The 115,343-nt window shown below is 57.0% G+C and carries 103 protein-coding genes, 1 tRNA gene and 1 other RNA gene (2 of these 105 only partly in view); 43 read left to right on the top strand and 62 right to left on the bottom strand.

Annotation, left to right across the window (positions count from 1 at the left end):
• The 4 genes from HCU74_RS07280 to HCU74_RS07265 form a co-directional block, all read right to left on the bottom strand.
• On the bottom strand, positions 1-502 hold the 5' portion of the coding sequence (locus HCU74_RS07280) for a Na(+)-translocating NADH-quinone reductase subunit C (protein ID WP_168449737.1). 266 nt of this gene lie to the left of the window's left edge; only the first 502 of its 768 coding nucleotides appear in the window; it begins with the start codon at positions 500-502; the stop codon falls past the left edge of the window.
• Positions 495-1,691 (bottom strand): NADH:ubiquinone reductase (Na(+)-transporting) subunit B, encoded by a 1,197-nt coding sequence (locus HCU74_RS07275; protein WP_168449736.1) that lies wholly within the window; start codon positions 1,689-1,691, stop codon positions 495-497. The genes HCU74_RS07280 and HCU74_RS07275 overlap by 8 nt, the downstream gene beginning before the upstream one ends.
• Positions 1,692-1,694: 3 nt before the next feature.
• Positions 1,695-3,035 carry a Na(+)-translocating NADH-quinone reductase subunit A gene (locus HCU74_RS07270; RefSeq protein WP_168449735.1) on the bottom strand — a complete coding sequence of 447 codons (1,341 nt, stop codon included), beginning with the start codon at positions 3,033-3,035 and terminating at the stop codon, positions 1,695-1,697.
• Positions 3,036-3,257: 222 nt separating this feature from the next.
• Positions 3,258-4,724: a glyceraldehyde-3-phosphate dehydrogenase gene (locus HCU74_RS07265; RefSeq protein ID WP_168449734.1), complete on the bottom strand. Its 1,467-nt coding sequence runs from the start codon at positions 4,722-4,724 to the stop codon at positions 3,258-3,260.
• Between the two features lie 153 nt (positions 4,725-4,877).
• Between HCU74_RS07265 and mfd the strand changes: the two genes are divergently transcribed.
• Positions 4,878-8,312, top strand: coding sequence for a transcription-repair coupling factor (gene mfd, locus HCU74_RS07260; protein ID WP_168449733.1), 3,435 nt, complete (start codon positions 4,878-4,880; stop codon positions 8,310-8,312).
• 25 nt (positions 8,313-8,337) lie between these two features.
• On the top strand, positions 8,338-9,120 hold the full coding sequence (locus HCU74_RS07255; RefSeq protein ID WP_168449732.1) for a CsiV family protein: 783 nt from the start codon (positions 8,338-8,340) through the stop codon (positions 9,118-9,120).
• Here the strand turns inward: HCU74_RS07255 and HCU74_RS07250 are convergent.
• Both HCU74_RS07250 and HCU74_RS07245 read right to left on the bottom strand, forming a co-directional pair.
• On the bottom strand, positions 9,114-9,857 hold the full coding sequence (locus HCU74_RS07250) for an S-methyl-5'-thioinosine phosphorylase (RefSeq protein WP_168449731.1): 744 nt from the start codon (positions 9,855-9,857) through the stop codon (positions 9,114-9,116). The two genes, HCU74_RS07255 and HCU74_RS07250, sit on opposite strands and share 7 nt — an antisense overlap.
• Positions 9,850-10,965, bottom strand: coding sequence for a mechanosensitive ion channel family protein (locus tag HCU74_RS07245; RefSeq protein WP_168449730.1), 1,116 nt, complete (start codon positions 10,963-10,965; stop codon positions 9,850-9,852). Before HCU74_RS07245 ends, HCU74_RS07250 begins: the two co-directional genes overlap by 8 nt.
• Before the next feature lie 254 nt (positions 10,966-11,219).
• Here HCU74_RS07245 and HCU74_RS07240 point away from each other — a divergent pair, with 254 nt between their 5' ends.
• The 3 genes from HCU74_RS07240 to HCU74_RS07230 all read left to right on the top strand — a co-directional run bounded on the left by HCU74_RS07240 (position 11,220) and on the right by HCU74_RS07230 (position 12,783).
• Positions 11,220-11,540 carry a DUF6763 family protein gene (locus HCU74_RS07240; RefSeq protein ID WP_210425141.1) on the top strand — a complete coding sequence of 107 codons (321 nt, stop codon included), beginning with the start codon at positions 11,220-11,222 and terminating at the stop codon, positions 11,538-11,540.
• Positions 11,541-11,764: 224 nt separating this feature from the next.
• Positions 11,765-12,367 carry a transcriptional repressor LexA gene (gene lexA, locus HCU74_RS07235; protein ID WP_168449729.1) on the top strand — a complete coding sequence of 201 codons (603 nt, stop codon included), beginning with the start codon at positions 11,765-11,767 and terminating at the stop codon, positions 12,365-12,367.
• 2 nt (positions 12,368-12,369) lie between these two features.
• Complete coding sequence (locus tag HCU74_RS07230; RefSeq protein ID WP_168449728.1) at positions 12,370-12,783, top strand: hypothetical protein; 414 nt, start codon at positions 12,370-12,372, stop codon at positions 12,781-12,783.
• A gap of 22 nt (positions 12,784-12,805) precedes the next feature.
• Here HCU74_RS07230 and HCU74_RS07225 read toward each other — a convergent pair whose 3' ends face one another.
• The 5 genes from HCU74_RS07225 to HCU74_RS07205 form a co-directional block, all read right to left on the bottom strand.
• Complete coding sequence (locus HCU74_RS07225) at positions 12,806-13,072, bottom strand: hypothetical protein (protein ID WP_210425140.1); 267 nt, start codon at positions 13,070-13,072, stop codon at positions 12,806-12,808.
• Between the two features lie 98 nt (positions 13,073-13,170).
• Positions 13,171-13,641, bottom strand: coding sequence for a hypothetical protein (locus HCU74_RS07220; RefSeq protein ID WP_168449727.1), 471 nt, complete (start codon positions 13,639-13,641; stop codon positions 13,171-13,173).
• 12 nt (positions 13,642-13,653) lie between these two features.
• On the bottom strand, positions 13,654-16,350 hold the full coding sequence (topA, locus tag HCU74_RS07215; RefSeq protein ID WP_168449726.1) for a type I DNA topoisomerase: 2,697 nt from the start codon (positions 16,348-16,350) through the stop codon (positions 13,654-13,656).
• A 117-nt stretch (positions 16,351-16,467) separates the two neighbouring features.
• A complete protein-coding gene (locus HCU74_RS07210; protein ID WP_168449725.1) occupies positions 16,468-16,707 on the bottom strand; it encodes a DUF1653 domain-containing protein in 240 nt (79 codons plus the stop codon).
• The gene (locus HCU74_RS07205; protein ID WP_168449724.1) at positions 16,694-17,176 is read right to left on the bottom strand and encodes a hypothetical protein; all 483 of its coding nucleotides are present in this window, start codon (positions 17,174-17,176) and stop codon (positions 16,694-16,696) included. Before HCU74_RS07205 ends, HCU74_RS07210 begins: the two co-directional genes overlap by 14 nt.
• A 145-nt stretch (positions 17,177-17,321) precedes the next feature.
• Between HCU74_RS07205 and HCU74_RS07200 the strand changes: the two genes are divergently transcribed.
• Positions 17,322-17,753 (top strand): universal stress protein, encoded by a 432-nt coding sequence (locus HCU74_RS07200; RefSeq protein ID WP_168449723.1) that lies wholly within the window; start codon positions 17,322-17,324, stop codon positions 17,751-17,753.
• Between the two features lie 15 nt (positions 17,754-17,768).
• Here HCU74_RS07200 and HCU74_RS07195 read toward each other — a convergent pair whose 3' ends face one another.
• On the bottom strand, positions 17,769-19,622 hold the full coding sequence (locus HCU74_RS07195) for an ATP-binding cassette domain-containing protein (RefSeq protein ID WP_345889663.1): 1,854 nt from the start codon (positions 19,620-19,622) through the stop codon (positions 17,769-17,771).
• Between the two features lie 117 nt (positions 19,623-19,739).
• Between HCU74_RS07195 and HCU74_RS07190 the strand changes: the two genes are divergently transcribed.
• On the top strand, positions 19,740-21,683 hold the full coding sequence (locus HCU74_RS07190; RefSeq protein ID WP_168449721.1) for a transglycosylase SLT domain-containing protein: 1,944 nt from the start codon (positions 19,740-19,742) through the stop codon (positions 21,681-21,683).
• A gap of 36 nt (positions 21,684-21,719) precedes the next feature.
• On the opposite strand, the gene HCU74_RS07185 is transcribed toward HCU74_RS07190, so the two are convergent.
• The 3 genes from HCU74_RS07185 to HCU74_RS07175 all read right to left on the bottom strand — a co-directional run bounded on the left by HCU74_RS07185 (position 21,720) and on the right by HCU74_RS07175 (position 24,148).
• Positions 21,720-22,520 carry an MOSC domain-containing protein gene (locus HCU74_RS07185; protein ID WP_168449720.1) on the bottom strand — a complete coding sequence of 267 codons (801 nt, stop codon included), beginning with the start codon at positions 22,518-22,520 and terminating at the stop codon, positions 21,720-21,722.
• The gene (locus HCU74_RS07180; RefSeq protein WP_168449719.1) at positions 22,520-22,768 is read right to left on the bottom strand and encodes a glutaredoxin family protein; all 249 of its coding nucleotides are present in this window, start codon (positions 22,766-22,768) and stop codon (positions 22,520-22,522) included. Before HCU74_RS07180 ends, HCU74_RS07185 begins: the two co-directional genes overlap by 1 nt.
• A gap of 72 nt (positions 22,769-22,840) precedes the next feature.
• Complete coding sequence (locus HCU74_RS07175; RefSeq protein WP_168449718.1) at positions 22,841-24,148, bottom strand: ammonium transporter; 1,308 nt, start codon at positions 24,146-24,148, stop codon at positions 22,841-22,843.
• A gap of 396 nt (positions 24,149-24,544) precedes the next feature.
• Here HCU74_RS07175 and HCU74_RS07170 point away from each other — a divergent pair, with 396 nt between their 5' ends.
• Positions 24,545-25,321 carry a TrmH family RNA methyltransferase gene (locus tag HCU74_RS07170; protein WP_168449717.1) on the top strand — a complete coding sequence of 259 codons (777 nt, stop codon included), beginning with the start codon at positions 24,545-24,547 and terminating at the stop codon, positions 25,319-25,321.
• A 65-nt stretch (positions 25,322-25,386) separates the two neighbouring features.
• On the opposite strand, the gene HCU74_RS07165 is transcribed toward HCU74_RS07170, so the two are convergent.
• Together HCU74_RS07165 and HCU74_RS07160 are read right to left on the bottom strand one after the other, a co-directional pair.
• Positions 25,387-26,562 (bottom strand): vWA domain-containing protein, encoded by a 1,176-nt coding sequence (locus HCU74_RS07165; protein WP_168449716.1) that lies wholly within the window; start codon positions 26,560-26,562, stop codon positions 25,387-25,389.
• A 3-nt stretch (positions 26,563-26,565) separates the two neighbouring features.
• Complete coding sequence (locus tag HCU74_RS07160; RefSeq protein ID WP_168449715.1) at positions 26,566-27,411, bottom strand: AAA family ATPase; 846 nt, start codon at positions 27,409-27,411, stop codon at positions 26,566-26,568.
• Between the two features lie 209 nt (positions 27,412-27,620).
• Here HCU74_RS07160 and cysK point away from each other — a divergent pair, with 209 nt between their 5' ends.
• Together cysK and HCU74_RS07150 are read left to right on the top strand one after the other, a co-directional pair.
• Positions 27,621-28,583, top strand: coding sequence for a cysteine synthase A (gene cysK, locus HCU74_RS07155; RefSeq protein ID WP_168449714.1), 963 nt, complete (start codon positions 27,621-27,623; stop codon positions 28,581-28,583).
• A 92-nt stretch (positions 28,584-28,675) separates the two neighbouring features.
• Complete coding sequence (locus HCU74_RS07150; protein WP_168449713.1) at positions 28,676-29,446, top strand: PP2C family protein-serine/threonine phosphatase; 771 nt, start codon at positions 28,676-28,678, stop codon at positions 29,444-29,446.
• Between the two features lie 32 nt (positions 29,447-29,478).
• Here HCU74_RS07150 and HCU74_RS07145 read toward each other — a convergent pair whose 3' ends face one another.
• The 18 genes from HCU74_RS07145 to gltX all read right to left on the bottom strand — a co-directional run bounded on the left by HCU74_RS07145 (position 29,479) and on the right by gltX (position 46,105).
• Positions 29,479-31,089, bottom strand: coding sequence for a serine/threonine-protein kinase (locus tag HCU74_RS07145; RefSeq protein WP_168449712.1), 1,611 nt, complete (start codon positions 31,087-31,089; stop codon positions 29,479-29,481).
• An 11-nt stretch (positions 31,090-31,100) separates the two neighbouring features.
• Positions 31,101-31,835 (bottom strand): alpha/beta hydrolase, encoded by a 735-nt coding sequence (locus tag HCU74_RS07140; protein ID WP_168449711.1) that lies wholly within the window; start codon positions 31,833-31,835, stop codon positions 31,101-31,103.
• A 117-nt stretch (positions 31,836-31,952) separates the two neighbouring features.
• Positions 31,953-33,254, bottom strand: a complete 1,302-nt coding sequence (locus tag HCU74_RS07135; RefSeq protein WP_168449710.1) for an autotransporter outer membrane beta-barrel domain-containing protein — start codon at positions 33,252-33,254, stop codon at positions 31,953-31,955.
• 68 nt (positions 33,255-33,322) lie between these two features.
• A complete protein-coding gene (locus HCU74_RS07130) occupies positions 33,323-35,050 on the bottom strand; it encodes a caspase family protein (RefSeq protein WP_168449709.1) in 1,728 nt (575 codons plus the stop codon).
• Between the two features lie 63 nt (positions 35,051-35,113).
• Entirely contained in the window at positions 35,114-35,917 is an 804-nt protein-coding gene (locus tag HCU74_RS07125; RefSeq protein WP_168449708.1) for an FHA domain-containing protein, read from the bottom strand.
• Positions 35,918-36,112: 195 nt separating this feature from the next.
• The gene (locus HCU74_RS07120; protein ID WP_168449707.1) at positions 36,113-36,589 is read right to left on the bottom strand and encodes a hypothetical protein; all 477 of its coding nucleotides are present in this window, start codon (positions 36,587-36,589) and stop codon (positions 36,113-36,115) included.
• An 8-nt stretch (positions 36,590-36,597) separates the two neighbouring features.
• Entirely contained in the window at positions 36,598-37,050 is a 453-nt protein-coding gene (locus HCU74_RS07115; RefSeq protein WP_168449706.1) for a YcgN family cysteine cluster protein, read from the bottom strand.
• A complete protein-coding gene (locus HCU74_RS07110; RefSeq protein ID WP_345889662.1) occupies positions 37,047-37,319 on the bottom strand; it encodes a YcgL domain-containing protein in 273 nt (90 codons plus the stop codon). Before HCU74_RS07110 ends, HCU74_RS07115 begins: the two co-directional genes overlap by 4 nt.
• Entirely contained in the window at positions 37,316-38,413 is a 1,098-nt protein-coding gene (gene rnd / locus HCU74_RS07105; RefSeq protein WP_168450053.1) for a ribonuclease D, read from the bottom strand. Before rnd ends, HCU74_RS07110 begins: the two co-directional genes overlap by 4 nt.
• 1 nt (position 38,414) lies before the next feature.
• Complete coding sequence (gene recR, locus HCU74_RS07100) at positions 38,415-39,017, bottom strand: recombination mediator RecR (protein WP_168449705.1); 603 nt, start codon at positions 39,015-39,017, stop codon at positions 38,415-38,417.
• Entirely contained in the window at positions 39,017-39,340 is a 324-nt protein-coding gene (locus HCU74_RS07095) for a YbaB/EbfC family nucleoid-associated protein (RefSeq protein WP_168449704.1), read from the bottom strand. The genes recR and HCU74_RS07095 overlap by 1 nt, the downstream gene beginning before the upstream one ends.
• Before the next feature lie 2 nt (positions 39,341-39,342).
• Complete coding sequence (gene dnaX / locus HCU74_RS07090) at positions 39,343-41,493, bottom strand: DNA polymerase III subunit gamma/tau (RefSeq protein WP_168449703.1); 2,151 nt, start codon at positions 41,491-41,493, stop codon at positions 39,343-39,345.
• Positions 41,494-41,607: 114 nt separating this feature from the next.
• Positions 41,608-41,704, bottom strand: an RNA gene (gene ffs / locus HCU74_RS07085) — signal recognition particle sRNA small type.
• 96 nt (positions 41,705-41,800) lie between these two features.
• On the bottom strand, positions 41,801-42,412 hold the full coding sequence (locus tag HCU74_RS07080; RefSeq protein WP_168449702.1) for a DUF4136 domain-containing protein: 612 nt from the start codon (positions 42,410-42,412) through the stop codon (positions 41,801-41,803).
• Positions 42,413-42,483: 71 nt separating this feature from the next.
• Positions 42,484-43,872 (bottom strand): DegQ family serine endoprotease, encoded by a 1,389-nt coding sequence (locus tag HCU74_RS07075; protein WP_210425139.1) that lies wholly within the window; start codon positions 43,870-43,872, stop codon positions 42,484-42,486.
• A gap of 119 nt (positions 43,873-43,991) precedes the next feature.
• Positions 43,992-44,270 carry a polyhydroxyalkanoic acid system family protein gene (locus tag HCU74_RS07070; RefSeq protein ID WP_168449701.1) on the bottom strand — a complete coding sequence of 93 codons (279 nt, stop codon included), beginning with the start codon at positions 44,268-44,270 and terminating at the stop codon, positions 43,992-43,994.
• 156 nt (positions 44,271-44,426) lie between these two features.
• Positions 44,427-44,502 (bottom strand) — tRNA-Ala (locus HCU74_RS07065).
• 106 nt (positions 44,503-44,608) lie between these two features.
• A complete protein-coding gene (gene gltX, locus HCU74_RS07060; protein WP_168449700.1) occupies positions 44,609-46,105 on the bottom strand; it encodes a glutamate--tRNA ligase in 1,497 nt (498 codons plus the stop codon).
• Between the two features lie 111 nt (positions 46,106-46,216).
• Here gltX and dusA point away from each other — a divergent pair, with 111 nt between their 5' ends.
• The 3 genes from dusA to HCU74_RS07045 are packed head-to-tail and all read left to right on the top strand — an operon-like array spanning position 46,217 to position 48,660.
• The gene (gene dusA / locus HCU74_RS07055) at positions 46,217-47,242 is read left to right on the top strand and encodes a tRNA dihydrouridine(20/20a) synthase DusA (RefSeq protein WP_168449699.1); all 1,026 of its coding nucleotides are present in this window, start codon (positions 46,217-46,219) and stop codon (positions 47,240-47,242) included.
• A gap of 27 nt (positions 47,243-47,269) precedes the next feature.
• Positions 47,270-48,220 (top strand): transaldolase, encoded by a 951-nt coding sequence (tal, locus tag HCU74_RS07050; protein ID WP_168449698.1) that lies wholly within the window; start codon positions 47,270-47,272, stop codon positions 48,218-48,220.
• Positions 48,220-48,660, top strand: coding sequence for a tellurite resistance TerB family protein (locus HCU74_RS07045; RefSeq protein ID WP_168449697.1), 441 nt, complete (start codon positions 48,220-48,222; stop codon positions 48,658-48,660). The genes tal and HCU74_RS07045 overlap by 1 nt, the downstream gene beginning before the upstream one ends.
• Positions 48,661-48,729: 69 nt before the next feature.
• Here HCU74_RS07045 and HCU74_RS07040 read toward each other — a convergent pair whose 3' ends face one another.
• The 14 genes from HCU74_RS07040 to HCU74_RS06975 all read right to left on the bottom strand — a co-directional run bounded on the left by HCU74_RS07040 (position 48,730) and on the right by HCU74_RS06975 (position 65,768).
• Positions 48,730-49,218 carry an STAS domain-containing protein gene (locus tag HCU74_RS07040; protein WP_168449696.1) on the bottom strand — a complete coding sequence of 163 codons (489 nt, stop codon included), beginning with the start codon at positions 49,216-49,218 and terminating at the stop codon, positions 48,730-48,732.
• 4 nt (positions 49,219-49,222) lie between these two features.
• A complete protein-coding gene (locus tag HCU74_RS07035; protein WP_168449695.1) occupies positions 49,223-50,404 on the bottom strand; it encodes a PP2C family protein-serine/threonine phosphatase in 1,182 nt (393 codons plus the stop codon).
• Positions 50,405-50,479: 75 nt separating this feature from the next.
• On the bottom strand, positions 50,480-51,253 hold the full coding sequence (locus HCU74_RS07030) for an MlaA family lipoprotein (RefSeq protein ID WP_246864482.1): 774 nt from the start codon (positions 51,251-51,253) through the stop codon (positions 50,480-50,482).
• 84 nt (positions 51,254-51,337) lie between these two features.
• Positions 51,338-52,081, bottom strand: a complete 744-nt coding sequence (locus HCU74_RS07025) for an HvfC family RiPP maturation protein (RefSeq protein ID WP_168449694.1) — start codon at positions 52,079-52,081, stop codon at positions 51,338-51,340.
• A gap of 1 nt (position 52,082) precedes the next feature.
• On the bottom strand, positions 52,083-52,934 hold the full coding sequence (locus HCU74_RS07020) for an HvfB family MNIO-type RiPP peptide maturase (RefSeq protein ID WP_168449693.1): 852 nt from the start codon (positions 52,932-52,934) through the stop codon (positions 52,083-52,085).
• On the bottom strand, positions 52,922-53,329 hold the full coding sequence (locus tag HCU74_RS07015) for an HvfA family oxazolone/thioamide-modified RiPP metallophore (RefSeq protein ID WP_168449692.1): 408 nt from the start codon (positions 53,327-53,329) through the stop codon (positions 52,922-52,924). The genes HCU74_RS07020 and HCU74_RS07015 overlap by 13 nt, the downstream gene beginning before the upstream one ends.
• A 200-nt stretch (positions 53,330-53,529) precedes the next feature.
• Entirely contained in the window at positions 53,530-57,426 is a 3,897-nt protein-coding gene (gene hrpA / locus HCU74_RS07010; RefSeq protein ID WP_168449691.1) for an ATP-dependent RNA helicase HrpA, read from the bottom strand.
• An 88-nt stretch (positions 57,427-57,514) separates the two neighbouring features.
• The gene (locus HCU74_RS07005; protein WP_345889661.1) at positions 57,515-59,215 is read right to left on the bottom strand and encodes an AMP-binding protein; all 1,701 of its coding nucleotides are present in this window, start codon (positions 59,213-59,215) and stop codon (positions 57,515-57,517) included.
• A gap of 131 nt (positions 59,216-59,346) precedes the next feature.
• A complete protein-coding gene (locus HCU74_RS07000; protein ID WP_168449690.1) occupies positions 59,347-59,808 on the bottom strand; it encodes a hypothetical protein in 462 nt (153 codons plus the stop codon).
• A gap of 31 nt (positions 59,809-59,839) precedes the next feature.
• Positions 59,840-60,844 (bottom strand): oligopeptide/dipeptide ABC transporter ATP-binding protein, encoded by a 1,005-nt coding sequence (locus tag HCU74_RS06995; RefSeq protein ID WP_168449689.1) that lies wholly within the window; start codon positions 60,842-60,844, stop codon positions 59,840-59,842.
• A complete protein-coding gene (locus tag HCU74_RS06990) occupies positions 60,837-61,817 on the bottom strand; it encodes an ABC transporter ATP-binding protein (protein WP_168449688.1) in 981 nt (326 codons plus the stop codon). Before HCU74_RS06990 ends, HCU74_RS06995 begins: the two co-directional genes overlap by 8 nt.
• Positions 61,814-63,115 (bottom strand): ABC transporter permease, encoded by a 1,302-nt coding sequence (locus tag HCU74_RS06985; RefSeq protein WP_168449687.1) that lies wholly within the window; start codon positions 63,113-63,115, stop codon positions 61,814-61,816. Before HCU74_RS06985 ends, HCU74_RS06990 begins: the two co-directional genes overlap by 4 nt.
• Positions 63,112-64,059: an ABC transporter permease gene (locus HCU74_RS06980; protein ID WP_345889660.1), complete on the bottom strand. Its 948-nt coding sequence runs from the start codon at positions 64,057-64,059 to the stop codon at positions 63,112-63,114. The genes HCU74_RS06985 and HCU74_RS06980 overlap by 4 nt, the downstream gene beginning before the upstream one ends.
• The gene (locus HCU74_RS06975) at positions 64,059-65,768 is read right to left on the bottom strand and encodes a peptide ABC transporter substrate-binding protein (RefSeq protein WP_168449686.1); all 1,710 of its coding nucleotides are present in this window, start codon (positions 65,766-65,768) and stop codon (positions 64,059-64,061) included. Before HCU74_RS06975 ends, HCU74_RS06980 begins: the two co-directional genes overlap by 1 nt.
• On the opposite strand from HCU74_RS06975, the gene mnmC reads away from it, so the two are divergent.
• The 3 genes from mnmC to HCU74_RS06960 all read left to right on the top strand — a co-directional run bounded on the left by mnmC (position 65,736) and on the right by HCU74_RS06960 (position 71,694).
• Positions 65,736-67,799, top strand: coding sequence for a bifunctional tRNA (5-methylaminomethyl-2-thiouridine)(34)-methyltransferase MnmC2/FAD-dependent 5-carboxymethylaminomethyl-2-thiouridine(34) oxidoreductase MnmC1 (mnmC, locus tag HCU74_RS06970; RefSeq protein ID WP_168449685.1), 2,064 nt, complete (start codon positions 65,736-65,738; stop codon positions 67,797-67,799). The genes HCU74_RS06975 and mnmC overlap by 33 nt on opposite strands.
• An 83-nt stretch (positions 67,800-67,882) precedes the next feature.
• A complete protein-coding gene (locus HCU74_RS06965) occupies positions 67,883-68,692 on the top strand; it encodes a glutaminyl-peptide cyclotransferase (protein ID WP_168449684.1) in 810 nt (269 codons plus the stop codon).
• 56 nt (positions 68,693-68,748) lie between these two features.
• Positions 68,749-71,694 (top strand): insulinase family protein, encoded by a 2,946-nt coding sequence (locus tag HCU74_RS06960; protein WP_168449683.1) that lies wholly within the window; start codon positions 68,749-68,751, stop codon positions 71,692-71,694.
• 112 nt (positions 71,695-71,806) lie between these two features.
• Here HCU74_RS06960 and HCU74_RS06955 read toward each other — a convergent pair whose 3' ends face one another.
• From HCU74_RS06955 to HCU74_RS06940, 4 genes are all read right to left on the bottom strand, one after another.
• Positions 71,807-74,857 (bottom strand): metallophosphoesterase, encoded by a 3,051-nt coding sequence (locus HCU74_RS06955; RefSeq protein ID WP_168449682.1) that lies wholly within the window; start codon positions 74,855-74,857, stop codon positions 71,807-71,809.
• A 254-nt stretch (positions 74,858-75,111) separates the two neighbouring features.
• Entirely contained in the window at positions 75,112-77,763 is a 2,652-nt protein-coding gene (locus tag HCU74_RS06950) for a metallophosphoesterase (RefSeq protein ID WP_168449681.1), read from the bottom strand.
• An 89-nt stretch (positions 77,764-77,852) separates the two neighbouring features.
• Positions 77,853-78,218, bottom strand: a complete 366-nt coding sequence (locus HCU74_RS06945) for a Spy/CpxP family protein refolding chaperone (RefSeq protein ID WP_168449680.1) — start codon at positions 78,216-78,218, stop codon at positions 77,853-77,855.
• 122 nt (positions 78,219-78,340) lie between these two features.
• Positions 78,341-78,769 (bottom strand): regulatory protein RecX, encoded by a 429-nt coding sequence (locus tag HCU74_RS06940; RefSeq protein WP_168449679.1) that lies wholly within the window; start codon positions 78,767-78,769, stop codon positions 78,341-78,343.
• 168 nt (positions 78,770-78,937) lie between these two features.
• Between HCU74_RS06940 and HCU74_RS06935 the strand changes: the two genes are divergently transcribed.
• The 12 genes from HCU74_RS06935 to HCU74_RS06880 all read left to right on the top strand — a co-directional run bounded on the left by HCU74_RS06935 (position 78,938) and on the right by HCU74_RS06880 (position 90,070).
• Positions 78,938-79,138 (top strand): Flp family type IVb pilin, encoded by a 201-nt coding sequence (locus HCU74_RS06935; protein ID WP_210425138.1) that lies wholly within the window; start codon positions 78,938-78,940, stop codon positions 79,136-79,138.
• A gap of 17 nt (positions 79,139-79,155) precedes the next feature.
• Positions 79,156-79,632 (top strand): A24 family peptidase, encoded by a 477-nt coding sequence (locus HCU74_RS06930; RefSeq protein ID WP_168449678.1) that lies wholly within the window; start codon positions 79,156-79,158, stop codon positions 79,630-79,632.
• Between the two features lie 104 nt (positions 79,633-79,736).
• Positions 79,737-80,177 (top strand): TadE/TadG family type IV pilus assembly protein, encoded by a 441-nt coding sequence (locus HCU74_RS06925; RefSeq protein WP_168449677.1) that lies wholly within the window; start codon positions 79,737-79,739, stop codon positions 80,175-80,177.
• 221 nt (positions 80,178-80,398) lie between these two features.
• Positions 80,399-81,298 (top strand): Flp pilus assembly protein CpaB, encoded by a 900-nt coding sequence (gene cpaB / locus HCU74_RS06920; protein WP_168449676.1) that lies wholly within the window; start codon positions 80,399-80,401, stop codon positions 81,296-81,298.
• Between the two features lie 38 nt (positions 81,299-81,336).
• Positions 81,337-82,665: a type II and III secretion system protein family protein gene (locus tag HCU74_RS06915; protein ID WP_168449675.1), complete on the top strand. Its 1,329-nt coding sequence runs from the start codon at positions 81,337-81,339 to the stop codon at positions 82,663-82,665.
• A 35-nt stretch (positions 82,666-82,700) separates the two neighbouring features.
• Positions 82,701-83,945, top strand: a complete 1,245-nt coding sequence (locus tag HCU74_RS06910; protein ID WP_168449674.1) for a TadA family conjugal transfer-associated ATPase — start codon at positions 82,701-82,703, stop codon at positions 83,943-83,945.
• Positions 83,946-83,960: 15 nt separating this feature from the next.
• Positions 83,961-84,821: a type II secretion system F family protein gene (locus HCU74_RS06905; RefSeq protein WP_168449673.1), complete on the top strand. Its 861-nt coding sequence runs from the start codon at positions 83,961-83,963 to the stop codon at positions 84,819-84,821.
• Between the two features lie 9 nt (positions 84,822-84,830).
• Positions 84,831-85,697, top strand: coding sequence for a type II secretion system F family protein (locus HCU74_RS06900; RefSeq protein ID WP_168449672.1), 867 nt, complete (start codon positions 84,831-84,833; stop codon positions 85,695-85,697).
• Positions 85,697-86,425 (top strand): tetratricopeptide repeat protein, encoded by a 729-nt coding sequence (locus HCU74_RS06895; RefSeq protein WP_168449671.1) that lies wholly within the window; start codon positions 85,697-85,699, stop codon positions 86,423-86,425. The genes HCU74_RS06900 and HCU74_RS06895 overlap by 1 nt, the downstream gene beginning before the upstream one ends.
• On the top strand, positions 86,422-86,691 hold the full coding sequence (locus HCU74_RS06890) for a DUF3613 domain-containing protein (protein WP_168449670.1): 270 nt from the start codon (positions 86,422-86,424) through the stop codon (positions 86,689-86,691). The genes HCU74_RS06895 and HCU74_RS06890 overlap by 4 nt, the downstream gene beginning before the upstream one ends.
• A gap of 3 nt (positions 86,692-86,694) precedes the next feature.
• A complete protein-coding gene (locus HCU74_RS06885) occupies positions 86,695-88,785 on the top strand; it encodes a pilus assembly protein TadG-related protein (protein ID WP_168449669.1) in 2,091 nt (696 codons plus the stop codon).
• Positions 88,786-88,906: 121 nt separating this feature from the next.
• Positions 88,907-90,070: a PilT/PilU family type 4a pilus ATPase gene (locus HCU74_RS06880; RefSeq protein ID WP_168449668.1), complete on the top strand. Its 1,164-nt coding sequence runs from the start codon at positions 88,907-88,909 to the stop codon at positions 90,068-90,070.
• A 204-nt stretch (positions 90,071-90,274) separates the two neighbouring features.
• On the opposite strand, the gene recA is transcribed toward HCU74_RS06880, so the two are convergent.
• The gene (gene recA / locus HCU74_RS06875) at positions 90,275-91,312 is read right to left on the bottom strand and encodes a recombinase RecA (RefSeq protein WP_168449667.1); all 1,038 of its coding nucleotides are present in this window, start codon (positions 91,310-91,312) and stop codon (positions 90,275-90,277) included.
• Positions 91,313-91,597: 285 nt separating this feature from the next.
• Here recA and mutS point away from each other — a divergent pair, with 285 nt between their 5' ends.
• The 5 genes from mutS to HCU74_RS06850 all read left to right on the top strand — a co-directional run bounded on the left by mutS (position 91,598) and on the right by HCU74_RS06850 (position 97,690).
• Positions 91,598-94,180 carry a DNA mismatch repair protein MutS gene (gene mutS, locus HCU74_RS06870; RefSeq protein WP_168449666.1) on the top strand — a complete coding sequence of 861 codons (2,583 nt, stop codon included), beginning with the start codon at positions 91,598-91,600 and terminating at the stop codon, positions 94,178-94,180.
• A gap of 117 nt (positions 94,181-94,297) precedes the next feature.
• Positions 94,298-94,621 carry a ferredoxin FdxA gene (gene fdxA / locus HCU74_RS06865; protein ID WP_168449665.1) on the top strand — a complete coding sequence of 108 codons (324 nt, stop codon included), beginning with the start codon at positions 94,298-94,300 and terminating at the stop codon, positions 94,619-94,621.
• 169 nt (positions 94,622-94,790) lie between these two features.
• Positions 94,791-94,985: a hypothetical protein gene (locus HCU74_RS06860; RefSeq protein WP_168449166.1), complete on the top strand. Its 195-nt coding sequence runs from the start codon at positions 94,791-94,793 to the stop codon at positions 94,983-94,985.
• Positions 94,986-95,145: 160 nt separating this feature from the next.
• Positions 95,146-96,867 carry a potassium/proton antiporter gene (locus HCU74_RS06855; RefSeq protein ID WP_168449664.1) on the top strand — a complete coding sequence of 574 codons (1,722 nt, stop codon included), beginning with the start codon at positions 95,146-95,148 and terminating at the stop codon, positions 96,865-96,867.
• A 157-nt stretch (positions 96,868-97,024) separates the two neighbouring features.
• Positions 97,025-97,690, top strand: a complete 666-nt coding sequence (locus tag HCU74_RS06850; protein WP_168449663.1) for a TetR/AcrR family transcriptional regulator — start codon at positions 97,025-97,027, stop codon at positions 97,688-97,690.
• On the opposite strand, the gene HCU74_RS06845 is transcribed toward HCU74_RS06850, so the two are convergent.
• Together HCU74_RS06845 and HCU74_RS06840 are read right to left on the bottom strand one after the other, a co-directional pair.
• Positions 97,687-100,194 (bottom strand): ABC transporter permease, encoded by a 2,508-nt coding sequence (locus tag HCU74_RS06845; protein WP_168449662.1) that lies wholly within the window; start codon positions 100,192-100,194, stop codon positions 97,687-97,689. The genes HCU74_RS06850 and HCU74_RS06845 overlap by 4 nt on opposite strands.
• A complete protein-coding gene (locus tag HCU74_RS06840; RefSeq protein WP_168449661.1) occupies positions 100,194-100,859 on the bottom strand; it encodes an ABC transporter ATP-binding protein in 666 nt (221 codons plus the stop codon). The genes HCU74_RS06845 and HCU74_RS06840 overlap by 1 nt, the downstream gene beginning before the upstream one ends.
• On the opposite strand from HCU74_RS06840, the gene HCU74_RS06835 reads away from it, so the two are divergent.
• Positions 100,843-101,478 (top strand): arylesterase, encoded by a 636-nt coding sequence (locus tag HCU74_RS06835; RefSeq protein ID WP_246864480.1) that lies wholly within the window; start codon positions 100,843-100,845, stop codon positions 101,476-101,478. The genes HCU74_RS06840 and HCU74_RS06835 overlap by 17 nt on opposite strands.
• Before the next feature lie 59 nt (positions 101,479-101,537).
• Here the strand turns inward: HCU74_RS06835 and HCU74_RS06830 are convergent, their stop codons facing one another.
• Positions 101,538-102,923 carry a class II fumarate hydratase gene (locus HCU74_RS06830; RefSeq protein WP_168449659.1) on the bottom strand — a complete coding sequence of 462 codons (1,386 nt, stop codon included), beginning with the start codon at positions 102,921-102,923 and terminating at the stop codon, positions 101,538-101,540.
• A gap of 165 nt (positions 102,924-103,088) precedes the next feature.
• On the opposite strand from HCU74_RS06830, the gene bioA reads away from it, so the two are divergent.
• Both bioA and HCU74_RS06820 read left to right on the top strand, forming a co-directional pair.
• Entirely contained in the window at positions 103,089-104,402 is a 1,314-nt protein-coding gene (bioA, locus tag HCU74_RS06825; protein WP_168449658.1) for an adenosylmethionine--8-amino-7-oxononanoate transaminase, read from the top strand.
• A complete protein-coding gene (locus tag HCU74_RS06820; protein ID WP_168449657.1) occupies positions 104,395-105,213 on the top strand; it encodes an ion transporter in 819 nt (272 codons plus the stop codon). The genes bioA and HCU74_RS06820 overlap by 8 nt, the downstream gene beginning before the upstream one ends.
• Before the next feature lie 109 nt (positions 105,214-105,322).
• Here the strand turns inward: HCU74_RS06820 and HCU74_RS06815 are convergent, their stop codons facing one another.
• Together HCU74_RS06815 and HCU74_RS06810 are read right to left on the bottom strand one after the other, a co-directional pair.
• Positions 105,323-105,925 carry a porin family protein gene (locus HCU74_RS06815; RefSeq protein ID WP_168449656.1) on the bottom strand — a complete coding sequence of 201 codons (603 nt, stop codon included), beginning with the start codon at positions 105,923-105,925 and terminating at the stop codon, positions 105,323-105,325.
• An 80-nt stretch (positions 105,926-106,005) separates the two neighbouring features.
• Positions 106,006-106,359, bottom strand: coding sequence for an EF-hand domain-containing protein (locus HCU74_RS06810; protein WP_168449655.1), 354 nt, complete (start codon positions 106,357-106,359; stop codon positions 106,006-106,008).
• Positions 106,360-106,635: 276 nt separating this feature from the next.
• Between HCU74_RS06810 and HCU74_RS06805 the strand changes: the two genes are divergently transcribed.
• The 5 genes from HCU74_RS06805 to HCU74_RS06785 all read left to right on the top strand — a co-directional run bounded on the left by HCU74_RS06805 (position 106,636) and on the right by HCU74_RS06785 (position 111,162).
• A complete protein-coding gene (locus tag HCU74_RS06805) occupies positions 106,636-108,117 on the top strand; it encodes a sensor histidine kinase (RefSeq protein ID WP_168449654.1) in 1,482 nt (493 codons plus the stop codon).
• Positions 108,118-108,126: 9 nt separating this feature from the next.
• Positions 108,127-108,636, top strand: a complete 510-nt coding sequence (locus tag HCU74_RS06800; protein WP_168449653.1) for a hypothetical protein — start codon at positions 108,127-108,129, stop codon at positions 108,634-108,636.
• Positions 108,636-109,991: a sigma 54-interacting transcriptional regulator gene (locus HCU74_RS06795; protein ID WP_168449652.1), complete on the top strand. Its 1,356-nt coding sequence runs from the start codon at positions 108,636-108,638 to the stop codon at positions 109,989-109,991. The genes HCU74_RS06800 and HCU74_RS06795 overlap by 1 nt, the downstream gene beginning before the upstream one ends.
• An 18-nt stretch (positions 109,992-110,009) precedes the next feature.
• Complete coding sequence (locus HCU74_RS06790) at positions 110,010-110,429, top strand: secondary thiamine-phosphate synthase enzyme YjbQ (protein ID WP_168449651.1); 420 nt, start codon at positions 110,010-110,012, stop codon at positions 110,427-110,429.
• 157 nt (positions 110,430-110,586) lie between these two features.
• Positions 110,587-111,162 (top strand): YtfJ family protein, encoded by a 576-nt coding sequence (locus HCU74_RS06785; protein ID WP_168449650.1) that lies wholly within the window; start codon positions 110,587-110,589, stop codon positions 111,160-111,162.
• 19 nt (positions 111,163-111,181) lie between these two features.
• Here the strand turns inward: HCU74_RS06785 and HCU74_RS06780 are convergent, their stop codons facing one another.
• Complete coding sequence (locus HCU74_RS06780; RefSeq protein WP_168449649.1) at positions 111,182-111,685, bottom strand: SRPBCC family protein; 504 nt, start codon at positions 111,683-111,685, stop codon at positions 111,182-111,184.
• A gap of 93 nt (positions 111,686-111,778) precedes the next feature.
• Here HCU74_RS06780 and HCU74_RS06775 point away from each other — a divergent pair, with 93 nt between their 5' ends.
• Positions 111,779-112,597 (top strand): pseudouridine synthase, encoded by an 819-nt coding sequence (locus HCU74_RS06775; RefSeq protein ID WP_210425137.1) that lies wholly within the window; start codon positions 111,779-111,781, stop codon positions 112,595-112,597.
• Positions 112,598-112,683: 86 nt separating this feature from the next.
• On the top strand, positions 112,684-114,279 hold the full coding sequence (locus tag HCU74_RS06770; protein ID WP_168449648.1) for a choline dehydrogenase: 1,596 nt from the start codon (positions 112,684-112,686) through the stop codon (positions 114,277-114,279).
• 29 nt (positions 114,280-114,308) lie between these two features.
• Here HCU74_RS06770 and HCU74_RS06765 read toward each other — a convergent pair whose 3' ends face one another.
• Both HCU74_RS06765 and HCU74_RS06760 read right to left on the bottom strand, forming a co-directional pair.
• Complete coding sequence (locus tag HCU74_RS06765) at positions 114,309-115,184, bottom strand: DUF2971 domain-containing protein (RefSeq protein WP_168449647.1); 876 nt, start codon at positions 115,182-115,184, stop codon at positions 114,309-114,311.
• Between the two features lie 88 nt (positions 115,185-115,272).
• Positions 115,273-115,343 carry the end of an alpha/beta fold hydrolase gene (locus HCU74_RS06760; protein WP_168449646.1) on the bottom strand. It continues 724 nt past the right edge of the window, so only the last 71 of its 795 coding nucleotides appear in the window; the start codon falls outside the window, past its right edge; it ends in the stop codon at positions 115,273-115,275.

Below are 115,343 nucleotides of genomic sequence, written 5' to 3'. Positions count from 1 at the left end.
CGTGCTCGTAGAAACCGAGACCGGCTACGGTATTCAGGTCATTTTCCAGTGCCAGAAAACCGTAGAGCGTAGACCACAGTCCTGCACCGCGAACCGGCAGGATAATCTTGTCCAGCTCGCCGTCTTTCTCAACCAGGTACACAGTTGCAAAGTTTTCACGACGCTTGATCTTGGCAATATCGGCCTCGTTCAGATCCACCGAAGTGGCAGGATCCTTGGCGATTTTGCTTTGCTCAAAGGTCTCAACGTTAAACTGGTCGGTGAACTTGCCCGTCTCCAGATCCACGATGCGAGTGCGAACCTTCTTGAACTGTTCCTCAACGCTCACTTCCGGGTCCAGCAGGCCCGCCGCAGCGAGAATATTCGCCTTGCGGTCGAGTGCCTTGTTGGCCACCTGAACCGGCTTGAGAACCACAGCTGCTGTTGAGACAAACAGTGCACACACGATACACAGCGTGACCGCGACCAGCAGCGTTTTTTGAATACTGTCGTTATTAGCCACGTGCCAACCTCCGTTTGATATTTGCCTGAACCACAAAGTGGTCAATCAGCGGTGCGAACAGGTTGGCAAACAGAATCGCCAACATCATACCTTCGGGGAAGGCCGGGTTCACAACACGGATCAGCACAACCATGACACCGATCAGCATGCCAAACAGGAATTTGCCGGTATTGGTCATCGCGGCAGACACCGGATCGGTCGCCATAAACATCATGCCGAAGGCAAAACCACCGAGCACAAAGTGCCACTGAGGAGGCATGGCCATCATCGGGTTGTCGCTTTCCAGCCCGTTGAAGAACAGGGACAACGCGACCATACCCGTCAGCACACCGGCCACAATCCGCCAGGAAGCAATACGGGTCCACAACAGCACCACGCCGCCAATCAGGATGGCAATGGTAGATACCTCACCCATTGAGCCGTGCATGTTGCCGCTGAACGCATCAAACCAGGTCATTTTTTCCTGCAGTGCCGCCATACCATCGCTGGCAACAATCGACAGTGCCGTTGCGCCGGTATAACCGTCAACAGCTGTCCACACCGCGTCGCCGGACATCTGCGCCGGGTAGGCGAAGAACAGGAAGGCGCGACCAGTCAGTGCCGGGTTGAGGAAGTTTTTGCCAGTACCACCAAAGACTTCCTTGCCGATAACCACACCGAAGCTGATCCCCAGGGCAACCTGCCACAGGGGAATGGAAGGTGGGCAGATCAACGCGAACAGAATCGAGGTGACGAAGAAGCCTTCGTTGACTTCGTGGCCGCGTTTCATGGCGAACAGCACTTCCCAGAAGCCACCCACCACAAAGGTGACGGCGTAAACCGGAATGAAGTACCAGAAGCCGTGCCAGAAGTTATCCCACACGCTGGCCGGGTTGTAGCCGGCAAACATGGAGATCATGGCGTGACGCCAGCCCTCTCCCGCCGCCAGGCCCATATCGGCCATGATGGTATTGGCCTGAAAGCCGATATTCCACATGCCGTAGAACATGGCGGGAAAGGCACAGAACCACACGGTAATCATTATCCGCTTCAGATCGACACCGTCACGCACGTGGGCGCTGGTTTTGGTGACCGAACCCGGCGAGTAAAAAATAGTATCTACCGCTTCATAAAGGGCATACCACTTTTCATAGCGACCGCCTTTCTCGAAATGCGGTTCCATATCGTCCAGTATTTTACGAAGACCCATGGCTTAACCCTCCTTCTCTATACGGCTGAGATTATCGCGGAGAATCGGGCCGTACTCGTACTTACCCGGGCAGACATAGGTACACAGAGCCAGATCTTCTTCATCCAGCTCCAGGCATCCCAGCTGCTGAGCCACCTGTGTGTCGCCGACAATCAGCGCACGCAGAAGCTGCGTTGGCAGAATATCGAGGGGCATTACCCGCTCATAGGCCCCTACCGGCACCATGGCGCGTTCGCTGCCATTGGTGTTAGTCGTGTAGGGAATGCGCTTTTGGAAAAATTGTGACAGGTAGATACGCAGCGCTGAATGCTTGCTGGCACCCGGCGACAGCCAACCCATAAATTCACGGTGGGTGCCTTCGAGCAGCACACTCACCTGATTGTGGAAACGACCAAGATAAGCCATTGCACCACGGGCGGTGCGGCCGCCCAGCACGGAACCACTAATAACCCGGTTATCACCGCTTTGCAGCTGGCCAGCGGTAAGCTCGTCGAGGCTGATACCCAGACGGGTTCTCAGCAGCCGCGGCTCAATTACCTGTGGGCCACCCAATGCAACAACGCGTTCACAGTGCAGCTGGCCTGTAGTGAACAAGCGGCCTATGGCGATCACGTCCTGGTAGGAGATATGCCACAACACCTTGGTCAGGCTGGCGCCTTCCAGGAAGTGCATGTGGGTTCCAGGCAAACCTGCGGGATGACCACCGGCAAATTCGGTGACATGGAGCTGTTCGTTGTCGAGGCTGGGAATCGAAGCACCGGCTGCGGTACACAGATGCACCTTGCCGCTGGTGAGCTTGCACAGCACTTCCAGACCATCGGTAAATGCCTGTTCCGCCTCGGCAATCACCAACTCGGGGTTGGCGGCGAGGGGGTGGGTGTCGATGGCAGTGACAAAAATCGCAGCGGGCTCAGCATCCAACGCGGGCACCTTGCTGAACGGACGAGTGCGCAACGCTGTCCACAAGCCCGATGCGACGAGGTTTTCGACAACCTCCCCACGCTTGAGCTGGCTTAACTGAGCCGAGTCGTACTTGGCAAAGCTTTCGTACTCCTCGTCTTCAACGTCGATAACAACAGACTGCAACACCCGTTTTTCGCCGCGATTAATCGCCGCGATAACGCCTGTTGCAGGTGCGGTGTAACGCACGCCTTCAACTTTTTTGTCTGTGAACAGCAGTTGACCGGTTTTTACTCGGTCTCCCACCTGCACAGCCATTGTCGGTTTCATGCCGACATAGTCGAAGCCGACCAGGGCAACAGAACGGGGGGTTGGCCCCGGCTCTATTCTTTGGTCGGGTGCGCCGGATATGGGCAAATCCAGGCCCCTGGAGATTTTGATCATAAGGTCTCTGACACTCTTATGGTTAAACGCGAAAATGTAATTCTGTAATTCCGGGACAGAAGGATGCCCCGGCAGGCTGGATGAGACGCACTCACCCAGCGAAAATTTGGCTGCAAGTATATAGACTCGCACTGCAAAATGTTACTGCGCTGTAGCTAAATAGCACGATAGCTACAAGGCAAAACGGCCAGTAATACGTTGCATTACTGGCCGTTGTCGGGGTTACTCCGCGGGATACACCGCGTAGGACACCCCTGCCATCTGCTCCAGCACCCGGTGAACCTGGCAGCTGTAACCAAACTCGTTGTCGTACCAGCAGTACAGAATGGCGTTTTTGCCGTTCACAATGGTTGCTTCGCTATCAAACACACAGGCATGGCGCGATCCAACGAAGTCGCTGGACACCACCTCTGGCGAGTTGGAGTAGTCGATTTGCTTGCGCAGCGGCGAGTGCAGCGCCACGGTGCGCATGTACTCGTTCAACTCGTCTACAGTGGTTTCGGTCTTCAGGTTCAGCTTCAAAATCGCCAATGACACATTTGGCGTGGGTACGCGGATTGCGTTGCCGGTGAGTTTGCCCAGCATAGCGGGCAATACCTTACCCACCGCTTTAGCGGCGCCGGTTTCAGAGATAACCATGTTCAACGGCGCGCTGCGACCGCGGCGATCACCTTTGTGGTAGTTATCGATCAGATTCTGGTCGTTGGTGTAGGAGTGCACGGTTTCAACGTGACCACCCTCAATACCGAAGCGGTCATCCAGCACTTTCAGCGGGGGAGCAATCGCATTGGTCGTACAGCTTGCTGCAGAAATAATGGTATCTTCATCCAGAATTTCGTGGCTGTTAACCCCATGAACGATGTTTTTCATATCGCCCTTGCCAGGTGCAGTCAGAATCACCTTGGCAATGCCAGGACGGCTCAGGTGGATAGACAAACCTTCCTTGTCACGCCACTTACCGGTGTTGTCCACCAGAATCGCATCATTGATACCGTATTGGGTGTAATCCACCTCTTCGGGAGAGTTGGCGTAGATAACTTTGACTTCGACACCATTGGCAACAAAGGACTGACGCTCTTCATCGACACGGATCGTGCCATTGAAGGGACCGTGAACCGAGTCGCGGCGCAGCAGCGACGCACGCTTCACCAGATCGTTTTCAGCACCGCCCTGACGCACAACCACAGCGCGCAGACGCAGGTTATCACCGCCGCCCGCCTTCTCAACCAGCAGGCGCGCCATCAAACGACCGATACGACCAAAACCATAAAGCACAACGTCACGGGGCGGACGGGTTGGCTCTTTCACACCACCGATCAAACCGGCGACCTGGCTGCGGACGAATTCGTCAACACTCTGACCCGCGGGCTTGCCCTGTTCTTCGTAGGCGACAGCGATACGACCGGCATCGATGTGGGCGGTACCCAGATCAAGGGTGGCCAGCGCCTGAATAACCGGAAAGGTTTCAAATTCAGACAGTTCGTTCTGTTCCACCTGACGCACAAAGCGGTGGGCCTGCATAATATCCAGAACAGAGAGGTTGACCAGATTCTTACCGTAAATGTAGGTTTTTACGTTGTTGCTACGGTAAAGTTTACCGATCAGGGGAATCATCCCCTCCGCTAGCGCTTCGCGCTCTTTCCAATCGGCAAAGTAATCATCAGGACGCTCACGTCTTCTTTCAGTCACGGCAGTTACCCTTTGGTGTCGGGGGGAAAATTAGGAGCGCGTATTATCTTTATTACTGACGACCAGATCAACTGTAGATCCGTGCCATTCGGTTATACCTGCCGGATTTGACAGGTTACAATGCCCCTCCTTGACCGCTTTGAATGAAACATTGTGAAATTTTTACCTGATACACAGCCACTCTCCACCCGACAAAGTTTGCTGCTGGGCAAGCTGCCCCGCGCGGGTTACGCGCTCGCCGCGGCAGAATTGGCCCGCCAGCACCAGCGGCCATTGGTGCTATTGACAGCGGACACCGCCAGCGCGTATCGACTGGAACAGGAACTGAATTTTTTTGCGGTAGAATTACCCATTCGCTTGCTCCCGGACTGGGAAACCCTGCCTTACGACAATTTCTCCCCACACGAAGACATTATTTCAGAGCGTCTGCGCACCCTCTGCGAACTGCAAAACCTCAAAACCGGTATTCTGGTCGCCCCGATCAGCACCCTGATGCAGCGTTTGGCCCCCACCGACTACGTGCGTGGTCACAGCCTGCACCTGAAACGCGGGCAGACTCTGGACCTCGCTGCCTTTCGGTTGCAACTGGAAAAAAGCGGCTATAACAATGTGAACACGGTATTCCAGCACGGGGAGTACGCCCTGCGCGGGGCGGTGCTGGACATTTTCCCGATGGGCAGCGAACTGCCCTATCGATTGGACCTGCTCGACGACGAAATCGACAGCCTGCGCAGCTTTGACCCCGAATCCCAGCGCGGCCTTGAGCGGTGCGACAGCATCGACCTGCTGCCGGGACGGGAATTTCCCCTGGACGAAACCGGCATCGCCGGCTTTCGTCGTCGCTGGCACGAGCGTTTCAACGTTGACCACCGCAAATGCCCGATTTATCAGGATGTCAGCAGCGGCATCGCTCCCGCTGGCATCGAATACTACCTGCCGCTGTTCTTTGAAGAGTGCGGTAGCCTGTTCGACTACCTACCAGAAAACTGCGCCTTTATCAGCACCGACAGCATCGAGGCCGCAGCCGAACACTACTGGCGCGACATTCACCTGCGCCACGAGCAACGCGAGGGCGATACCCAACGCCCCGTGTTGCGTCCCACCGAGCTGTTTATCCCCACGCCCGAGCTGTTCGCCAGACTCAAAGACTATCCACGGGTGCGTTTTTTCCCCGACGCACTCGACGGCCAGGGCATCAATATCAACAGCGAGACTCTGCCCTCGCTGGAAATCGACGCCAAGGCCAGTTTGCCACTGGCGCCACTGCGCGATCACTTAAGCCAGCGGCGGGTATTGATTTGCGCAGAATCTGCGGGACGAAGGGAAGCTCTGCTGGAGCTATGCCACCGCCACCAGCTCAAACCCGAGCCCTGCGAGGACTGGCAGGACTTTATTACCGGCTCGTCGCCCTTCGCGATCACCATTGGCGAATTGGCCGAAAGCCTGGCCATCGGCGGCGACGCGCCCTTCTCCGTCATCGCCGAAGCCCAGCTTTATGGCAAGCGGGTTTCCCAAAGCCGACGGCGGCGCAAATCCTCTGCAGGCTCCCCCGAGCTGGTTGTCCGCAACCTGGCGGAACTGCGTATCGGCGCTCCGGTGGTACACGCCGACCACGGTGTTGGCCGCTATATGGGCCTGCAATCACTGACCATCGACGGCCAGAACAACGAGTTTCTCACCCTGGAATACGCCGAGGGCTCAAAGCTCTATGTTCCGGTCAACCTGCTCCAGCTGATTAGTCGCTACAGCGGCGCCGACGACGAGCTTGCCCCCCTGCACCGCCTGGGCAGCGACCAGTGGAGTAAAAGCAAGCGCAAGGCCGCAGAGAAAATCCGCGATGTTGCAGCAGAGCTGTTGGATATTTATGCCCGCCGCGGCGCCCGCCAGGGCCGCTCCTTTGACCTGGTTGAGGAATATCAGCAGTTTGCGGCGGACTTCGCTTTTGAGGAGACCCCCGATCAGCAGGTAGCGATCGACGCAGTACTGAAAGACTTGCAGTCCCCGCAGCCGATGGATCGTCTGGTGTGCGGCGACGTCGGCTTCGGCAAAACCGAGGTCGCCGTACGCGCGGCCTTTGTTGCCGTGCAGAACAACACCCAGGTCGCAATTCTGGTGCCGACCACCCTGCTTGCACAGCAGCACTATGAATCCTTCCGCGACCGCTTTGCCGAGTGGCCCTTCAAAATCGAAGTGCTATCACGGTTTCGCACCGCCGCCGAACAAAAGACCGTCATCGAAGAACTGCAAGCCGGGAAAATCGACATTCTTATCGGTACCCACAAGTTGCTGAGCAGCGATGTTAAATACACCAATCTGGGGCTGGTAATTATCGACGAGGAACACCGCTTTGGCGTTCGTCAGAAGGAAGCGCTGAAAAACCTTCGCGCCGAAGTGGACGTGCTTACCCTCACCGCCACACCGATTCCCCGCACACTGAATATGTCCATGTCGGGCATTCGCGATCTGTCAATCATCGCCACCCCGCCGGCCCGGCGGCTGTCGGTCAAAACCTTTGTCCGCGAGCGCGACGAAGCGCTGATTAAAGAAGCCATCATGCGGGAAATACTGCGTGGCGGACAGGTTTACTACCTGCACAACGAAGTCAAAACCATCGAAAAAACCGCTCGCGACTTACAGGAAATGCTCCCGGAGATCAGGGTCGGGGTCGGTCACGGCCAGATGCGCGAGCGCGAGCTTGAACAGGTAATGAGCGACTTCTACCACAAACGCCACAATGTGCTGGTGTGCTCGACCATCATCGAAACCGGCATCGACGTGCCCAATGCCAATACCATTATTATCGAGCGGGCGGACAAATTCGGCCTTGCCCAGTTACACCAGCTGCGCGGCCGCGTGGGTCGCTCCCACCACCAGGCCTATGCCTATCTGCTCACTCCCCCGACCAAACAGCTGAGCACCGATGCCCAGAAACGGTTGACGGCGATCAGCGAAGCCGACGACCTCGGTGCAGGCTTCACCCTCGCCACCCACGATATGGAAATCCGCGGCGCCGGAGAGTTACTTGGCGACGGCCAGAGTGGGCAAATACACTCCATTGGTTTCAGCCTGTATATGGAAATGCTCGACCGGGCAGTGAAAGCCATCCAGCAGGGTAAAACGGTAGACCTGGAAAACGCCCTTGAGGATCACACCGAAGTGAACCTGCGGATTCCCGCCCTGATTCCCGATGACTACCTGCCCGATGTGCAGGAACGGCTGATGCTGTACAAGCGTATTTCCGGCGCCGATAGCGAAAACGGCCTGCGCGACTTGCAGGTGGAAATGATCGACCGCTTCGGCCTGCTGCCAGAGCCCTGTAAAAACCTGTTCCGATGTGCTCAACTGCGTCTACGCGCTGTCGACCTGGGCATCGGCAAGATTGAGGGCTCCGGCTCGGGACTGCGCATTGAGTTTGCCGAGCACACCAAAGTAGAACCGATGAGTATTGTTAAACTGGTACAGTTAAATCCGGCGAAATATCAACTCGACGGTGCCAATGCCATGAAGATGAAAGACGATATGGATACCGCCGAGGAACGTATTCAGGCCGCAGACCAACTCCTCGACAAACTCGCTGGCAAAGACTGACATTAAAACCATGAGACTCCCACACATGCCCAAGCCCCGCGCACTCGTCATCGGCCTTTTACTCTTGCTGAGCAATATTGCCTACGTTCACGCCAATGACCGCCTGTTCCAGATCGATATGATTGTGTACGCGAACGATGACCCCGGCGCGGTGTACGAAGAAAACTGGCCCGACAACCTCCACCTGCGCTATCCCCGCAATTGGGAAAGACTTCGTTCGCAGGGCAGCGGCCACCTCGCCCCGGTGGCACCCAGCGAAGAGTTCGCCGCCGTCGCCAGATCAATCAAACTGTCGTCGCGCTACCGCGTACTCACTCAAAAAAGCTGGACCCAGGAGCTCTCCAACAAGCGTCAGGCCCCGGCGATTTTGATTCAGGGTGGACGTCAGGTCGGCGAACATTACGAACTGGAGGGATATATCAACGTCGCCCTGGAGCGCTACCTTTTTGTGGACACCAACCTGTGGCTGAGTAGCTTTGGCGAAACCTCGGGACGCTACTACCTACCCCGCCAACCTGAAAACCACGATGAACCCGAAGAGCCGGGCTTTATCGACGAGAGCTTTGCCGCCAGCCCTGAATATGCGGAATTTTTGCGGCAAAACCCCGAGCACCAGGCCCGCAAGGAAGAGGAATCCTTTCAGGCACCGAGTGGTTCACAAGCGGTCGAGCGCATTGTGGTTATGGAGCAAACCCGCCGCCTGCGCAGCGAGGAGCTGCACTTTTTCGATCACCCCCTGTTTGGCGTGCTGATACGCATCAGTGCCGCCCCGGCGGTCGCCGAGGCGGCACCACAGAGCGTTCAGTGAGCGGAAATACAGTGGGCCAGCAGTGATTTGACCTGGGACATACCATTGTCGATCACTGCCTGGATGTCGTCCATGGTAATCAAGGTGTCACTTAAACCGGCACCGGGGTTCACCACCAGACACACCGACGCATAGTCTATTCCCGCCTCCCGGGCCAACGCGGCTTCGGGCATCGCCGTCATGCCAACCATATCATTACCGTCCCGGGCGAGCCGTTTAATTTCCGCCGCGGTTTCCAAACGCGGCCCCTGGGTAACGGCATAAGTGCCATAGGGCTCCACGTCGATACCCGCCGTTTGCGCTGCCGCACAGAGGCGCAGCCGCAACTCCTCGCAATAGGGGTAGCTAAAGTCTATGTGCTGTACGTTGCCGTCGCGACCATCATAAAACGTGTGCTCACGACCCCAGGTGTAGTCATTAATCTGCTCGGGCAAGCCAATCACTCCCGCAACGAAGCGTTCACTGATTCCGCCCACCGCGTTCACCGCAATAATTTCGCCGACCCCCGCCTGCCGCAAGGCCTCGATATTGGCGCGATAATTAATCGCGTGGGGAGGCAGAGAATGGCCCTCGCCATGGCGCGCCAAAAACAGAAATTCAGCATCTTCATATCTCAGACGGTGCAACGGCGCGCTGGGCTTTCCGTAAGCCGTATCAACTTCTATTTCATCCAACTGCGTTGCGCCGGGCCAATCACATAGCCCGGTGCCGCCGATGACCGCTATTAGCTTACTCATTGTTGCCATCCTTATTTTGCCCGCTCATATGCTCAATACTGATCGGGTCCAATTTTACAGTGCTGGTCGGGAACGCCACGTCGGCACCCACCTCATGAATAATATTCAACACCTTAAGCAAAACGTCCTGTTTGATCTCGTGGTATTTCACCCACTGGGTGGTTTTGGTAAAGGTGTAGATAAAGAAATCCAGCGACGATGCGTTGAATTTGTTGAAATTGACGATCAGGGTTTTACCCAGATCGATCTCGCTATGATCCTCCAGCATGGCTTTTACCCGCTGAATGATCTCCGGCAGTAGATGAGCGTCCTCGTAGCGAACACCGATGGTCTCATATATGCGGCGATTCAGCATCCGCGACGGATTCTCTACTGAAATCTGGGTAAAGGTCGCATTGGGCACATACAGGGGCCGCTGATCAAAGGTGCGAATTCGAGTCTGCCGCCAGCCGATATTTTCCACTGTACCCTCGATATCCTTGTCGGGGGAGCGCACCCAGTCTCCTACCGAAAAAGGACGGTCGAGATAGACCATCAGGCCGCCAAAAAAATTCGCCAGCAAGTCCTTGGCGGCAAAACCTACGGCAATACCGCCGATCCCACCAAAGGCCAACACACCGGAAATGCTGTAGCCGAGATTTTGCAGCACCATCAACCCCGACACGATGATAACCGCCGTGCGCACCAACTTGCCGATGGCCATGACGGTGGTTCGGTCCAGAGGCTCGTCCGAGGATTTGTACTCCTCGGACAGCAAGCGGCCTTCGACCTCGCGCACCAGTTTGACCAGAAACCAGCTGAGTACGAGCACCACTGCCAAAGAGCGGAAGGTTTGCAACACGCTGAAAATCTCGGACTCGGTACTGCTGGCCACCAGGCCGAGAATGTGACTGCCACCAAAGATCCAGAGAAACCCGATAAGCGGTCGCCGCGCCGCGCCAATCAGCGCGTCGTCCCACAAATTGTGGGTCCTGGCTACGCGCTGTTCCAGGCGGGAAAGCAAGCGTCCCGCCAGCAAACTGGCGGTGAGCAAAGCGAGAACCGCAATGAAAACCTCCCACAACCAGGGGTACTGGGAGAAGTTGAGTCCCTCAAACCAGTTCGCCATCGCCACCCGACTCCTTATCTATACAATTTACTTTCTATGGACTCTGTACTTATACAATATTGAACTAAAAATAGCTCAAAAATTTGCCGGACAAAGTTTAACTTAGCCCCCTATCTCGCTGATAGTCTTGCACTTTACCCACGACGAAAAGTTGTTCGCCACAGCGGGCCAAAAGCGGCGAACGGAAAATACCCACTGGACAGGAATTTCGTAAATGTTAGCTTTAGGTACACGCAGTTTGGGAGGTGTTTCACATGTCAAGAATAAGGCCCGTTATAGGAAACTGGTACAGAGACATCGAGCTAGACCAAACCTTCGAGGTGGTCGCTCTGGACAATGATTTTGGCACCATTGAAGTACAGCTGATCGATGGTGAAATTTGTGAATATGACTTCGACACCTGGAAGCAAATGACCCTCGAAGGCATCGAAGAACCCGAAGACTGGCGCAATGCCTTCGAGCTGAGCGACGACGACTACAAGCACTGGGGCGACAACTACACGCCTGAATCGTGGAGCAATCCCCTCAGCGAAATAGAATCCGACGTCGTCAACGGTATTACCGACGACTTCTGATACAACGCACGGACCTCCCCCCTGTCCGCCAATGGCGGACGTCTTTCTATCTATTTCCCCGCCACCGCACCTGATTACCCCTCGCCCTTGGCCACTCCATTCATTAGTTGTTGTCTCGTCAAAACGAACACGCGCAGAATCGCGTCCATTTTTCCACGGGGACTTGCACGAAACATTTTACTGTATATACTCACAGTACCTGTATAGATAAACAGATAGCTGACATGGACAAACTCACAGCACGACAAGCGGAAGTTCTCGCCCTGATCAAGTCGCATATCGACGAAACCGGGTACCCACCCACCCGTGCCGACATTGCAAAGGAGCTGGGCTTTCGCTCCCCCAATGCCGCTGAAGAGCACCTGAAAGCGCTGGCCCGCAAAGGCGCCATAGAAATTATTCCCGGCGCTTCCCGGGGCATACGTCTCCCCGATGTACCCGGTATTCCGATTATCGGCCGGGTCGCGGCGGGCAACCCGATTCTGGCGGAGGAGCACATCGAGGATTACTGCGATATGCCCCCTTCAGTGTTCAGCCCCAGCGCCGATTATTTTCTTCGTGTACGCGGCGACAGCATGATTAATGCGGGCATTTTTGAAAATGACCTGCTCGCGGTGCATCGCACGGCCATCGCCCGCAACGGTCAGATCGTCGTGGCCAGAATCGGCGAGGAAGTCACCGTGAAACGGCTGCAGCAGCAAAAGAACAAACACACTGTGTTGCTGATTGCAGAAAACCCGGATTACGACCCCATCAAAGTAGACCTGCGGGAACAGGACTTCGCAATTGAAGGCCTTAGCGTGGGCGTATTACGTAGAGGGAATTGAAAATGGGCCATTTTGAACAACGTCAACTTTTTGAGCAGCCCCTGGCGTCTGCCACCGGCGGCCGCATTACCAGCATCAGCCTGAGCAGCCAGGCCCATCTATCGCGCACCCTGCTCGCCGGTATGCTTATGGAGCTTAGCGGCAATTCAGACCAACGTTGGCTATGCTGGGTCGCCGATCGCCCGCTTAAACCACTGTTGACGGCAAATTCCAGCAATCAGCAGCGCATTTTGCAGGTGGTAAGCAACAGCGGTCAGGAGCTATGCCCCATTGCTGTAAGAGCACTGGAACGGGGCAAGAGTCATACGGTGGCGGTTTTGCTGGATCGCCCCCTGCAGGACAGGGAGCACGAAGCACTGGAACGTGCCGCGCTGGCTGGAAATGCCGAGTGTTTGGTAATTTACCTGAACGACTGAGAAAGCGAGGCCAGGGAGTGGCTTAATGTACGGTTTTCGGGTTGGGTTCCAAGGCGTCTAAACCGTCCTCCTCATCATCTTCGTCAAGAGGCGCTTCGTCACCCAACAGTTGAGCCGCCTCCAGACCGGCCTGAATCATCACCTTGGCCAACTCAAGATGGGAACCGGAGATATGCTCTTTGGTTTCATCAGAGAAGCGAATGGTCACAATAGGCTTGTCGTCACCCTCTGAGCGCTGTAATACGATATCGCCGTTGGGCAGTTCAACCAATTCTAAATATGACAGCACAAAGATTCCCTTGAAGTATGTTGTCGCCGACAGGTGGCAGATGTGCCCAGTGTATCAAAACACCCGCTGTTTAGGCCAATGGCGGCATGGGGGCGGCCTCAATACTCCAACAGGCCTGCACGATGACGGCCCACCAGCTCAGTCAGGGACTCCAGCACTGCTTTAATGTCCTCTTCCTGTGAACTTTTGGCACTGCCGATCAGATCCGGCGAGTACGCCACCCCTTCATCCGGGCGGTTCACATAGGCGTAATTTACCATATAGCTGATCTGGGCATCATGGACTTCCCGCTCAGCCAGTTCAGCGATTTCAGGGGGATACTCCCCCACCGCAAGAATCCGCGCATTCACTCGCCCCTTGGGCAAGGACTTCTGAAAACGCGGCTGGTGAAACAGAATGTCACCCAGATGCGCCTCATAGGCCAGCTGCAACTGGTGTATCGCCGACTCCTGGGATGCACGGGCGTGATGTCCGCCCCACATTGCGCTGTCCCCATTGGTTAATTCAGCCAGGTACTGGCGGGCCAGGTAAAGATGTAGGTTACACTGGCCACGATAGCTCTCACCCATGGAAGACTCCGGTTACTTCTTGGCGGCTTTTTTAGCGGCGGCTTTCTTTGCCGGGGCCTTTTTCGCGGCAGCTTTTTTGGCCTTTTCACGGACCTGCCAGCGACCATTTTCATAGAAGGCAGCCCAACCACTCGGCTTACCCTCAACCTCCGACTGAACATATTGTTCCTGGGTCTTGCGGCTGTAGCGAATAACGGTAGGACGCCCTTCGCTATCTTCCACCGGGGCACTGAACAGGAAGGTGTATTTCGGGTCGATTTCCTCCTTGTGGGGCAGTATTTCCCTTACAAGGGGGGCGCGGGTTTCGCGGTTTTTCGGGAAACCACTGGCAGCGAGAAACAGGCCACTGGCGCCATCGCGCAGCACATAGTGGTCATCTACTTTATCGCACTTAAGCTCCGGCATTTGCACCGGATCCATTTTCGGTGGCGCGGCTTCGCCACTGCGCAATAGCTTGCGGGTGTTCTTGCATTCCTCGGCGGTACAACCAAAATACTTGCCGAAGCGACCGGTTTTCAGCTGCATATCGGCACCGCATTTATCGCACTCGATCACCGGGCCATCGTAGCCTTTCACCTTGAAACTGCCCTGTTCGATTTCATAACCGGAACAGTCGGGGTTGTTACCGCAGATGTGCAGCTTGCGACTTTCGTCGATCAGATAACTTTCCATCGCGGTATTACACAAACGGCAGCGACGCATATTGCGCAGCAACTTGGATTCGGCTTCGTCGTCCTCTGCATCAATGCTGACAAATTCCTCGCCGGGCACCAAGTTGATCGTCTGTTTGCAGCGCTCCTTTGGTGGCAAGGCGTAGCCTGAACACCCCAGGAAAACTCCGGTACTGGCGGTGCGCACCTGCATTTCGCGACCACACTTGGGACAGGGAATTTCCGTCGCGGTGGGCGCATTGGTGCGCATACCACCCTCGTCAGACTCGGCTTTTTCCAGGGTCTTGCGAAATTCCGTGTAGAACTCGTCAAGCAGGTCTTTCCAGTTTTTACCGCCGGAAGCCACGGTATCCAGCGACTCTTCCATTCGTGCGGTAAAGCTGTAGTCGAGCAGGTTACTAAAGCTTTCGACCAGCCGATCGGTCACGATGTCGCCCATTTTCTCGGCATAGAAGCGACGATTTTCTACCTTGACGTAACCACGGTCCTGAATCGTGGAAATAATCGAGGCATAGGTGGAGGGGCGACCAATACCGCGCTTTTCCAATTCCTTGACCAACGCCGCCTCGCTGTAACGGGGGGCAGGTTTGGTGAAATGCTGACTCGGGTCAACTTTAACCAAGCGCAGCACATCGCCGACTTTCACGTCAGGCAATTCCTGGTCATCATCTTTTTTACTGGCCGCCGGCGCCTGGACCTTCATAAAACCGTCGAACCGGACCACGCGGCCACGGGTGCGCAGCTCAAAGTCTCCCGCTTCAACCACGATAGACGTACTGGTGAACTCCGCAGGTGCCATTTGACAGGCGACGAATTGCCGCCAAATCAATGTATAGAGCCGCTCTGCATCGCGCTCCATACCCGACAACTGTGTGGGCTCAACATTCACGTCAGAGGGACGAATCGCTTCGTGAGCTTCCTGGGCGCCCTCTTTGCTGGAGTACAACTTGGGCGCATCGGGAAGATAAGCCTTGGCGAAATGGCTGCCGATATATTCTCGACATGCGGCAATCGCGTCATTACTGAGATTGGTCGAGTCGGTACGCATATAGGTGATATAGCCCGCCTCGTAGAGCCGCTGGGCCAACATCATGGTTTTTTTGACGCCAAAGCCCAAGCGGGTACTCGCCGCCTGTTGCAGGGTCGAGGTGATATAGGGTGCGCCGGGTTGGCTACGTGTGGGCTTGTCTTCCCGCGCAGCCACTTTGTAATCACAGGTCTGGAGCGCTGTCACCGCGGCCATCGCCGCGCTTTCATTATCGGGGCGGAAGGGCAGCCCCGACTGTTTTTTCACTTCCAGCCGGAGCTTACCGGCATCTGCTTCGTTGTCGGTGTGTATCTGCCAATACTCCTCCGGCACGAAGGCGCGTATTTCCTTTTCTCGCTCGACAATCAGGCGCACTGCGACCGATTGCACTCGACCTGCGCTCAGACCACGGGCAATCTTAGCCCACAGCAGCGGCGATACCATGTAGCCGACCACCCGGTCGAGAAAGCGCCGCGCCTGCTGGGCATTCACCCTGTCGATATCCAGCTCGGTGGGCTGGGCAAAGGCTTCGTTGATCGCCTTTTTGGTGATTTCGTTAAAGACCACACGCTTGTATCGGCTGTCGTCACCGCCAATGGCTTCGCGCAGGTGCCAGGCGATGGCCTCCCCTTCGCGGTCAAGGTCGGTCGCGAGATAGATGGTGTCGGCGGTACTGGCCAGCTTTCTCAGCTCGCTGACCACCTTTTCCTTGCCCGGCAGGATTTCATAACGAGCCTGCCAGCCGTGGTCAGGGTCAACCCCCATTCGAGCAACAAGCTGCTCCCTGGACTTTTTCTTTTTGTGAATCGCCTTTTCTTCAGGCGACATCTTGCGTGTCAGCGCCGCAGCCTTGGCCCGCTCCTTGGGGTCGCTCGCGCTGGCTTTACTGCCACTGGTGGGCAGATCGCGGATATGGCCAACACTCGACTTCACAATGTAGTCGGAGCCCAGATACTTATTTATCGTTTTGGCCTTGGCCGGCGACTCCACGATTACCAAAGATTTGCCCATGTTACCCTTTTTGCATAAACAAGAATGAATGCAGCGCCTGCAGTGAGGCGACATATATAAGTGTTCGACAACTGATGGTCAAGGCCGTTGTCGCGCAGGAGCGGTTGTCGGGTAGCTTTATAAATCTACCGATTCCGCTTCGATCAAGCTGAATCTAGGGGTGATAACGCCGTCTACCGTCACGTTCTCAACAAACATCGCCAGTGGCCTCAGCCATAATTCAGCGTCACCGTAGAGGGGCCGATAGACCACATGCAGCTCGTCGGACTCGCTGTGTCGGGCTACCCCATACACGCGATACTCCCCTCCTTTATAGTGGCGATAACGCCCGGTTGCCAGTGATTTACTCAACTTCATTGCTCGGCCCTATCTCTTCTACAATACTCGTCATGGCGGAAACGAGGGCTTCCACGGTGGCCACGTCGGCATTTTTTTCCCGCCAGTAGACTTTCAGCATCTGCTCAGATGCCTCGATTAAAATGACATCTTCTGGCCAGGCATCACCGAGGGCAGCTATTTTCTGCCGCACACTGTCGGGGGGGCCAGCGACGTCATCATGCTCGCCCTCGCCGTTAAACCACAGTCGCCAGCGCGCCAGACGCGCCCCCTTGGGGAGCATTAGACAATAGGCAAGGCCCGGTATCTGCCCCTCTTTTCGCACCCGTTGCCGGCGACTTTGCGGAAGGCTGCCAATTTGCACCAGAATTCCCTGCTTGCGCGCGACGTCCCGCAGGGCGATTTGCCGCTTCTGCCGCGGGCTGGGGATTATCCACAGTATGGGCGCCAACATAAATGCCAACACACCAATCACTATTAACCAGAACATACTCTGCCTACCCTCGGGGCTGTGGCGAACGATCAAGGTCCAACGATACTGGCCGCACTCACCGGCGACAACGGGCACGACTGGACACGGAGGCTGTCTTATACCTTACTTAGACAGTGCAATGCGAATATCAAGGGAAAGCATTATGACCGGCTACAACTGCGTATTGGTCGCCATCGACCTGTCCGACGAAGCGATTACCGTCCTGGAAAGGGCCAATAATATTGCCGCCAACCACCAGGCCACCCTCCACTTGCTCCACGTAGTGGAGCCACTAAGTCTGGCCTACGGCGGCGACATTCCCATGGACTTCACCGGGGTTCAGGAACAACTGCAACAACAGGCTGAAGAGGGACTGCGCAGCTATGCCCAGCGCTTCGGTGTCAGCCCGGAGCGCTGCCACTTACTGACGGGACGCCCGGAAACCCAGGTTCACGAACTCAGCGAGAAGCTCAACGCTGACTTGATTGTCGTGGGCAGCCACGGCCGTAAGGGACTGGCCCTGTTACTCGGCTCTACCGCCAATGGCGTGCTGCACGGTGCGAGCTGCGACGTCCTCGCAGTGCGCGTCGGTTAGCCGCCCGCGCACCAATCAGTCGCCGGCTTCTTCAGACAATTCCAGCCAGCGCTCCATACAGCCATCCAGTTCGCTTTGCAGGGCGGCCAGTTTCTCCATTGTTTGGGCCACCACATCGCCACCCTGCTTATAGAACTCGGCGCTGGAGCTTTCCTCGGAAAGTGTCGCAATGGCCGTTTCCAGCCCCTCTATTTTTTCAGGTAGAAGTTCAAGCTCGCGCTGATCCTTGTAACTCAGCTTTTTACGCTTTTTGCTGTCCGCTGGCTTACTCGCCGCAGCCGATTGCTTACCTGCCTCCTGTCCGCTGGTCGCACTTTCCCGAGCCGCTACCCGCGCCTGATAGGCGGCGACTTCACGATACCCGCCCACGTGCTCACTGATATGGCCGTTGCCCTCAAAAAGCAGGCAACTGCTGGCAACACTATCGACAAAGGCCCGGTCATGGCTGACCAGCAGCACGCTGCCGGTGAAGTCCACCAGCAGGCTTTCCAGCAGCTCAAGGGTTTCCATATCAAGGTCGTTGGTCGGCTCATCCATCACCAGCACATTGGCCGGCTGGGTAAACAGGCAGGCCAGCTGCACCCGAGCCCTTTCGCCCCCCGACAATACCCCCAAATGGCTCCTCGCCCGCTCGGGTGTGAACAGAAAATCCCCCAGATAAGACATGATGTGCTTGTCTTTGCCGTTAATCGTGACCGACTCCCGGCCCTGACCGACAATATCCACTACCCGCTGATTGGGATCGAGCTGATCCCGCAGCTGATCGAAATAGGCCACCTGTAAATTACTACCGCGTTTGATCTCTCCGCTCTGGGCCTCCAGCTCACCCAGGATCAACCGCAGCAGCGTAGTTTTTCCCGCCCCATTGGGACCAATCAATGCCAACTTGTCGCCACGACTGAACAGCAAATTGAAGTTTTTAACCAGGTCCCGCCCCGGCACCGAGTAACACACGTTTTTCAACTCGGCGACAATCTTGCCGGTTTGCGCCCCCTCGTTAACGTTCAGCGTCGCCACACCTTGCTGCACTTTGCGCTCGGAGCGCTCTCTGCGCAGCTGTTGCAGGGCGCGAACGCGACCCTCATTGCGGGTGCGCCGAGCCTTGATACCCTGGCGAATCCACACCTCTTCCTGCGCCAGACGTTTATCAAACAGCGCGTTCTGCTCGGCTTCTACCTCCAGCTCGTGCTCGCGCAACTCCTGATAGCGGGTGTAGTTACCGACATAATTTTTTAATTTACCCCGATCCAGTTCGATAATTCGATTGGCCAGCGACTCGATCAAGGAGCGATCGTGGGTTACAAACAACACACAGCCGGAAAACCCCCGCACACACTGTTCCAGCCACAAGATGCCGTCGACATCGAGATGGTTGGTGGGCTCATCCAGCAGCAGAATATCGGGGTCACTGACCAGTGCCCGCGCCAGTGAAACCCGGCGCAGCCAGCCACCGGACAGAGACCCAATGGGGGCCTCGGCGTTCAGTTGCAGGCGACTCAGGGTAGATTCAATACGCTGCTGAAAACTCCAGCCGTCGGCAGTTTCAATACGCCGCTGCAATTCCTCAAGCTCGGCCAGCGCCGCCTCGTTCATGTCACCGTGAGTGAGCGCCTGATAGCGCCGAAGCACATCACCCAATTCCGCCAATCCGCCGGCAACCACATCAAACACGGTGTCATTGCCGTCGGCAAAGTCGAGGTTTTGCTCCATGCGGGCAATCACCGCCCCGGGCTGACGCCAGATATCGCCGGCGTCGGGTGCCAAACTGCCATCGACCATACGCAGTAAAGTGGACTTGCCACAGCCATTTCTGCCCAAAAGGCACACCCGATCACCGGCATCCAGCTGCAACTCGGTGTTATCGAGCACTGTCTGTTGTCCAATACTGTGTTGTAATTGAGTAGCACGTAGTAAAGGCATATAGTGTTCCGACTCTGATTTTGCTGTGCCAAACCGCGTGGGTTTGGCGATTAGGAGGCTACAAGGATGATGAAACGCCAAAGACGATACGTCGCTGTAGCGCTATGGCTGGCGTGCATATTTTCCGCATTCTCCGCCTGCGCCAACACGGGTGGCGTAACCCGCGAGCGCGAAGTATATCGTGAAGCGATGCGGGAAATAAGCCGCGGAAGAATAGAATCCGCCGAGCGCCTGCTGCCCGCACTGCAGAACTACCCTTTGCTGCCCTACGTTGAACTGGAATTACTCAAAGCCCAAATTCACCAGTTGTCCGACACCTCCATCGATGCCTTTGTAAATCAGTATCGGGATACCATTGTCGCCCAGCGGGTAAAGGTTGCCTGGCTACACCACCTGCGCCGCAAGGGTGACTGGGAGCGCTTCCTGCGCTATTACCAGCGCGACCCCATCGCCGGACTCGACTGCACCGTGATCAACGCCCTGTACGCCACAGGTGATACCGCTGCGGCCCAGGCCAAGGTCGCCAGTACCTGGCTCACCGGACGTTCACTACCCGACGAGTGCGACCCCGCCCTGAAACGCTGGCTGGGCTCACTGTCTGCCGCCGAAGCACAGCAGCAATACTGGCAGCGAGCGCGGCTGGCCATCGACGCCGAGCAACACAAGCTGGCAATTTACTTACTGGGCAAGGTCGAAAACAGCCGCCCACTGATCGAATTACTGGAGTCTCCTGAGCGGCTGTTCAAGACCGGCCTGTTACTGCCGGTAAATGACGACAGCAGACGCGTTGCGGTGTTAACGCTCAAGCGACTGGCACGGGGCGATTTTGAAGCGACAAATTCGCTGTGGCATCAACTCGATCGCCACCACAGCTTTAGCCGCAAGCAGAATTACGAATTGCGTGACGCCCTCGCCCGGCAAATTATCGCCAGCGACATTGACTATGCCCGCGACTGGCTCAACGCCAATGATCCAAGCTTTGAGGACCCCTACCTGACGGAATGGCGGGTGCGTCTGGCCCTCAAATATGGCGACTGGGACGCGGCCCAGCAATATATTGCGATGCTCCCGGAGAATATGCGCAGCAAGTCAGACTGGCGCTACTGGTGGGCCCGAGCCGATATTGAAAAACGCCAGGCCGTGAGTGACGAAGCCCGAGGAATTCTGCAGCAACTGGCCACCGAACGGGGCTACTACAGTTTTATGGCCGCGGACATGCTCAATCAGGAATATCGTCTGGCCAGCAAACGCACCCTCGACCCCAAACTGGTTGAGGAGGTCAAACAACACAGCGCTATTATCCGCGCCCGCGAACTGCATTGGCACGGCGACCACAGCACCGCCAAGCAGGAGTGGTCGGTGGGAATGCGCAGCCTGAACAAGGCCGAACAGGTCGCCGCCGCGCAGTTGGCCCTCGACTGGGAATGGCCGCATCAGGCGATAGTGACCGCCATTCGCGCCGACGAGTGGGACGACTTGGTACTGCGCTTCCCCACCGCCTATCAAAAGCAATTTGTGCGCACTGCCAAGCGTGAAAATATCGACCTGAAATGGATTTACGCTATAGCACGCCAGGAAAGCGCCTTCGCCGCCGACGCCCGCTCTCCGGTCGGCGCACGGGGTGTAATGCAGATTATGCCCGGCACGGCCACGACCCTCGCCCGGCAGATGGGCACCGGACGGGTGTCGACCGCCGACTTGCTGGAGCCAGACACCAATATCGCCATGGGCGGTTACTATCTGGGAAAATTACTGGAGCGTTTTGACGGTAACCGCATTCTTGCCACCGCCGCCTATAACGCGGGCCCGACCAGAGTAGAACGGGTATTACTGCGGCAGGATCGCAACTTGCCTGCGGACATCTGGATAGAAAACCTGCCCTACGGTGAAACTCGGGAATACATCAAAAACGTGCTGGCATTCAGCGTGATTTACGGCGTTAAACTGGATCTGGACAAGCCCATACTCGCCAGACATGAACGCCAGATTAGCCCCAGACAGGTTAACTGAGTCCTTGGCCAAGCTGGTCTGAGCACATAAGGTAAATCAGGCCAGCAACTCAACGACGTCGCCAACACCAATAACACCGCTCCCCCGGTGGATGGCATTCTGACCGAATATCACGCCGCTGTCCGTCTGGCAAAATTTGCGCAGCAGCGGAAAGACATCGGCCTCTTTCTCTCCGCTCTCCAACGCAATTGTCGGAATTGCGCAGCGACTACAGGGCTTGACCAGGTCAAACTCCACGCCATTTATCGCCAGACTGCGCCAGCCCCCCTCGGCGAAGGCCTCAGCTCCGTCGATCACAATATTCGGGCGAAAACGCTGCATATCCAGCGGCCGGCCTAATTCCTGCTGCAAAAAACGCAGGCTGGCGCCATGGCAGATCAGAAAGGGAAAGCCATCGGCATAGCTGACCCTGACCCCAGCCGGGGCGTAGTCCAAATCTACCTGACGATGCACCTGCGCAGGCAAGTGAAACAGACGCAAACGCCGCCCCAGGCGATCAGACAGCCACTGCGCCACCTCATCCCCGGCATCCCGGCTTTCTACCTGATCGCGCCACACCGTGGCCGTCGTTAACGAGCCATTCGCTTCCGGCTGTTCAATCACGATGCTCGCCCCATCGTCTAGGTCGCGCAGCAGCAATTGCCTGCCCTGCACCTGCGCATAAATTCGACACATTTTCGGCAGCTGGCGCTGGGTGACAAAACGGCCATGATCATCGACGACCAGCCAGCGACGATCCCCCGACGGCCCCCATTCGTCAACGGTCAGTGCATCGCAGGGGGCTGCAGCGAGGGACTTTACCGGATAGCGGTATACTGCGGTCACCACCAGGCTCATCAAACATCCCCGCCATAGGCAAAATCAACCACCTCAACAGCGTAAAAGGGCCAGCACAGAATCCGCCCGTCGCTCCGCTCCAGCACGGGGATCCGGGTGCCATACAGGTCAACCAGGGCATCATCATCGGCAATATCTACCAGCTCCACCACCAGCTCCGGGTACTCAATGAGCACCTCCACCAGCAGCTGCTCAGCGAGCTCACACAGGTGACAGGCCGACGTGCCATACAAAACAAGTTGAGTCATAACATCCCTATTCAGCCAGCAAAAACAAAAATGCCCGGCATTTGCCGGGCATCATCGGACAATACACGGGAATTATATGTCGTAACCGACCTCATTGTGACCCGTTAAATCCAGACCTTCTGCCTCTTCATCCGCAGTCACCCGCAGACCGACAATCACATCGATAACCTTGAACAGAATATAACTGACCACCGCGGTATAGGTGAAGGTCGCGGCGATACCAATCAGCTGCACCTTAACCTGCTCACCGATGGTGACGCCGTCGGCCAGGCCCAGGCCGCTGAACATACCCAGTTCGCTGCTGGCAAAAATACCCGCACAGAGCGTACCCAGAATGCCACCAACACCGTGAACCGGGAAAACGTCCAGCGAATCATCAATTTTAAGCACCTGCTTGATACCCAGTGTGCAGTAAAAACAAACGATACCCGCCATTAAACCGATGACCACCGCTCCCGCTGGCCCGACATAACCGGAGGCCGGCGTAATAGTACCCAGACCAGCCACCATACCGGTCACCGCGCCGAGGGCGCTGGGCTTGCCAAAACGCTTCCATTCAATCAGCGACCAGGTCAAACACCCGGTTGCCGCCGACAGGTGGGTAACCAGCATGGCCATACCGGCATTGCCATTCGCTGCCAGCGCACTGCCGGCGTTAAAGCCGAACCAGCCCACCCACAGCATGCCTGCACCGGTAAAGGTCATGGTCAGATTGTGTGGCGGCAAGGCCATCTGCCCAAAGCCCTGACGTGGCCCCAGCACCATCGCCGCCACCAGCGCGGCGACACCGGCGGTGATATGCACCACGGTGCCGCCGGCAAAGTCCAGCAATCCCATTTGTGCCAGCCAGCCACCGCCCCATACCCAGTGGGTGATCGGCGCGTACACCAGAATCAACCAAAGGGCGGAAAACAACATCACTGCCGAGAAGCGAATGCGCTCGGCAAAGCCACCAATAATCAGCGCCGGAGTAATAATGGCAAAGGTCATCTGAAACATCACAAAGACGCTTTCAGGAATATCACCACTCAAGGAGTCCACCGTCATGCCATTAAGAAAGGCGCGACTAAGGTCGCCGACAAAGGCATTACCTTCGGTGAACGCCATGCTGTAACCCACCGCAAACCACAGCAGCGAGGCGACACAGGTAATACTGAAACACTGCATCAGCACACTGAGAATGTTCTTGCTGCGCACCAGCCCACCGTAAAACAGTGCCAGCCCGGGCAACGTCATAAACAAGACCAGTGCGGTAGAGGTCAGAATCCATCCACTATTTGCGCCGTCCAGGCTGTCTGCGAGTGCAGATTCAGATAAAAGAAGAGCCCCCGACGCCATCGCGATGGCGCTCCAACCCCTGTTGGTAGGTGTAAATTTCATAGCTTGTCCTCTGACACGATCCAAAGCGCACCAAATGTGACCGCATAACACGGACGTGCACCACTTTAAAACAATAGGCACTATATTAGTGCGCGCAAGTTGAGCAGGGAAATTATGGGATTTTTCACTTTTTCCTGATATTCAACAACTTGCCCGGCACTCAACGGCATAGACCGAAATATATGGCACCACTCTAGCGCGGCTACAACGCCGCAGGCACCAAACTACAGCAATAATCATGCCCATTATGGTGCGCAAGCACCATTTTCATGCAATGTGCCGCAGTATGCGTGCTCTGCATCCGTCGGCACACCCCAGCCAATTCGCCCACACGCCTCCTCAGGCGCTATACTTGCGCCCCATAATTGCCCCTAGACCCCACGAGATAACCAAGCAATGAGCAGTGATCGCCAGGAGTACCAAAAGAAGAAGCAGTTTTTTCGCGACCTGCTCACTATTTATGGCCGCAAGCCAGTGCTGGAAGCCCTGGAAGATCCCAAGGTAAATGTGTTTAGACTGCACCTGGCAGAAAGCAACAAGCGTGATGGCATTATTCGCCAGATTTCTGAGCTGGCCGAGCAGCGCGGGGTCGAGATCGCCTGGCATGAGCGCAAGGCGCTGTCGCGAATTTCCCGCAACGGCAAACAGGATCAGGGCGTTGCCGCCGACCTGCAATTGCCTGGCTATCGCGCGAGCAGTGAAATCAGCGACGCGACACTGCAGGAAGGTATGAAGTGTTATATCGCCTTGGATGGGGTAAACAATCCCCAGAATCTCGGCATGATTATCCGCTCTGTCGCTGCCAGTGGTATCGACGGTTTAATCCTGCCCCGCAAGGGCACTGCAAGCCTGTCGCCGCTGGTTATCAAAGCCAGTGCTGGCACCGCCTTTCAATGTCCACTGTTTCACTGCGAAACCCTCGAGCCGGAACTTGATCGTTGGCGCCAGGCCGGTGCAGAAGTATGCTGCCTGTCATCTCATGCGGAGGTTTCGTTATACAGCGCCCTACAGCAAGCAAGCAGAATTTATGTATTGGGGAATGAAACTGAAGGCGTCAGTGCTGCGGTTGAAAAACAGTGCAATATGAAGATGAAAATACCGATGAGCAACGGCGTGGAGTCACTGAATGTAGCGGTGACCGCCGCCCTGCTCGCTTTCGCCAACAGGGCCTAGGCCGGGCTTCGAGTCTTGCATCGGCTGCCTCGAAAGCGAGGCACAGCAGCCGGCAGAAAAGCCACTTACTTGGCGAGAAAGGTCATCGCTTCCTCAAGACCGCCGAGTGTCATGGGATACATTTTGTGCTCCATCAACTCCTCCACCATGCGAATGGAGTGGGTCCAGCTCCAGTCAGAGGGCGGCACCGGGTTGAGCCACACCACCTTGTCAAAGGTATTGAGCACACGCTGCATCCACACCGCGCCGGCCTCTTCGTTCCAGTGCTCCACACTGCCGCCGGGCTGGGCAATTTCATAGGGTGACATTGACGCGTCACCGACGAAAATCACTTTATAGTCGGCGCTGTATTTGTGCAGAATATCCAGCAGCTGAATTCGCTCGTTGTGGCGACGAATATTCTCGTCCCAGACCGATTCGTAAATAAAGTTATGGAAGTAAAAATACTCCATATGCTTGAACTCGGTACGAGCAGCAGAGAACAGTTCTTCGCACACCTTGATATGGGGGTCCATCGACCCGCCGACATCAAAAAACAACAGCACCTTTACCGCATTGTGTCGCTCCGGCACCATTTTTAAATCCAGCAAACCGGCATTTCGGGCCGTTGAGGATATAGTGTCGTCGATATCCAGCTCGTCGGCGGCACCGGTGCGGGCGAATTTGCGCAGTCGGCGCAGTGCGACTTTGATGTTACGAGTACCCAGCTCTACCGAGTCGTCAAGATCCTTGAAGTCCCGCTTTTCCCAGACCTTCACCGCCTTTTTATTGCGGCTTTCGCCGCCGATACGGATGCCTTCCGGGTGATAGCCGCTGTGGCCAAAAGGAGAAGTACCACCGGTGCCAATCCATTTATTGCCACCCGCGTGACGCCCCTTCTGTTCTTCCAGACGCTCCTTGAATTTTTCGATTAACTTGTCCAGGCCACCCAGAGACTCGATTTTGGCCTTTTCCTCATCGGTCAGCTGCTTGAGAAACTCGCTGCGCAGCCAATCGTCCGGAATCAGTGCCTCAATAACGTCATCCAGCGTGGACAGGTCATTGAAGTAGTGCCCAAATGCCTTGTCAAAGCGATCGTAATACTTTTCGTCTTTAACCAGACATACCCGGGCAAGTTGATAAAATTCGTCAACGTCCATGCAGGCGATACGCGCTTCCAATCCTGCAAGCAGATCAAGCAGTTCGCGGATGGTCGCGGGCACGCCTGCATTACGCAGGCCCATAAAAAACTGAACAAGCATAAACTAGCGGCTCTCTCGGCGATGCATAAACGCGAGGCGCTCCAACAGGTGCACGTCCTGTTCATTTTTCAGCAGCGCGCCATACAGCGGTGGTATCGCCTTACTGGCATCGCGGTTTTTCAAAATTTCGCCGGGAATTTCATCGGCCATCAGCAACTTCAGCCAATCGATAAGCTCTGAGGTCGAGGGCTTTTTCTTGAGGCCGGGAATCTGGCGCACGTCGAAAAAGACTTCCAGGGCTTCCTGTACGAGATCTTTTGAAATCGAGGGATAGTGAACATCGACGATTTTCTGCATCGTCTCGCGATCAGGGAAACTGATAAAGTGGAAGAAACAGCGGCGCAAAAAGGCGTCGGGCAGTTCCTTTTCGTTGTTACTGGTAATGATGATAATCGGGCGGTGCTTGGCGCGTACGGTCTCACCTGTCTCGTAGACAAAAAACTCCATGCGATCCAATTCCACCAGCAGGTCGTTGGGGAACTCGATATCGGCCTTGTCGATTTCATCGATCAGCAACACCACCTGCTCGTCGGCAGCAAAGGCCTCCCACAGTTTACCGCGCTTGATGTAGTTGCCGATGTCGTGAACCTTGTCATTGCCCAACTGGGAGTCGCGCAGACGCGATACCGCATCGTACTCATACAGGCCCTGCTGAGCCTTGGTCGTGGATTTGATATGCCACTGGATCAGCTTTTTACCCATTGCTGCCGCAACTTGCTCAGCCAGCAGGGTTTTACCTGTGCCGGGTTCCCCTTTTATTAACAGTGGGCGCTGCAAAGTAACGGCGGCATTTACCGCCATACTCAGGTCGTCGGTGGATACATATGAATCGGTGCCGGTAAATTTCATTGATGGTTCCTGATAAATAGCCCCGGAACAATTCCCTCTATAGGAATTCGCAGGGGCGAACATTACACTGATGGCTATTGCAAAGAAACAAGCCTACTTGTCTACGCAGATTACGGCAAGCGCGGCCCAAGCCAGCTATATTATCAAAGATTGGGCCTTAAATGCTGTAAGCTCCCGCGATCACGCGTGCAAGCACAACGGAGACATCTATGACAAACTGCTTTGATGACATTAGTCTGAGTATTGGCAACACCCCGCTCATTCCGGTGCGCCGCATCAGCGAGCACCGCATACTGCTGAAACAGGAGTCTCGCAACCCCGCCAACAGTGTGAAGTGTCGCATCGGCGCCAATATGATCTGGCAAGCGGAGAAAAGCGGTCAACTGCGCGCCGGCATGGAAATTGTCGAGCCCACCAGCGGCAATACCGGTATCGCCCTGGCCTTTGTCGCCGCCGCGCGGGGTTACCCCATTACCCTGACAATGCCCGATACCATGAGTATGGAGCGGCGCAAAGTCCTGATTGCACTGGGTGCCCGGCTGGTGCTAAGTGAAGGTGCCAAGGGCATGAAAGGCGCCATTGCTGCCGCCACCGAGCTGGTAAACCGCGACCCGGACCGTTATTTTATGCCACAGCAATTCAGCAATCCCGCCAACCCCGCAATACACCGTGAAACCACCGGCCCGGAGATCTGGCGCGACACTAACGGGGAGATCGACATTTTGGTGGCGGGAGTGGGCACCGGAGGCACCATTTCCGGCGTCGCGGAATACATCAAGCACCAGCAAAACAAACAAATTCAGGCCATCGCGGTGGAGCCCGAAAGCTCAACCGTGATCCGCAATGCCCTGCACGGCACCGAACTCAAACACTCACCCCATAAGATTCAGGGCATCGGCGCCGGATTTCTTCCCGAAAACCTCAACCTCGCTGTGGTCGATGACGTCGAGAGCGTTGCCGACGCCGACGCCATCGCCTGGGCCCACCGGCTGATGAAGGAAGAAGGCATACTGGCGGGAATCTCCAGTGGCGCAGCGATGGCGGTTGCCGAACGTGTTGCCGCCCGCCCGGAGAACGCCGGCAAGACCGTCGTGGCGATATTGCCGGATTCCGCCGAGCGTTATTTAAGCACCGCGCTATTTGAGGGAGCTTTTGGCAGCATTGAAGGTTAGTATTAAGCTGTGGCAATCACCTTAACCCAGCGCAGCAACGTACTGATTGAAAAGACTAAGTATTCGTAATCAGCGATAAGAACGAGAGCACTATGATTGAAATTGTTGGCGGCAGCCATGTAGGCAAGCGCAAACAGAACGAAGACCGATTTGTCGCCAATGCCCAGCAAGGACTGGCTCTCGTTGCCGACGGCATGGGGGGCGCCGAAGCCGGTGATGTCGCCGCACAAATCGTCGCAGACAGTGTGCCCTCGCTGCTCAACGACGGTCAGAGCCTTGCCGAAGCGATCAGCGCCGCCAATACCAATATCAGCAATGCCTCGACCGGCGACATTCACAAACGCGGTATGGGCTCTACTGTTGTGGCCGCGAGTCTGGACGACTACCACTACCAGATTTCCTGGATCGGCGACAGCCGCGCCTACCTGTGGACGGGCGAATTGCAACAGCTCACCCGCGATCACTCCTACGTTGAAGGCCTTATCGCCAAGGGAGAGATTTCACCCGAAGAAGCCGTAAACCATACCAAACGCAATGTCATCACTCGGGCTTTGGGACACGGACGCCTGCCGGCCGACGAGGTGCCCCGCATCACCGGCAACCTCGGCCGCGGCGAATATTTACTGTTATGCAGCGACGGCTTGAATGACATTCTCAGCGGCGCTGAAATGGCCAAGATTCTCTCGGCCAAAGCCTCGCTCAAAAAGAAACTCGAGTTTCTGATTGCCTATGCTGTTAAAAAAGGTGGCAGTGACAATATCACTGCAGTGCTGGTATGCGCCGGCGACAACGCCCCGGAGTCAGGACAACACCCCGCCCCCGTGTCGGTGGCAGGGGCAGATGGATCGATCCGCTACCTTTAACGGCCGCCACGCCGAGATCACCCACACCGTGGTCAGCCGCCCCCCAGCTCCTTGCGAGCCTTGATTAACCGACGATTCTGCGACAGCGACTCGTATTTCAACAGTTCCTCAACCTGAGCGAGGCGCTGGGCCCGGGACATTCGCGACGAGTCCATAGCCGCAAAAACCTGATCGAGGAAATCGTCGAGCAGATCCATCACTTCCAGATTGCGCGGATGTAGCCCATAGGCCCTGTCCAGATAGAACAGCGAGCCATTCAAGTCGCCAAATTTCTTCGCCTGATGGGCCTCGGCAATCACCCCGGACACCTCTTGCTGCAAGGCCAGGGGCAGCTCTTCAAAGGGCGTTTCCGGCCCCACTGGTCCCTCGTAAAGAGCCAGGTAAGCGGAAAAGCTCAGCACCGCCACCAGCAGCGCCATCGCCAATTGACGCACTCGGCGGCCCTGACCGGTGAATTTACGCAAAAATTCGTCGGCGTCTTGCCAGCGGTCCTCGCGATTAAACGCCAGTGCCTTGGCGATGGCCTGCCATTGATAACCCGACAGCGACTTGATGCGCGCCGGTTTCATCCCCTCTTCCCTCGCGACAATCGACTTTTTACGGCCGAAGGGGTGCTCCCCGGTGAGAGCCTGATACGCGATCACACCAATGGCATAAACGTCGTCAGCGGGATGAGGATCGGCGCGCTCAAACATTTCGCAGCTGGCGTAGGCTGGGGTCAAGCCCACGACCTCATCCCGGGAACCCGCACGCCCCTCGACATTAGATAGCGCTCTGGCGATACCAAAATCGAGAATTTTCAGCCGTTTGTCATCGGTTATAAACACGTTATCCGGCTTCAGGTCGGAGTGCACGATGTCCCGCTGGTGGGCGTAGGCAACACCTTTGGCGAGATCGGAAATCCATTCCAGAGTCTGTTCGGAGGCCCCCGCTGACGAGGTAATCACATCACTCAGCGTGCCTCCTTTCAACGCCTCCATCGTCATGAAAAAGGTATCGCCGTCCCGGTCGAAATCGTACACAGTGATGATATTCGGGTGGGCCAGCCGCTGGGACTTATCTGCTTCACGCTGCAGCGCAATAAACGCCCGTGAGTCTCGGGCAAATTGACCGCGGATCACCTTGATCGCGAGGGTTGGGTCGTGGTGTCGGGTCTCAACCTTGCGTCGATCTGTAGCGAGATAGACCGCCCCCATTCCCCCTTCGCCCAGCTGTTTCTCAATACGAAAACGTTCCTTCAGCACCGAGCCTGGTGCCAGCTCTGCCGAAGTATCCGGCACAGGCGGCTGGGTACGAGTGCCTCCAGACCCGGTAGTGAGCGGCACACTTCCCGCCCCGGGCACAACGGCGGTGGCGTCGTCGGCGACTTCGGTGCCCTCGATACTGCCCAAACCGACCTCGGTGCCATCCTCGGCGCCGCCAACCTCTGTCGCCTCATCTGCCGCGACGGTGTTCTCGTCTGCCGTAGAGAAAGGCTCCGGCGCAAGCCGGGTAATGTCATCGCCGCCCAATACCGTCGGCTGGGCGTCGTCCCCATCATCAGGCCTGCCACTGCCAACGACATCGGGATCGACGGCGGTTTTTTCATCGTCATTGGCCATGCGGGTAATATCGTCGCTGATGGTTTTATCGTCGTCTTTCATGGGCTTCCAGGCTACTTGGCTTTAATACTACCGGGCTCAGTCGAGGTTTCCGGATTGATGGACGCTGACCAATGTTCCAGCCAGCAACAGCGGTGATCGATATCGTTAATTATAGTCAAACTACCACCGTGGACCGCGGTGAAACGCGTTGCCAACGCCGGTGGTACATTATCGTCCTGCGCACCAACGTAGTGGTAGTGGTGAACACGGGTCATATCCGCACTGGCAAGCGGGTTTTGCGATCCGCTCAAAGGCAGATAACGGTGGTGCTCGCTCCACAACTCCGTATCCAGATTCCCCGCGAGGGTCACCACTGTGGTGCCCCGAGGCAAACTTGCGGCCATCAAGGTCGCGAGCGCTCCGCCACCACTGTAGCCCACCAAACGCAGATTGGGCTGGCCAAGCTCAGCGAGCAGGTGCCTGAGCGCTGCAACCATGCTGGCCACTACTTCCGCCGAATAGCGATGGGAGGTCCAGTATTTTTCACTGCAACCCGGCGATGCCGCCAGACCAAGATAACAGGGGCGCCCCAGATAAAGCGCCGGTTGCGGGGTGGCTACCATTAATTTCAGCGCCAGGGGCTGCCGACCATCAGGTTGGCGCGCAATATAGTGCCCATGACGCCAGGGCCGCCCATCCCCTTCGATAAATACGGTTAGCTGTTGCAGCCGCGCACCGTTCAATAGCTCCGACGGCGCGATCACCCGATGGGTAAAGCCCTCACCCTGGCGATCTGCGACGGCCAATCTGGCATCCCTGGCCAAGTTCAGCGCCGCCGGGGGACTTTGGCAGGCGCTCAACCAACAAAAAAGCCCGACTAATAAACAGTACGGGCTTCTCCGGCGATGGGGCCGCAACACCGGTCAGGGCAGCTCGTAGCGCACCCCGACAATCACGCTATACCGCTCCATATAGTCGTGGGCCAACAGCTGTTCGTACATCGCGTAGGCAGACAGGCCGCCGCGGAACTGTGCGGCAAGCCCGGCACTGATATTGGCCGTCAATTCGTCAGGGTCATCAGACTGACTGGAGATCGCCGCAGCGGTCAAGCTGCTTTGACTTGTCGTTGTGCTGGCGTCACTGAGGTCGTTAACCAGATCAAAACGCACCGTCGGCGTCAGCACACCCCACTCCATCAATTGCGAGTAATCACCGGTGACCGACAAGGTGACCAGTGTCGATTCCAGGTCCTGGGCGCGATAATCAATGGTCGTCGCTGCGCCCACCGCCTGCTCACGGTAGGCATCAACTTCACCACCGAGGTGGAAGAGTCGCACACTCGGTGACAGACGCATTCCGTTGCCGTGGCTATACTCGTAGGACACACTCATATCGAGCATCAAAAAATCACCGCCGGTGTCACCGTTAAAGCGGGTACCAGACTGATTTCTTGCAATATCCAGGTCCATATCGCCGTAGGCGACCAGTCCGGACAGGGACACTTCATCCCAATACTTGGCACCGTGCACACCCAGCAGCCACACTCCCAACTCGCTGGAGCCGCCGTTGTTATCGAAGTCGGTCTCGCTATCAACTACCGTTACCGACATCCCCGCGTAGGTATCCGGGTCGACACGGTAGTCAAAACCCAGCGCAAAGGTATTGCCACTCTGCTCGAAACCGCCGCCTTTCACGGTGGCCTCGCGGTCGCGCTCGGTCATATCGTCAAAGGCGAACAGCGACCACGGGCTTAAACCACTGAGACTGCCCTCAGCTTCGTCGCCGGACGCCGCGCCTCCATAGGACAGGGCTCCGGCATCGCTACGCCGACGCTTGCTGCCCTTCGAGGTATTGCCCCGGCGCGCACTGGCTCGCTGATTATTGATCTTGGTGAGCACGCCAACCGCCACATCCTTGGTCTGGCTGGTAGTGGTTTCACTGGCACTGGGGCTACACTCGTCGCCACCTTCCGAGAACTCCCCCTCCTCGGCGCGGGTCGTCGAAAACTCGGAATCCGAGGCAGTACTGCTGAAACCATCGTCACCGGTCGCACCGGTGGGCGGCGTACCCCCACCGTCGTTGCCGCCGTTGTCTGTACCACCGCCACCGCTGCTGGAACCATCGCAGTTCGTCTCCGCCGCTGCAGTACCTGCCGTTCCCAGCAACAGCGCTGTTGCCGCGACAAGAATGAGCCGATTTCCCATTACACTTGGTATTTTCACCATTTATCCCCTCTCAAATCCGTATGCTCTATTCGTTGTTATATAGACCGTTGACGGTCAATGGTTAAATTCTACTGACTGGACTTGGGCACAAAGAAGAAATCACCCACCTCGTGTCCTGCGCCTTTAATGCTTTTGTAAACCGGTTCCTGAACGAAGTTATTCGCCTCGGCACGGGCCATTACCGGCTGACGAATATTGGCGTACAGCGCCGGTGCTGACATAACCTGGCTATTGTTTTCCAAAATGGTGATGAGTTCACGGGCAAAGACCGAGTGCCCGCCACCGCCGCCGTCGATAACCGGCTTGTCACCACCGGAAGACAGCAGCAAGCGCGAGCGCCGCGGCAGTTTATAGCGAATATACTCGCTGCTTCCCTCTGCGCCGGCGGCATTGCCGAAGAACAGGTGACCGGGGGACGATGACAGCAAACCGCCATAACAGGAATCGGCTATCACCAGCACGCGCCGCGCCTGCATACGGCCAAGGTGATTGGTGATAAATTCATTGGGCACCCAACGGGAGTCGTTCGGTGGCGCATCGGCATTAACCGGCAGCCAGTAGCCCGCATTGCGGTCGCCGATATCGATCAGACTGCCGTGGCCTGCATAGTAAATCAGCAAATTATCGTCTTCGGTGAGCACCTCATGTAGCTCGTTCAGGGCGCGCATTACCGTCAGACGGTCAGCGTCCAGCAGCAGCTGCACGGTGAAGCCGTACTTGTTCTCCAGCACCGCGCCAATTTCCCGGGCGTCATTGAAGGGTGTTTCCAAATCTTCCAGTGCCGAATAATTACGGTTACCAATGACCAGCGCATAGTAGCGGCCAAAGTTCGTTCCCTCAAAACTCAATGACTCGCCGCGCACCACTTCAACACCGTCGCTGGAAGCGGCTTCAAACACGCCAGGGGTACGCTGCTTCACCCCGGCCTCCGGCGTTCTCAACTTGGCCACAGGTGTGCGCAGTTTCGGAATCGCGCTGAGCTGCTCGGCAACCGCAACCCGGTCATTTTTAAGTGTGGTAACAAGTTCCGACAAGGTATTGAGTTCGTCAGCCGCGGTAGCTAGCTCGGGGCTGGCGCCACGGGCCTTGGCGGCTTTCAATTTGGAACGCAGTGATTGCAGCTGGGACTCCAGCAGCTTGAGCTGGGCGTCCTTGGACTTGAGTTGCGACTCGAGACTGGCGCGCAGGGCCTCCTGTTCCTTCTGTGCGGTGGCTTGATACATCAGACTGTCCTCGGGCAGCCCCCAGGCCTCACGGTAGAGATTCAGCGCCTTGAGCTTGTTTTGCTCAACGCCCTTGCCCTGCTCGTAGAGCGTGCCCAGATTGAACTGGGCTGTTTTGTCGCCCTGCTCAGCGGCCTTGGCATACCAGAACGCCGCCATTTCATAGTTGGGTTCGGTGCCAAGGCCATTTTCGAAAATTTCACCAACGCTGACCTGAGCCTTGGGATCGCCGGCCTCCGCGCTGGGCAACCACACCTTTAGCGCAGTTTTATAATTTGCCCGATCATAGGCCACGTATTCACCACCGCGGATATTGCAGTCTGCCGCCGTGGTTTTTACCGGTCGCCGCGGAGTCTGGTAGGTCATTGCCCCCAGTTTTCGAATCTGTCCCGGCAACAGACAATCGACGATATACAGACCAGCAATCATGTCTTCACTGTCCGGCGGCAGGCCCGCGCTGTCTTGCTGAGGCCCGGCACAGGCACCCAGCAGCGCGGCACTTATCAGCGCCAGCAGGGTCTTGCCCCCCCCTATAGCGGTCGGTCTACGGTTCAAGCCACAGTTATCTCGCATGCTGATGCCTCCTCTGCACGGCGTCGCCCGGCTTCCTGCCTCTGGCAAGCACCGCCTGATAGATTATTTTAATGTTCGGAACAATATTTCAGCGCGCCCCAACTTGGCAAACCCGCCGTCCTTTATCGCCATTCCACTGCGAATTTCATTGTTGACTCTGATTCCATTGGTCGAGCCCGCATCCTCCAGCCCCCACATACCATTTTTATAGGTCAGATTGGCGTGGTGTTTGGAAATGCTGGGGTCATCAATCCGTATTTTACAGCCCTGTTCGCGACCAATCGGCCAAACGCCGTCGCCCTTGGTCCGCGACACACCGAATAGTTGAGGCTTGCGCTGGGTGATATAGACAATAATGGCGAGGTCAGGAATCGGCCCCTTGGAGGCAAGAATGCCTTTCAGCAACTTGTCTACAGACTCTTTCGAGTAGCGCTCGTGACTCGGCACATCGTTTCCCCACCCCTGGGGAAGATGGTAGGACTGCTGAAATGAAGTGTGGTCGTCGTGTTCATCGATCACCACACAGCCGCCATCCGAGGCGGACAGCTGGGGCAAGCGCGATGCAAGAATGGTTTGCTGTTCGTTGTCGTCGGCGGCGAGATAGAAGGCCTGCTTGCCGAATTTGACCACATCACCGATTTTGAGGGTAGCCGGCTGGCTAATCTGGCGGTTGTTGACATAAGTGCCGTTGGTAGACCCGAGGTCCTCGATCACACACTCGCCACCGTTAATGGTGAATCTGGCATGTTTGCGCGAGAGCAGATCGTGGTGGATAACAATATCATTACCCGATTCCCGGCCCACTGATACCTCAGTTCCGCTCAGCGAAAATTCGTCTCCACCGACCACCGCGACTAACTTGAGCAACTGCGTCTCCCTGATGCGCCCCTTCGCCAATCTATTCAGCGTCCAGGCTGCTCGATTGCTGCCAATCTCATTGATTATAGCCAAGACCGCTGGCGGGAACAGAACTGGTTTTTAATTTTGCCACGATTCCCGAGCGAAATCTCCCTTCTGGCCCCAATGCGGGGTGAACGCTAACGACCCCCTGGTAACAACCGGTTAGGCAGGAGGAGTAAATTTCGGCTCGATACGGGATTCGGTCTTGGCTGGCGCCTTCTTCGCCTTGGTCGAGGCGTTGACCGAAGCTGAGGACTTCGCCTCAGGTGACGGCGTCGAACCCTCATCACTGCCCTGCCCCGAAGCCTTCGCCGCCGAAGGCACCATTATCGCCGCCGCGATGGCTATCGCCAATGCCGCCAGTTGACCGCCGCCAATGATGATAAGCGCCGGCAGCGCCGACTCCACACCGTCGGTCATAATGGTTAATAACGCGCCAAGCAGCGCGGGCACCCAAATGCCCTGCACATCGGGATGGTGCCAGGGAGTCAACACCAGGCAGGCGACTGACAGAAACAGCCAGAAACGGAAGGCACCGAAGCGGTAAACCCGCAGCAATAGCCCCCAAAACAGCGTTGCGGCAACACCGCAGCCCATATAAACCTGCCACGCCAGCATGTAGTCGCCAGAATCAATCATTCAACACCCTATTCTATCCAATGGATTATCCGTTCCTGATAATCAGTTTCCGCCGCATCCAGTTCATTGGCACAGCGTCCACGCACCGAAATCCCCGCACGATGCACAGTTTCCCCATCACCGGACACCAGCGGGTGCCAGGGTTCCAGCGGCCGCCCCTCATGCAGTTGGCGATAAGCGCAACTGCGCGGCAACCATGAGAACACTTCCGCCGGCGCGCGGCGAATATCGAGGCAATCCGGCACTCGACTTAGCCGATGACGGTAATCCTTGCATTGGCAGGCACTGGTATCCAGCTGCCGACAGGCGATGTCGGTGTAGTACAGTTCACCGCTGTCTTCATCTTCCAGCTTGTGCAGGCAGCAGCGGCCGCAGCCGTCGCAGAGCGCCTCCCATTCGGCGTCGTTCATCTCGCCCAGGGACTTTACCTCCCAGAAAGGACGGTAGCGCGGGCTAATCATCTGTCTTCGCGGGGCTGCAACGGTGCCTCCCGGGGCGGCGGCAACTGCAGGTAAAAACCCTTTTCTTCAATCGCCGCCATCACCTTGGGCACCTCGGCACGGGCAAGTTTTTTACCCTCTTCCAACAGCAGAGTCATCGCCAACTCTGCCTTGCCAAAGCGCTTGCGCAGATCCTCTGGCACCCGCGACAATTCCTCGGATTTTCTGACGTAGAGGTACATGCCCTCGTGACTCGCACTGCGATACACCGTACAGATAATTCTGGTCACCGTATGTCCTCAATAACTTTCAGCAAATCCCGGGCGATCACCGACTCACGCCACCCCGACAACCCCTGCGGCGCTACGCCCCGTATCAGGTCTTCAAAATCCCGTTTGCGGGCCAGTACCGACACCGGTATGGCCAGACTTTCGGCCCGCTTTTCACAATATTCCCGCAGCTGTTTAAGCAACGCATTTTGCCCACTGCTGAGGGGGCGTTCGCCCTCCTCGGGCCAGGTATCCCCCGCACTGTCTACGGCTTGTTCAATCAGGGCCAGCAGGTGGTCACCATAGCGCCTTATGGCCGACGGCGGAATATCCTTGATCGCCGCCATCTGCCCCGAAGAGGTCGGCAGCCGCCGCGCCAGCTCAAAGCACGCGGGATCCTTTATCACCCGGCCACGGGGAATATCCCGAGCGCGTGCCTCACCCTCACGCCACTCGCAGACGAGCTGCAGGGCACGGCGCTGGCGTCCGTCAAGTTTCCACAGCGATTTGTTGCGCCGGTAGTACTCCGACCAGGGCGCAGGGCTTTTGGCTTGCCGAATCAGTCCGGCGCAGTCTTCTTCCCACCAGTGCAAGCGCCCTTGCTGTATAAGCTGCGCGCGAAGCCGGGGGTAAATTTGCTGCAAATATTCAACGTCCAGCGCAGCGTAGTGGCATTGGCTGTCAGTGAGCGGACGCTGCAGCCAATCCGAGCGGGTTTCCCCCTTCTCGACATGGATATCCAGGCTGTGTAGCACCAGTTTCTGGTAGCTGAGGCCATCGCCCCAGCCCGCCATCGCCGCGCCAATCTGGGTGTCCAGCAAGGGGCTGGGCACCGCGCCGCAAAGCCGGTCGAACACCTCGAGGTCTTCGCTACAGGAGTGTAATACCTTGACCAGCTCCGGGTTCTCCAGCAGCTGGGCAAAGCGTCCCCAGTCGGTGATAGCGAGGGGGTCTACCAGATACAATTTTCCCAGCGCGCCGACCTGTACCAGGCCCGCTATCGGGAAAAACGTATCACGGCGAATAAACTCGGTATCCAGCGCCAGAAACTCTGCGCTCGCCCATACTGCACAGGCCTGATCCAGCCCGCTCTGGGTGTCGATATACTCGTACATATCACTCAAAGCGCTGGCGCCCCTTCAATGCGTGAGCCAAGGTTCCACTGTCGACGTACTCCAACTCACCGCCCAGCGGTACACCGTGGGCGATGCGGCTGACAGACACGCCCAAACGGCGCATTTCCTCGGCCAGATAAAATGCCGTCGCTTCACCTTCAACGGTAGGGTTCGTCGCCAGAATCAGTTCCTGGACCGAGAGTGTTTTCACCCTTTCCAGCAGGCGGTCAACCCCCAGCTCTTCAGGGCCGATGCCGTCGATCGGCGAGAGATGCCCCATCAACACAAAATACAAGCCGCGATAGTCGCCCCCTTGCTCAAAGGCCAACACATCCGCCGGCGATTCAACTACGCAGATCGTCGAGCTGTCCCGGCGGCTGTCACTGCAAATTCGGCACTCTTCATGCTCGGTCAAGGTGCGGCAGCTGCGGCAATGTCCCACCTGGTCCACCGCCCGCTGCAGGGCATTGGCCAAGCGCTCGGCGCCGCCGCGATTGCGCTCCAGCAACTGAAAACTCATCCGCTGGGCGGATTTCGGCCCGACCCCCGGCAAACAGCGAAGCGCCTCGATCAATTCGTCGATCAGCGGGCTGAAATTCGCCATCAGAACGGCATCTTGAAGCCGCCGGGCATACCCATGCCGGCAAGAATATCGCCCATCTGGCCCTGGTTATTGGCCTCAACCTTGCGCACCGCATCATTGACTGCAGCGGCCAACAAGTCTTCCAGCATCTCTTTGTCTTCCGACATCAGGCTGTCGTCAATCTGTACTCGACGAACATCGTGACGGCCGTTCATGGTCACTTTCACCATGCCCGCACCCGCTTCGCCGGTGACCTCTTTTTTGGCCTGTTCTTCCTGGGCTTTTTGCATTTTTTCCTGCATTTCGCCGGCTTTTTTCATTAAATCGTTTAGATCTGCTTTCATTTTCATATCCTCGTCGAGGTCAGGCGCAGCGACTCAGGCTCAATTTCCGCGCCAAAATCATTAATAATCTGCTGTACAACAGGGTCTAATTCAATAGCCGCCCGCGCCTCCGCCAACCTGAGCTGCAATTGCCGCTCACGGTATTCCGCCGGGGTTTCCTCAGCGACGTCAGCAATGGTAATGGTGACTTTGAGTTTGCGCTCGAAGTAATCGCTCAAATGCTCCGCCAGGCGCTCTACATGTCGATCATTCAGCAGAGTGGCGTTGTCCTGGGCTATTTGGAACTCCAAACGCTCTCCGTCCCCGCCAGCGATCTGGCAATGGGAGGCGATACTGCCCAGCATTCCCGGCAATTCAAAATTGGCAAACTGCTCGCGCCAGGTATCGACCGTCAGGGCATCAAAGGCCAGTTTTGCGCCGCTTTCGCGCGGCAACGGTATCGCCTCGGCGGGTTCAGCGGCTCCATCTGGCGTGGTTGCAGCCGTCGCATGCTCGGAGGCAAGCCTCTCTGTGGCAACCGCAGCAGGCTCATCCGGCTCCCCCAGGGTCGGCATTTTCTCGGCAAAGGCGGCGTCCGCGCTTTGCATATACTGCTCGTACTCACTCAAGTCGTCGCCGTGATCATCGGTATCCGTGTCGAGGTCATCGGCCGGGGAAGTTGATTGCGGCACCGCCGCTGGGCTTTCCTGCGGCGTGGCTTGTACAGCGGCCATCGGCACAGAAGGTGCTGTAGTATCCGCCTTGGCGCTGCCAGTGTGTTGCCCGGTTGCCGCCGGCACATCGCTTGCCGATGGCGACGGGGGGCTCGCGTGCGCCGCCACTGCTGCAGGTTCCTGCTGAGCAGCTGTCGCCGAGGGCTCTTGAATAGCCTCCGCTGAGGGCTCCTGAATAGCCGCAGGGGCTATCGGCTCTGGCTTCGAGGGTGGCGCCGGTTCTTGACCAGCGCCTGTCAACGGGCCCGGTGCATCGACCGCAGCTGCGACACTAGTCGGCGACTTTTTTGCCGAAGGGGCAGCCCCCGCCGCCTGACTACCACCGGGAAGGGCAACAACCGGCGGCGCCACCACTCCCTCGGGTTTAAAAGCGAGCAATCTCAGCAGCAGCATTTCCAGGCCGCTGCGCAGGTCCGGCGCCAAGCCCAGGTCACGCCGTCCTACCAAAGTCATTTGGTAATAGAACTGCACCTCTTCGGCAGACAATTGCCCGGCCAGCTCAAGTAGCCGCTGACGGTCGCCGAGACTGTTGTCCAGGCCATCAGGCAGGGTCTGGGCAATCGCCAGACGGTGCAACACCACCAGCAGCTCACTCGCGACGCCGGCAAAATCGGCTCCCAGCTCAGCCAGTTCGGCAACCACATTGAGTAAGCCCGGGGCATCGGCGGCTATCAGTGCCTCGACAATACGATATACCGCGCCGTGGTCAATGGTGCCCAGCATCTGCCGAACATCGTGCTCACCGAGCTTGCCCGAACCAAAGGCGATCGCCTGGTCGGTCAGGCTGAGGGCATCGCGCATACTGCCATCTGCCGCGCGACCGAGTAGCCACAGCGCCGGCTCCTCGTAGCTCACCATTTCCTTGTCGAGAATGACTTTCAGGTAGTCCACCACCCGCTCGGGGCTCAGATTTTTCAAACTGAACTGCAAACAACGGGAGAGGATGGTGGCAGGAATCTTCTGCGGGTCGGTGGTGGCCAGCAGAAACTTGACGTGGGGTGGCGGCTCTTCCAGAGTCTTCAGCAGGGCATTGAAACTGCTGGTACTCAACATGTGGACTTCGTCTATCAGGTAAACCTTGTAACGCCCCTGAGTCGGGCTGTACTGCACGTTGTCCAGCAGCTCGCGGGTGTCCTCAACCTTGGTTCGGGAGGCCGCATCGACTTCAATAAGGTCAACAAAGCGCCCCTCATTGATTGCCACACAGGAGGAACACTGACCACAGGGCTCTGAGCTGACCCCATGTTCACAGTTCAGGCAGCGCACCAGGATTCGGGCAATGGTTGTTTTACCGACACCCCGGGTGCCAGTAAACAGATAAGCGTGATGCAAACGGTCGTGATCGAGGGCATTAATAAGGGCTTTCAGCACATGGCTTTGCCCAGCCATATCGCGAAAACTCTTGGGCCGCCACTTGCGCGCCAGAACCTGATAGCTCATCGAAACATCTCTTGAATTCAAGCTGCAAGGATACACTAGCGCCGCAGCGACATAAACATGGTGCAACGGGCAAAAATAGCCGGGGAATCACAGAGATAGGGATTTGGGTGGCAGTCCAACCAGCCACACCCCGGCACACGAGTTGATAACTACCGTTGCTCCCTTCCGGGCCTGGCGGGGTTTGCTATCTATCGTTGCGAGGGGACCGGAAGGACCACCATAGCAGACCGACAAAACGACGTCTCATCGAGGGGCGCTATTGTCGTGGAAAGACCTGCCACATGCAAGGGACAAGCACGCTAAATTTCTACTCCCCTTGCCGACTCCCCGGCGGAAAGGCGGCCAGAATTGCCGCCACAGTTTCGCTGACATAGGCATTGCGTTCTTCGGGGGTCTGCAGCACCGGCTGAATTCGTTGAACACTGCCCCGCCAGAGCATTTTGCGCGACTCGGCCTCAATAATGTCGATGACGACACTGTCCTCGGTGAACTCGCGCACCCACAGATCGCTCTCGTGGAAGTGCATATGGCCGAAGCCGGGGCGATGGTCGCAGTGATAACACGGATAATAGCCAAAATGGGAATACCAGGAACCGAAACTATCGACGACGGTTTTATCCTTGCTGCCCAAATGATAGACCACCAGCACATCGGGTTTGTCGGTCGCATTGCGCAACTGCAGGCCCTTTAACCCCAACTGCTGGTTAATCGCCGCCATATAGCGCACATGCATCAACTCGGTATTGTGCAGGTCGGTGGCACTCCCCCCTTTCGCTTCCGGCCCCGGCAGCCAGCCATAACTGTTTATCTGGCTGAAATTGTAGTCCACCGCATAGTCAGTGTTGACGGGCAGATCTGCACAGCCAAACAGCAATACTGCGACCAACACCCCGAACACCAATGAACGAAATTTGTTCATAACGAGAACCTCCTGCCCTGTTCGCAGGCCAAATACCCGCGACATTCCCGGCCGCGTAGCAAGCGCAGCGACTAGCCCTTCAGCACAACCCAGGTAGCATAACGCCCGCGGATCACCCGCAGCAGCATGCCATTTTCACTCTGGGATGCATATTTTCTGAACTCGGCAACATTTTGCACTCGACGCTGGTTGACCGACACAATCAGATCACCCGCCCGCAATTTGTCCGCCGCCGGCGCATCGGCTTTGACCTGGGTCACTTTCACGCCGCCCTCGTCGTCCGACAGTGCCACACCCTCGAGCAATGGGTGAATACCGGCATCCGCTGACACCGAGGTTTCGACCTCGCCCAGCACGGCCTTCAACGACAGGGTTTTGCCATCGCGCAGCACCTTCAACGTCACCTTGTCACCGGCCCGACGCAGACCAATTGCCGTACGCAGCTGAGCTGAACTGATAACGGCCTTGCCCGCCGCCTCGATCACCACGTCTCCCGCCTTGAGACCAGCCTTCTCCGCCGCAGAGCCGGGCTGCACCTCGGCCACCACCGCCCCACGGGTGCGCTCTGAAATCGAAAACGCCTCCGCCAGCTCAGGGGTTAAATCCTGGATAATCACGCCAAGCTGGCCGCGACTGACTTCACCGTGCTCAAGAATCTGCTCAACACTGGCCATCGCCATATTGGTGGGTATGGCAAAACCAATGCCCACATTGCCACCGGACGGCGCAAGAATAGCCGTATTGATGCCGACTAACTCTCCACGCAGGTTGACCAATGCCCCGCCGGAATTACCCGGGTTGATAGAGGCGTCGGTCTGAATAAAGTTTTCATAGCCCTCGATGCCGAGACCGGTTCGTCCCAGCGCACTGACAATACCGGTGGTGACCGTCTGACCCAAACCAAAGGGGTTGCCGATAGCAAGAACGAAGTCACCGACCTCCAGCTGATCGGAGTTCGCCAGACGAACATCAACCAGATTTTTCGCCTCAATTTTAAGTACGGCGATATCAACATCGGGGTCGGCCCCTAATAATGTCGCCTTGAAGCTGCGCCCGTCCTCCATGGCTACCATAATCTCGTCGGCACCGGCCACCACGTGATGATTGGTCAGCACCGTGCCATTTTTGGCATCAATTATGACACCAGAGCCCGCGCTCTGGGTACGCCGCTGCCTGGGCTGCATTTGCTGCTGAGGCACATTGAAAAAATGGCGAAAGAAGGGGTCGTTCAACAGTGGGTTCTGTTGCACGCGCTGGGTGGTGAAGGTCGAGATATTGACTACTGCGGGGTTTACCGTCTTGAGCATTGGCGCAAGACTCGGCATTTTCTCGCCACCCCCCAGCACCCCCGGCAACAATGCCAGGCTCGGCTGGGCCAGTAGAAACACCAGCGCGACACACATCGCTCGTGTGCCGCTAAAAAAATATCTCAGGGATTGTCTACCTTGACCTTGCTGCATAGGGCGTCGAACTCCTCGTCACGATATATCAGTGCTTAGAGTGCAAAAAATAAAAAAAATCCCCCAAGAAAGCAAAGTCTTGTCATCACCACTCGGCGAGACTCGCTCACCGGTAGGGCTTAGGCGAGTTTTTCCGCCATCGCGCGGGAAATTTCGTCCTGAATTTTGCTTTTGAAGGGCGACATCAACATACCGAGCTTGATCTCGACCTTCACTTCGCTGCCGGTCAAGGTCAGCCGACCCTTGACGCCGCTGCGCTGAAGCTCTAGCTGGCTGTCACTTAACCAGCGCGACTTGAGGTCATAGCGCTGATCCAGTTTCTCGGCCAATTGATTCAGCATCTCGCGAACCTCATCAGGGTTCTTGCTGTGACGCTGACTTAGCGCAATAGTTGACATGTTATTGCCTCCAAAACACGGCTCGTCGATCTGCTACCAGAGCTGATTATAGGCAGTAGCGACCATGGATGCCCGCCCCTGATGATTTATCTGTACCCGGCGGCGACAAAAACGCCGGACATAAAAAAACCGCCGGTTAAGGCGGTTCTTCTATTTTGGTGGAGCTAGGCGGGATCGAACCGCCGACCTCTTGCATGCCATGCAAGCGCTCTCCCAGCTGAGCTATAGCCCCGAAAGAGGCTGCGCATGTTAAAGTCAGCGCCCCCCCTTGTCAACACGATTTTTTAAGTAAATTAAAAAAATCGTCGTTCGTACGCAATGAGCCTTTTCTCCCCCGCTCAGCCTTCGGCGCTCAATGCCTGCTCGTAGCGTTTTTCCAGTTTTTTCAAGCGTTTTTTGCCAACACCACCAAGGCAGTCAACGGCAAAGCGCAGGCGCGCGCGGGTCATTTCCGGCCCCAGCAAGGCCATGGAATCGACCACCGAAATCGACGATGTTGTACCCGCAATAGCGATAAACAGCGGCGGCATAAAGTCCTTGAGTTTGATACCCAAACCATCAGCCAGGGCCTTCACTGCGGCAAACAGAGTGTCCCGCTGCCAGTCCTGCTCCGCCTCTAGACGCCACACACAGCATTGCAGGGCCGACACCAACTCCTCCTCATCCAGCGCGCAGCCGTTAAAACTTTCCCTGGTAATGGGCAGCATCCCCGACAGGAAAAACGCCGCGAGGGGAGCAATATCAGTAAATACCTCGACGCGAGGTTTCAGATGGGGCAGCAAGTTTTTCAGGGTGTCGCGATTAAGCGCCCAGGCCTGCATGCGGTCGATGAGTTCGTCGTCACTGAAATCCTCCCGCATCCACAGACCATTCAGCCAACGCAGCTTATCCACATCGAAAATGGGACCACCGAGGCTCACACGCTGAATATCAAAGTGTTCCAGCATTGTCGCCAGGCTGAATTTTTCGCTCTCGTCGGGCATGCTCCAGCCCATACGCCCCAGGTAATTGAGCAGCGCCTCGGGCAAGAATCCCATACGCTTGTAATACAAAATACTGGTGGGGTTTTTGCGTTTGCTCAATTTACTTTTGTCCGGGTTACGCAACAGCGGCAGGTGACATAACACCGGCATTTCCCATCCAAAGTACTGGTATAACAGCTTGTGCTTGGGGGCAGAGTTCAACCACTCCTCTCCGCGCAATACATGGGTGATCCCCATCAGGTGGTCATCCACGACATTGGCCAGATGGTAGGTCGGCAGACCATCTGACTTGAGCAGTATCTGAGCATCAACCTGAGACCAGTCCAGCTCGACCTTGCCCCGCAGCATATCGTCAATTTCGCAGCGACCATCGTCTTCGGGCACTACCATGCGAATCACATAGGGCGCTCCAGCGGCCTCGCGGCGCTCAACCTCGTCCTCCGCCAAACGCAAATCAGAGGGCTTCAATGCGCTGTGCAATCCCGCTTCTCGGCGGGCGTCACGCATCTCATTGAGTTCCTCCGCAGTGCGGTAGCAGCGAAAAGCCAGACCTTGCTCGATCAGCTTTTCGCAGTGCTCCCGGTAAATCTCACTGCGCTCACTCTGACGATAGGGACCACAGGCACCGCCGACATCCGGACCCTCATCCCAATCCAGCCCCAACCAACGCAGTGAGTCGAGAATGGCCTGTTCCGATTCCGGCGTAGACCGCTGCTGGTCGGTGTCTTCTATTCGCAACAGAAATTCGCCGCCCTGACTTTTCGCAAAGCAGTAGTTAAACAGGGCAATATAGGCAGTGCCGACGTGGGGGTCGCCGGTGGGAGAAGGTGCAATACGAGTACGAACGGTCATGGAGTGTTGGCTTCCATTTGTTACAATTGACGTTTATGCGCCCCAGGCGCTCAGTTGGCGGCCATTATACGGCCCCCGGGATAAAAGATTCACCCACTCCAGAGGAATTACATGGCCACACCTGATCTCGACCGCCGTTTCTGTGTGGCACCCATGCTGGACTGGTCTGACCGACATTGCCGAGTATTCTGGCGGCAGCTGAGCCGCCACGCCGTACTGTATACCGAAATGGTCACTACCGGCGCCCTGCTCCATGGCGATCAGCACCGTCACCTCCAGTTCAGCGACATCGAACACCCGGTGGCGCTGCAGCTGGGCGGCAGCGACCCCGCCGCCCTCGTGCAGGCGACGAAGCTCGCAGCAGAATGGGGCTATGACGAGGTCAACCTGAACTGTGGCTGCCCCTCAGATCGAGTTCAGAACGGATTTTTCGGCGCCTGTCTGATGGCCAGACCTGACCTGGTCGCCGACTGCGTGAAGGCCATGCTCGACACCGGCACCCTGCCCATCACCGTAAAGCATCGCATCGGCATCGACGACCAGGAGGGCTACGGCCCGCTGCGCGACTTTGTTGGCCAGCTGGCCGACGCTGGCTGCGGCACCGTCATTGTTCACGCCCGCAAAGCCTGGCTACAGGGGCTCAGCCCCAAGGAAAACCGGGAGATACCGCCACTGAATTACCCGATGGTGTATCAATTGAAACGCGACTTCCCCACGATGGAGGTGGTTATCAACGGCGGCATCAATGCCATCGACGACGCCGTATCGCATTTGTCACAGGTCGATGGCAGTATGTTGGGGCGCAGCATCTACCAAAACCCCTACCAATTGGCGGAGGTTGATAACAAGATATACCAGCAGGCGGGCACCCCGCCCAGCCGCGTAGAGGTGGTGCGCCGAATGTATCCCTATATCGAGCAGGAGCTGGGCCAGGGAACTCGGCTGCATCATATCACTCGACATATGCTGGGCCTGTTCAATGGCTGCCCTGGCGCCAGGCAATTTCGCCGCCACCTGAGCGAGAACGCCAACACAGCGGAAGCGGGCACTGACACCCTCGAAGCCGCGCTGAATTACGTGGTGAGCGCCCAGCAACGCAGCGAGGAATACCAACAGCAACGCGCGGCCCAGCATTGACATTAGAATTCAACACAGGATGTAACAATGAGCAGCAAGCTAGAACAATTAAAAGCAATGACCGATGTCGTTGCCGACACCGGTGACATCGAAGCCATTCGCCGCTTTACTCCCCAGGACGCGACCACCAACCCATCGCTGATACTCAAGGCCGCGGAGCTTCCCCAGTATCGCGCGTTGATCGACAATATTGTCGCGCGCACGGTAAAAGCCGATGATGCAAGCACCCTGAAACAGGCCAGCATGGAGCTGGCAGTGGCGATAGGCAAGGAAATCTGCGGCATTGTCCCCGGCAAAGTTTCCACCGAAGTCGATGCCCGGCTGTCTTTCAACACCCGCGCCACCATCGAAGAAGCCCTGCACATTGTCGCCCTGTATGAACAGGCGGGCATCAGCAAGGATCGGCTGCTTATCAAGATCGCATCTACCTGGGAGGGTATACAGGCTGCCGCAGAACTGGAAAAACAGGGTATCGAGTGCAACCTCACCCTGCTGTTTTCCCTGGCCCAGGCCGCGGCCTGCGCCGAGGCAGGTGCCACCCTGATTTCTCCCTTTGTTGGCCGCATCCTCGACTGGCATGTCGCCCACGGGATGAAGGTAGAACACCCTCAGCAAGACCCCGGCGTCCAGTCGGTGACCGCCATTTACCACTACTACAAGCAGCACAACTATCCCACGGTGGTCATGGGCGCCAGCTTTCGCAACACCGGCGAGATCGAAGCCCTGGCCGGTTGCGACCGACTGACCATCAGCCCGGCCCTACTGGAACAGCTAAGCGACGATCAGGGCAAGCTGCAACGGGCGCTGTCGGCGGATACGGTCACCACTAAGCACGATAAACTGATCCTGGATGAATCGACCTTTCGCTGGGCTCTTAACGAGGACCCCATGGCCACCGAAAAGCTGGCCGAGGGCATCCGCGCCTTTGCCGCCGACCAACAAAAGCTCGAACACCTGCTGAACACCTGGGCGAAGTGATGCTGGACTTTCTAAAACAATTATTCGACGCAGACAGCGCCGATACCCAGGCTGAAGACATCACTGCCGAACTTGCTGCGGCGGCCCTGCTACTGGAAGTGAGTAAATCCGATTACGAACAACACGCCCAGGAACTTACAAAAATCCGCCACCTGATGGCTCAGCGGTATAGGGTCGAGCCGGCGACGCTGGATGAATTTATGCAGCGCGCCGAACAACGCAGCGCTGACAGCACCTCGCTGTACCCCTTTACACGCTATATAAACGACAATTGTAATAACGAGGAAAAATATGCCTTGGTCAAGGCGCTGTGGGAAGTTGCGGCGGTAGACGGAGTCATTGATAAATACGAGGAGCATCTGATTCGCAAAATATCAGACCTGATCTATCTGCCCCACACCGACTACATCCGCGCAAAGCTGTCGGCAACCGGGCACTAGCCCGGGCCCGCGCAACCTTCGTGGACTATCCTGGCACTGTCCTGGAAGCACTGCCCTGGAAGCACTGTCCTAGAAGCACTGTCCTTCAAGCAATGACACCAATTCGCGGAACTTGGCCCGGTTGCTCTCGTTCATGCCCATCAGTACCCGGTGGGCCTCAAGCACTCGCTTGCACACACGGTCCTCGCTGTCGGGAAGAACCGGCAGCTCACCCAGGTCTTCATCGGTGCACAAGGGTTCTTCGCGAATGCGGAACACCCGATCGAAGCCCATGCTTTCAAGCACTCGAGTGATATCGGGGTTGGTTGACAGAATAAGCGGCGTATAAGCAAAACGCTGCTTGGCTTTGATCGCCAACTTGGCGAGTAAACCCAGAGTGGTGCTGTCGATATTACTCGCATCAGCCAAATCCACCACGACACTGACAAAACCGCTGGTGCCCAGCATTTCGTCAAAAAATTCATCCATCGTCGTACACAATGTCAGCCGCACATCGCCCACCAATTTGATGACGAAGGAGCCGTCTTGCTCGGCGACCAGTATTTTTCCTGGTTGCATCAGCCTATAACCTGCAGACAACTAAAATCGCGATATCGTCCGGCGCTTCGCTCACGCTAGTGAGCCCAAAGGCGTCAACGAGTTCATTAGAGGTAGACTGTCCGGCACTGAGTAAGTTTAACAATGCCTGCTCTTTCTCCTCGAGGTTTCCTTTATCAATAACCTCTAATATACCATCCGAGAACAGAGTAAGCACGGCGCCCGGTGGAAACGCGATCATATGGTCGGTAAAGCGCGCATCGGCAAATAGCCCCACCGGCATATCGTGCTCGGGAAGAAACTCCGCCTTGCCCTCGGTCGCCAGTACGGGCGCAGGAAGGTGCCCCGCCACCGAATAGCTCAACTGATGGCATTTGAGGTCAAACACGCCGACACACATCGTAACGTGTTTGCCAATGCCCATTTCCAGCAACTCCGCATTGGCAATCGCCAGCATTTTTGCCGGAGACAGAATCGCCGTAGACCCCCGATGCAGAAAGTCGCTGCGCTTGCGAGCAAACAGGTTTTTCAGAAACACCGTAACAAAGGCTGAACTGGCGCCGTGGCCCGACACATCCGCCACAAAAAACGCCGCATGGTCGTCGCCCACCAGAAAATAATCGACAAAATCGCCACTCAGGTACAGCGAGGGCAGAATAAAATGGCAAAAGCGGTAGGCGTGAATTTCTTTGGGGGTATCGGGCAACAACAGTTGCTGAACGTGCTTCCCTGCCTGCTGATCCTGCTGCAGGTGGGTCAAGCTCTCCAGTAAATCCCGGTTGGCATTTTCCAGCTTGGTGCGATAGGCGAGGTTTTCCCGCTTGAGTTCACAGCGCTCCATGGCGCGACTGAGGGCATGACTGATAACTGTAGGGCTTTCCGGCGGCAGCAACAGGTAGTCTGTCGCCCCGTGACGCACCGCCGCCACCACATCGGCCAGACTGGTGCGGCGCGACACACCGATCAGCGGCAACTCCCGGGGGTCTGCCGCCATGTCGTCGAGTAGGCTGATCCCGCGCCCGCCCGGCAGGTCGATATCGATCATCACGATATCGACATCCTCTTCCTGAAAGCTCAGCAGTGCCTGGTCGGGATCGGCCACGCACAGCGCTTCAACGCCCAGAGATTCCAGCGCGGCGAGGAGTTGTTGGTGAATGGCATCGTCCTGCTGAACCAGTAACAGGCGATGACGAAGGGGTCTTGTCATTGCGCCTTTTTACTCACCCCCCGAGGTATTGGCAAGTTGCAATACTGTGCAGGATTCACATCAACCTCGATACCGTTAGAAATCAAAGGATTCGAAGTCCTCATCGCCGAAGCTGTCCTGCAACTGGCCGTCGTTTATCAAAAACTCGCGCCGCTGCAGATACACATCCTTGAGGAAGGTGTACTTGTCACCACTCACCAGCTCATCGGCATTCAGCAAGGCTGCACGGGTTTGTATGAGATCGAGCCCCGACACTGCCAACTCGGCACTGAGCGGGTCAATATCCCGGGTCAACGACGTAAAACTGTCTACGACTCGGCCACTGCCATCGCGCAGGGTGCTCGGCCCAAGCAGCGGCAGCACGATATAAGGCCCTGGGCCAACACCCCAAACCGCCAGTGTCTGGCCGAAGTCCTCAGACTCCCGCTCCAGCCCAAGGTGGGCAGCCACATCGAAAAATCCCACCACGCCCACTGTGGTATTCACCACAAAGCGGGTCAAATCAACCACCGCGTCGCCAATATTGCCTTGCAACAGATCGTTGCCGAAGTTTTTGACCTCGCCGATATTGTTAAACATATTCGCCAGGCCCTGATCCACCAGCGACGGTGTCACCGCCTGATAGCCCTTGGCCAGGGGGCGTGCCACATAGGCGTCGGCCACTTCATTAAAGGCGAAGATATGACGATTCAGCCCTTCCCAAGGGTCTCGGGGATCCCCCAGCACCTTTTCACTTTCAGCGGCAAACGCAACCACAGGTACCAGGCACATCAGGGTGAAAACGGCGCGGCGAAATAACGGCACGCAACTCAGGGAAAGGGGCAAAGCCATTGTTGTCAGAGTTCTCATATGAAGATACACCTTCACTATACTTGAAGCCTTGTTAAATACCAGCACCACCAAGGCGCGGCATTCCCGAACTTCTGGCCAAGGCTATTCTGCGCGGTAGATAATATCGGCAGCGAACAAGTTTTGCAGCAAATCTGCGGCAAAATCTGTTAACGCTCCGGCATCTGTCGACAATTCCGCAGCCAGCTGCTGCAGCGCATCGAAGGCGCAGTCACTGCTATCGAGCAGGGACAGCAAGCGCGCAGTGACCGGATTGACCTCCATAAACTGCACGCTGTCGTGGCGGTTGCGATAGACCACAATACAGGTTGGTGTCGCCGGCGGTGCCTCCGGGCGAAATCCCGGGCCGAGCTTGTGCACCGGGTAGCGATAGCTCAACGGCCAGGCCAGCGGCGATAGCTTCAACGGTGCTGCCAGCAGGGACTCCGGCAGCGGCTTGGCGGAGGGTAAGTCTTCCTCGGCAACATCCAGCGCCAGCTCCACCCACTCGTAATGGGCCAGCTCTTCCAGGAATTCCGGGTCGCTATCGCTGCGGCGCTCATTTTGCAGGAAGTCGATAAATTCCTCGGCGATTTTCAGAAAATACGGACTTTGGCACCGGTGGCTGCGCATAAAGTCCCGCACCAGCGCAACCCACTCACTGTCGCTATAGAGGCTGCGACACACCGGAAAGCCACTGCTGAGAAAACCCTCGATATTTTTAAAGAACAGGTCGCGGTAAATTGCCAGGCGACGGGCTTCCACTCCCTTCGGCCCGGAATGGGCTTCGGGGTCGCGCAGGTAGCGGGTAAGTTCTCGCTGGCTTGACTGAAAAGTCGGTAGCGCCATATCAATTCCCCGCTGCCATGTTGGCACGGGTCACCATCTGGGCGCGGCGAATGTCATCGACCTCTGTCATCAGCTCGGCCATGGTCGGAAAATTGAAATCGCGCTCCAGCAATGTCGGCAGTGGCCCACAGTGCGCATAGGCCACATCCAGCAGTTGCCAGACCGGGTCGATCACTGCAGTGCCGTGGGTGTCGACACGTAAATCCTCGGCTTCTACGTAATGGCCGGCGATATGAATATAAGCAGCCCGGTCCAGGGGTAGTGCACGCAAAAACTCATAGGGGTCGTAGCGATGATTAATGCTGTTGACGTAGATATTGTTGACGTCGAGCAACAAGCCGCAATCGGCTTCACTGAGTACTGCTGTAATAAATTCCACCTCGGACATTTGCTGCGCCGGAGCCGCATAGTAGGAGGCATTTTCCAGCAGAATCTGTTGACCGAGACGGTCCTGCACTTCCCTCACCCGAGCGGCGACGTGTTTCACCGCCTCTTCAGTAAAGGGAATGGGCATTAAATCGTAGAGGTGACCTTCATCGCCACAATAGGTCAGGTGCTCACTGTATAGTTTGCAATCGAATTTTTTGATGAACGCCGCAATGTCATCAATCAACTGGCTATCAAGGGGAGCAAAACCGCCAATATTCAGACTCAGACCGTGCAGCGTAACCGGGTAGCGTTCTGCCAGACGGGCAAAAGCACGCCCGTAACGGCCACCGAGGCCAATCCAGTTTTCCGGTGCGACCTCGATAAAGTCCAACTGCCCCGGCTCCAGATCGTCAAACGCGCCCAACAGGGCGCGCCGTAAACCGAGGCCTGCACTCTGTGCAGGCAGGTCAACTAGTGGCCGCATTTACCCTCACCACATTTGCCTTCTTTAACAGCCTTGGCCGCTTTATCGGCGCCACACTTACCTTCACCGCACTTCCCTTCGCCACACTTGCCTTCCTTCACGGCTTTTTTCTCGGCACCACACTTACCTTCGCCGCATTTGCCTTCGCCACATTTACCTTCCTTCGCGGCTTTTTTCTCGGCACCACATTTACCTTCGCCGCACTTACCCTCTCCGCACTTGGCTTCGCTCTTCTCAGCCTTGTCGGAATTACCCATTGAGTTGCTCAGGTCGTAGCCACCGGAAAGTTGGTTTGCTGCAAAGGGGTTGCTGTCGGCCATTGCGGGAGTGATTGCGGTGGCAAGCAGCGCGGCACTGAACGCGGTAGCCAGCGGTTTTTTTGAAAATGACGCCATAGTAGTTTCTCCTTGGGCGGCGGGAATCGCCATTGATAGATCACGGTTCACTATCGAAATATTGGTAGTCAGTGATCTCGCCACCTATTACGTGGTTATCACGACCCCCGGATTTCAGACAGTCTTAATTTAGCTGTTAAAGAAGACAACACAAGCCGCAGCTCGCAAATATCCCCCTTTACACACTACTGACGAGCACGCTAACTGAATGTTACATCCTGCTGAAGTTCTTTCCACAATTGCTTGAGGCGTTTTTCTGACACCGATTGTTTGGTGCCCAGTCGCTGAGCGAAAAGGGAGACACGTAACTCCTCCAGCAGCCAGCGATATTCTCGCAATAAGGGGGATTTTTGCCACAACTCCGGCGATCGTTCCAACAGCGCGTCGCATTGCTGTTGCAGTGGCTCCACCACTAGCGTGCACTGCCGATCGCGTTGATAATGACCGTCGAGTTTGTCGAGACGCTCTTCGATTGCCGCCAGGTATCGGGGATATTCGGCAAGAATGTCCCCATCGACCCGGCAGATAAAATCCTCCTGAAACAATCCCGCCAGCTGGTGCTGAATATCATTAATGCTGTGAATCCAGCTCAGGCTATTCAGTTTTTTCAGGCGTCGTTTAATCGACGAAAAATGCGCCAGGATGCGCTTCAATAATTCGCCGTAGGCCTGGGCCTGATCGTGGAAATTGGCCCGCCCCGCCTGCCATATTTTATCGAACTCGTCTTCGGTTCTCGGCAATCTCGTGCCCTCGGTTAAAAACACCGAGCGCGCGGCGACCAATAAACAATTTTCCAGCCAGCGGGCCTTATCCTGTCCCGTCGCAGCAAATTGCAGCTGAATGGCATTGTCGCGAAACAGATTGCCGCGCAGTGTTTTCACCTGCTGGGGCAAGCGCAGCAACAACAAACGCAGCACCCCGCGCTCGCTGAGCGCGGTCGCCTCATCCAGGGTTTCCGCCAAGCCCAATTCCACCCCATCACCGAGATCCCGCAGACAGGGGTATGCCGTCAGAGTGGCACCGGCCTGTTTGAATTGATGCTCAACCGGCAGCTCGGGTATCGTCCACTCATGGAGCACCTGCCGGTCAAACTGGTCGGCGCTCTCCTCGGCGATGCTGCGCTGCACCGCATCGGCCAACACCTCTCGCAGACGGCGCATATCGCGCCCCTGCTCCAGCACCTTGCCAGTTTCATCCAGCACCTTGATATTGGCGCGGTAGTAATCGTCAATCTCGGCCTCTGCCCAGGCTGACAGATCAATAGCCACATCACTCAGCTGACTGAGACGCGCCGCCAGCGCTGGCAGCAGGGGTTCGTCACTGGGTCGCATCCGCGATAAGGCCCGGTCTACATAATCCGGCACCGGCACCAATTGCTTGCGCTGCGCCTTGGGCAGGGCCTTTACCAGGGCTATACATTTCTCCCGCAGCAGACCCGGCACCAACCAGTGAAAGCGCCCGTCGGGAATACTGTGCAGGTACTTCAATGGCAGGCGCACACTGACACCGTCTTCCGGGTGCCCCGGTTCAAAGCGGTATTCCAGTGCAAGCTGAATCCCCCCCGCTGTCATCGTGTCGGGGAACTGCGCGCCGTCAACCGATTCCAGTTGGCGCATCACATCGCCCCTGGACATTTTCAGCAGATCGCGGTCAGCAGACTTTTTCAGCCAGGATTCCAGCTGCTTGGCAGTCGTTATCCCTGCGGGAATCCGCTCATCGTAATAACGGAACAACTCCTCGTCCGACACCAGCATGTCCCGGCGTCGGGCCTTGTCTTCCATTTCGGCCACTTCGGCGATGAGCCGGCGGTTGTGGGCAAAAAACGCGGCCTTGCCCCGGTAGCGCCCCTCAACCAGCGCTTCGCGGATCAGTATTTCCCGGGACACCACCGGGTCAATCGGTCCGTAATGCACTCGGTGGCGATCGCGAATACACAGACCGTAAAGCAGGGTCTGTTCATAGGCCATCACCCGGCCTGTACGCGCCTGCCAGCGCGGCTCATGGTAATGGCGTTTCAGCAGGCTGTCGTTGATACCAAACAGCCACTCCGGCTCAATCGCGGCAACACAGCGAGCAAACAATTGGGAGGTTTCCGCCAATTCGGCGGCCACTATCCAAGGCGGCGTTTTTTTGCGCAACGACGAGCCGGGAAAAATACGCAGTGAGCGATTGCGTGCGCCCAGATACTCCCGAGCCTCAGCGCGGTTGGCAATCTGGCCGAGAAATCCCGGTAACAACGCCTGATGAACGCTGGCATAATCGGCGGGTTCTGTATTCACCTTGAGTTTCATCTGCCGCGCCATCAGGCGCAGTTGGTGGTGAACCTCCCGCCACTCGCGCATGCGCATCCAACTGAGAAATTCCCGCTTGCACAGCTTCTGCCACTGATTGGCGCTGAGCGCCTGACGCTGCTCTTCGGCGTACTCCCACAGTGAAACAAAGGCCATAAAATCTGACTGTTCATGCCAGAAGCGGCGGTGCTTCTCGTCGGCGGCTTGCTGCTTATCGGCGGGGCGTTCACGGGGATCCTGAATACTCAGCGCACTGGCGATAATCAGCATTTCGTTCAGACAGCCCTTCTCCGCCGCCGCCAACAGCAGGCGACCAATGCGGGGATCTACCGGGAACTTGCCCAGTTGACGCCCCAGCGGCGTGAGCTTTTCATTCTCCACCGCGCCCAGCTCCTGCAACAGGGCGTAGCCGTCACGGACAAAGCGGGAGTCTGGCGGGTCAACAAAGGGGAATTTGCGAATATCCCCCAGCCCAAGCTGGAGCATCTGCAAAATCACCGCGGCGAGGTTGGTACGCTGGATTTCCGGTTCGGTAAAGGCCGGGCGGCGCTCAAAATCGTCTTCGCTGTATAGCCGGTAAGCAATACCCGGCGCCAGGCGACCACAGCGACCCGAGCGCTGATTGGCGCTGGCCTGGGAAATCGGTTCGATGGGCAGGCGCTGCACCTTGCTGCGCACGCTGTAGCGACTGATGCGGGCCGTTCCGGCATCGATCACATAGTGTATACCCGGCACTGTCAGCGAGGTTTCGGCAACGTTGGTGGCCAACACCACCCGCCACCCCCGGCGCTTGGAGGTATCAAAAATCCGCTGTTGCTCACCGGCACTGAGTCGCGCGTATAACGGTAAAATGTCTGCCCCGGGCAATTCGGCATTGCGCAAATGCCTGGCGGTTTCGCGAATTTCACGCTCACCACTGAGGAATACCAGGGTATCACCCCGTTGGTGAGCCCCTTCGGCCATCAACTCTCGCAGCGTAGATTCAATGCCTACGCCAAGATCCTGCTCGGCGCTCAACTCCTCCAGCGGGCGATAGCGATATTCCACCGGGAAGGTTCGCCCGGACACTTCAATCACCGGCGCATTGTCGAAGTGGGCTGAAAACCGTTCAAGGTCGATCGTCGCCGAGGTGATAATGATCTTGAGGTCGGGCCGCTTCGGCAGCAGGGTTTTCAGATAGCCCAGCAGAAAATCGATGTTCAGACTGCGCTCATGGGCCTCGTCGATAATGATGGTGTCGTACTGATTGAGATACCGGTCCTGCTGAATCGCCGCCAGCAAAATCCCATCGGTCATCAGCTTGATATAACTGTCGTCAGAACTGACGTCCTGAAACCGCACCTGATAGGCCACGGCCTCACCGACTCGCGTACCGAGTTCGTCAGCGATCCGTTCCGCCACTGTTCTGGCCGCCAGCCGCCGCGGCTGGGTGTGGGCAATCATGCCGCTCACTCCCCGGCCCATTTGCAAACACAGTTTGGGAATTTGCGTGGTTTTGCCCGAGCCGGTCGCTCCGGCAAGTACCACCACCTGATGCCCTTCAATCGCCGCGCGGATATCCTCCAGCCGCTCGCTCACTGGCAAGTTTGGGGGATAGCTAATGTTGGGGACACCGGCTCGGCGCCGCTCAACCCTGGCCTGCGACTGCGCCATACGCCGCTGCAATTCCGCCAGCGACTCCGCCAGTGCCTCGTCACCTTCACTCCGGCGGCGCAAACGTTGCAAGTGTTGCCGAAGTGGCCAGCGATCCGGCAGGTAGCACTGCTCGATCTGGCGGCTAATCGTGTCCCATTCTGCGGCAGACATAGTTCTCCAAATGATGGCTCTTCACCAGACCCGGCGAAAAGCCAAAAAAAAGGGCGCCCTCAGGCGCCCTTGCTTGTGCTGCGATCAATCAGCTAGCCCGTTTCGCCAGCTCCTCGTCGCGCAGTGTACGGCGCAATACCTTACCCACATTGGTTTTGGGCAGCTCATCACGAACCTCGATATAGCGCGGCATTTTATAGCCGGTCAGGCGATCGCGCAAAAATTCCTTCAATTCCGCTTCATCAATGGTACCCGACTTCGGTGCCACAAAGATTTTCACCGCCTCACCGGATTTTTCATCCGGCACACCAATGGCCGCGCACTCGGCGATATTCGGGTGGGCGCTGAGCACATCTTCAATTTCGTTGGGGTAGACATTAAAGCCGGACACCAGAATCATATCTTTCTTGCGATCGACAATTTTCAGGTAGCCGTCGTCCTGCACCACCGCCACATCACCAGTGTACAGCCAACCGTCCTTGATGGTTTTATCGGTTTCGTCAGGACGCTGCCAGTAGCCCATCATCACCTGTGGACCACGAATGCACAGCTCACCGCGTTCACCCAGGGGCACATCGTTGCCGTCGTCGTCCACCAGACGCACTTCTGTACCCGGCAAGGGCAAACCAATGGTGCCCACCTGATTCGCGCCACCGGGGTTAATAGAAACCACCGGCGAAGTTTCGGTCAGGCCGTAGCCCTCGTAAATTTCGGCACCGGTCACATCTTTCCAGGTTTTGGCGGCCCCCGCCGTCAACGCCATGCCCCCTGAAAGGGTCACTTTCAGGTTGGAAAAATCAAGCTTGGGGAATTCAGGATGCTTGCACAGCTGAACAAACAGCGTATTGATGCCGCTCATGCCGCTCCAGGTATTGCGCTTCATTTCCTTGATAACGCTGTCCAGGTCGCGGGGATTCGGTATCAAAATGGAGCGATTGCCCTGCAGCATAACCACAAAGGCCAGCATGAACGAGTAAATATGGTAGAGCGGCAACGGCGCAATAAACGACTCTTTGCCCGCTTCGAGGCCATAGCTGTAGAAATTTTCGCGGCTTTGCAGCACGTTCGCCATCAGGTTGCGATGACTGATCATCGCGCCCTTGGACACACCTGTGGTGCCACCGGTGTATTGCAGCAGGGCCAGGGATTCGGCATCCGGTGAGGCATCGACCACTTTTTTACCCTTACCCTTGGCAAGCGCTTTCAAAAAGCTGATCGAAGACTTGAACTTCACCGCAGGCACTTCTTTTTTCACATACTTCAGCGCCTTGTTAATCAGATGACGCTTGAACGTAGGGTGCAAGTCGCCGACTTCGGTGACAATGACTTGGGTGACGCCGGTATCAGGCACCACCACGCTGGCGATTTTGGCAATATTCGCCAGCACCACAATGGCCTTGGCACCGGAGTCGACAAGCTGGTGTTTCAGCTCACGTTCGCTGTACAACGGGTTGGTGTTCACCACAATCATACCGGCACGCAGCGCACCGAACAGCACCACCGGATATTGCAGAATATTGGGCATCTGGATCGCAATGCGGTCGCCGGGCTGCAAGCCGCTGTCTTCCAGCAGGTAGGCCGCAAACTGACGGGACAGACGGTCGAGGTCACCGTAGGTCAGGGTTGCCCCCAGGCAGGTCACCGCTGGTTTGTCGGCGTAGGTTGTTACGCAGTAGTTAAACATGCCCACGAGGTTGGGAAACTCTCCCAGATCAACCTCATTGGACAGGCCAATACGCTCCCGCGCAGCTTTGATGATTTCTGCAATTTGCTGTTGTGACTCAGACAAGGTCGCCCCCTAACGGTGTTTTTGTTATTTACGCGGTTAACAGTCCCGAAGCCAGAGCTCTGGTCGAGTGCCTAAAGAACCGCGCGCAATTTCGGCAAACTAGCGAGATTTGTGTTCACTGTCAACACTGCTTACCCCTTCGCGACGAACTGCTCGGGGTCCACGAACATCAATTGTAGACGTATCTCGGCGTTATTGCGTTGTTCAAACGCCATCACCAGCGCATTGAGATTGTTCTGCATCTGACTGATTACTGGCACAAAAATCACGTGCTGCACATTGCCGTCGTCGCTCATGACCCGAGGCTCCTGCTCGGTTTCAAGAAACTTGGCGTAGGTATCAATCAGCATTATTACCTGATTGCGAAACGCGCTGAAATTTAACGGCCCACGGAATTCCTCGGTATTCATCGACAGGCTGAAACGCATTGTCGAGTTATCTTCCAGTTTCACGTCGGACAAAAGCACCGGATTGCCCTTTTCCAGCTCGCGGAAATACTGCTTGCCAACTACCCGCTGGGCGTCAACGATTCGCGATTTAAGCAGTGCAGACGCCATTACCATCAGCGCGGGAATTTCTATTTTTACGTTCATTTACCACTTCCATAGCGGCCATACGGCCCAATTACAAAATTGATGATTCGTCGTCGTGAGCTTTCGCCGCCCTCGACGCAAGGTATTGCTCGATCTCCCTCAGGCGATGACAGGCGACCTCACTGCCCGCCTCGCTGACAGCCAGAGCCGGGGGCGTGCGCAGACAGAAGGGTTTTGCCAGCGAGCAGCGCGGGGCATAGCGGCAGCCGCTGTCGTTGCTCAAGGGCAAACGGCGCTCCTGCGCCGGTGCAACCTTGCGTCGATGCCGCCCCTGGGAGTTCAACTCTGCCTCGGGGTGAGCCGCCAGCAAATTGCGAGTATAGGGGTGCAAGGGGCGGGAGAACACCTGCGCGCTGCTGCCCAGCTCGACAATCTCCCCCAGATACATCACCGCGGTGCGATCCGCCAGGCTGCGCACCACCGCCAGATCGTGGGCGATAAATACGATAGCCGTACCGCTGTCCCGCTGGATATCCTGCAATAAGTTGATAATTTGCGCCTGGACTGACACATCAAGGGCCGACACCGCTTCATCACACACCACCAGTCGCGGTTCGGCAATAAAGGCCCGGGCTATGCCGACACGCTGGCGCTGGCCGCCGGATAACTCATGGGGAAAACGCTCACCCGCATCGCGGCTCAGCCCCACCCGCTCAAGCCATTTGGCCGCTTTGCTTAACTTGTCGCGGGTACTGACCCGGGCAACCCCCAGCGGCTCCATCAAACTGTCGATAATACGCCGCCGCGGATTCAGACTGGCGTAGCTGTCTTGAAATACCATTTGCACAGAAGAGATGCGGGCACGACCGGCATCACTCTCGCCGTGAAAACGCAGGGTACCTGCACTCGGCTGTTGCAGACCCGCCAGCATTCGCCCCAGTGTTGACTTCCCCGAACCGCTCTCACCCACCAGACCCAGAATTTCCCCGGCGTAAATATCCAGGTCGACAGCGTCCACAGCGGCGAGCTTCACGCCAGCCTCGGCGGCGGGAAAATGGCAACTCAAGCCCCTCATTGACACCAGGCGCTCAGCCATTTTCGGCCTCCCGCCAGCGCAGGGGATGGTCCGGATGCCAACGCCAGCAACGTACTCGCTGCCCCTCTCCACATTGAAACTCCGGCACTGTGTCTTCACATATTGCCATGCGCTGGCGACAGCGCGGGGCAAAGGCGCAACCAGTTACCTCCCGGCGCAAATCCGGTGGACTGCCAACAATGCCCTCCGGTCGTCGGTCCTGTTTAAGACTGGGTACTGCGGCCCGCAACGCCGCGCTGTATGGGTGTGCAGTGCGATTGAATATCTGTGCCACCGAGCCGGATTCAACACTCTCGCCGGCATACATCACGGTGACGCTGTCGGCAATCTCTGCCACCACGCCAAGGTCGTGGGTAATAAACAGCAGCGCTGTGCCCTGTTCTCGCTGTAATTCCGCCAACAGGGTAAGCACCTCCGCCTGCACCGTCACATCCAGCGCCGTCGTCGGCTCATCGGCAATCAACAGTTTCGGTCGGCAGGCCACCGCCATGGCGATCATCACCCGCTGCAACATACCGCCGGAGAACTCAAAGGGGTATTGGGCGGCGCGCTGCGCCGGCTGCGGAATTGCCAGGCGCTCCAGCAGCGCTACCGCTGCCGTCATTGCCTCCCGCCGTCCCAGATTTCGATGCAGCACGAAGGACTCGGCCAACTGTGCGCCAACGGTCTGCGTGGGGTTTAACGCCGTCATCGGATTTTGGAAAATCATCGCGATGTCAGCGCCCCGGTGCCGACGCCAGGCAGGACTACCCTGAGCAGGCAGGACCTCGCCCGCGAGGGTGAAGGCATCGGCATGGAACACCGCCCCAGGGGGAGTCAGCCCGAGCAGGCTCATCGCGGTGAGCGACTTACCGCAGCCCGATTCCCCAACCAGAGCGCGACATTCCCCGGCATCAAGGCTGAAGGAAACCCCTCGCAGAGCGTGCAGGGCTCCAATATGCAGCGACAGATTTTCGACTTCCAGCAAACTCATCGCCCGACCCCACCACTGCGACGATCACTGATATCCCGCAGCGCATCGCCAAGAATATTGAAGGCCAGCACCGAGATACTGATAAACAGCGCGGGCAACAGCATGTGTCGTGGGTGACTGAGCAGGGTTTTGATGCCGTCGTTACACATTGCCCCCCACGAGGTACTCGGCGGCGACACCCCCATGCCGATAAAGGACAGAAAGGCCTCGGTAAATATCGCCTGGGGAATGGCAAAGCTGAAGGCCACCAGAATAATCGGCAGCACATTGGGTAAAATATGCCGCGCCAATATGGCGGCCGTACTCAAGCCTGACAGCAGCGCCGACTCGACATAGGGCTGCCCCTTCAGCGCCAGGACCTGCCCCCTGACCAGCCGCGCACTGCTCGGCCAACTCAGCACCAGCATCGCCAGTATCAACGGCGCGATTCCGTTTTCACCGGGCCCAATTCCGAAAGCCACTCTGAACAAAATCATAAAGAGCAAAAAGGGCAGCGCCACGACAAAGTCAGCCAGCCGCATAATCGCCTGATCGACAACCCCACCGGCATACCCGGCAATCGCCCCCAGAATACAGCCCAGAGAGATAAACAGCAGCGGCGCCACTACCCCGACGAATAGCGATGTCGCTCCGCCCGCCATCAGACGCGCCAAAATATCCCGGCCCAGCGCATCGGTACCAAGGGGGTGGGCAGGTAACATAATTGTACTGGGCAGTGTCGTTTTGTGACCGACAATCAAACCCTGAAGGCGGGCCTCAAACTCTGAAATAGCCTGTTGGGGACGCACTTCCACCGAGAATAATAATAACCCGGTATCCGCGTCGGCAATGCTATAGCGGTACAGCGCGCGGCGTAATTGCAGGCGATCTTCGTAATAAGGGGTGCTACTGATCGCCAGCGGCAGACCCAGTCCTGCGTCGAGTCCACTGCCCCGATAGAGCTGGTAGCGTTTTACCTCCGGCAGCGCAGGCCAATGTAAGCGCACCCGCTCGGTATTGGCGTCTGCGACCCGCAACGACCGCACGTCACCATGGGGCCGCCACAGGCCTTCGTCACGTACCACTTTGGCCGCCCGCGCCGTCGTCGGGCCCAACGACACCTGCGATAGCCACTGGGTGGAGTGGCTCTGCGGCCACAACAGCGGCCCTACGGAGACAAAACACAGCAACAGCAGCACCGCGACACTCGCCAACACCACGCTGGGGGTGAAGGGGCTCGGCAGCGGCGCTGGCGCAATGTGATCCAGCTGCTGCTCGGCGGGTTGCCAGGGAGCGAAACGAAAAACCGGAATGGTCATCGGCGGCGCCCCGAGGTCAGGCGAATGCGGGGGTCGATAATGCCGTAGCTGATATCCACCAGCATTACCACGATCACCAGAAACGCCCCGTAGAACACGGTGGTGCCCATAATCACGGTGTAGTCCAGCTGCTGCACCGCCTGCACAAAGTAGCGCCCCAGACCGGGTATCGCGAAGATTAATTCGACGACAAACCCCCCGGTGGTGATCGCCGCGATCGACGGCCCCAGCTCGGTTACCACCGGTAAAATCGCATTGCGCAGCTGGTGTCCCCAGAACAGACGCCAGGGACCAATACCCCTGGAACGGGCAGCCAGCACATAGTCGCTGCTCAGCACCTCCAGCATCGACGCCCGCATCAGGCGGCTTAAATAGGCCATCGTGCCCAAACCGAGCACCAGGGCAGGTATCCACACGTGTTCGACCCCACCCCAGCCAGCGACCGGCAGCCAGGTGCTGTCTACCGCGCTATTGAGACGCACAATCAGCAACTGGGCCATTGCCGCGATCACAAAACCCGGCAGGGAGATTGCTGCAATCACGGCGAAGATCACCGCCCGGTCCGGCCAGCGATTGCGGAAATGGGCCGCGACACTGCCTGCGGCAACGCCGCCCACCAGAGCGATGAGAATCGCCGCCAGGCCCAGGGTCGCCGAAATAGGAAAATGCTCGCGGATAATATCGTTGACCCGCCGGTTCTCCTGGGTAAAGGAAATACCAAAATCCCCGCGCAACATATTGCCCAGGAACAACAGGTACTGCTCGTCGAGGGGCTTATCCAGGCCGTATCGGGCCTCCAGCTGGGCGCGCACTGCCGGGGACATCGCCTTTTCCTGCGTGAGGGGGTCGCCGGGCACGGCGTGCATCGCGAAAAATGTCGCCGTCGCGATAAACCAAATGGTAAAGGCGGCAAAGAGCAGGCGGCGCGCGATATAAAACAGCACTAGCGTTCAATCCATGCAAAGCGAAAGCTGGGGTCACCACCAAAAACATTGCGTCGCACGCCCTTTAACATAGGGTGTTGCACATACAACGCGCCGTTCTCATAGGTCGGCAAAATCGGTACATCCTCAGTGACAATATTCTGCAAGCGGGCCATGGCTTCAAACCGCTCTACCGGGTCGCTGCTCTGCTGGGCGAGACTCACCCAGTAGTCGTAGGCCGGATTATGGTAGCGCCCGCGATTGTTGTCGTTCCATGACGCGAACAAATCGGCAAAGGTCATAATATCATCGTAATCCGGCCCCCAGGCGGCGGCCACAATATCAAAGTCTCCCCGACGCATTTTCTCCAGCCGCTGTTTAAACACCTGTTGGTCAATACGCACTTCCAGGCCCAGGCCCTGCTGCAGGACATATTGGTAGTACTCCGCCTCCTGCAGTGCTCGGGGACTGTCCCCAACCAACAACATCAACGGCGGGAACGCCTCCAGACCCAGCTCTTTTTTCGCCCGCGCGAGGTAGCGTCGCGCCAGGGCGATGTCGGCCTTGACCCGCATTTCAGGATATTCCTCGCGAAACGGCGCCGCCACACCGCGCACCGTCATTGGAAACAGTGAATAGGCGGGCAACACTCCGGGCAGGCCAATAATTTTATTCACCAGCGTGGCCGGATCAATAATGTATTGCAGGGCTTTGCGGAAATAGTAATTACCCGTTACCCGCCCCTCGCGAAAGTTGAATTCGAGGAAATAAAGCGCGCCGGTGTGAAAGTGGTGAATGGGATGACCGCGCTTTACCGCTTCATCGAGCAAGCCAGTATCGAGGTTGGCCAGCGCGATTTGGCCGTCGCGGAACAGATTGAACTGGGCGCTGGGATCCGAGGTGATATAGGGCAGATCGATCTCCCGAATTTTGACGCTGTCGCGGTCCCAGTAATGGCGGTTTTTGCGCAAGCGAAGGTGGGCACCGTGAACCCATTTATTAAGGGTAAAAGCGCCATTGACCAACATTTTGTCGGCATCGGCGGCGTAGGCTCGCCCCCACTTTTCCACGGCGTCTTCACGCAATGGCATAAACGTCATAAATGCCGTCAGGCTGAGAAAATACGGGCAGGGCCGGGCAAATTCCACCACCAATTCCCGCTCTGACACGGCGCGAACACCCAGCGTGTTTGCGGGTAGCTGGCCGGCTTGAATCGCCTCGGCATTTTTGATGGGGAAGAAGATAAACGCGTACTGGGAGGCCGTAGCGGGTTTCAGGGCATGGCGCCAGGCAAAAACAAAGTCGTGGGCGGTGACCGGCTTGCCGTCGCTCCAGCGGGCATCGCTACGCAACCAAAACCGCGCACCGGACTCCTCCAGCTGCCAGCGCTCGGCGACCCCGCCCTCCAGTTCACCCCCTGGTCCGTAGCGCAACAGCCCTTCCATGAGGTGGGACAGCACAAAGCTGCCAATTGAGTCGGTGGCAATGCTCGAGTTCAAGGTAGGCGGTTCCGTCGCCAGCGCCAGAGTAATGCGTTGGTCAACCGGGTCGACCGCCGCGGCGTGACCAGACAGCGCCGGCAGCAGGCACAAAACCAGTAACAGAAGCTGCCGGAGGGTGGCGGAGAGCCTGGCGATAGCCCCGGGAAACACTGCTACAATGTAGCCCGCTTTTTCCTCAGCTTTTGCAGGCCCAACTTGGAACACCGCGACAATCCTTATTTTATCCAAAGCGCCACTCTCAGCTGGGAGGACGGTATTCCCTGCGCCGAGGCGTATGGCGACGTCTATTTTTCCAGGGATGACGGCCTGGCCGAAAGCCAGTACGTATTTTTACAACACAATCAGTTGGCGCAACGCTGGCAAAACCTTGACCCGCAATGTCCCGGAAGATTCACTATTTGCGAGTCCGGCTTTGGTACTGGCCTGAATTTTCTGCTGGCCTGGCAGTTGTGGCAGCAATGCGCCCCTGCAAACTGGACATTACACTATATTTCCAGTGAAAAGCATCCATTAACGCCGCAGGATTTACAAATTTCCCACGGCCACTGGCCGGCTCTGGCAACCCTGTCCAACCTTCTCCAGGAGCTTTATCCCCCCTTATTGCCGGGCCACCATCGCCGCAACTTGCACGACCATCGGGTGTGTCTGGATCTGTTGTTCGGCGATATCGTTGAGAACCTGCCCGCGCTACTCGACACCGAATACCCAGCACTACAACCCTCGAACAGCGACGATCCGCCCGGCGCCACCACCAATCGGGTGGTTGATGCCTGGTTTCTCGACGGTTTTGCCCCGGCAAGTAACCCGGAAATGTGGCAGCAGGCCCTGTTTGCCGCAATGCAATATTTAAGCCGCGACGGCGCTACCTTTGCCACCTTTACCAGCGCCGGGGTCGTAAAGCGGGGCCTCCGCGCCGCCGGGTTTTCTGTGCGCAAGGTCAAGGGCTTTGGCCGCAAGCGGGAAATGCTTTGCGGAGAATTCGTCGGTGCAGACGACGGCTCCCCCGCCCCGCCGCTGCCGCCGCGCAAAGGCGCCGTCGCCTGGCATCAGCCCCAAAGCCGCGGCAGCGTTCGCAGCGTTATCGTCATCGGCGGTGGCCTGGCGGGCTGCAGCACCGCCTGGGCGCTGGCAGAGCGCGGCATCCAGGTTCAATTGCTCGAGCGGGGGCCAACACTGGCCACTGGTGCATCGGGCAATCCCCAGGGCATTCTTTACACCAAACTGTCGCCGGAAGCCGGCGCCTTGAACCAGTTTACCCTGCACAGTTTTTTGTACGCCCTGCACCACTACCGCCAGCTTGCCCACCGCCGTGACTTTATTCATGATTTTTGCGGAGTATTGCAGCTGCCGGGCAGTGAGCGGGAAGCAGAGCTATACCGGCGCGTCGCGGAGGTCATGGCGGACCAGCATTGGGTTAAATCGCTGGACGCCGCCAGCGCCTCCGCCCTTGCCGGTTTGGCGATAGATCGCCCAGGGCTGTTCTACCCGGGCGCGGGCTGGATCTCTCCGACCAGTCTCTGCGCCGCCTATACCCAGCACCCCGATATAACTGTTCACCACTGCAAGGCGGCACTATCCCTTCGCGCTACATCTCAGGGTTGGAAAATCGACTGCGGCGATACTCAGTTTCAAAGCGACGCGGTGGTGATTGCCAACAGCCACGACGCCGCCAAGTTTCCATACAGTGATTACTTGCCCCTGCGTAAAATTCGCGGACAACTGAGTTATTTGCCGGCCGACGCGGTATTGAAACCACCGGCCACCGTCATCTGCCATGATGGCTATATCGCGCCCCCGATAGCGGATCACTACTGCATCGGCGCCAGTTTTAACCTCAATGACGACAGCACGGCACTCAGTGACGCCGAACACCATGACAATTTGCGCAAACTGCGCGCTCTGGATAGCGCGGTCATCGCCGACGACACCGAGGTGATCGGCGGCCGGGCGGCACTGCGCTGCGCCAGCCCGGACTATATGCCCATCGTTGGCGCGCTGCCCGACACCGCCGCCTTCGATCGCGATTTCGCCAGCCTGCGCAAGGATGCCCGGCTCACCGTCGGCCGCCCTGGCCGCTATCACGCCAATCTGTATATCAACGTGGCCCACGGTTCACGAGGTTTGACCTCAACGCCGATGGCCGCTGAGTTACTGGCCAGTTACCTTTGCGGTGAAGCCCGGCCGCTACCGCGGCATCTGAGCGAGGCCTTGAGCCCGGCACGTTTTATTATCCGCGACCTCAGCCGGCATAGACGCTAGGAATTACCGCCGACTCCCTGTAAGTTTGCCCGTACAGGGCAGGTTTTAGACTCAAGGGGGCCTTACAAAAAGGCAGACATGTAATGATACATAGACTGTTCACCGCCGGCATAGCCCTGCTTTTCAGCCTTGGCAGTCCATCAAGCTACGCCGCCAGTCCGCGTCTGGACTACACCCTGGTGGCGTCCTACCCCCATATTGATTCGGTATTCACCCAGGGGCTGGAGTTGTTTCAGGGTCGCCTCTACGAGAGCAGTGGCCTGTACGGTCGCTCACGGGTACTGTCGTCACCCTTTCCACCCGATACCACCATCCCGAAGGATCTGCGCGGGGTTGCCCTGCCCGACTGGTTTTTTGCCGAGGGGCTGACCTTTTATCGCGGCCGACTGTACCTGCTGAGCTGGCGGGAGGGCATGTTGTTTGTACTCGACCCCCACAGTTTCACACTGCTGGAAAAACACCGTTATGCCGGGCATGGGTGGGGGCTGTGTGCTCAGAAAGATCGGCTGGTCATGAGCGACGGTAGCGCCACCTTGCAGTGGCGCGACCCGAAGACCTTTGCAGCGCTGGGCAGCCTCAGGGTGCGCGACCAAAACGGCCCGGTAGACAAATTGAACGAACTGGAATGCCACGGCCCCTATATTCTGGCCAATCGCTGGAAGTCCACCGAGGTATTTATTATTTCAGCGCACAGTGGCATGGTAATAGCCAGACTGGATTTATCTGCGCTGGTGCCACCGGGCCTGCACGAAGAAGCGGTGTTGAATGGCATCGCCTACGACGCCAACGACGGCAGCTGGCTTGTAACCGGCAAACTGTGGCCCAATATCCACCGTATAAGGTTTACGTTGCCAAAGCTTTCGCCCGTTGAGGCATCTCCGGAGCAACACTGACAACCCGCGCTTATCTGCACTCAATCCGCCGGTACGCCACAATTAAACAGGACTGTATGAAACCGCTTTTTGACACCACCCCCGACGCCAGCTTCGAGCTTATCAATAGTACCGATATCGAGGCGCTGGGCGTAAATCTCGCCGAATACCGCCATCGCAAGACCGGCGCCAGCCACTACCATATCGCCGCAGACAACCCGGAAAATGTGTTTCTGGTATCGCTGCGCACGGTGCCCGAAGACTCCACCGGTGTCGCCCATATACTCGAGCATACCGCCCTGTGCGGCAGCCGCAAATACCCGATTCGCGATCCGTTTTTTATGATGATCCGGCGTTCGCTCAACAGCTTTATGAACGCCTTTACCAGCTCCGACTGGACCGCATATCCCTTTGCCAGCAGCAACCGCAAGGATTTCGACAACCTGTTGCAGGTGTACCTGGACGCGGTCTTTTTCTCCCGGCTACACCCCCTGGATTTTGCCCAGGAAGGCCATCGTCTGGAGTTCAGTGAACCCGGCAACCCGGATTCAGACCTGGTGTTCAAAGGTGTCGTCTTCAACGAAATGAAGGGCGCAATGAGTTCGGTGAACAGCCAGCTCTGGCAAACCCTGAGTAAGTATCTGTTCCCCAATGTCACCTACCATTACAACAGCGGCGGCGACCCGGAGGCGATTCCCGACCTCAGCTACGATCAGCTGCAGGACTTCTACCGCAGCCACTATCACCCAAGCAACGCGGTATTTATGACCTTTGGTGACATTTCCGCCAGAGAGCACCAACACAAATTTGAAACCTTGGCGCTGGCGGAGTTCGACGCCCTGCCCGAGGTGATCGCCGTACCCGACGAAAAACGCTACCACGCCCCGATTCGGGTTGAAGAGTGCTACCCCGTGCCGGAGGACGAGGGCTGCGAGGGCAAGACCCATATCGTCGTGGGCTGGCTGCTGGGCAACAGCACCAACTTGCGCGCCCAGCTCGAGGCGCAACTGCTGGCGGGAGTGTTGCTCGACAACAGCTCCAGCCCCCTGTTGCAAGCGCTGGAAACCACTGATCTTGGCAGCTCACCGTCTCCCATGTGTGGCTTGGAAGACTCGATGAAGGAGATGGTGTTTGCCTGTGGCGTGGAGGGCAGCGACCCCGACAAGCGCGACGCAGTGGAAGCCCTGATCCTCGACACCCTGAAAAATATCGCCGAAGTCGGCGTGGAACAGCACAAGGTCGAAGCGGTGTTGCATCAACTGGAGCTGCAGCAACGGGAAATCAGCGGCGACTCCTACCCCTATGGCTTACAGTTAATTCTCAATGCCATTGGCAGCGCCACCCATCGCGGCAACCCCACGGAAGTGCTCAACCTCGACCCCGCCCTGGCGGAACTACGGGAAAATATCAAAGACCCCGACTACATTCCGTCGCTTATCCGCGCCCTGCTGGACAACAGCCACCGCGTCACTCTGGTGCTGCGCCCTGACACCCAGTATCAACAGCGCGCCGAAAAAGCTGAACAACAACGCCTGGCGGCCATCAAGGCTTCTCTGAGCCCGGAGCAAAAACAAGCGATTATCGACCAGACCAACGCGCTGCTGGAACGCCAGGCCATGGTCGAAGATGAGAGTATTCTGCCCAAGGTCGGGCTTGAAGACGTGCCGCTGGACACCCCGGCGCTGACCAGTTTTGCCGGGCAATTTGGCGAGCTGCCCTATACCGCCTATGCGCGGGGCACCAACGGCCTGATTTATCAGCAACTATTGGTCGAAATGCCCGACCTGAACGACGCCGAAATTGCGCTGCTGCCGGTGTACACCCAACTCATCACCGAGCTCGGCCTTGGCGATGACGACTACCTGCAGGTTCAGGACCGCCAGGCGGCGGTATGCGGGGGCATTTCTGCCTATACCACCATGCGTGGCGATATCAGCGACGAACAGGCTTTCAAGGCCTACCTGGTGTTGACCTCCAAGGCCCTGCTGCGCAACGCTGTAGCGCAGAGTGAGTTGATGCGCGATACCATGCAGGCTCTGCGTTTCAATGAGCACGAGCGTATTGCCGATATCGTGACGCAACTGCGCGCCCGCCGCGAAGCCTCTATTACCGGCAATGGCCACGGACTCGCGATGGCCGCTGCGAGTGCCGGCATGAGCCCCACCGCACAGTTGCAGCAACAGCTCAGTGGCCTACCGGGAATTCGCGCGTTGAAAACTCTGGCCAACGGGGTGAAAGACAGCGGTGAACTGAGCAATCTCGCCGACACCCTTGCCGGACTTCACCAAAAGATCCTCAACGGCCCTCGCCAGCTGCTGCTGATCGCCGAAGACGAGGCCCTGCAACAGCACACCTTCGCACTGGAGTCGGTATGGGGACCCTTTGGCAATGGCGGCGGCCAGGGCACACTGAGCCAACCGGCGGTGCGCGAGGTGCGCAGGGAATTCTGGGCCGCCAATTCCCAGGTCAATTTCTGCGCCAGTGCCTATCCTACTGTGCCCTCAGACCACCCCGACGCACCGATCCTGAGTGTGCTGGCTGTGTACCTGCGCAACGGTATTCTGCATCGCAGCATCCGCGAGCAAGGTGGCGCCTACGGTGGCGGAGCCTCCCAGGACTCCAATATCGCCGCCTTCCGCTTCTACTCCTATCGCGACCCGCGCCTGCAGGAAACCCTGGCAGACTTTACCGCGTCGATCGACTGGATGCTCGACACCACGGTGAGCGACGACGCGCTGGAACAGGCAATTCTGGGGGTAGTCAGCAGTATCGATAAACCGGGTTCACCGGCAGGTGAGGCAAAACAGGACTTTCACAGCAACCTTTTTGGTCGCGGTATAGAGGAACGGCGCCGCTTCCGTCGCAGAGTACTGGCGGTGACCGGTGACGACCTGAAACGGGTCACCGCCACCTATTTGAAGGATGTCGAGCCAAGCCTTGCGGTGATAAGCAGCGACAGCAAGCTGAAAACCCTCTCAAGCTGGACAAGCGAACAGGGTTTCAGCGTACAAAAGTTGCAATAGGTTGCAATAGTCAGACGACCTGTCCCACGCCTCCCCATCAAGGGAGGCCAGAATGCCCTCCCCCTGGAGGGCTGACCCGACGCAGCCGCTCCGGGGTCCCTTCAACAAATACTCACTGGCCGCTGTGTTGCTGCACCCGAGTGGTTGCCGTAGTGGTATTGGTGTCCGGTGCCAACAGGGTAGATACTCCTCCCAGCGCTTCGATTTCGCTGTCTCTGAACGCCCGCCCGGAGAACAACAGCGCGTTGAGATAGCCGATCTGCGTCTCGTAGGAATTGTCGGTAAGCAGTAACGCCGTCGGCGACAGAGCCCAGCGCTCGGTAATATCGCCAGCCCGTTTGGTGCCGATCAAAACGCCATTGTGGAAGACCTTGAAACTACCCTGTTCACCAGCGGTAAATACCAGGGCGACCCGGTGCCAGACATCCGGTTCAAAGGCCCCGTAGTAGGAGGAGCCGCTGGTTGAGATACCCACTCCGCCTGCGGCGCGATTTCTGAAGAATATATCCCCGTCATTGGCATTGGTGGGCGAGGTTTGCAGTACGCCCCGCCAGGCAAAGTCGCTTTCCTGGGGCCAGAGAATATCGAATACCAGCGTATAGTCTGACAGCTTGCCAAGGGCCGCGTAATCGCCATTGGCCGGTACATTCGTGATCAACTCCAGCCCTTCATCCGGGGAATAATCCCCAAAGGCCATCACTGTGGCGGTGCCTCCGGGAATCGCCGGAATTCCCAGCTCGTCGGTAGTGCCGAACGCCGTATCATTCTCGCTGCCATTCCCCCCATTTGGCGAATAGTAAGCCAGTCGCGAAGGGCCATAGTCAGGGGTCAACGGCATCGCGCCATCGTTGAATTGCCACACGGTGGTCAAGGTATCCGGGTCGCAGCCAAACAGGCGGGTATCCGTGTCGATATGCTGGCATTGGGCGGTTCGATAACGGCCATAGGCTTCGAGGCTCTCCCAGGCTTCCGACAGGAAGTGCGCTTCCCGGTCGGCGATCGTGGGAAAAAACAAGGGCAGGTTCAACGCCGGGCCTTTTTGCAACACCAGAGTCAGGGCCTCACCCTCGACAACGCCCTCCTTCAGCGCAGACGGCCAGTCCGGTTGCGCCGCAAGCATTGCCTCCAGCTCCGCCATCGTTACGGTAATGGCATAGAAGCCAGTGAAGCCAGGAGTATCCGCTGGCTGACGCTCCACGGTGATAGCCCGCATAAAGTGTTCCTGAGTCAGCGTGCCCGCCGACCACTCGCCGGTCACCGTGTCAGGCAGCACCATTACCGCATCCGCATTGTGGTGGTAAAGAGCGGCCCTGGCGGCCAGCGACGCCACTTCGGCCTCGGTGGGGCTGGTTTCCGCAATGGCGATTTCAACATCGGCTTCCGGTGCATAGCGGGCCATAATATCGTCGATGGCCGCCGCCACTTCCTCATCGACACCGTCGATGTCCTTGGTGTCGATGTTCGCCACATTGTCGATGCTCAGGGTTTTACTCGCCAGCGAATAGCGCAGACGGATATCAGTCAGACCGTCGCCGTAGAAATCAGGCTGTACCACCAGATTGCCGTTGGCGGTAACGATATTCTCGATACCTCCGTGGGTGTGCCCACCAAGGGCGACATCTATATCGGCATTGGCTTCGAGAATACGGGTGTCTTTGCCCACCCCGAGATGACTTAGCATAACCAGTACATCGACCTGATCGGCATATTGATACACAGCCCCTTTGGCGATCTGTTCCCAGTGCCAATTCATTTCAACATCGGGCAGGAAGTTGGGAATAGGATCGTGTTTTTCCTGTTCGTCAAGTTCATTCCAGGGCACCGAGGTCATGCCGAAGAAGCCCACTTTCAAACAGCCAACCTGGAGCACCACAAAGTCCCTGCCTGCGTAGCCGACTTGATCGCCGCGATACAGGGTATTACTGCTCAGCACCTGGGCGACAGGGTCCTGGCTGTGAGCCAATAGCTGGTCGCTTCCCCAGGCAAACTCATGGTTGCCGATCACCCGCACATCAAAGCCAAGTGCCTGGGTCGCTTCCACTGTCGCCGCCCCTGCTGACAATTGCTCTGCGACGCTGCCCTTTTCAAAATCGTCTCCGCCATTGGTAAACAGGGTGTAGGGACTTTCCAGCAACACATCGCGATGATATTGCTTCAAGCGGGGATACAGCTGCTCTTCGCTGCCGTAGCGGGCATGAAGATCGGCAACATGGAGAAAGCGCAGGTCCTGTTCCTGGGAGCCAGCGTCGCAGGCTGGGCCGACCTGACGGGCGACCACAGGCGCAGGCAATGCGATGACGCCATAAATACCCAGCTCGGTGATACTGGCCACCACACGATCGTTTTCGCGCACCGAACTTAACAGCGGTCGCCAACGGCCATCCTCAAACCGCGCGACAACCAGGCGATCATTCGGGCCGGCCGACGCTGGCACTGCGAGGCTCAACGCCGAGGGGCTATGCAGATCCTGAGTCAGCGGGCCAAGAAGAAAGGCTACCGAGCGCAGTTCTTCCGCCGAATACTGGCTGGACTGGCCAATTTCCAGATCGAGGGTATCTGTAAGGGCATGTTCGCTGAAGGTGAGGCTGCCGCTCCCATCGGCAAAGGCAATGTCCTGTTCGACTCCCGCCGACACAGTAAAGCTTTCCGGGGCCGGATCGGGCTCGGGTTCAGGATCGGGCGGTGGGGCAATCACCCCTGGCTCACAGTGCAAAAATTCGTAGGTACAGAGCACCGGCCAGTTGCCCAGCGGCAAATCCGGCGCACTTCCCTCATCTGCCCAGCGGCGACGCAAGGCGGTGTACTGCTGTTGCTGACTGGAATCCAATAAGCGGTAAAACCCCAGCTGTGCCTCAATCACCCAACTGGTGTGGGCCGCGGTGCTGGCTGCGGTCTGATTTCCGAACTCCACGGCATCGCTGTCGACGAGTGTGCCCAAATCCATTCGGTTCATCTGATCGCGCAATACTTGTCCATCACCGGTTAACGCGGCAACCTGTTGCTCGTAATCGTCGATCAGCAGTTGTGCCGATGCCATCTGATCCGCGCTGAGCTGCAGCTCAGCCTTCAATGTATTCAAACCCTCTATCGCACTGGCATAGCTTCTGGTCGAAGCGACCAGAATACCCACGATAAACAGCATTGCTATCGCTATTCTTTGCACCGTTTTTACCGCCTGTTTTTAGAGGACACGAGCGCCCTATCCTCTACTTTTATCACTCTCTGCGCCGTGTCACTATACGTACATCTAGCACCAACATGATCTCCAGACGGATAAATGTTTAACAATGACTCCGTTCTCGCGCCCCACTCTCTCCACCACTCCCACTGCACCGCACCACGGAAACACCAGGACATAAAAAAACCCGGCGCGCACACGCCGGGTTTTCAATGGCTTGAATGATTTAAGGTACGGAATTAGCCCCCTTCACCCATGTGTCGGCGAATTCGCGCCTGCACCGACTGGGTATCCTGAGAAGGCAGCAACTGCCGAGATGGCCCACCCAGGGCCTTGATCTCGTCGTCTGTGTAGGGCCGCCCGGCGAACAACAGCGCATTCAGGTATCCCGCCTCGGTTTCATTGGAGTTATCTGTCAAGAGCAATGCGACTTCCGACATCGCCCAGCGGGCATCGGTATCACCGTCGCGTTTTTCTCCTACAAGCTCGCCGTTGTGGTAGATTTTCAGACTTCCCTCCGTGGTACCGGCATAAAACACCAAGGCGACACGATGCCAGGTTTCCGGCTGAAACTCTCCGAAGTAGGACAGTCCGCTCGTGGCAATACCCAGCCTGCCCTCTGTTGAATTATCAAAAAAGATATCGGCGTCGTCGTCATTGGCAACATTGGTCTGCAACACTGCGCGATACTTACCGTGACTGGCGGTCGGCCAAAACACATCGAACACCAGGGTGTAATCGGACAGCAGCCCCTGCTCAGCGTAGTCACCGTTGTTAGCCACATTTCGGCGAAGCTCCACCCCCTCATCGAAAGCGTAAGCACCAAATGACAACAGCACTGAATCACCATCCGGAAGCGGCGCAATGCCAAAGTCTGTGGCCGTACCAAAGCTGCTGATGTCCGCACTGCCGGTGCCACCGCTCGGCGAGAAAAAGCTCAATTCAGAGCCTCCGAGGCTAGCCGCAAAGGGAGTACTCCCCTCACTGAACTGCCACACGGTCGTCAGAGTGTCCGGGTCACAACTGTACAAGCGGGTATCGGTATCAATATGCAAACATTGGGAGGTGCGATGGCGCGCGTAGGTATCCAGGCTCTCCCAGGCCTCCGACAAAAATTCAGCGCTGCGATCACTCAACCCCGGGAAAAATGTGGATATATTCAACGCTGGCGCTTTTTGTAACACCACCTTGATCGGTGCTGCATCGGACAAGCCTTCGCGCATTGCCGTGCGCCAATCAGGCTGAGCACTCAACATCTGCTGCAGTTCGGCGAAGCTAACCGTCACCGCATAGAATCCGGTGAACCCCGGAGTATCAGCAGGCTGGCGCTCCACCGAAATTGCGCGATGAAAACTTTCCTGGGTCAATGTACCGGGCAGCCAACGATCAAAATCATTCACGCCATTGGGCGCCATGAAGACGGCATCGGCATTGTGATGAAACAGTGCCGCCCGGGCAGCGACATCAATAATTTCATCGGTGGTCAGGTAATTCTCGGATATTGAAATCTCGGCGCGCGCCTCGGGAGCGTGACGTTGCATAATATCGTCAATCGCTGCCGCGACCGTGGCATCGACCCCGGGGACATCCCGCACTTCTACGTTAGTCACCGAATAATCCAGCCTTTGCCCCGTCGTCAGGGAATATCGCAGCCGAATATCACTGAGGCCGTCAGCGTAAAAATCAGGCTGTACGACGATCGCGTCGCCACTCACCGATGTACTGACACCACCATGGGAGTGCCCACCCAGCACAAGGTCTATCCCCGGTGTTTGCTGTGCGATCTCCTCGTCCAGACCTTTCCCCAGGTGACTTAGCATGACCAGCACGTCCACCTGATCGCGATACTGGTAGACCGCGCCCCTGGCAATCTGCTGCCAGTGCCAATTCATTTCCACATCAGGCAAAAAGTCGGGAATCGGGTCTTCTTCCAGCGGTTCGTCAAACTCATTCCACGGCGTCGAGGTCATTCCGAAGAAGCCGACCTTCAAGCACCCCACTTGCAGCGCAACGATGTCCTTCCCAGCAAAACCCTCTTCGCTACCGCGATAGAGGGTATTGCTTGAAATCACCTCGGCACGCTCGTCTTTACTGTACTCCAGCAAAATATCACTGCCCCAGGCGAAATCATGGTTCCCCACCACCCGTACATCGAAACCCATTGCCTGGGTTGCCTCAACGGTTGCCACACCCTGAGACAGCAGCTCAGCGACACTGCCCTTTTCAAAGTCATCGCCACCATTCGTCAGTACCGCATAGGGGTTCTCCAGCAAGACCTGGTCATGAAAGTACCTGATGCGGCTATACAACTGATCCGCTGTGCCATATCGGGCGTGTAAGTCTGCCACGTGAGTAAAGCGCAGCTCTTGCTCCGCCACCTCGGTACAGGCCGGCCCGATACTTTTGCTCGCCGCCAGGGCAGGCACCTCTGTGAGCACATAGGCGCCGAGTTCAGTGATACTGGCTTCGATGCGATCACCATTGCGGAAGGAACTCAGCAAGGGTCGCCAGCTATCCCCCTCCTGGCGGGCAATGACAAATCGCGCTCCGTTCTGCGCCGACTCGGGCACAGCAATACTCAGGGTAGATGGAGAAGCCAGTTCATAGGTTTCCGGAGAAAGCCGATAAGCGGGGGACATGCCGCCCTCGGGCATCTCCTCATCCACGGCAACTTCCATGCTTAACGGCTCCGCAATCGCCGTCGCAGGCAGCGCCAGTTCGCCACCACCACCAGCAAAGCTGACCGTTTGCGCTTGCCCGGCGGCAACATTGAACGCCTCTATTCCTGACTCTTCCTCAACGCTGGCACCACCGCCGCCTCCGCCCCCACCACAGGACGTAAGTACGACGGCAGCCATCACCCCCAACATCGTCGTTCGATATGCTTTCATAGCAAAACCCTCTGCCCTGCACTCAGCTCAACGACCTGACGGGGCGCAACAACTAAAAATCAAATTCGAAGATTGGCAGAAAACAGCCACTATCCCCCGCCGACACGACCCTCTTTACGCAGCCGCAGGTATTCCCGTTTTTGCGAAGTATTAAGCAAATTGTAGAAATCCAACTGGGTTTGCAATACCGCTCCAGTGTGGCGCGCGGCCACTGAACCCGCGCTCTGACTCATTCGTTTAATGTCAGACTTTTTCAGGGTATCCAATTGTACGTGTTGCATCTCGGTTCTAAGCTCAGCGGTGCGCTGCTGCAATGCGCCAACTTTTTCCGCATAGGCATTAATCAGCTGACGAACTTGCTGTTGTTGCTGCTCGCTGAGGTTCAATTGCGCGGCGAGCGCCTGATAGGCCGCCGCATGATCCTCCTGCGCAACCGCACCTTGTACTGAAAACACCCAAAAAAAACCTGCGAAAATCAACGCCCTGCTTAACATAAACAACTTATCTCCCACGAACGGCCCAGCCGAAAATTATAACTGCCCAGAGTTTAGCAGCTCGAACAAATACGCACAGAACTCTATTCCCAGCCCAACTCAAATCCTCGGTATTGCAGAAATCGGGCTATTTTCGCCTTAAGTGCGCGGTCATCGCTGTCGAGCACACCGAATTTTTTCAGGCACACCTCACTGCGCCGGGCAGACCAATCGATCTCGCACTCCGCAAACGCGCGGTCCGCCTCCTCGTCGGCCAGCCCCTTGGATCTCATCTCCTGGCGAATCCGCCTGGGCCCAAATCCAGACGCGGCACGATGCCGCAGAAACGACTCTGCAAATCGCGCGTCGGATTGCCACCCCTTGCTTGCCAAAAAATCGATTTCGGCGGCAACTTCAAGCTCTAACCCAGGAAACTTCACATTTAATTTGCGACATAGTTCAAATTTCGTATATTCTCTAAGTGAGAGGTAGCGAATTGCGCTATCTCTCACTTTCTTTTTTAAATCAGTCATTTAGGAAATATTTTTCTCATAACTAGAATAACGAGTCGTAACTTCCATCTTATAGTAAGCACGAACTGCGGCAATTACTTATTTTAATCCCGCTGTGTAACGCCGAAAGTAACACCAAGCCAACAACGAATGTAGGCCCAGCCCAAACAACCCGCGGAGAGCGATATCATGTTAAAGCAAATGCGTAACGCAGTTAAAACCTTCCACAACGACGAGCGTGGAGCAAGTGCCATCGAATACGCCATTATGGCCGGCTTGCTGGTTGTCATTCTGGTTGCTGCCATTGGCCTGCTCGGTAGCGGCACTGGCACAGACAAAGGTATCAACAAGTCCTTCAACTCTATTGCAGGCAAGATGCAGGTAGAATAGTACGTTGTTGAAGTAGCATGCTCGGCGCGACGCTTGTTCTTTGGATCATCGCGGTAATAGACTGGCAGCAGCGCCGAATACCCAATCAACTGGTTTTAGTGTTAATCTGCACTGCGGCACTTTCGGCATTTAACAACCCGAACACAGATGCGACAACACTGCTCTTAAACCTGCTGATTGGTTTGGCACTTACACTTCCTGGCTACCTAAGGGGTCTCGTAGGAGCCGGGGACGTAAAGCTGATGGTCGCCGTCAGCCCGCTGTGGAACAGCATGGAGTTGTTAATAGTATTTGCGAGTGGCGTCGCCACTGTGCTGATCGCACTGACGGTCCAAACGCGCTTGACCAATACATTGCACGCCGGTTCGGGCGGCGAAGTTCCCCGAGAATCACCAAGCAACACCCCCTTATACCATGGAGGCCCACGTGCCGACTCTGGCTTGCCCCTTGGCACTGCGATAGCAATCGGCTGCACCCTGCTCTACATGTTTTAGGGTTCAGCACAGCACACCAGGCGAGTCATAAGGAAGGTATTCAGGGCACCGATGCCTGCCACGCCAGCTGAACGCTCCGCGGTAGCCAAAAAAAGGATCAGGAAATGTCAGGCTTAAGAGAAGGTCTTCGTCATTACCAGTCGGGAGCCGTCGCAATAGAATTTGCGTTTGTCTTTCCGGTATTTCTGGGCATTGTCTACGCCATGATCGCCTACGGGCTGGCGTTTCTCGTTCTGCAAAGTTTCACCTATGCCAGCGAAGAGGCTCTGCGCGCCGCCCTTGCCCACCCCTGCGACGGAACTTGCACTCCGGAAGAGCTGGAACCCAAGGTCAAGGAACAGGTCGAGGCCACTTTGAGCTGGTTATCGGTCACTTATGTCACCGAAGCCACCAGCGGCGACGACTTTTTCTCATGCACCCCGGAAAATCTTTGCACAGTCCGATTGAGTGCGGGCCCACTGATTCCCTCGCTGAACCTGCCTGTGTTTGGCGAAGTGCCGCGCCTTCCCGCTGAACTGGTCGGTAAAGCGAGCCTGCGGATGTAGTGACAAAAATGACAATCTCTTCGGCTGACAGCCCCACTCCTGCCCCTCAACCCCGAGCCAGGGAGAAATTCCCTGCTAGTATACGTATCTACCACAATGAACCCCCAACGACACGACGGCTATTATTAGTGAAACAGCGTCGGGATTGCTGTTGGCATTTGAACCGAGTCGCTGTATCGCTCACCAACAATTACTTTTGACTGCATAAAAAGGATCGCCCTATGCAAGCAAGGACCCTGAAAATCATCGCCGCGCTGCTTATTATCAGCGCGATTATCATGGGGGTGATTGGCTACAGGATTAGCCAGGAAGATAGCCAACGCCAGGCCCGCGCCGCACAATCCACGGTCAGTGAGGCCGGTTCGTACACCTACGCCCAAAAACTGGTGGTTGCGAACAAAAACCTGCTTGAAGGTGAGGTCATCACCGAGGAAGATCTGCTCGTGGTGCCCTACCCGGTGACTATCGACAATGGCTTCAGCAAAATTGCCGACCTGGTGGGAACCCGCCCCACCCACGATATCGCCAAGGGTTCGCCGGTACGCGCCACTGACTTTGATGCCGCTGCAACCTTGACCACGCAGATTTCAGCGGGCCACCGCGCCGTTGCGATCAAAGTAGATGAGGTAATCGGCACCGGCGGCTTCCTTAAACCCGGCGATTATGTCGATGTCATCTTTACCACCCGCGCGAGCAAGGAAACCCTTAACCGCAGCATGTCTCGCCGCGTGCTGAAAAATGTGCGACTGCTGGCCTTTGGCGCGAGCCTGGATGGCGAGCGCGAACCGCTGTCCGGCGAGGATGGCAAGAGCAAGTCAAACAACGATAAAGACAGCGGAAAGCGCAGTAAGTCGGCAGTGCTGGAGGTCGAGCTGGACGACGTCAATCGTCTGATCCTGGCTGAACGCAGCGGCGACTTGCGCCTGATTGCCATTGGCGACGACGAGCGTCTGGCACAGGACGACGCGTCCGGAGAGAGCGCCATAGCCGACCGCGGCACGGAAATTGACGACAAGGCCACACTGATGCGTGAAGTCACCGGCTTCAAGCCACCACCGCCGCCTAAATCCGTGTATGTTTACAACGGCGATAAAGTTGAAACGATACGGGTGCCGAAGTAATGCCTCGCATATCAGTTAATCGATACGGAGTATCAACCATGAAACAAGGATTTCTGATCGCGCTGGTGCTGGGTTTCCTGTGCAGCATCCCGTCCGAAAGCGCTTTTGCAGAACCCTATAAAACCCTGCGCCTGACCCCTGGTGAACAGCACATGCTGAGCACGAAGTACAGCGTCAAGCGCAGTGCGATTGGCCGCCCGGAAATTGCCACCCTAAAGGTGCTGAACTCTCGCGAGTTTTTGATTACCGCGAAGAATGTCGGCTCTACTGCACTGCTGCTGTGGCAAGGCAGCAGCGAACCCACTGAATTTCGCATCGACGTGGTGCCGCAAATCCCTCTGTCGAGTGCCAATGGTGTCGCCATCGACGCTGTCGGCCAGAGCGTGAGCATCGAAGGCCGCACCAGCTCGCTGATGCAACACGACCAGCTGCTCAGCGCCAGCGGCGAGAAAGCCCTGGACAATACCAGCCAGCGAGGGGCGATTCAGGTGCAAACGGACATACGCATCGTCGAGTACAGCCGCTCACAACTGAAACAGGTGGGCAGTGCCTTGGCCTACATCGGTGGAGACAGCTCCGTGGCACTGGGCAACAATAACCTGCTCGGCTTGCTCAGCGGAGCCGGCCCTGTGGGCGCGCTGATCGGCAATACCGTTGCCGGGGGTGACGCCTCTTCGATATTAGTCGGCCACGCCAGAAACGGCTTTAGCGCCACCATTAATGCCCTGTCCCAGAATGGCTATGCCTACACCCTGGCTGAACCCTCTCTGGTGGCGCTATCCGGGCAAACGGCGACCTTCCTCGCCGGAGGTGAATTCCCATACCCCATTTCCAACCGCGATGGTCAGGTGCAGATCGAGTACAAGGAGTTCGGTGTACGTCTGCACATCACGCCAACGGTGCTTAGCGAAGACAGCATCATGCTGAAGGTGGCGCCGGAAGTCAGCGACCTGGATTTCAGCAGCGGTGTAGCCTCAGGCGGCGTGTCTGTGCCCGCATTGCGCGTGCGCCGCACCGATACTTCAATACAACTCGCACCCGGTGAAAGCTTTATTATCAGTGGGTTGGTCAGCCGCAACACCTTTAACAACGCTGACCGCGTACCCGGCCTGGGCGACATCCCCATTCTCGGCGCCCTGTTTCGCTCGTCGCGCTTCGAGCAGGACGACAAGGAACTGCTGATGATCGTCACCCCCCATTTGGTCAAGCCCATCGCCAAGGATGCGCCCCTCCCCGAAATGCCCGGTGACACCTACCGGCACTACAGCCCGTCTTTCACCGACATGCTGTTTCGCGACATGGACAAGCCGGAGACACACCAAGCGACCACCGGGTCAAGGAAATCCGATGTCGGTTTTGCCAACTAGCCGCGCACGGGTCCGGGACTCAGGAGTACATTGACATGAGACTAATTGATCGCAGAAGCTCTAAAGTGCAACTCCCTCAGGTTGACGACTACGAAAACCTCAAGGCAACCCTGCACCGCTTCGTTATCGACCGCATCGAAGATGACAATATTATCTACGATGACAACGAGAAAAAGCTGGAAGAAGCGGTGGGCGCCTATATGCGTCAGTTCAGCCGTATTTACGAAATGAATATTGGCCGGGATCAATTCGATTTACTGGAAAAAGAGCTGATTAACGAAATTACAGGCTATGGCCCCCTACAGGCCCTGCTGGAAGACCCTGACGTCAACGACATTCTGATCAACGGCCCCCGCAAAATCTTTGTCGAGCGCCGCGGTGTACTCGAGCAGGCGCAGATGCGCTTTCTCGACGACCGCCATGTGCTGCGGGTAATCCGCCGCATGATTTCACCACTGGGCCGCCGTATCGACGAGTCCAGTCCCATCGTAGATGGACGGCTGGCCGATGGCAGTCGTATCAACGCCATCGTGCCGCCGCTGGCGCTGGACGGCCCCTGCCTGTCCATCAGGAAATTCCGCAAGGACCCGCTGACCGCTCAGGAATTGATGGCGGGCGGCTCCATTACCGAGCGCGCCCTGGAGTTTTTAACCGACAAGGTCGCCAATCGCACCAATATTCTGATCAGCGGTGCCACCGGCTCGGGTAAAACTACCCTGCTCAACATACTCAGCCAATACATTCCCGCCACCGAGCGCATCGTCACCATTGAAGATGCCGCAGAATTACAGCTGCGCAATACCCATGTTGTGCGCCTGGAAACCCGGCCGGAAAACAACGAAGGGGTCGGCGAGATCAGTGCACGGGAACTGGTAAAAAACGCCCTGCGTATGCGGCCAGACCGAATTATCGTTGGTGAAAGCCGCGGCGGTGAAGTAGTCGATATGCTGCAGGCGATGAACACCGGACACAGCGGTTCGATGAGCACTGTTCACGCCAATTCTGCCGAAGATGCGCTGACCCGTCTGGAAATGATGGTTGGCATGTCGGGCTTCAAGGGCTCGAGCGAACTGATCCTGAAGATGATAGCCAGTGCCCTCGATATGATCGTACATATCGGTCGCAAGCCCGATGGCCACCGCTGCGTGCTGCAAATTTGCGAACTGGTCATTGAAAACGATCGCGTGGGATTAAAGGAGCACTTCCGCTACGACTTCGTTCACAAGGAACTGGTCGAAGTACAACACGCGACAGTATCGTTGTTCGACGACGTATCCTAGACAGGGAGAACCATAATGTTCTGGATAGCCATAATGTTGCTCTCTATCGGACTGGCCTTTGTCCTCTTTGTGCTTGTCAGCGGCGAGGAACCCGTGCTGGAATCCGAGGCACTGCCCAGCGACACCAATGCCAAGGTGCCCCTTTTTATCACCGACTACCTGGCGGCCAATGGTGTGGAGCTACCTCCGGTTATCATCTATGTCTCTCTGTCGATCGCCGCAGCCTGCGCTCTGCTTAGCCTGCTAGCACTGCCCCTGCAGTTTGGCGGCGTTGCCGCCTTTGCCTGCGCGGGCCTGCTGATTCTGGCGGTGAAATTTGTCGGCAATAGGCGCCGGGCAAAAATGCTTGAGCAGCTTCCCTCCTTTGTCAACCAAGTCACGCGACGCCTGTCTGCGGGTATCTCCGTCGAAAACGCCTTTGCCGATTCAGTGGAAACCCTTGAGCGCCCGCTGGGTACTATCATGCGGCGGGTGGTTCGTCGCGTTCATATGGGCTACGACCTGCACCAGGCCTTCGACAAGGAAGCCAAGCAAACCAAGCTTCACGAATTTAACGTGCTGGCGACAGCGATTCGAATCAACGAGCAATACGGTGGCAGTATCCGCGCGATTCTCGATGACATTGTTGATATTTTGCGTCTCGACGAAGCGGGCAAGCGGGAGCTGAGTGCTATGACCGGGGAAACTCGCGTCACCGCCTTTGTGCTGGCCATGCTTCCGCCAGGTATCGCCGCCTATATGTTCGGCGTCAATCCGGATTTTCTACTGGGTATGTGGGCTGACCCCAGCGGGCAACGCATGCTCATGGGCGCAGTCATCCTGCAGGTTGTCGGCGTGATAGTACTGGTACGCATGATTAGCAGTATCGGTAAATAGGAGAACGTCATGGAAGTCCATCACTATTACTTCATCATCGGCGCATTGGTACTCTGTACCGCACCAGTGCTGCTGCTCGCCCTCGCCCACGTCGAAAGCGGCGAAGAGAAGCCGCGAGAAATGCGCTTTGACACCAAGGACGTGTGGCGCCAACTGCGGGAAGAAAACACCCACCTCGCCTCCTTGTCGCAGCTTCTGCGCCGCGCCGGACTGTTTCGTACCGAAGATCAAGTTACAGCTTTGGTGGCGGCCTTGCTTGCCATTGCATTCCTGACATTAGTAGCCTTCGGCGCCTGTCTGTATCGTGGACTGGACATGGTGCAGGCGCTGAGTGGCAGCGTACTCGCCTTCTTCGTGATCACCTATTTTGCATACGTCATTCTGAAAAATATCGCCGAATCCCGGCAAGCGCGGCTGGACCAGGAAACCCTGATGCTGACACAGACCACCCGTATGCTGTGGCGTGTCGGCCTGTCACTCCCCCGCACTTTGTCCATTATCTGTGAAGAGCTGCGCGACCTTTCGCCAACCTGCTCCCAGGAACTGCGCTCGGCTGTGACCAAAATAGAAGCCGGCCAGAGCCAGGAAGTCGCTCTGTACGAGCTGATTAATAGCTGCAGTGCAGTGGGATTCAAGGAATACCTGATCGTGATTCGCCAGCAATCGATTACTGGCGGCAGCATCGACAAGGCGCTGGACGAGCTTTACAAACTCTTGCAAAACCGGCGGCGGCTGGACTTGCAGGAAGACGTCAACAAAATGTCCGGCAAGATGTCCATCGCCATGATGGTGTTTCTCTTCCCGGCAATGTTGATTGTTATCGCCGGCCCGGGACTGATGTCAATCAGTCGCGCCCTGACAAGTATGGGTGGCTAATGAATATCAAGGAAACGACAATGCGCAAGGCTTTGGGTACGCTGTCACTGGTGAGTATTCTCACACTCACCGGTGCCTGTGCGTCGACCACCAATCAGTCACCCCGGCAAGCCGCCAGTGCTTGCAACGGCAGTTTGAGTAAAGAACAAATGGTGCATCTTGATCTGGTACAAAACCTGATTGAAGAAGATCAGTTTTACTCGGCCCTCGCCCACCTCGAAGGGGATGCTCACAACAGCCCTCGGGCATTGTGGCTGCGCGCTGAGGCCCAACGTAAAACCGGACTCCTCGGCAATGCCTACGACAGCTATCGCGACCTCAGCCTGACCTGCATGACGGCGGCTGGCCATTCAGGCATGGCCAAAATACTGGCAACCCGGGGCGATCTCGCCATTGCGCACCAACATATGCTCAAAGCGCGACGCCTCGCTCCCACCAGCGCGGACATTCGCAATGACTATGGTTTTATCTTATTGGCAATGAAGGATTTCAAAGCCGCCCAACGGGAGTTTATGACCGCCTTGCAATTGCACCCCGGTCACCCGGTTGCCATCCGCAATATGGTGATGAGCCTGATTCTCGATGGCGATAGCCGTACGGCAATGCGTATGGCCAGCAACAACAATATTGACGAAAACGAATTCAACACCCTGTTGGAAAAAGCCAACCGTTTCGCAGAACCCGCGCTGGCGCAAAAGCCCGCCATTAAAAAGGACGTTAATCTATGAACACTTACATCAGTAGCCTTCTGCTGGCCGGCGCCCTGTTTGCTGCGGGTGTCGTACAGGCGCAACCAAGCGCCCACCACGCGCCCTCCCAAATGTCGGCCACCCAACGGGCCCTGGCCGCTCAGCGCTCCGGGGAAATCGCCTCCAGTACGGAACAGCATCTCAGTGGCAAAGTTCGCGCAGCGGCCTACAAGCGCTATGTAGACAGTTTTAAGCAGCCGATTCCAGCTTCCTTTATTGATGATTCATTTACCAGCGACGAATAAATCATGACCAGGCAGATAGTAGTACCAGCTAAGGAAGGCCCGTCCAAACAGCGCGGTGCAATCGCCATTATGTCGGCGTTTCTACTCTCTGCCCTGCTTGCCTTTTTCGTCGTCACAATCGACACCGGGCGGCTGTTTTATGAAAAACGTCAAACGCAAAAACTGGCAGATTTAGCCGCACTTGAAACCGCCTTGCTGTACTGCCGCGATCAGACACTGACGGAGTCCGAGCGTCGCGCTATCGCCCTGGAAGTCCTCGCGCCGGAACGGAATAATTTCCCCGGTGGAGATGAAGACATCACCGTAGAACTTGGCCGCGTAGAAACCCAAACCGCAGAAGATGGCAGCAAGAGCAAAACCTTCGTGGTCGACGAAAACGGCTTCGGTGTGCGGGTTACGCTAAACAAAGTTGTTACCGCCAGTATATTTGCACTGGTGCGCCCGGGCATTCCCAGCACGATCAACCTCAAACCCGCGGGTGTTGCCCAAGCCTGCCAACCGACGGCATCACTGAGCATACGCAGCAGCATGGCCAGTGTAGACCTCAGCCGCTCATCCCTGCTCAATGACCAACTGGGGGCTCTGCTGGGCAATCCACTCGGTGTGAGTGTAGCGGGCTGGAATGGTTTGGTCAGCGGAACCGTGAACCTGCGTGATTTACTCGACAACCTGGCTGACACCCTGGGGCTTCCCTCCGGCGAGTACGAAACCGCGATGACTACAAGTATCCCTGTTGACGAACTGCTTGAAGCCATTGCCGACGTCGCCGGCGAGGCCGGATTTGCTGATGCCGCAACAGCATTGGACGATATCGCTGCAGCCGTTCCCGGCGGCGTGACCGACCTCACGTTGAGAGACCTTGTGGTCGTACAAATCGGCGCGCCCAATACCGCCTTTGATACCAATCTACAAGCGATGCAACTGGTTCAGGGTATTATTCAAAATGTCGCAGCAGCTTCCGGCACTTCACCGGAAATAGACGAAAACCTGTTGGGCCTCGCCAACGTCTCCATTCGCACAAAAATTCTCGAGCCGCCAATATTGGCGAACACTGGTAACCCGGCACATGCTGCGGAAGATCCCAACGGCAATGACGCGATATATGTTCGCACTGCCCAGCTGCGCACCTTTGCGGCCATTGACCTGCCTATTTCCGGCGCGGCACTGAGCGCCCTTGAGGGGCTGATTAACAACCCCCTTCTTGGTACACTGTCCAGCGCACTGAGCACACTGTCTGGGGCCAGTCCACCCAGCTCCGCCGACGATCTGTGTCCACTCGGCATCACCAGCCCCTGCACCACCGAGAGCGATGTTCTCGACGTCAAGTTTATTGAAAATCCGCGGCTCGACATTCTGGTTCAGGGGGGAGCCGGTGACGCTCGAGTGACTAACCACAGCTGTAATTCCTCAGGCACTGAAAGGGAATTGAATACCAGCGTTCGCAGTTCCGCGGCACAGGTAATGGCCGGGGAATTTGGCAGCACCACCGACGACGCCGCCGACAATGCCTTTGGCGACGACGAACCTGACCCGGCCATCTTGCCACTGATCGATATCGGCAGCGTCAGGGTGAGAAAGACCTGCGTACTCCTCGTCGCTTGCACCACCGAATACCGCCGGGCCGACGGCAGCTGGACCACCGACGCCGCACAAGCCGAGCGCACTGCCTATAGTGGCGGCGGCATAGGCGCTCGCATGACCGGCAACTACCTGGCCGGGCAAGGCTCACTGGATTACAGCAACAGCAGTGGCGACGAATTTCTGCCGGAAATCAGTGATGTCCTGAGCGACGACGCTTATCAATCGGTGTACTCCAACAGCATTTCAGACGGCGTCGAGGACAGCTTGCTTGGCCTTGAACTGGTGTTCTACGACCCGACAACCGAATCAACCCTCGCCACGGTGTCAGACGCCATGGGCGCAGCCGCCAGCACCTTGACCAGCACAATGAATGCGACGATTAACGCGACGCTGGAACCGGTTGTGAACGCGCTCTTCGACCAGATACACGAGTCTCTGGGCGTCAGCCTTGCAGAAGTCGAGGTAGGTGGGAGCATGACCTGTCAAAGCGACAAGGTCGAACTGGTGATGTAAGGCTGCTACCCGTCGAAAATATCACACTGCTCTCGACCCCGGCCGATAAAAGCCGCTAAGCTAAACAGAATGACAGGACACTCTCCCCGTCAATCTGTTTAGCCAGTTCGAGAAGATAACAATGACTTTCAACGATTACCTGACCCTACTCGCCAAAAATGGCGGGTCAGACCTCTTTCTCAGTACCGGGGCGCCCCCCTGTGCGAAATTCCACGGCAAATTAAAACCCCTCGACAAGGAGCCCTTCGGTCCCGGTGATATCCGCGATATCGCCTACGGCATTATGGACGATGAACAACGCAAGGAATTCGACACCGAGCTGGAAATGAACCTCGCTTACAGCATTCCCCATGTCGGACGCTTTCGCATCAATATTTTCAAGCAGCGCAATGAAATCTCCATTGTCGCGCGGAATATTGTCACAGACATCCCCAATGTTGACGCCCTGGGTCTACCGCCGATTTTAAAAGAAGTCATTATGACCAAGCGTGGTCTGGTGTTGTTCGTCGGCGCCACCGGATCGGGAAAATCCACGTCTCTCGCCGCACTGATTGACCACCGCAATACCAACAGCAGCGGGCATATTATTACAATAGAAGACCCCATTGAATTTGTTCACCGCCACAAGCGCAGCATTATCAATCAGCGGGAAATTGGCGTAGACACACGCAGCTTTCACCAGGCTCTGAAGAACACACTGCGTCAGGCGCCCGATGTGATCCTCATCGGTGAGATCCGCGACCGCGAAACCATGGAACACGCCATTGCCTTCGCCGAAACCGGCCACCTGTGTATTTCCACCCTGCACGCCAACAACGCCAACCAGGCCCTGGATCGAATTATTAACTTCTTCCCCGAGGAACGACGCCATCAGTTATTGCTGGACCTTTCCCTTAACCTCAAATGCTTTGTCTCGCAGCGTTTGGTGCCAACGGTAGAGGGTAAGCGCTGCGCCGCGATTGAGATTCTGCTGGGCACCCCCACCGTCGCCCAGGCAATTCACAAGGGTGAAGTGGAAAGCATAAAGGAGATTATGACTAAGTCAGAAAATCTCGGCATGCAAACCTTCGACGCCGCGCTGTTCAAGCTCTATGAAGAAGGAAAAATCAGTTTTGAAGAAGCACTCAAAAACGCCGACTCAGCCAACAACCTGCGCCTGAGAATCAAGCTGGAAAGCAGTCGAGGGATTCCCGACGACGCACAACCCGCAACGCGGGAAGAGCGCAGTAAACCGACCTCATTCAGCCTGCAAATCGAAGACGAGGATGAAAGCCCATCGGTGTAAGCGGCAGCCGCGCCCATCGCGCTGGCAGCACACCTCATCAGGAAATAGTGTCGCGAAAATCAGACCGGAAGATCGCCCCGCCTGTTGCCAGGCGGGGCGGGGTTTAACTGGCAGGATGTAGCTGGCTTGGTGTAACCGCCTTGGCGGCAAAAGGAAGCCGCCCTTTGCCACCATTGGGCCTGAGCAGCCCTTTATCGAGAAAGACTAGCTTTCACTTTCGGCTGGTTCTTCAGCGCCCGTCTTTTTTGGAGTGGGTTTCGGCAGTAATTGCTCGCGAATATTGCCTTCAATTTCCTTGGCAATTTCGGGGTTCTCGGCCAGATACTTGGATGCATTGGCCTTGCCCTGGCCAATTTTATCGCCCTTATAGGCGTACCACGCCCCGGACTTATCCACCAGGCCCAACTTAACCCCCAGGTCGATCACCTCACCAAGCCGGTATATTCCACGGCCATACATAATCTGGAATTCGGCCTGTTTAAACGGCGGCGACACTTTGTTTTTCACCACCTTGACCCGGGTTTCGTTACCCACTACCTCATCGCCTTCCTTTACCGCACCGGTACGGCGAATATCCAGCCGCACTGAGGCGTAAAATTTCAGGGCATTACCACCTGAGGTTGTTTCAGGGTTGCCAAACATTACCCCGATCTTCATTCGAATCTGGTTGATAAAGATCACCAGGGTATTGGTCTGTTTGATACTGCCGGTCAACTTACGCAGGGCCTGGGACATCAAGCGAGCTTGCAGGCCAACGTGGGAGTCACCCATATCCCCTTCAATTTCCGCCTTGGGCACCAGGGCGGCCACCGAGTCAATAACGATCACGTCCACAGAGCCGGAGCGTACCAGCATATCGGTAATTTCCAGTGCCTGCTCACCGGTGTCAGGCTGCGACACCAGCAGGTCATCGAGATTCACCCCAAGCTTTTCGGCATATTGTGGGTCGAGGGCGTGCTCGGCATCGACAATGGCAACGGTTTTGCCAAGCTTCTGCGCCTCGGCCATCACCTGTAGACACAGGGTGGTTTTGCCGGAGGACTCCGGCCCATAGATCTCAACGATACGACCAAAGGGCAGGCCGCCAATGCCCAGCGCGATATCCAGCCCCAGAGAGCCGGTAGACACCGACGGCATCACTTCCCGGGAGCTTTCGCCCATTTTCATAATTGAGCCTTTGCCGAACTGACGCTCGATCTGGCTCAGTGCCGATTCAAGTGCTTTCTGCTTATTGGCATCCATGATGTGCTAACCCTTTTGCATTCGCGCGATACCGCGCGGGTGGAAAATTTGCTTGAATGGCCACTCGCTCGGTCTGCTGCTCCGCCGCCAGCGCCACTGTTAAAATTACTGTATATATACTCAGTATATACACTCCAATTGTCAATCCCCTTTTTACAGGAAAGTCGCAAGAGTCGGTTCACGACAATTGGTCACTGGCCAGTGACCCGCGCATTCCGTAAACTTCTCTGCCTTGCAAAAGCGTATCTGAATCAGCCGCGACCCGCGGCACGGAGATCTGTCACTATGAACGCAGGCGTTGACCTGGCTTCTCACACGCCAATGATGCAGCAGTTTCTCAAAATCAAGGCACAACACCCCACCGAACTGCTGTTTTATCGCATGGGTGATTTTTACGAATTATTTTTTGACGATGCCAAGCGTGCCGCTGAACTGCTGGACATCACGCTGACCGCCCGGGGTAAGTCCGGCGGCGAACCTATTCCCATGTGCGGTGTGCCCTATCATGCCGCCGAAGGATACCTGGCCCGTCTGGTCAAGCAGGGCGTGTCAGTCGCCATCTGCGAACAGGTCGGCGACCCCGCTACCAGCAAAGGCCCCGTGGAGCGCAAGGTTGCCCGAATAGTCACCCCCGGCACCCTCAGCGATGAGGCTCTGCTGGACGAGCGCCGCGACAATCTGCTGGTCGCCTGCTGCCAGCAGGGAGCGATATTTGGGCTGGCGGTGTTCGACATGAGCAGCGGTCGTTTTTCCGTGTCAGAACTGGCCAGCGAAGCCGCCCTGCTCAGCGAACTGCAACGTTTGCGCCCCGCTGAGCTGCTGCTGCCAGAGGACTTTGGCGGCGAATGGCTGCCGGATTTGCCGGGCCGCCGCGCCCTGCCCCCCTGGGACTTCGATTTCGATACCGCCCATCGCCAGTTGTGCAGCCATTTTCAGGTGCAGGATCTGGCGGGATTTGGCTGCGACACTCTGACTGCGGCAACTGCTGCCGCGGGCTGTTTGCTGCAATACGTCAAGGACACCCAGCGCTGCGAGCTGCCCCATATCCAGCGTCTGATACTGGAATCCAGCGACCGCGCCGTTGCCATGGACGCCGCCACCCGGCGCAACCTGGAACTGGATGTGAATCTCGGCGGCGGCAGCGACAACACTCTGGCCTCGGTGCTGGATCGCTGCCAGACCGCCATGGGTAGCCGCCTGTTCAAACGCTGGCTTCATCGACCACTGCGCGACCGAGAGCTGATCGAAGCCCGCCGCAATAGCATCGCCCTGTTAATTGAAGATTACCGTTTCGAGTCCCTGCGCGAACACCTGCGCCATATCGGCGACCTCGAACGGATTCTGTCCCGGGTCGCCCTGCGCTCCGCCCGCCCCCGCGACCTGTCCCGCCTGCAAGCCTCGCTGGCCGTGCTGCCGCTACTGCAGGCCACCCTGCGGGAAATCGAACTTCCCCACCTGCGGGAACTGAGCACATCAATCAGCGAATTCCCGGTCATCGCTGAGCTGCTGGAACGGGCGGTCATCGAGAATCCGCCTATGGTCGTCCGCGACGGCGGCGTTATCGCCCCCGGCTTCGATCAGGAGCTTGACGAGCTGCGCAGTCTGAGTTCCGACGCTGGTGCTTTTCTTATGGAGATGGAGGTTCGCGAGCGGGAAAAAACCGGGCTGAGCAGCCTGAAAGTCGGCTATAACCGTGTGCACGGCTACTACATTGAAATCAGCCGAATGCAGGCGGAAAAGGCCCCGGTGGAATATATCCGCCGCCAAACACTTAAAAACGCCGAGCGCTTTATCACCCCGGAATTGAAGGAGTTTGAGGACAAGGCGCTCAGCTCAAAAAGCCGCGCCCTGGCCAGAGAGAAGTTCCTCTACGACCAGCTTCTCGACGAACTCAACCACGCCCTGGGCGCCTTGCAAATGTCCGCCCATGCGATCTGCGAGCTGGACGCCCTGTGCAATCTGGCCGAACGCGCGGTGCAACTGGATTTCTGCGAGCCGCAGTTCAATGACGAGGGCGTGATGCACATCGAACAGGGTCGCCACCCCGTGGTGGAAAGCGTCCTCGACGAACCCTTTATCGCCAACGATCTGCAACTGGACAAGGAGCGGCGCACACTGATTATCACCGGGCCGAATATGGGCGGTAAATCGACCTATATGCGTCAGACAGCGCTTATCGTCCTGCTCGCCCATATTGGCAGTTTTGTGCCCGCACGAAGTGCCACACTGAGCATTGTCGATCAAATATTCACCCGCATCGGCTCCTCCGACGACCTCGCCGGCGGGCGCTCTACCTTTATGGTGGAGATGACTGAAACCGCCAATATCCTGCACAACGCCACCGAGCGCAGTCTGATTCTTATGGACGAAATCGGCCGCGGCACCAGCACCTTTGACGGCCTGTCGCTGGCCTGGGCCAGCGCCATAGAACTGGCAGACAGAGTGCGCGCCTTTACGCTCTTTGCCACCCACTACTTCGAACTGACAGTGCTCCCCGACAGCTATCCATTAGCCGCGAATGTGCATCTGGGGGTAAAGGAGCATAACGACCACATTGTTTTCCTTCACCGCCTTGAAGAGGGGCCGGCCAACCGCAGCTACGGCTTGCAGGTCGCAAAGCTCGCCGGCATTCCCGACAAGGTCATTCAGGCCGCACGCAAAAAATTGCACGAGCTGGAAAATCAGAGCATACACCCCGGCACAGCGGCGAAACCGCTGACCAGCGGTCCCCAGCCGGACCTGTTCAGCATCGTTGAGCCTCACGCTGCGGTGGAAAAACTCCAGGGCATCGACCCCGACGGGCTAAGCCCCCGCGAGGCACTGGCATTGCTCTACGAACTCAAGTCGCTCAGCAGCGGATCAACCTGAAAAACAGATAACACACACCTGAATAATTGTTAACGCATAAACTGTACCGACTTTTTATGCTGGTGTTACAATGCGCGTTTGTCGATTCACAGTCAGAGAGTAAAGGGGCTGACCAAAATGACTTTTGTTGTAGGTGAAGATTGCATCAAGTGTAAACACACTGACTGCGTAGAAGTATGTCCTGTTGACTGTTTTTACGAAGGCCCGAACTTTCTGGTCATTCATCCTGATGAATGTATTGACTGTGCACTGTGTGAGCCCGAATGCCCGGTAGAAGCGATTTTCTCTGAGGATGAACTGCCGGAAGATCAGCAGGTATTCCTCGAGCTGAACGCTGAACTCGCGGAAATCTGGCCAAACATCACAGAGATGAAAGAGGCTCCCGCCGACGCTGAAGAGTGGGCCGGCAAGCCGGGCAAGCTGCAATATCTCGAGCGCTGAGCGAGGCTTGGTTCGCGAAAAAAAACCCGCTTCAAGCGGTTTTTTTTTCGCCCCTGTTTCAATAGCGGAAAATCCCCGGTGGAACGCTACCAGCAAATCGCGGTCACAGCATTGGGACAACAATGCCCGGATGTTCATCAGAACCGACTATCAAGGAGTGTTTTGAATTATGACGACGATCAATGACCTATTGCGTAAATTGCCACTTAGCCGCCTTCTACTGGCGATCACCCTCGGCCTGGGTAGTATGTCCCTGCTGACCGCCTGCGACCGCGACGAAGGCCCCATGGAAGAGACTGCAGAAAGCTTTGACGAGGGCGCCGAGGAAATCAGCGACGAAATAGACGACCACACCACCAACTAACGTCATCGTCTCGACTAAAGCACCATTCTCTGCACAACCACACAGGCCCTTTGCCATTGCGCAGGGGGCCTGTTTCACCATTTTTGACTGAACCCTCGCGGCGTTCAAGGTAGACTACCCCGGTCGCCGCATTCGTCGGCAATCGTTATTAAGGTTCGACGTGGACGCCTCCTACATCAATACGCTGTTCTTTATCGGCGCCAGTCTCGTCGCCGTCAGTATACTCGTGAGCTCGTTTTCATCGCGTTTGGGCGTCCCCATTCTCGTATTGTTTCTGGGCGTCGGCATGCTCGCCGGTGAAGATGGCCCTGTCGGCCTGCGCTTTGACAATTTTCCACTGGCCTACCTTATCAGCAACCTCGCGTTAGCGATTATTCTGCTCGACGGCGGTATGCGCACCCGTATGGCCAGTTTCCGAGTGGCACTGTGGCCCGCTCTGTCGCTGGCCACCGTCGGAGTTTTGGTGACCGCGGCACTTACCGGGCTCGCGGCTGTTTGGCTGTTCGAGCTGCGTTGGATTGAGGGCCTGCTGATTGGCAGTATCGTCGCCTCAACCGATGCCGCAGCGGTATTTTCACTGCTGGGTGGACGTGGTCTTAACGAGCGGGTGGGCGCCACCCTCGAAATTGAATCGGGCAGTAACGACCCGATGGCCATGTTTATGACGATTACCGTCATCGAACTTATCGCCTCCCGAAGCAGCTTCAGTATGCTATTGGTCGCCGATCTCCTGTGGCAGTTCGGTTTGGGGATTGCACTGGGCTTCGGCGGTGGTTATTTACTGTGGCGGTTGATAAACCGTATGAACCTTGCCAACGGTCTCTATCCCTTACTGGCGGTTAGCGGCGGATTGATAATTTACGCTACCACTACCGCCCTCGGCGGCAGCGGCATTCTGGCCATCTATCTCTGCGGTCTATTGCTGGGCAACCGCCCGGTACGCAACCGCCACGGCATTCTCCATATGTTCGACGGGCTGGCCTGGCTGAGCCAGATCGGTATGTTCCTGGTACTCGGTTTATTAATTACCCCCAGCGCCCTGTTATCCGTGGCACTACCGGCACTGATACTGGCACTGTGGATGATTTTCGTCGCCCGGCCACTCGCCGTTTTCAGCAGTTTGCTGCCCTTTCGGCGCTTTAATATGCGCGAGCGGTTTTTCATTTCCTGGGTGGGCCTGCGCGGCGCGGTACCCATTATTCTTGCCATTTTCCCGATGATGGCGGGCCTGGATCACGCTCAGCTCTACTTTAATGTCGCGTTCTTCATTGTTCTGGTGTCATTGCTGGTTCAGGGCAGCAGTCTCGGCTGGGCGGGACGCCGAGCTGACGTGATCGTGCCCTCCATCCCCGCACCGGTGTCCCGGGTTGGCCTGGAAGTCCACAGCACCAGTCAGTGGGAGCTGTTTGTGTATACCCTGGTTGAAGATAAGTGGTACATCGGCAAAGCCCTGCGTAACCTCCACTTGCCGGACAACACCCGTGTCGCCGCCCTGTTTCGCGACCAGCAATTACTGCACCCCAGCGGTAGCACCCAACTCAACAGCGGCGATATTCTCTGCGTCATCGGCCACGAGGCCGACCTGCCCGCCTTGGGCAAATTGTTCAGTGAACCGCCAAAACACGGGCTGGACATGCGCTTTTTCGGCGATTTTATTCTGCAGGCAGATGCACGGCTGGCGGATATCGCGCAGCTTTACAATCTGGCGATCAGCGACGAACAGCGCCAGCTGAGCCTCGGCGAATTTCTCGCCACCCAACTGTCCAACCGCCCCGTGCTGGGCGACCATATTACCTGGCAAAATATGACCTGGACCGTCGCCGAAATGGATGGCGAACAGGTACGCAAGATTGGCCTGCGCAGTGCAGGCAGTAACGACTGACCTCAGCCGCCGCACGTCTGCGGCAGTATTTGGCATTTCCCGGCTGTCAGCAAACGTGTGCTTAACAACCAGAAATACAGGCGAAATTCATCGAAAGGGGTGACAATTGCGCGAATGACTGTCAACATTACCTTTGCGCAACACAAGAAGTAAACACATGGCATCGACAAATACATCTACTTATCACCACGGCAATCTGCGCCATGAACTCATGGAGCTTGCCGAGCAGCACCTCGTCGAAGGGGGCATTGCTGACCTCAGCCTGCGCGCCCTGGCGCGGGAAATCGGCGTATCGCAAACCGCCCCCTACCGTCATTTTCGCGACAAGAATGCCCTGCTCGCCGCACTGGCGGTCGAGGGGTTCAAGCGCTTTTTTGAAATCGGCAAAGCCAGCGAGAACGAGCCCCGGGCAGACCAAAGCCTGCTGATGTTTGGCCTCGCCTATATCAAGTTTGCCCGCGAACATACCGAAATGTTCCATTTGATGTTCGGGCCAGTGTTGCAACCCCGTAATCAATATCCCGAGCTTTTTGCCGCGGGCCGTGAGGCCATATACAAGGTGCGCTCCGGAGTCGAACGGGGACTGGCCAACGGTGAACTGCGTCCCATCGACGATGTCGCATCTATCGCCCACACCATCTGGGCAGCGGTACATGGCGTGACCACGCTGATGCTGGATCACGGCGATACCTACGGCTATCACCGCGACCTCGATTTGCAGGCGGAAAAGTCCATGCGCATGATGATTGCCGGGCTGTGCACAGACCCCACCGATATCGCTACCCTGCCGAAAGAAGCAACGCCCTACCCCCCGATTGACTAACGCCCCCGCAGCAGTGCCACAGCAGGGGTTCGCAGTAATCGACGCCCATAGCCTGCGGCGAGCACAGTAACCAACACTGCGCTCGCCAGGGGCGTAAACAAAAAACTCCACAAATGAACCCGGGGCGCCATATCCAGCGCCCATATTTGCAGCGCGACCAGACAGAGATTGGCACCCACCGCCGCCACCAATCCCGCCAATCCGCCAAGAAACGCAAACTCCAAAAACAGCGTAGCCCGCAAGAAGCGGTTTCCCGCACCGAGCGTTCGCAACAGGGCATATTCCTGTCGGCGCGTGTCCAGGCTTAACTGCACATTACTGACACACACCAACAATGCACATACCAGTAACAGCAGCACAATAAGGCTTATCGCTGCCGATAGCTGGCTGACCACCTCTTTCATTTGCGCCAGAATTGCGTCGACTTCAATCAGGGTAATAGTCGGGTGGGCAGACATCACCTCAACCAACAGCGGCCGCTGTTCTGCGGGCAGATAAAAACTCGTGATATAGGAACTGGCGTAGCGTCCCAAACTGTTGGCGGGAAACAGAAAATAAAAGTTCGGCCGCATACTCTGCCAGTCCAGCCCGCGAATACTGGTGACTTCAGCATCGAGGGTCTGCCCACCAATATTAAACTGCAGCCGAGTGCCTAACTCCGCACCCATTCGCTCCGCAACCTCTGACTCGACCGACACCGGCAATCTGTCACTGTCGGTTGAGGTGTGCGCTGTGTTCGACCACCATTTTCCCGCCAGCAGTCGATTATCGCTGGGCAGCTCCGCCGACCAACTGAGATTGACCTCACGGTTCAGGCCAGCGGTATTCGCGTCGATATCGGTGTCAGCCATGGGCACGCCATCAATATGGCTCAAGCGGCCTCTCACCATGGGAAAAATGCCGGCATGAGCAACGCCATTTTCGGAAAAAAACCCGTCGAGCTCCGCCAGTTCAGATTCCGCGATATTAATCAGAAAGTAATTCGGCGTACCCTCGGCCAATTGGCTCTGCCAGTCTTTTAACAGCATCTCACGCAGCAGAAATACACTGAGAAGACTCATCAACGCGAGAGCAATGCTGCCGAGCTGAAAAGCGTTGCCATAGCGGCGGCGATAAATATTGGAGATGGCCAAACGCTGACGACTGCCGGCCATCCGTGTACTCAGCGAGCGCGCGCCACGAATACATAACAGCACCAGCGCCGCGGCCAGCAGCAACAACACCACACTGGATAACATCACCGCCACGCTCAACGCCACACTGTTGCTGAACCACAGCATCAAGCCGAACATCGCACCGCCCCCCAGCAACAGAGGCATCGCCAGGCCGGCATTGTCCTGTTCCTGATCCCGGCGTAATACCCGCATCGGCGACACTCGACTGAGTCGCCACAAGGGCGGCGCAGCGAAACACAACAGACACACGCCGGCGGTAATCGCCCCGGTGAGCAGTGGCCGCCAGCTCCCCGCGGGCACTTCGACATTCAATAATTGGGCAATGCTCTGGAATAACAGCCCTTGCAGCGCCTCGGCAATCAACCCGCCCATAAGCACAGCAAGACCCAGCAATACAGCACCCTGACGCGCGTAGAACGACAGGATATAGCGGCGACTGGCACCGAGGGACTTCATCAATGCCACTCGGTCAATATTCTGCTGCCCATAGCGGTGTGCGGAAAGGGCAATGGCGGCACTGGCCAACGCCACTGCAAGACAGGCTGCGAGAAGCATATAGGACTCCGCGCGATCCAGGCTCTGTGCCAGTGCTGGTTGGTTATCCGTCAGTGTTCGCCAGCGATGGCTCGGCAACATCTTCGGTTCTAACCAGCCAGCAAAGCTGTCAAGTTGCGCTGTATCGCCGGCAAATAAATAGCGATAATCAACGACGCTACCCGGCTGCACCACCCCGGTAGAAGCAACATCACCGCTATGCATCAATGCCCGCGGCCCGTATACATTGATCGAACTGCTGCGATCGGGCTCGTCAACCAATACCCGGCTCGCCAGCAAACGGGCTTCGCCAACTTCGACCTCGGCACCGGGCGCAATACCCAACATGGCAAAGGCTCGGGAATCCAGCCAGATTTCACCGCGCGGTGGCCCGCCGGCGCTTTCCTGGGCATTACCGTAAACGGTATCGCTGAACTGTACCGTACCCAGTAGCGGATAGCGGTCAGACACAGCGCGCAGCGCGACCAACAGCATTTTTTCATCAGCCGGATCTGCAGCACTACCGTAAACCATAGTGCGAAAAGACACCGTTTTTGCGACTGAAATGCCGCTGTTTTCCGCCTTTTCGAGCCACTCAGGGGGCAGCGGCGACGGCGACACCAACACTTGATCCGCCGCGAGGAAGTACAGGCTGCGCTCCCCCATTGCCAACTTCAAACGCTCGGCAAAACCGGCAATGCCAGCGACACTGGCCACCGCGAGTACCAGCGATACCGCCAACAACAGCAGCTCGCCACCCCGTATCTCTCTTAATAATCGGCGCAACTGAAGCATCAGTGCTGTTCCGCCAACTGGCCGTCGCGCATTTCAAAGCGGCGCTCGCACAGTTCGGCAAGATGGGGCTCATGGGTCACCAATACCAGAGTGGTACCACGCTGTTGGTTCATAGCGAATAGCAGTTCTTCAATATGCCCGCCGTTCACCGCATCGAGATTGCCGGTGGGCTCGTCGGCAAACAGAATGTCCGGCTCCACCACAAAGGCCCGGGCCAGGGCCACCCGCTGCTGCTCACCGCCGGACAGTTGCCGGGGATAATGTCCGGCTCGCGCGGACAGTCCCACCTGTTCGAGAAGCTCCAGCGCCCGTTCCCTGGCCCCCTTGGCAGAGGATAACTCCAGCGGCAGCATCACATTTTCCAGTGCTGTTAACGTGGGCAGCAATTGAAAGGACTGAAACACAAAGCCCACCGCCCGCGCCCGCAACGCCGCTCGCTCGTCCTCTGTCATCGCGGTGACATCCTCTCCCTGAAGATGGATGTAACCGCTGCTGGGGCTATCCAACCCTGCCAACAAGCCCAGCAGGGTGGACTTCCCGGAACCCGAGGCACCGACAATGGCGACACTCTGTCCCGCCTTGATTTCCATACTGATACCTTTCAGTATGGTCAGCTCTTCGCTGCCACTGCGTACTGTTTTGGAGACATTGTCTACTCGAATCATGCTTATATCAGCCTTCCCTATTCGCTTGGTAAGTGCCTTTTTTTGCGCACTGTTTTTCAGTCTCGGCGCCGCGGCGACTGAGCGCCACCTGCTCGTGCTGGGCGACAGCATCAGCGCCGGCTATGGCATGTCAGAAAATGAAAGCTGGCCCAGCTTGCTTACAGAACAACTCCCCAAACACTACCGATTGACCAATGCCAGTGTCAGCGGTGAGACCACCGCCGGCGCACTGCGCCGCCTGCCCGGTTTACTGGCGGAAAATCGCTTCGATATCGTTATTATCGAATTGGGCGGCAATGACGGACTTCGCGGCTACCCTGTTGCAGGCATACGTAAAAATCTGGCGACCCTGATTCGCCAAAGCCAACAACACGGGGCAAACGTGGCGCTGATGTCGATGAAAATCCCGCCCAACTACGGCCGTCGCTACACTGCTGCCTTTGAGGCCCTGTACGCTGCCCTGGCCGAGGAACATAAAATCACCCTGTTGCCGTTTATCCTCGACGATATCGCCACAAACCCGCAGTTGATGCAGGCCGACGGCATTCACCCCAATGCACAGGCCCAGCCCCTGATAGTAACGAAAGTCCTCACAGGGCTGGAAGGTTTACTGAATTAAGATTTGTACAGACACCGGACTTACGCCCGCCACACCGGTGGTCTTATCCCACTTACCCGCTAATCCGGCAGGCCGCCCTCAGCCAGTCGGGCCGGTTCAAGCAGCTGCTCGAGCCTTTCCCGTGAGATGTCACTCATCTCTTCGGCCACATCGATAATATCCCGACCGCTGGCATAGGCTTCCTTGGCAATTTCAGCGGCCCGCTGATAACCCAGTATCGGGTTCAACGCGGTGACCAATACCGGATTCTTTGCCAGCGCACGACGCAGCACGGTTTCTTCGACAACGAAATCCGCAATCACCTTATCTGCCAGCGACCGTGCGCAGCTGGTCATCAGTTCGATACTCTGCAACAGGTTATAGGCGATCACCGGCAACATAACATTCAGCTGAAAATTGCCGGACTGCCCGGCAATGGCAATGGTCGCATCGTTTCCCATAACCTGGGCGGACGCCATCGCCACCGCTTCGGGAATCACCGGGTTGACCTTGCCCGGCATAATGCTGCTGCCCGGCTGCAAGGCCTTCAGACGAATTTCCCCCAAACCCGCGAGGGGGCCGCTGTTCATCCAACGCAAATCGTTGCTGATTTTCATCAGGCTCACCGCCACAGTGCGCAGCTCGCCGGACACCGCCACTGCGGTATCCTGGCAAGCAAGGCCTTCGTAAAAGGACTCATTGACTGAAAAGCGCAGCCCGGTGTCGGCACTCAGCGAGGCACAAAACTTTTCCGCAAACAGCTCGGGAGTATTGATCCCACTCCCCACTGCCGTCCCGCCCTGGGAAAGTTTGCACAGCTGCTTCCGCCCGTACCACAAGCGCTCGGTATTCTTGTTGACCTGCACCGCCCAGGCGCCTATTTCCCGCCCCAAACTGATCGGCATCGCGTCCATCAAATGGGTGCGCCCGGTTTTGATAATGGACTCACACTCCCGAGCCCGAACAGAAATAGCCTGCTCCAGTTCCCGCAACGCCGGTAGCAGCTCAAATTCTATCGCCAGGGCCGCGCTGCAATGGATGGCGGTGGGCACCACATCGTTGCTGCTCTGGCTCATATTGACATGGTCATTGGGGTGAACATCCACCCCTGAATATTCACTGGCAATATGGGCCAGCACCTCGTTGACATTCATATTGGTGCTGGTCCCGGAACCAGTCTGAAACACGTCCACCGGGAATTGGGCAGAGAGATCCTCGGCTTCCAACAGACTCGCTGCGGCGCGACTGATCGCTGCACAGCGCGCCTCGTCGAGCAAGCCCGCGTCGCGATTGACCTGGGCCGCGCTGCGTTTTATCCGCAGCATGGCGTCGATAAATTTCCGCGGCATCCGCAACGGACTGATCTGGAAATTATCGACCGCGCGCTGGGTTTGCGCGCCATAGTATGCGTTCTCCGGCACATGCAGCTCACCCATACTGTCTGCTTCAATACGGTATCTTGTCATCTCAACTCCCCTTGAAGACTTCTCATTGGCTGTAGCGCCTTCGACCGCTCCTCGCGGGTAAGGTGCAACATTACACATATACCTATCACCTCACGGCGACAGTACGGCAGCAGATGCAATTCACTGGCTCAGCCCCTAAACTAGCGGCACAGACTGGAGTACACCATGACCGATTATAAACACGTCAGTGCCGAACAGTGGCTGGAATGGGACCGCAACCATATCTGGCATCCCTATTCCTCCGTGCACAGCCCCGTTACCCCCTTTGCCGTAAGCTCTGCAAAGGGGGTTCGCCTTACCCTGGCCGATGGCCGCGAGGTAATAGACGGCATGGCCTCATGGTGGTCCGCCATTCACGGCTACAACCACCCGGCCCTGAATGAAGCCGCCAAAAGCCAGTTGGAGGCGATGTCACATGTCATGTTTGGCGGCCTCACCCACCAGCCCGCCGCCACCCTTGGCAAGCGCCTTGTAGATATGACCCCCGCGTCCCTGACCCGAGTATTTATTGCCGACTCCGGTTCCGTCGCTGTTGAGGTCGCTATCAAGATGGCACTGCAATACTGGATAGGCCGGGGCAGAAGCGACAAACACCGCCTGCTCGCGCTGCGCAACGGCTACCACGGCGATACCTTTGCCACCATGGCGATCTGCGACCCGGTCAATGGCATGCACCATTTGTTCAACAAGGTATTGCCGCAGCACCTCTTTGCTGACGCCCCCGCTACCCCCTTCGGCGAGACAGCCAGCGACCAGGACATGGCCTCAATCACCCGTTTGATTGAGCAACACCACCACGAACTGGCCGCCGTGGTGCTGGAGCCCATTGTGCAGGGTGCCGGGGGTATGCGTTTTTATTCCGCCGACTACCTGCGCAGGGTGCGGGCGCTTTGCGACCAGTACGATGTGCTGTTAATCGCCGACGAGATCGCCACGGGATTTGGCCGCAGCGGCAAATTATTTGCCTGTGAGCACGCCGGCATCGAGCCGGATATTCTCTGTGTCGGCAAGGCCCTGACCGGCGGCTACCTGAGCCTCGCCGCGACCCTGTGCAGCGAGGAACTCGCCGCGACAATTTGCTCAGGGGAAGCCGGCGCATTTATGCATGGGCCGACCTTTATGGGCAACCCGCTGGCTTGCGCCATTGCCAATGCCAGCCTCGACGTTTTGCTGTCCAGCGACTGGCAATCGCAGGTCGCCGCTATTGAACAGGGACTTCGCAGCGGCCTCGCTCCGGCGCGAGAGATTCCCGGTGTCGCCGATGTACGCTGTCTGGGGGCGATCGGCGTCATTGAGTTACAGCAGCCGGTCAACATGGCCACTATTCAACCTCGATTTGTTGACCACGGCGTGTGGCTGCGACCCTTCGGCAAGTTGGTGTACACCATGCCGCCCTATACCATCAGCCCCGATGATCTGGCGCTGCTCTGCGCCAAAACCATTGCTGTGCTCAGCGAGGAACACGCGCAACATGGCTGATCTCACCCTGCGGGAGAAAATGCGCGAGATCATTTTTGGCACCGAGCCCGGGCCGGGGCGCACCTTCGATATTGTCCTGATTGCAGTGATTATCAGCAGCGTGACAGCGCTTTTTCTCGACTCCGTGGCCAGTATCCACGCGCGCTGGGGCGACTGGTTATACGCGGCGGAACTGGGGTTTACGCTGCTGTTCACCGTTGAGTACCTGGCAAGAATCTATTGCAGCGCCGACCGTCGCCAATATATGTTTAGTTTTTATGGGCTTGTTGATTTGCTTGCGACTCTGCCCACTTACCTCGCGCTGCTCGTACCAGGGGCCCAGCACCTGCTGGTCATTAGAATCTTCAGGGTACTGCGGGTATTCCGCGTATTGAAACTGGTGCAGTACACCTCGGAAGCCAATGTACTGCTGCGCTCAATTGCCGCCTCTCGCCACAAAATATTCGTCTTTTTTACCACAGTGCTCACACTGGTAATCGCCTTCGGTTCACTGATGTATTTGATCGAAGGCCCCGCCAACGGCTTTACCAGTTTGCCTCGCAGTATTTACTGGGCGATTGTTACGGTGACCACCGTCGGCTACGGCGATATCGTGCCGCATACCGCGCTGGGACAAGTCATTGCCGCCCTGGCAATGGTCACCAGCTACGCCATTATCGCTATTCCAACGGGAATCATCAGCTCGGAGCTACTGCAGGAAGCCCAGCGGGAGGCAACCCGGAGTCAGTGCAAGGCCTGCAAAAAACGCGGTCACGATCGCGATGCCCGTTACTGCAAGCACTGCGGTGAGGCACTGCCACCAAAATTCTAAAAAGGCCAGCTACAGGAGTCAGAGGGGGGGGGGGGACTGTAGCTGGCAAGATGAGGAGTCGGGGTATTCAACAAGTAGGGGGCTTGCTCACCCGATCCACATGGACGGATCAAAACATCAGGCGGGCACCAATTTTCATGGTGTCCATATCACCCTCCCAGTTGTTGGCGGGGTTAGGGAATGACGAGTCGTCGAGATCAATGTTGTAGCGGTCGTACTCAAGATTGACCGCAAGATTCTCGGCAACTTTAAAGTCGACCCCGACGCCGACAAAGGGCTCATCGCCATCGTAGCTTTGTTTCGTCCCGAGGAAGTCAAAATCCGCATCCCAGAACAATTGCCCGGCTTTGGCATACAGGCCGAAACTTTCAGTGAGTGGCAGGCGGCCAACCACAGCAAGATCGTAGCCATCAATGTCGGCGGAACCAGCGGTACCGGAAAACTCACCAAAGTTCAGATAGCCCGCCTCAACACCGAAATACTGATTGAACTGCGCACCCAGTGACAGCTCAACAAAATCATCGTCTTCATCAAAGTCACCGTCGCGGGACTTATACACGCCGTAATTACCGCCTACGTACATATGTGGGCCACTGAGTGCGGGGCCGGCGTGTACAGCTGAACTGTAGAACGCAGCGGCGCCGACAATGCCCAGCCCTGCAAGAACGGTTTTTGTTGGCAGTAATTTGAAATCCTTGGATATTAAGTCCATGTAAAGCTCCTCGTACTATTCTCATCGTACAAACAATGGAGCAGCAAAGCTGCTGCTCCAGGGGTCAGTACTGGTTAGAATTACTCGGCTTCTTCCAGTTCCTTCAGGCGGTCTTCCCGAGCGAGAAACTCGTCGCGGCTGACTTCGCCATTGCCGTCCGCATCAACGTCGTCAAAGTGCTGACGCAGGTTCCGTTCGGCTTGAGCTTCCTGCTTGTTCAGTGAACCGCTGCCGTCGCCGTCAAGTGCACCGAACAGCGCATCGCTGCTATCGGTGTTCTGGCCACCCTGGCCGCTCATACCACCCTGAGCGCCTGCTTCGGAATTCAGGCTACCGCTACCACCGGCACTGCCTCCGATATTGCTGCCCAAGGGAGCGGCCATAACCGCTGAACTCATTACTACACCTGCGAGAACTAACCATGTTTTCTTCATAACACTCTCCTTCCTATCAAGTTTACAGTCGGTGGAGGCAATAACGCCTCGACTTCAGTCCTGCGTGACTGACTGCGAGATCGTCCTTTTCCTCGCTGTCACCTGAGCTATATCAAGTCGCGTGCCAATTTTATTTTTCCATATTTTTCAATAAGTTATGAATTTTTGGCGAACTATGGTGAGTAAAACACAGTCAGAACTGTAGGCAAACGCCAACACTCGGCGATAAATAATATTTTTATTCCAATTAATTCAATAACTTACGGTATCGCAAATTTGCAACAGGCAAAACATGACGACATTGAGCCCGCCGCGAAATGGCAACGGCAACGGGGGCCAAGCCTGCAGCAGCAGTGGTTTTTGGCCACCCTTCTGTCGATGCTCCCGCTGATTGTCGCGGTGAGCTATGCCCTGTGGCAGCTGAACGAACAAAGCCACAGCCAGTCCCGTCAGCTAAGAGATCAGACACTGCTCGGCCAGCTCAGCGTGACCTTGCGCAAGCAGACCGAAGACATCGAGCGGGCCGCCCGACAATATCAACTGTTGCGCGAAGACCGCTTCCTCACTCTGCTACACCAGAAGCACGACAAAACCCTGGAGTCGTTACTGGCCATATCGCTGTTATTGCCCCTACAGGATAAAACGACCTACACGGAGACCAGCAAAAGCCTGAAGCAGCACCTCGCTCAAATCATTCAGCTCAGCGAGTCCGGCCACGCCCCTACCTCACTTGACGAACACTATCGCCACGCTCAGCAAGACAACCAGAAAATCCGTCAAACCATTGCCGAGGCAGTGGATGCGTCGCTGCACCGCAATCGCGACAAGCTCGACACCGCGCGCCGGCATATACTGCTGACCAGTGCCCTGGCGCTGCCAGCCACCTTGTTGCTACTGGGTTTCAGTTCGCTGCTTATTTCCCGATCTCTGGGAAAACTCAGCAAAGCAATACAGCAACTTGGTCGAGGGCAGTGGCGTCCCGCTATCGCGATTGAGGGCCCCGCTGACCTGGTGCGACTGGGTGAACGACTGGAATGGATGCGCGCGGAACTGGAAAACGCCGAGCAACAGCAGGAACGCCTCAGTCGCCATATTACCCATGAATTGAAAAGCCCCCTGGCCGCGATTATCGACGCCAACGAATTACTCAGCGAACAGCTGCCCGGACCTGTCACCAGGGAACAGCAACGGGTGCTAAGTATTCAGCGTAGCCAAGCCAATCATCTGCAGGAGCTTATTCAGCAGCTACTTAACTACAATGCCGCCGCCAGTGTGAATCACACACCGGAAGAAGAGCTTGATTTGGCGGCGGTGTGCCAACGCCTGTTCGACACCTACCGCAGCCGCTATTTTGGCAATGCCCCGCACTGCACTGTGGACAGCGGCTTCGATCAAATTCGCTGCCATCCCCTGGCCATTGAAATGATTCTGTCCAACCTCATATCCAACGCGCTCCAGTATTGCGATTCAAGCGATACCGTCACTGTGCGCTGGTGGAAGACTGAGCACTTTTGGTTTTTAACTGTCAAAGACAGCGGCCCGGGTATTCCCGAGGAAGAACAACAACGGGTTTTTCAGGCATTTGAGCAGGGGACAGTCCCCCGCCGAGGAGCGCTAAAGGGGAGCGGTCTGGGCCTTGCCATCGTCAAAGATTGTGCCGACAGCCTCGGTGCGCAAATCACGCTGAACAGTGAACGCGACAAGGGCTGTGAGTTTACCTTGCGCTTTTCGCAATTGTCACAACGGGTTACAGACTAAAGAGGGTTTATGCGGGTTTTATCCAAGTGGGGGGCACCGGTTGCCACAGCGCTATTCGCAACAGTTCTGGCTGGCTGCGCGCCATTCGCCAAACAACCACCGCCCGCGGAACTGGAAGCAGCACACTGTGTCGCTGCGATCGACGATTACCGCAGCACCGAGCGCCTGCTGGCCGAGCGTCGATCACTCTGTGCTCTGCCGGAAAATGAGCGACAGCAAAGGAGCAGCTATCAGCAAAACTCCGGAAAATACGCTCTGCTCCAGGCGCTGCTGATACGCAGCTGCACACCACGACAACAGGAGGAGCACCTTGATCGCATTTCCACTTTTCTCGAGCAACATACCCTGACCGACGCGGAACTCGGCCTGTTAACAATGCTCAGCGACCACCGCTTGCAACTATTGGAGCTGAGTAGCCAGGCCGACGCCCTTCGCCGGGAGCTGAAAAAAACGATTGAGGGTATCAGCGACATTGAAGCCCAGATAAACCAGCAACAACATCCTGCTGAGGAACTCTAATGTCACATAATGAACTGCTGTTGGTCGATGACGACCCGGAACTGCTGGAGTTACTGTCAATGCGCCTCAGCGCAATGGGCTATCGCATCCATTGCGCGGAAAGCGGCGAGCAGGCACTGCGCATCCTCTCGACCGAAAAAATACACTTAGTCATCAGCGACCTGTGCATGGACGGCATGGACGGCCTCGCCCTGTTTGAAGCCATACAGGTCGAGCGCCCAGGCTTACCGGTTATTCTGCTTACCGCCCACGGTTCAATACAGGAAGCGGTCACCGCCACCCAGCGCGGAGTATTCGGTTTTCTCACCAAACCAGTAGACAAGCGCGAACTGCTCGACGTGGTAAACCGGGCGTTATCCGTTCAAGCCCCGGAGCCCCGCGCTGACTGGGCCAAAGAAATTATCGGCGGCAGCGCGGCCATCCGACAGTTACTGGATCAAGCCCAGCGCGTTGCCCGCAGCCCGATCAACATTCTGATTCAGGGTGCCAGCGGCACCGGTAAAGAACTTTTGGCCCGTGCGCTGCACCGGGCCAGCGATCGCGCCGATCAGGCTTTTGTGGCAATAAACTGCAGCGCCATACCGGCCGAATTACTGGAGTCTGAACTCTTCGGCCATGTGAAAGGTGCCTTCAGTGGTGCCGTACGCGACCACGAAGGCCTCTTTGTCAGCGCCGACGGTGGCACTGTGTTCCTTGACGAAATTGGCGATATGCCCCTCGCATTACAGGCCAAGCTGCTGCGAGTGTTACAGGAGAAATCACTCCGCCCCGTTGGCGGCACCCGCGACCGACACATTGACGTGCGCGTGCTGTCGGCCACCCACCGGGATCTGCACGAAGCCATTACCGCTGGGGATTTCCGCGAAGATCTCTTTTATCGACTCAATGCGGTGGTGCTGACACTGCCCACCCTTGCCGAACGCCCATCGGATATCCCCCTGCTTGCCGCGCATTTTCTCAAATCTGCCGCAGAGCGCCACGGCAGTGAGGTTAAAAACCTGTCGCCCTCCGCCCGCGCAACACTGATTAACTACCCGTGGCCAGGGAATATCCGGCAGCTGGCCAATGTTATCGAACAGTTGGTGGTATTAACCCCCGGGCCGGTGATCAGTAACGCGCAATTGCAGGCCTGTCTGCCCGCCGCCTCGCAGGGCAAGCCTCTGCCCAAACTCGCCGAGGCCCGAGCGGAATTTGAACAGCACTATCTGCGGCAGTTGCTGGCCAATACCGGCGGCAATATGAGCCAGGCCGCAAAGGTAGCCGGGCGCAATCGCAGCGACTTCTATAAACTGGTTAAAAAGCATGGCATTGATCCCGAACGCCTGCGTGAACAGGCTCGCATGGAGTCGCACTAAAGGAGTCATCACCCGCCGATGTGGATACAAAAACACCTGTCGCTGCGCCCCTGCCGGCGCGGCTTTCACCTTATAACCGACGACATCACCCGCGCCCTGCCTGAGCTGGGCACAGTACACTGCGGCCTGTTGCATATTTTCATCCAGCACAGCTCCGCCTCGCTGACCATCAATGAAAATGCCGACCCCACGGTGCGTCAGGACTTTGAAACTGTGTTCAACAGTCTTGTGCCTGAAAATGACCCCCGCTACCGCCACAATGATGAGGGTAGCGACGACCTTCCGGCCCACATTAAAAGCAGCCTGCTCGGCAGCAGTGTCAGTGTACCCGTGGGTAATGGCCGCCTGTTACTTGGCACCTGGCAGGGGGTTTATCTCTGCGAACACCGCAATCACGGTGGCAGCCGGCAGTTGGTGTTAACCCTGAATGGAGAATAATCGTTGTTCAGGGTGCATTCATCCCCACCCAGCAATACTGACCTCCATCGCCGGTAACCTGAACAAAGCGTCATCTTCTTCGCTACAGGCCTATGCTACGCTTAGCGCGCCCGGAGTCTGGCGAACATAAGAATCAACAATTTGAAAGGACAACACCATGCAGCGTTTACGTAATACTTTTTTGGGCGTGCTATTGGCCACAGCCAGTGCCCTGGGTTCGGCACTGGAGCTGGGTGATACCCTGCCCCCGGTAAAAATTCCCACCAAGGGCGAGCTGATTCTGCAAAACGATTCAATACACTATACGCCCTGGAGCTCCGAGCAAATTCACGCTGGAACGCCAGCACTGGTATTCCATCTTGCGGCACGTCTGTCGTCGGAATCTATCATTGACCCTCTGCGCACACGTTTGAAGGAAGTTGATTACCCCGAGGGCAGCTTTCAGTCGGTGTCGGTGATTAACCTTGGCGACGCGATGTGGGGTGCGGCTGGGCTGGCGGCATCGGCCATGAGCAAGAACAAGAAAGAAACGCCGTCGGCCACACTGGTCGCCGATGATGATAACCGGGCACTGGCCGCCTGGGGATTACAAAGCAAAACTGTGGCGGTAATCTTGCTGAATGCTGAGGGTCGCATCGTCTACTTCCACGAAGGCAGTCTCAGCGAAGCGGATATCGAAACAATTATTACCATGCTCAATGCCGAAATTACCAAGGCCAACGCAGCAGCGTGAGCGCGGGCGCCAATGGCGGTCAGCCCTTGGCGCTATTCTCCACATAGTTTTTCAGGTTCTTGAGCATATATTTTACCCCGACAGTCATCACCGGGCTGAACAGCGGTAGAAAGTAGCGGCTGAAGCCCTTTGGCTTCATCGCCATGGACCAGCGCACTCGACAGCGGTCGGCTGCCAGCTCTTCAACCTCGTAACGCTCGGCAAAGGATTCAATATAGTCCTTGCTGCAAGCGACGAAGCAAAACGCCATCTCCCGGCCCCGCTCCCACGCAATAAATTCTTCGTAGCCAACCAAACCACCCACCATATGCACGGTGCGCGTGGTTCCCATGCCAAAGGGCTGAGGAGAAGTCCACTCGACCCGTTGTATCGGTGGCGCCCACCGGGGCCAGTCATCGGCGTTTTCAAAGGACGCAAAGACGCGTGCGGCACTCACGTCAAAAACTTCTTCCGCGACATAGCAGAACGCCACCCGCTCGAAAAACGTCATATCAACAGGGGTGCAGGGATATTTTTTTGCCACGGGGCCACTCCATCTTATTATGTACGGCATAATGCGCCGACCCTTGGGAATCTAACACTCTGTTGTTTTTGCGGACAAGAAAAGTAGGCGAACATGACAAACTCTTCATCAAACGGCAGCGAAGCTGATGTGAAAGTCATCCATTCAGATGACGTTCCAATTCCCGTTTTGTTTCGCGACGAGCACATTGTGGTGATCGACAAACCTGCGGGGATACTCGTGCACCGCAGTCCCATCGACCGCCACGAAACCCGCTTCGTTCTGCAACTCCTGCGGGACCAGCTGGGCCAACAGGTATTCCCGATTCACCGACTGGACAAGCCCACTTCCGGGGTCATGGTATTGGCCCTGTGCAAAGACGCCGCCGCAGACCTGAACCGCCAATTCCGAGAACAACAGGTACAGAAACACTACCTCGCAGTGGTCCGTGGTCACACCCCGGCCTCTGGCTTGATCGACCACGCCCTGCGCGCCGACCCGGACAGCTACGCAGGCCGCCCTGAGGCAGGCCCGCCCAAGGAGGCGCGAACGACCTTCACCCGCTTGGCCACGACCACCCTGCCGGTTGAAATTGAAACCTACCCCAGCTCACGCTATTCACTGGTGCTCGCGGAGCCCCACACCGGCCGCACCCACCAGATTCGCCGACACATGAAACATATTTCCCACCCCATCATCGGCGACGCCAAACACGGTCGCGGACGACACAACCGCTACTTCGCCAAGCATCTGGCCTGTTCACGCCTGTTGCTCCACGCCAATCAGTTGGAATTTCTCCACCCCGCCGACGGCCAGGCCCTGCGTTTTTTTCAGCCACCCTCGGGAGAGTTTGCCGCGCTGCTACAACAATTCGATTGGCTGAACGCCCTGCCCGCACCACCTGATCCACCCCCACCCCGAAAAGTTACATAATTATAACTTAACGCTTCGACCGGCGGGCTCTACACTGGGACCTGTTAACAATCGAATAACAATACCAACACGGAGACGCAGGTTCAGTGAGTAACCTATACGATTACATTATTGTCGGTGCCGGCTCTGCCGGTTGCGCCCTGGCCCACCGTCTGAGTGAAAACCCCCAGTACAATGTGTTGTTGCTGGAAGCCGGAATCTCGGATAGCAATCCCGTGATCCACATGCCGCTGGGCTTTGCCTTCACGATGAAAGACCCTAAGTTCAGCTGGGGCTATAGCAGCGACCCCGAACCCCATATGAACCAACGGCGTATCGACCAGCCCCGGGGAAAGTTATTGGGTGGCTGCAGTTCGATTAACGGCATGGTGTATATCCGTGGCCAGAAGGAAGACTACGATCATTGGGCCGAGCTGGGCAATGAAGGCTGGAGCTATGACGACCTGCTGCCGATTTTCAAGCGCTGCGAACAATACACCGGCGGCGCGAACGACTTTCACGGCAGCGATGGCAAGCTGTGGGTCGATGAAGTACAGGATCACTACGAACTGGCTGATCTTTACGTGAAGGCCGCAGTGGAGTCGGGCATTCCCTACAATGCCGACTTTAATGGCAGCACCCAGGAAGGCGCCGGGTTCTACCAGGTAAACATTCGCAAGGGGCGCCGCCAGAGCACAGCAAAAACCTATTTGCAGCCGGCGCGTAAACGCCGCAACCTCACCGTTATGACCGGCGCCCAGGCAACGCGTATTTTGTTTGAGAACCAACGTGCCTGCGGGCTGCGTTATATCGCCAAAGGCCGTGAAGTCAGCGTGCGCTGTCGCAACGAAATCATCCTCTGCGGTGGCACTATTAATTCACCACAACTGCTCGAACTCAGCGGTATTGGCAACGCCGACCTGTTGCGCAGCAAGGGAATTATTCCGGTGTGCGACCTGCCCGGCGTCGGCGAAAACCTGCAGGACCACCTTACGGTAAATATTCAGCGGGCCTTTGACGGGGTCAAGACCTTTGTCGATGACACTCGCCCGCTGGCGATCCTGAAAAACCTCGGTAAATTCATACTTTCCGGTCGCGGCTTACTCGCCCATCCAGCCTCCCAGGTAGGGGTGTTTTTCCGCACTGACGACTCAGCTACCCGACCTAACGCCCAGATTCACTTCACCCCTGCCGCCGGGGAGCAGGACGAAAAAGGACGGATGATTACGGTGCCAGGCACTACGGCAACGGTGTGCTACCTGCGCCCAAAAAGCCGTGGATACGTGCATATCCGCAGTGCCGACCCACTGGAAAAACCGGCCTTCCGGCACAACTATCTCGCCGAAGAAGAGGATCGTCAGGTGATGATCGCCGCAGTGCGTAAAACCCGGGCGATCTTTGAGGCGCCGGTGCTAGCGCCCTGGCGCAAAGAGGAGCTGGTGCCCGGCCCCGAGGTCGAGAGCGACGAGGACATACTGGAATTTATTCGCAACACCGGCGAATCGGTGTATCACCCGGTCGGCACCTGCAAAATGGGAGTAGACGATATGGCGGTGGTGACGCCGACGCTGAAAGTCCGAGGAATCGAGGGCCTAAGGGTGGCCGATGCCTCGATTATGCCCACCTTGATTTCGGGAAACACCAACGCCACCTCAGTGTTGATCGGCGAGCGCTGCGCCGATTTTATCCAGTCCGGCCGCTGAACAGCAGAGCAAGACTACCGCTGGTGGCGTCAACGCTGGCGGTAGGGAATCTGGCAGTATTCGATTCCTCGTGCAGGGCGGATATTGTGTTTCAGCAGGCACATTTTCATCGAGTTCATCGACAGGCTGATATTGGGCGTCGGCCCGAGAAAAACATGATCCATGGCAATGGCGTCAGCACCGTCGGGAATCAGCGAAAACCGCATATAGGGCACCAGCATCGACCGCCCCTCGCGAAAGTACACCCCGGCATTCGGGTAGTCGGATATCACCGGTGATACCAGTCGCCACTCCTGCTCCTCTTCAAATGAGGGGTGCTTGAGAATGGCAGCGATACGCAGCAGATCGGTCTCCAGCTGCTGAAACAGCGGCAGGAAGGCATCGGGGTGGTCGCTGTCGAACAATTCAGGGTAGTCGTCCGCCAATACCTCTACCGCATCGACAATATCGGCGATGAGTCGCTGCTGGCTGCCGGAGTCGTAGACACAGCGCCCCAACCGAAAACTCTGCTCCAGTGCGCAGCGGCGAATTGCTCCGGCATCAAAGCCGAGGCTCGCGCCCTTGCCCACCGAGCTGTAACCCCGCCACTGACTTAGCAGATTGCCATTGGCACGAAACGACGCGCCAAAAAGAATATGGCCATTGGTAATGCGGTGTTGCACCCAGTCGATAAAGGCATTGAGCAACCGCGGCTGGTCGTGGCCGGCCCCTATCCGCTGTTCCACCTCTCGGCGCACAAGATCAGAGGTATGGCGCAGTTCCGCCGAATCGTTCATATAACGGATGTCACTCGCCCACAGGGTTTGACTGGACACAATACCAATCACCCCACCCAGCGAGGTGTAGTGGTAGAGAGTGTCCTGTGGTTGCTCGGCGTAGAGAGCCTCACTGATGGCGCTTATCAAAATAGAGTCCTGTAAGGTCTTGGCAATGGATAAAGCGGCACAAAAATAATCCGCTTTCGTGACAGTGCAATGACCATCCCCGCGATCGCTACGCCTGGGCGAGAAACTCTCCAACCAGTCCATTGAACTGCTGGGGCTTTTCCGCGTGTAGCCAGTGAC

Source organism: Spongiibacter thalassae, from assembly GCF_012272835.1.
Classification (GTDB): Bacteria; Pseudomonadota; Gammaproteobacteria; order Pseudomonadales; family Spongiibacteraceae; genus Spongiibacter; species Spongiibacter thalassae.
The sequence above is the reverse complement of the archived record's forward strand: the minus strand, read 5'-3'. Positions and strand labels throughout refer to the sequence as shown.

Bases quoted from the DNA above. Each gene is read 5' to 3' on its own strand.
- HCU74_RS07075 (WP_210425139.1), bottom strand. From the start codon at position 43,872: ATGCAGCAAGGTCAAGGTAGACAATCCCTGAGATATTTTTTTAGCGGC.
- HCU74_RS07135 (WP_168449710.1), bottom strand. From the start codon at position 33,254: ATGGTGAAAATACCAAGTGTAATGGGAAATCGGCTCATTCTTGTCGCG.
- HCU74_RS06820 (WP_168449657.1), top strand. From the start codon at position 104,395: ATGGCTGATCTCACCCTGCGGGAGAAAATGCGCGAGATCATTTTTGGC.
- HCU74_RS07130 (WP_168449709.1), bottom strand. From the start codon at position 35,050: ATGCGAGATAACTGTGGCTTGAACCGTAGACCGACCGCTATAGGGGGG.
- dusA (WP_168449699.1), top strand. From the start codon at position 46,217: ATGGCCACACCTGATCTCGACCGCCGTTTCTGTGTGGCACCCATGCTG.
- HCU74_RS07160 (WP_168449715.1), bottom strand. From the start codon at position 27,411: ATGAAATTTACCGGCACCGATTCATATGTATCCACCGACGACCTGAGT.
- HCU74_RS07270 (WP_168449735.1), bottom strand. From the start codon at position 3,035: ATGATCAAAATCTCCAGGGGCCTGGATTTGCCCATATCCGGCGCACCC.
- HCU74_RS06915 (WP_168449675.1), top strand. From the start codon at position 81,337: ATGAAACAAGGATTTCTGATCGCGCTGGTGCTGGGTTTCCTGTGCAGC.
- mutS (WP_168449666.1), top strand. From the start codon at position 91,598: ATGAACGCAGGCGTTGACCTGGCTTCTCACACGCCAATGATGCAGCAG.
- dnaX (WP_168449703.1), bottom strand. From the start codon at position 41,493: ATGAGCTATCAGGTTCTGGCGCGCAAGTGGCGGCCCAAGAGTTTTCGC.
- HCU74_RS06800 (WP_168449653.1), top strand. From the start codon at position 108,127: ATGCGGGTTTTATCCAAGTGGGGGGCACCGGTTGCCACAGCGCTATTC.
- HCU74_RS06885 (WP_168449669.1), top strand. From the start codon at position 86,695: ATGACCAGGCAGATAGTAGTACCAGCTAAGGAAGGCCCGTCCAAACAG.
- HCU74_RS06830 (WP_168449659.1), bottom strand. From the start codon at position 102,923: ATGACAAGATACCGTATTGAAGCAGACAGTATGGGTGAGCTGCATGTG.
- HCU74_RS07020 (WP_168449693.1), bottom strand. From the start codon at position 52,934: ATGCGGCCACTAGTTGACCTGCCTGCACAGAGTGCAGGCCTCGGTTTA.
- HCU74_RS06930 (WP_168449678.1), top strand. From the start codon at position 79,156: ATGCTCGGCGCGACGCTTGTTCTTTGGATCATCGCGGTAATAGACTGG.
- bioA (WP_168449658.1), top strand. From the start codon at position 103,089: ATGACCGATTATAAACACGTCAGTGCCGAACAGTGGCTGGAATGGGAC.
- HCU74_RS07015 (WP_168449692.1), bottom strand. From the start codon at position 53,329: ATGGCGTCATTTTCAAAAAAACCGCTGGCTACCGCGTTCAGTGCCGCG.
- HCU74_RS07175 (WP_168449718.1), bottom strand. From the start codon at position 24,148: ATGAAATTTACACCTACCAACAGGGGTTGGAGCGCCATCGCGATGGCG.
- HCU74_RS06965 (WP_168449684.1), top strand. From the start codon at position 67,883: ATGATACATAGACTGTTCACCGCCGGCATAGCCCTGCTTTTCAGCCTT.
- HCU74_RS06860 (WP_168449166.1), top strand. From the start codon at position 94,791: ATGACGACGATCAATGACCTATTGCGTAAATTGCCACTTAGCCGCCTT.
- HCU74_RS07120 (WP_168449707.1), bottom strand. From the start codon at position 36,589: ATGATTGATTCTGGCGACTACATGCTGGCGTGGCAGGTTTATATGGGC.
- HCU74_RS06950 (WP_168449681.1), bottom strand. From the start codon at position 77,763: ATGAAAGCATATCGAACGACGATGTTGGGGGTGATGGCTGCCGTCGTA.
- HCU74_RS06790 (WP_168449651.1), top strand. From the start codon at position 110,010: ATGTGGATACAAAAACACCTGTCGCTGCGCCCCTGCCGGCGCGGCTTT.
- HCU74_RS06990 (WP_168449688.1), bottom strand. From the start codon at position 61,817: ATGAGTTTGCTGGAAGTCGAAAATCTGTCGCTGCATATTGGAGCCCTG.
- HCU74_RS07070 (WP_168449701.1), bottom strand. From the start codon at position 44,270: ATGTCAACTATTGCGCTAAGTCAGCGTCACAGCAAGAACCCTGATGAG.
- cysK (WP_168449714.1), top strand. From the start codon at position 27,621: ATGACAAACTGCTTTGATGACATTAGTCTGAGTATTGGCAACACCCCG.
- HCU74_RS07185 (WP_168449720.1), bottom strand. From the start codon at position 22,520: ATGAGCCTGGTGGTGACCGCAGTATACCGCTATCCGGTAAAGTCCCTC.
- HCU74_RS06995 (WP_168449689.1), bottom strand. From the start codon at position 60,844: ATGGCTGAGCGCCTGGTGTCAATGAGGGGCTTGAGTTGCCATTTTCCC.
- gltX (WP_168449700.1), bottom strand. From the start codon at position 46,105: ATGACCGTTCGTACTCGTATTGCACCTTCTCCCACCGGCGACCCCCAC.
- HCU74_RS07150 (WP_168449713.1), top strand. From the start codon at position 28,676: ATGATTGAAATTGTTGGCGGCAGCCATGTAGGCAAGCGCAAACAGAAC.
- HCU74_RS07205 (WP_168449724.1), bottom strand. From the start codon at position 17,176: ATGTTCTGGTTAATAGTGATTGGTGTGTTGGCATTTATGTTGGCGCCC.
- HCU74_RS06925 (WP_168449677.1), top strand. From the start codon at position 79,737: ATGTCAGGCTTAAGAGAAGGTCTTCGTCATTACCAGTCGGGAGCCGTC.
- HCU74_RS07080 (WP_168449702.1), bottom strand. From the start codon at position 42,412: ATGAACAAATTTCGTTCATTGGTGTTCGGGGTGTTGGTCGCAGTATTG.
- HCU74_RS07165 (WP_168449716.1), bottom strand. From the start codon at position 26,562: ATGCTTGTTCAGTTTTTTATGGGCCTGCGTAATGCAGGCGTGCCCGCG.
- HCU74_RS07045 (WP_168449697.1), top strand. From the start codon at position 48,220: ATGCTGGACTTTCTAAAACAATTATTCGACGCAGACAGCGCCGATACC.
- HCU74_RS07095 (WP_168449704.1), bottom strand. From the start codon at position 39,340: ATGAAAGCAGATCTAAACGATTTAATGAAAAAAGCCGGCGAAATGCAG.
- HCU74_RS06960 (WP_168449683.1), top strand. From the start codon at position 68,749: ATGAAACCGCTTTTTGACACCACCCCCGACGCCAGCTTCGAGCTTATC.
- HCU74_RS07025 (WP_168449694.1), bottom strand. From the start codon at position 52,081: ATGGCGCTACCGACTTTTCAGTCAAGCCAGCGAGAACTTACCCGCTAC.
- HCU74_RS06880 (WP_168449668.1), top strand. From the start codon at position 88,907: ATGACTTTCAACGATTACCTGACCCTACTCGCCAAAAATGGCGGGTCA.
- HCU74_RS06775 (WP_210425137.1), top strand. From the start codon at position 111,779: ATGACAAACTCTTCATCAAACGGCAGCGAAGCTGATGTGAAAGTCATC.
- fdxA (WP_168449665.1), top strand. From the start codon at position 94,298: ATGACTTTTGTTGTAGGTGAAGATTGCATCAAGTGTAAACACACTGAC.
- HCU74_RS06845 (WP_168449662.1), bottom strand. From the start codon at position 100,194: ATGCTTCAGTTGCGCCGATTATTAAGAGAGATACGGGGTGGCGAGCTG.
- tal (WP_168449698.1), top strand. From the start codon at position 47,270: ATGAGCAGCAAGCTAGAACAATTAAAAGCAATGACCGATGTCGTTGCC.
- HCU74_RS07250 (WP_168449731.1), bottom strand. From the start codon at position 9,857: ATGAGTAAGCTAATAGCGGTCATCGGCGGCACCGGGCTATGTGATTGG.
- HCU74_RS07245 (WP_168449730.1), bottom strand. From the start codon at position 10,965: ATGGCGAACTGGTTTGAGGGACTCAACTTCTCCCAGTACCCCTGGTTG.
- cpaB (WP_168449676.1), top strand. From the start codon at position 80,399: ATGCAAGCAAGGACCCTGAAAATCATCGCCGCGCTGCTTATTATCAGC.
- HCU74_RS07210 (WP_168449725.1), bottom strand. From the start codon at position 16,707: ATGAAGTTGAGTAAATCACTGGCAACCGGGCGTTATCGCCACTATAAA.
- rnd (WP_168450053.1), bottom strand. From the start codon at position 38,413: ATGTACGAGTATATCGACACCCAGAGCGGGCTGGATCAGGCCTGTGCA.
- HCU74_RS06940 (WP_168449679.1), bottom strand. From the start codon at position 78,769: ATGACTGATTTAAAAAAGAAAGTGAGAGATAGCGCAATTCGCTACCTC.
- HCU74_RS06890 (WP_168449670.1), top strand. From the start codon at position 86,422: ATGAACACTTACATCAGTAGCCTTCTGCTGGCCGGCGCCCTGTTTGCT.
- HCU74_RS06900 (WP_168449672.1), top strand. From the start codon at position 84,831: ATGGAAGTCCATCACTATTACTTCATCATCGGCGCATTGGTACTCTGT.
- lexA (WP_168449729.1), top strand. From the start codon at position 11,765: ATGGACAAACTCACAGCACGACAAGCGGAAGTTCTCGCCCTGATCAAG.
- HCU74_RS06785 (WP_168449650.1), top strand. From the start codon at position 110,587: ATGCAGCGTTTACGTAATACTTTTTTGGGCGTGCTATTGGCCACAGCC.
- topA (WP_168449726.1), bottom strand. From the start codon at position 16,350: ATGGGCAAATCTTTGGTAATCGTGGAGTCGCCGGCCAAGGCCAAAACG.
- HCU74_RS07240 (WP_210425141.1), top strand. From the start codon at position 11,220: ATGTCAAGAATAAGGCCCGTTATAGGAAACTGGTACAGAGACATCGAG.
- HCU74_RS06905 (WP_168449673.1), top strand. From the start codon at position 83,961: ATGTTCTGGATAGCCATAATGTTGCTCTCTATCGGACTGGCCTTTGTC.
- HCU74_RS07030 (WP_246864482.1), bottom strand. From the start codon at position 51,253: ATGAGAACTCTGACAACAATGGCTTTGCCCCTTTCCCTGAGTTGCGTG.
- HCU74_RS06935 (WP_210425138.1), top strand. From the start codon at position 78,938: ATGTTAAAGCAAATGCGTAACGCAGTTAAAACCTTCCACAACGACGAG.
- HCU74_RS06850 (WP_168449663.1), top strand. From the start codon at position 97,025: ATGGCATCGACAAATACATCTACTTATCACCACGGCAATCTGCGCCAT.
- hrpA (WP_168449691.1), bottom strand. From the start codon at position 57,426: ATGTCTGCCGCAGAATGGGACACGATTAGCCGCCAGATCGAGCAGTGC.
- HCU74_RS07220 (WP_168449727.1), bottom strand. From the start codon at position 13,641: ATGGGTGAGAGCTATCGTGGCCAGTGTAACCTACATCTTTACCTGGCC.
- HCU74_RS07200 (WP_168449723.1), top strand. From the start codon at position 17,322: ATGACCGGCTACAACTGCGTATTGGTCGCCATCGACCTGTCCGACGAA.
- HCU74_RS06840 (WP_168449661.1), bottom strand. From the start codon at position 100,859: ATGATTCGAGTAGACAATGTCTCCAAAACAGTACGCAGTGGCAGCGAA.
- HCU74_RS07190 (WP_168449721.1), top strand. From the start codon at position 19,740: ATGATGAAACGCCAAAGACGATACGTCGCTGTAGCGCTATGGCTGGCG.
- HCU74_RS06910 (WP_168449674.1), top strand. From the start codon at position 82,701: ATGAGACTAATTGATCGCAGAAGCTCTAAAGTGCAACTCCCTCAGGTT.
- HCU74_RS06815 (WP_168449656.1), bottom strand. From the start codon at position 105,925: ATGGACTTAATATCCAAGGATTTCAAATTACTGCCAACAAAAACCGTT.
- HCU74_RS07040 (WP_168449696.1), bottom strand. From the start codon at position 49,218: ATGCAACCAGGAAAAATACTGGTCGCCGAGCAAGACGGCTCCTTCGTC.
- HCU74_RS06985 (WP_168449687.1), bottom strand. From the start codon at position 63,115: ATGACCATTCCGGTTTTTCGTTTCGCTCCCTGGCAACCCGCCGAGCAG.
- HCU74_RS06810 (WP_168449655.1), bottom strand. From the start codon at position 106,359: ATGAAGAAAACATGGTTAGTTCTCGCAGGTGTAGTAATGAGTTCAGCG.
- HCU74_RS07170 (WP_168449717.1), top strand. From the start codon at position 24,545: ATGAGCAGTGATCGCCAGGAGTACCAAAAGAAGAAGCAGTTTTTTCGC.
- recA (WP_168449667.1), bottom strand. From the start codon at position 91,312: ATGGATGCCAATAAGCAGAAAGCACTTGAATCGGCACTGAGCCAGATC.
- HCU74_RS07275 (WP_168449736.1), bottom strand. From the start codon at position 1,691: ATGGGTCTTCGTAAAATACTGGACGATATGGAACCGCATTTCGAGAAA.
- HCU74_RS07180 (WP_168449719.1), bottom strand. From the start codon at position 22,768: ATGACTCAACTTGTTTTGTATGGCACGTCGGCCTGTCACCTGTGTGAG.
- recR (WP_168449705.1), bottom strand. From the start codon at position 39,017: ATGGCGAATTTCAGCCCGCTGATCGACGAATTGATCGAGGCGCTTCGC.
- HCU74_RS07145 (WP_168449712.1), bottom strand. From the start codon at position 31,089: ATGAAAGACGACGATAAAACCATCAGCGACGATATTACCCGCATGGCC.
- HCU74_RS07000 (WP_168449690.1), bottom strand. From the start codon at position 59,808: ATGAACGTAAAAATAGAAATTCCCGCGCTGATGGTAATGGCGTCTGCA.
- HCU74_RS07230 (WP_168449728.1), top strand. From the start codon at position 12,370: ATGGGCCATTTTGAACAACGTCAACTTTTTGAGCAGCCCCTGGCGTCT.
- HCU74_RS07115 (WP_168449706.1), bottom strand. From the start codon at position 37,050: ATGATTAGCCCGCGCTACCGTCCTTTCTGGGAGGTAAAGTCCCTGGGC.
- HCU74_RS07255 (WP_168449732.1), top strand. From the start codon at position 8,338: ATGCCCAAGCCCCGCGCACTCGTCATCGGCCTTTTACTCTTGCTGAGC.
- HCU74_RS06795 (WP_168449652.1), top strand. From the start codon at position 108,636: ATGTCACATAATGAACTGCTGTTGGTCGATGACGACCCGGAACTGCTG.
- HCU74_RS06895 (WP_168449671.1), top strand. From the start codon at position 85,697: ATGAATATCAAGGAAACGACAATGCGCAAGGCTTTGGGTACGCTGTCA.
- HCU74_RS07035 (WP_168449695.1), bottom strand. From the start codon at position 50,404: ATGACAAGACCCCTTCGTCATCGCCTGTTACTGGTTCAGCAGGACGAT.